This window comes from Mycobacterium sp. (assembly GCF_051006775.1).
Classification (GTDB): domain Bacteria; phylum Actinomycetota; class Actinomycetes; order Mycobacteriales; family Mycobacteriaceae; genus Mycobacterium.
Genome location: NZ_JBPCSX010000148.1, coordinates 1 through 97,533 on the forward strand (window position 1 = coordinate 1; position 97,533 = coordinate 97,533).

Genomic DNA, 97,533 nt, shown 5'->3' on the forward strand with positions numbered 1-97,533 from the left:
GCGGTGATGAGACGCTCATGCCGGGCCGGGAACTCCCGATTCTTGACCGGGTGACGGAACAGCGACCAAGCCATCCGCCTGACCCGGGAACGCGTTATCGGAGTGAGGTGCACGGGGCCTCTCCTGTGGTCGACATCGTTGGCAACCGGGGCTCGCCGTGAAGGTCGGCGTCCCACCCCAGCAATTAGAGCTGGATCACATTCACAACGGCGGGAGGCGCGCCGATGCAGGTCAGATGTTGCTTATGTTACGAATGGGACTAACGTTGCGGGGCTGCCGTCGGCCGAATGGGAGCTGGCAAAGCCGTATGACCCATCAGGTGACGGTCGACCCCGGCCGCGGCGGCTCGGCCCTCGGCGATCGCCCACACGATCAGCGACTGCCCTCGGCCCATATCGCCGGCGACGAACACCCCGGGCACCGACGTCTCGAAGTCGGCACTGCGGGCAACATTGCCCCGGTCGGTCAACTCCACACCGAGCTCGCTCAGCAGGCCCGGACGTTCCGGCCCGACGAAACCCATCGCCAGCAGCACCAGGTCGGCCTCGAGTTCGAAGTCGGTGCCCTCGACCTTCTCGAAGCGCCCGGCTTTCATCTCGACCTCATGGGCCCGCAGTCCGGTGACCGCTTCCGCGCTCCCCAGGAACCGTTCGGTGTTGACCGCGAACACCCGCTCGCCGCCTTCCTCGTGCGCCGAGGACACCCGGTACATCAGCGGATAGGTGGGCCACGGTGTGGAGTCAGCCCGCTCTTCGGGCGGGCGAGGCATGATCTCGAACTGGTGCACGCTGGCCGCACCCTGGCGGTGCGCGGTGCCCAGGCAGTCCGCGCCGGTGTCGCCACCGCCGATGATCACCACCCGCTTGTTTTTTGCGGTGATGGGCGGCTGGCCGTCGGCGTCGAGCACCGGGTCGCCGTGGGTGGCCTTATTGGCCCACGGCAGGTACTCCATCGCCTGGAAGATTCCCGGGAACTCCCGGCCCGCGATGGGCAGGTCGCGCCAGTCGGTGGCGCCGCCGGCCAGGACTACCGCGTCGAACCGCTCGCGGAGTTCCTCCGCGGTGATGTCGACGCCGACATTCACACCGGCCCGAAACGTCGTGCCCTCGGCCGCCATCTGCTCGAGTCGGCGGTCGATGTGGCGCTTCTCCATCTTGAATTCGGGGATCCCGTAACGCAGTAGCCCGCCGATGCGGTCGGCACGCTCGAACACCGTGACGTCATGGCCGGCCCGGGTCAGCTGCTGGGCCGCGGCCAGCCCGGCCGGACCGGATCCGACGACGGCAACAGACTTCCCAGTGAGAACGTGGGCCCGTTTGGGCACCACCCAGCCCTCATCGAAGGCGTTGTCGATGATCTCGACCTCGACCTGCTTGATGGTCACCGGATCGGAGTTGATCCCCAGCACGCACGAGGCCTCACACGGAGCCGGGCACAGCCGCCCGGTGAACTCCGGGAAGTTGTTGGTGGCATGCAGCCGGTCGATCGCGTCCTGCCAGCGGTCCCGATAAACCAGGTCGTTCCACTCCGGTATGAGGTTGCCCAGTGGGCAGCCGTTGTGACAGAACGGGATTCCACAATCCATACACCGCGATGCCTGCTGCTGCAGGGACTCGTGATCGAAGTCCTCATAGACCTCGTTCCAGTCACGCAGACGCAACGGGACCGGCCGACGCTTCGGTGTCTCCCGGCGGGTGACCTTCATGAAGCCGCTGGGATCAGCCACGGGACGCCGCCATGATCATCTCGTCGACATCCGAGCCGGTGCGCTCGGCCTCAGCGATCGCCTCCAGGACTCGCTTGTAGTCGCGCGGCATGACCTTCACAAAATCTCCCGCCTGTCGCGGCCAGTCGGCCAGGATACGCTGGGCCACAGCAGAATCAGTGGCATCGCGGTGGTTGGTCAGCATGGCGCGCAGCCAGTTGAGGTCATCATCGTTGAACGTCTCGAGATCCACCATCTCGGTATTGAGGTTGCTCGCCAGGTTGCCGTGGGGGTCATAGACGTAGGCCACCCCACCGGACATGCCGGCGGCGAAGTTGCGGCCCGTCGGACCCAGGATCACCACCTTGCCTCCGGTCATGTACTCGCACCCGTGATCGCCCACACCTTCGACCACCGCATGCGCACCGGAGTTCCGCACGGCGAAGCGCTCACCCACCGTGCCGCGGATGAACGCCTCACCACTGGTGGCGCCGAACAGGATCACGTTGCCACCGATGATGTTGTCCTCGGCGAGGAAACCCTTCGGAGCCTGTTCGGACGGACGCAACACGATCCGGCCACCGGACAGGCCTTTGCCGACATAGTCGTTGGCATCGCCGTGTACCCGAAGCGTGATACCCCGCGGCAGGAACGCACCGAAGCTGTTGCCGGCCGAGCCGTCGAAGGTGATGTCGATGGTGCCGTCCGGCAGGCCTTCGCCGCCATGGGCTTTCGTCACCTCGTGGCCCAGCATGGTTCCCACCGTGCGGTTGGTATTGGTGATCTTCATCGAGAACTTCACCGGCGTGCCCGAATCCAGAGCCTCCCGGCTTCTGATGATCAACTGCTGATCCAGCGCCTTGTCCAAGCCGTGGTCCTGGCGTGAACTGCAGTACAGATCCTGGTTCATGAACGCCGAGTCAGCCTCGTGCAGCACCGGGGAAAGGTCGAGCTTGTGGGCCTTCCAATGCGCCGCCGCCCGGGTGGTGTCCAAAGCACTCACCTGGCCCACCATCTCATTGACGGTGCGGAAGCCCAGTTGCGCCATCAACTCCCGAACCTCTTCGGCGATGAACATGAAGAAGTTCTCCACGAATTCCGGCTGGCCGGTGAACCGTTCACGCAGCAGCGGGTTCTGGGTGGCCACACCCACCGGGCAGGTGTCGAGGTGACACACCCGCATCATGATGCAGCCCGACACCACCAGCGGTGCGGTGGCGAATCCGAATTCCTCAGCACCCAGCAACGCGGCGATCACCACATCGCGTCCGGTCTTGAGCTGGCCATCGACCTGCACAACGATCCGGTCACGTAATCCGTTGAGCAACAGGGTCTGCTGGGTTTCGGCCAGGCCCAACTCCCACGGTGCGCCGGCATGTTTCATCGACGTCAGCGGTGTGGCACCGGTGCCACCGTCATGGCCCGAGATCAGCACCACATCCGCGTGCGCCTTGGAGACACCGGCGGCGACGGTTCCGACACCGTTCTCACTGACCAGTTTCACGTGGATGCGCGCGGCCGGGTTGGCGTTCTTCAGGTCATGGATCAGCTGCGCCAGATCCTCAATGGAGTAGATGTCGTGATGCGGCGGCGGTGAGATAAGCCCGACGCCCGGTGTGGAGTGACGCACCTCGGCCACCCACGGGTAGACCTTGTGACCCGGAAGCTGGCCACCCTCACCGGGTTTGGCGCCCTGGGCCATCTTGATCTGAATATCTGTGCAGTTGGTCAGGTAGTTGCTTGTCACACCGAACCGGCCGGAGGCCACCTGCTTGATGGCGCTGCGGCGCCAGTCACCATTGGCATCATGGGTGAACCGGCTGACAGCCTCGCCGCCCTCGCCTGAGTTTGACCGCGCACCGAGGCGGTTCATCGCGATTGCCAGCGTTTCGTGCGCTTCGGCGGAGATCGAGCCGTAGCTCATCGCACCGGTGGAGAACCGCTTGACGATGTCGACGGCCGGCTCGACTTCGGCGATCGGCACCGGCGGGCGCACACCGTCGGCGAAGGTCAGCAGGCCGCGCAGCGAGGCCATCTTCTCGCTCTGGTCGTCGATCAGCTGGGTGTACTCCTTGAAGACCGAGTACTGCCCGGTTCGGGTGGAGTGCTGCAACTTGAACACCGTATCGGGGTTGAACAGGTGGTACTCGCCCTCGCGGCGCCACTGGTACTCCCCGCCCACCTCGAGCTCGCGGTGTGCGCGCTCATCGGGCCGGTCCAGGTAGGCAAGTTCGTGGCGGGCGGCGACGTCGGCGGCAATGTCGTGGAGGTCGATACCGCCCACCGGGCAGTGCAGGCCGGTGAAGTACTCGTCGAGCACCGCCTGGGAGATACCGATCGCCTGGAACAACTGTGCCCCGGTGTAGGAGGCCACCGTCGAGATGCCCATCTTCGACATCACCTTCAGCACACCCTTGCCGGCGGCCTTGATGTAGTTCTGCAGTGCCTTCTCGCGGTCGATGCCCTCCAGGACGCCGCGGTCGATCATGTCGCTGATCGACTCGAACGCAATGTAGGGGTTGATCGCAGCGGCTCCGCAGCCGATCAGCATCGCCATGTGATGCACCTCGCGGGCGTCGCCGGCTTCGACGATCAGCCCGACCTGGGTGCGGGTGCGCTCGCGCACCAGATGGTGATGGACGGCGGCAACCGCCAACAGCGACGGGATCGGCGCGATGGTCTCGTTCGACTCCCGATCCGACAGGATCAGGATCCGCGCACCGTCGGCGATCGCGGCCGATGCCGCCTCGCGGAGGCCGTCGAGTGCTCGGCGAAGACCATCGCCTCCCTCGGCCACCGGGTACAGGCACCGCAGGATCGCCGCACGCATGCCATGCCGATGGCCGTGCACCTCGTCATCGGGGTTGAGGTTGACCAGTTTGGCCAGCTCATGGTTACGCAGGATCGGGTGCGGTAGCAGGATCTGGTGACACGACTCCGGCGTCGGGTTGAGCAGGTCGCCCTCGGGTCCGACGGTGGCCTGCAGGCTGGTCACCACTTCTTCACGGATGGCATCCAATGGCGGGTTGGTCACCTGGGCGAACAACTGCTGGAAGTAGTCGAACAGCATCCGGGGCCGGGCTGAGAGCACGGCGATCGGAGTGTCGGTGCCCATCGAACCCAACGACTCCGCACCGGTTCGCGCCATCGGGGCGACGAGCAGGTTGAGCTCCTCGTAGGTGTAGCCGAAAGCCTGCTGACGCAGCACAACCCGGTGATGCGGCATCCGGATGTAGGGGCCCTGCGGTAGGTCGTCGAGGTGGAACTGCTCGGCGTCCAGCCACTCCTGGTAGGGGTGGGCGGCGGCCAGTTCGGCCTTGATCTCCTCGTCGGCGATGATGCGGCCCTGGGCGGTGTCGACCAGGAACATCCGGCCCGGTTGCAACCGAAGGCGCTGAACCACGGTGGCCGGGTCGAGGTCGAGCACACCGGCTTCGGACGCCATGACCACCAGGCCGTCCTCGGTGACCCAGATCCGCGAGGGCCGCAGGCCGTTGCGGTCCAGGACCGCGCCGACAACGGTGCCATCGGAGAAGCACACCGAGGCGGGACCGTCCCACGGTTCCATCAGTGCGGAGTGGTAGCCGTAGAAGGCGCGCCGCGCCGGGTCCATGGCCTCGTTACGCTCCCAGGCCTCGGGAATCATCATCAGGACCGCGTGCGGCAGGCTCCGCCCGCCCAGGTGCAGCAGTTCGAGCACCTCGTCGAACCGGGCGCTGTCGGAGGCACCCGGGGTGCAGACCGGGAAAATCTTCTCGACATCGGTGCCGAAGATGTCGGTGTCAATCAGCGCCTCGCGGGCGCGCATCCAGTTCTCGTTGCCGGTGACGGTATTGATCTCACCGTTGTGGGCGATACGGCGGAAGGGGTGCGCCAGCGGCCACGATGGGAAGGTGTTGGTGGAGAACCGCGAGTGCACAATGCCCAGCGCACTGGTGACCCGCTTGTCTTGCAGATCCAGGTAGAAAGCTTTGAGCTGCGGGGTGGTGAGCATGCCCTTGTAGATGAAGGTGCGGCCGGAAAGGCTTGGAAAATAGACGGTTTCGCGCCCGGGGCCGTCCTGGCCGGGCCCCTTGGTACCCAGCTCGTGCTCGGCGCGCTTGCGGATTACATACGCCCTGCGCTCCAACTCCATATCCGCTGCGCCCGCGATGAACAGCTGACGCAGGGTGGGCATGGCATCACGGGCCAGTGCGCCCAGCGAGGAGTCGTCGGTGGGCACCTCGCGCCACCCCAGAACGGTCAGTCCCTCGCTCTCGACGATCCTCTCCAGCGCCTCGCACGCGGCAACGGCCTCCCGGGCCGATTGCGGCAGGAAGGCGATACCGGTGGCGTAGGAGCCCTCGGGCGGCAACTCGAAGTCGACCACCGCGCGCAGAAACGCATCCGGAACCTGCAGCAGGATTCCGGCGCCGTCCCCACTGTTGGGTTCAGCGCCGGCCGCGCCGCGGTGTTCCATATTCAGAAGGGCGGTGATGGCGTGATCGACGATGTCGCGGCTACGCCGGCCGTGCATATCCACGACCATCGCCACGCCGCACGCATCGTGCTCGTAGGCGGGGTTATACAGTCCGACACTGCTGGGCATACGCACCTGACCCTTCACAAGATTTCGCACCGCGATTCATACGACGGCACCGCGCCCCGTCGGGTTCCTCCGTGCGTCGGTGAACGGCGGCCCTTCTGTGGTGTCAACAGGTACGGAAACGATATGCAAGCTCGACCTGACACGCCAACTTAGCCCATCCTAACCGAGCAGGTCGGGTCGGATCTCCGGTCGGTCGATGTGCGCTGAAAGTATTGCCGCGGCGCTGGTGTTTGTCGCGGGCCCGGCGTGGGCTTGTCGCAGCGGGCAACGGCATTTCAGGCGGTACAGTCACGCGCATGAGCGTCCCGCCACGTGGCGCCAGAAACCGGCGCCGCGGTCAACGGCCGGGTTGGCTGCTGTTGTCCGCGTTGCTGGTGCTGGCCATCCTGGCCAGCGCAACCATCGTCTTCACCAACAAGGTGGAGTTGCTGCGTCTGGCCGTCATCCTGTCGCTGTGGGCTGCGGTCCTGGCGGCATTCGTATCCGTCGTCTACCGCCGGCAGAGCGAACTCGACCAGGCCCGTTCGCGGGATATGAAGTACGTCTACGACCTCCAGCTCGACCGGGAGATCGCCGCCAGGCGGGAGTACGAGCTGAGTGTCGAAGCTCACCTCCGCAGGCAACTGAGCCGGGAACTGCGCGCAGAGGCCGGTGATGAGATGGCCGCCCTGCGCGCGGAGCTGATATCGCTGCGATCGCACCTCGAAGCGCTGCTGGGCACCGATCTCGGCGAACGTCCGGCCCTGGCGGCCGACCGGGTCACGATGGCGCCACCGGCGCAGCTGGGACGGGTGCAGAGCAGTCGGGTCACGGCGGTGATCACCGAGGAGTTCCTCGAAGTCACCGAAGAGACCGTCACCGACGAGACCGTCTCCGAGGTCGCCATCACCGCCGAAACCATCGTCGAAGAGGTAGTCGAGGCCACCCCCGAGGCCACCCCCGAGGCCACAGTGGAGCCGCTGGCTGCTCCTCCCCCGCCGCCGCAGGAACCCGTCTGGCAGCCGCCGGAGTACCGCGGCTCGCACCGGCGACCCAACGAGCCTGTCCCCAGCCCGGCGATGGCGCCACCGCTCCGGCCGCCCGCGCCACCCCGACAACCGGCGGCCCCGTGGCGGCCGCCGGAGACCCAACCTCGACGCGGTCGGCACTGGGTGCCCGAGGACGCCTCGCAGGCCCAGCCCCCGGCACCTGCGGAACCCGTCCTCGCAACCCAGCCCGATGCGCTCCGGGGCCGGCACCGCGACCCTCTGGACACCGGCACACCAACTGCGGCCGACCATCGGGAAGAACCGCCCGTCGAGGACCAGGGCCAGCACACCGGCGGCCATTCGGTCGCCGACCTGTTGGCACGGCTGCAGGTCAACACTCAGGTCGGCGGGGGCGGACGCCGCCGCCGCGAAGACTGACCGGGCGATAGACTCTCCGTATCCGACCGGTACCCGCAGTACGGGACCGGAACAGTCTTGAAATCAGTGAGGTCGTCGCGATGGGGACCCCCAACGGCTTGCGCCCGGCACGGCTGAAGGTCGGCATCATCTCCGGCGGCCGGGTGGGTACCGCGCTGGGGATGGCCCTTGAGCGAGCCGAGCATGTCGTGGTGTCGTGCAGTGCGATCTCAGCGAGCTCGCTCCGGCTTATCGAACGGCGGCTTCCGGACACCCCCGTACTGCCGGTGCCGGAGGTGGCCGACAGCGCTGAACTGCTGCTGCTGACGGTGCCCGATTCCGAGCTTCCAGGCCTGGTCAAGGGCTTGGCCGCCACCGGGGCGGTCAGGAGCGGCACCATCGTGGTCCACACATCGGGCGCCAACGGCATCGGCCTGCTGGCCCCGCTGACCGGCCAGGGGTGTCTGCCGCTGGCAATCCATCCGGCGATGACCTTCACCGGATCCGACGAGGACGTCGAACGGTTGGCCGACACCTGCTTCGGGATCACCGCCGCCGATGAGACCGGTTACGCGATCGCCCAGTCACTGGTGCTCGAGATCGGCGGTGAACCATTCCGGGTCAGGGAGGATGCCCGCACGCTGTATCACGCGGCCCTGGCGCATGGCAGCAACCACATCGTGACCCTGGTCGCCGATGCGGTGGAGGCCCTGCGGGCGGCGTTGTCCGGACAGGAGTTGCTCGGCCAGGAGATGGTCCTGGACTACCCCGGCGGACTCGCCGAGCGGATCATCGGCCCATTGGCCCGGGCCGCCATGGAGAACGCCTTGCAGCGCGGCCAGGCCGCGTTGACCGGACCGGTGGCCCGCGGCGACGACGCAGCGGTCGCCGCCCATCTGGGCGCGCTCAACGACGTCGACCCGCAACTGGCGCGCGCCTACGGTGCCGACGCACTCAGAACCGCACAACGGGCTCACGCCCCGGAGGAGGTCTTCGCCGTGTTGGACGAATGGACGCGACCGGCGGGGCCGCACGCCCAGGGACCAACGGCGTGACGGCTAAGGCGCCGCAGTTCAGCGCCGGGCAACTCAACGTCTACCCGACACCGCGTTCGGTGTCCGACGTTTGCCGAGCGCTGCGCCACACCGGCCGGCGGATCATGTTGGTTCCGACCATGGGCGCACTACACGAGGGCCATCTGGCCCTTGTCCATGCGGCTAAGCGGGTGCCCGGCGCGGTGGTGGTGGCCTCGATTTTCGTCAACCCGTTGCAGTTCGGGGCGAACGAGGATCTGGAGGCCTACCCGCGCACCCTCGACGCAGACCTTGAGATGCTCGGCGACGAGGGTGTCGAGGTCGTCTTCACCCCGGTACCGGCCGCGATGTATCCCGAAGGACCGCGCACCACCGTTCATCCGGGACCGTTGGGCACCGAACTCGAAGGCGCCCTTCGCCCAACGCATTTCGCGGGAATGCTGACTGTCGTTCTCAAGCTGCTGCAGATCGTGGGACCCGACCGCGCTTTCTTCGGCGAGAAGGACTATCAGCAACTGGTGCTGATACGGCAGATGGTGGCCGATCTCAACATCGACACTCGGATCGTCGGTGTACCGACCGTGCGCGAGCCCGACGGCCTGGCTAGGTCGTCACGCAACGTCTACCTCTCCCCCGACGAACGCGAGCAGGCCGGCGCGTTGTCCGCCGCGCTACTGGCGGGCGCGTACGCCGCCGGAGGCGGGCCGGCAGCCGTTCTGGACACGGCTCGGGCAGTGCTCGACGAGGTGCCCGCATTTGATGTCGACTACCTCGAACTGCGCGGGCCCGGCCTGGAACCGACACCGGCGGCGGGCCCGGCCCGATTACTGGTCGCTGGTCGGCTGGGCACTACCCGACTACTGGACAACGTCGCCATAGAACTGCCGGGCAGCGACATCGCCCCGGCGACAGCGGGTGCTGAGCACCCCGAGATCTCTTGGCGGAACTGATGTTTGGCACGATGCTCGATTCGATGATCAGCCGGGGGCGGTAGCCGTGCTACTCGCCATCGACGTCCGCAACACCCACACGGTGGTGGGTCTGATCTCTGGCTCCGGCGATCATGCCCGCGTGGCGCAGAACTGGCGGATCCGCACCGAACCCGAAGTAACCGCCGACGAACTAGCGCTCACCATCGAAGGCCTTATCGGCGAGGACTCCGAACGTCTCACCGGTGCGACCGGCCTGTCGACGGTGCCCTCAGTACTTCACGAGGTGCGGGTGATGCTCGACCAGTACTGGCCGTCCATCCCGCACGTGTTGATCGAACCCGGTGTGCGGACTGGGATTCCGCTGTTGGTCGACAACCCCAAGGAGGTCGGAGCGGACCGGATCGTCAACTGCCTGGCTGCCTACGCGAAGTTCCAGACCGCTGCGATCGTGGTCGACTTCGGCTCCTCCATCTGCGTGGACGTGGTCTCGGCCAAGGGTGAGTTCCTCGGCGGTGCGATCGCACCGGGCGTACAGGTGTCCTCCGATGCAGCGGCCGCGCGCTCGGCCGCACTGCGGCGGGTCGAACTGACGCGGCCCCGCTCGGTCATCGGGAAAAACACCGTCGAGTGCATGCAGTCCGGCGCGGTCTTCGGCTTCGCCGGCCTGGTGGACGGCCTGGTGTCGCGGATCCGAGCCGACGTCGACGGGTTCGCCGGCGATGACGTCACGGTGGTCGCAACCGGCCACACCGCACCCCTGCTACTCCCCGATCTCACCGGTGTCCACCACTACGACAAGCACCTCACCCTCGACGGGCTGCGGCTGGTCTACGAGCGCAATCGGGACGGTCAGCGCGGCCGCCTCAAGCCCGCTCGCTGAGCCGCCGTTTAAGCTGGCACGCCGTGAGTGATGCGGACCGACCGGACACCGGTCAACGGGAGATCGACCCTGACGGTGCCGACCTGCCCGAGCAGTTCCGCATCCGGCAGGCCAAGCGCGAGCGACTCCTCGAGGAAGGCCACCAGCCGTACCCGGTGACCGTGGCGCGCACCCACTCCCTGGCCGACATCCGCACCGCACATCATGACCTGCCTGCCGATACCAGCACCGGCGAGATCGTCGGCGTCACCGGACGGGTGGTTTTCGCCCGCAACTCCGGCAAGCTCTGCTTCGCCACCCTGCAGGAGGGCGACGGCTCCCAGTTGCAGGCCATGATCAGCCTGGCCGGCGTCGGGCAGGAATCGCTGGACGCCTGGAAATCCGCCGTGGACCTCGGTGACATCGTCTTCGTGCGCGGAGAGGTGATCAGCTCCCGGCGTGGCGAGCTGTCCGTACTGGCCGACTCCTGGCAGATGGCGGCCAAGGCCCTGCGACCCCTGCCGGTGGCGCACAAGGAGATGAACGAGGAATCCCGGGTCCGCCAGCGCTACGTCGACCTGATCGTGCGGCCGCAGGCACGCGCGGTTGCCCGCCAGCGGATCGCCGTCGTGCGCGCGGTGCGCAACGGACTGGAACGGCGTGGGTTTCTCGAGGTCGAGACCCCGATGCTGCAGACCCTCGCCGGCGGGGCTGCTGCGCGGCCGTTTGTGACGCATTCCAACGCCCTCGATGCCGACCTTTACCTGCGGATCGCCCCCGAATTATTTCTCAAGCGCTGTGTTGTCGGCGGACTGGAGAAGGTTTTCGAGCTCAATCGCAATTTCCGTAACGAAGGCGCCGATTCAACACACTCCCCCGAATTCGCAATGCTCGAGACCTATCAGGCCTGGGGAACTTATGACGATTCGGCGCTGATGATCCGCGAACTCGTCCAGGAGGTGGCCGATGAAGCCATCGGCACCCGGCAGGTTCCATTGGCGGACGGCACCGTTTATGACCTCGACGGCCAATGGCAGTCCCTGCAAATGTATCCCTCGCTGTCGGAGGCGCTCGGCGAGGAGATCACCCCGGAAACTCCGCTGGAGTATTTACTCGCCACTGCCGACCGTCTCGAACTGGAGATTCCCAGAGACCGCGGATACGGCCACGGGAAACTGATCGAAGAACTCTGGGAGCACACGGTCGGCGACGCATTGTCCGCTCCGACCTTCGTGAAGGATTTCCCGGTCGAGACGACTCCGTTGACCCGCGAGCACCGCAGCATTCCCGGTGTGACCGAAAAATGGGACCTTTACGTTCGCGGTTTCGAGTTGGCCACCGGATATTCCGAGCTCGTCGATCCGATCATCCAGCGGGAGCGGTTCGAGGCCCAGGCCCGCGCCGCCGCCGCCGGAGACGACGAGGCAATGGCACTTGACGAGGACTTTCTGGCCGCAATGGAATACGGAATGCCGCCGACAACGGGAACCGGAATGGGACTGGACCGGTTACTCATGGCCCTGACGGGCCTGTCGATTCGCGAGACGGTTTTGTTCCCAATTGTTAAGCGCTCCGTGAACTGAACTGCGCAGATTCCATTGACGTTGTAATTTCAGCATCGGTTATGGCACATTAGTTGAAGTAGAAATTGTGCCGTTAGGCGCTAACCGGACAAACCGAGGAATCATGGCCAAAAAAGTAACCGTCACACTCGTCGACGATTTCGACGGTGAGGGACCCGCCGACGAAACTGTCGAATTCTCGATTGACGGTGTCAGTTACGAGATCGACCTTTCGGCCCGGAACGCCAAAAAAATCCGTGAGGATTTTAAGCAGTGGATCGACGCCGGTCGCCGGGTCGGCGGTCGTCGCCGCGGCCGTCCGGGTGGTTCGCCGGGCCGCGGACGGGCCTCGATCGACCGGGAACAGAGCGCGGCCATCCGGGAATGGGCCCGACGCAACGGCCACAAGGTGTCCACCCGCGGTCGTATTCCGGCCGAGATCATCGAGGCATTCCACGCCGCCGGCTGATCTGCGGCTCCCGGCGCGGTTTCGCTCCACGCGAAGTTGCTGGTCGGCCGGGAAATGTTTTCGCCTCGTCGGCGTTGGACTGCTGTATCCACCCCGTGGGGACGGGTACCTGAGCAGGGGAGAACACTCCCCCGCTCCCGCCCCACTAGAGTGGGCTAACAGGTGCGCGCTGCCCATCGCGGCACCCAGGTGACGGAAGCAGGTAACCACCGATGTTCGAGAGATTTACCGACCGCGCACGCAGTGTTGTCGTCCTGGCTCAAGAAGAGGCCCGGATGCTCAATCACAACTACATCGGCACCGAACACATCCTGCTGGGTCTCATCCACGAAGGTGAGGGTGTGGCCGCCAAGTCCCTGGAGTCCCTGGGGATTTCGCTCGAGGGTGTCCGCTCTCAGGTCGAGGAGATCATCGGCCAGGGCCAGCAGGCCCCGTCCGGTCACATCCCCTTCACGCCCCGCGCGAAGAAGGTTCTGGAGCTGTCCCTACGGGAGGCGCTGCAGCTGGGCCACAACTACATCGGCACCGAACACATTCTGCTCGGACTGATCCGCGAGGGCGAGGGTGTGGCCGCCCAAGTGCTGGTCAAGCTGGGTGCTGAGCTGACCCGGGTGCGCCAGCAGGTCATCCAGTTGCTCAGCGGCTACCAGGGCAAGGAGACCTCCGAGTCCGGCAGCGGTGGGCGCAGCGGTGAGTCCGGCAGCCCGTCGACGTCGCTGGTACTCGATCAGTTCGGCCGCAACCTCACAGCGGCCGCCATGGAGGGCAAGCTAGACCCGGTCATCGGCCGCGAGAAGGAAATCGAGCGGGTGATGCAAGTGCTGAGCCGGCGCACCAAGAACAACCCGGTGCTGATCGGCGAGCCGGGTGTCGGCAAGACGGCCGTGGTCGAAGGCCTGGCCCAGGCAATCGTCAACGGCGAGGTGCCCGAGACACTCAAGGACAAGCAGCTTTACACCCTCGACCTCGGGTCGCTGGTCGCCGGCAGCCGCTACCGCGGCGACTTCGAGGAGCGCCTCAAGAAGGTGCTCAAGGAGATCAACACCCGCGGCGACATCATCCTGTTCATCGATGAGTTGCACACCCTGGTCGGCGCAGGCGCGGCCGAAGGCGCAATCGACGCCGCATCCATCCTCAAGCCCAAGCTGGCTCGCGGTGAGTTGCAGACCATCGGGGCCACCACCCTCGACGAGTACCGCAAGTACATCGAGAAGGACGCCGCCTTGGAGCGCCGCTTCCAGCCGGTGCAGGTGGGTGAGCCGACGGTTGCGCACACCATCGAGATCCTCAAGGGTCTTCGCGATCGGTACGAGGCGCACCACCGGGTGTCGATCACCGACAGCGCGGTGGTGGCCGCGGCCACCCTGGCCGACCGCTACATCAACGACCGGTTCCTGCCGGACAAGGCCATCGACCTGATCGACGAGGCCGGCGCCCGGATGCGGATTCGCCGGATGACCGCTCCCCCGGACCTGCGCGAGTTCGACGAGAAGATCGCCGACGCCCGCCGGGAGAAGGAGTCCGCGATCGACGCGCAGGACTTCGAGAAGGCCGCGTCGCTGCGCGACCGGGAGAAGACCCTGGTCGCCCAGCGCGCTGAGCGCGAAAAGCAGTGGCGCTCAGGCGATCTGGACGTGGTCTCTGAGGTCGACGACGAGCAGATCGCCGAGGTTCTGGGTAACTGGACCGGCATCCCGGTGTTCAAGCTGACCGAGGAGGAGACGACCCGGCTGTTGCGTATGGAGGATGAGCTGCACAAGCGGATCATCGGCCAGTCCGACGCCGTCAAGGCGGTTTCCAAAGCCATCCGCCGCACCCGTGCCGGCTTGAAGGACCCCAAGCGCCCGTCCGGTTCGTTCATCTTCGCCGGCCCGTCCGGTGTCGGTAAGACCGAGCTGTCCAAGGCTCTCGCGGAGTTCCTGTTCGGTGATGACGACGCCCTCATCCAGATCGACATGGGTGAGTTCCACGATCGATTCACCGCCTCGCGGCTGTTCGGCGCACCTCCCGGATACGTCGGCTACGAGGAAGGCGGCCAGCTCACCGAGAAGGTGCGGCGCAAGCCGTTCTCGGTGGTGCTCTTCGACGAAATCGAAAAGGCGCACCAGGAGATCTACAACACGCTGCTGCAGGTGCTCGAGGACGGCCGTCTCACCGACGGCCAGGGCCGAACGGTGGACTTCAAGAACACCGTTCTGATCTTCACCTCGAACCTGGGCACCGCTGACATATCCAAGGCGGTCGGCCTGGGCTTCACCCAGAGCGGCGGGGACAACAACTACGAGCGGATGAAGCAGAAGGTTCACGACGAGCTCAAGAAGCACTTCCGCCCGGAGTTCCTCAACCGTATCGACGACATCATCGTTTTCCACCAGTTGACTCAGGACGAGATCATCGAGATGGTCGACCTGATGGTTGCCCGGGTTGGCAAGCAGCTCAAGGCCAAGGATATGGAGATGGAGCTCACCGACCAGGCCAAGTCGCTGCTGTCCAAGCGTGGCTTCGACCCGGTGTTGGGTGCCCGGCCGCTGCGGCGGACCATCCAGCGCGAGATCGAGGACGCGCTGTCGGAGAAGATCCTCTTCGACGAGATCCGACCCGGTCAGCTGGTCACCGTCGATGTCGAGGGCTGGGACGGGGAGGGGGCCGGCGAGAACGCGAAGTTCACCTTCAGCGGTGGGCCCAAGCGTGAGACTCCCCAGCCCGACCTGGCGAGTGCGACCACGGAGTAACACGAAAACGGTTGCGGGCGGTCACTTTCGGGTGGCCGCCCGCTTTCGTTTCTAGCGTCGGCGATCAGCGATAGTTCGGCAGGAGTCCGAAAACCTGCTTGATGATGGTCATGACCCATCCGCCGGCGCTCGGGCTGTGATAGCGCGGCCAGTTCAGTTGGAAGCTGACCACCCATGCCTGACCGGTGCGGTCCACGGCATACCAGCTGAAGGTCAGGTCACCGGGCAGGTTGCCCGCCTTGGCGCCGATGTAGGGCCACTCGGTGCGGTCTAGATCGATACCGGGGATCTCGGACATGATGGCCCTTACCGGCGCTGCCGGGCCGACGGCATTGTGCTGAAGGGCCGCGTGGACCCGGCAGATGTCCTCCGCGCTGCCGTACCACTCGGTGCCGTAGGCCGAACCGGGGGAGTGGGTGCGCTGCGGATCGGGTTCGTAGGGACGCACACTGGCTTCCTGCAATAGGGCGACGCGAGTCGCCGGGTCGGCGGTCTTCCATTGGGTGCGCAGGTCCGGGTTACCCCAACCGAGAGAGAAGATCTCCCGCATGGTGGGAAACGGCGTCATGCTCGCCGGATCGTGATGGCCGGCGGCGACAAGCGCCTGCTCGACGGCGCGGGTGCCGACCCGGTCGATCAGCAGATCAGTGGCCATGTTGTCACTGGTGGCGATCATCTTGCCGGCCGCCTGACGCACGGTGATGCGCGATCCCGGCGGCAGCTTGTCGAATCCGGAGGAGCCCAGTTTCTTGGCCTCGCTGGTGATCGTCAACAGGTCGTCCCAGCGCACCGTCCCCGCGAGGACAGCCCGTTCAACGGCGAACAGAACGTAGGTCTTGAATATCGACGCTAACGGCAAAGACTCGGAAGTGTTTGTGCCCGCGATCTTTTCGCAACGACCGCCGTTCACCTTCGACACCATGTAGGAGTATCTGGCGCCGGTCTTGCCGAGCGCGGTGTCGACATCCTGCCACGAATTGATCTTGGGTTTCTGGGTGGTGACCACCAGCCGACTGACCCAGGTCTGGTCGTTAGTACGTAGGTCGATGTCCTGGCGGGCCCCGAACGAGCTGACCACATGAAGCCGTGCCCAGCCGGCGCCGACCTCGGACCCGGTGAGCGTGTAGGGCCGGTCCCACCACAGTGAATCCATGGTCGTGGTGATCGGCTCGATCATGTCCGGAGCGGCCAGCGTGGCGATGCTCTGCGTTCCGATCGGCCATTCCGAGTTCAGCATGTCCATCACCTGCTGAGCACGCACGCCCTGCGGGGTGTTGGTTTCGATTCGCACGCCGGAGTTCGCAGCCGGGGCGCTGGGCTGAGCGCAGCTGGTCGTGAGGCTGATCGCTGAGGCGACTGCGATCGCGAGAGTCACCGTGCGGCGGAACCGCCCGGGGGAGTTATCCCTCGGAGTTGGAGCGGGCAACGTCGAGCACGACCTCGAACTCGAGCAGCTGGGAGCCGGTGGACACCGGGTTGGCGCGCTCACCGGCGTGGGCTGCGATGGCAGGTCCGCTCGCCCAGGCCTGGAAAGCCTCCTCGGACTCCCATTGCGTCACCACGAAGTAGCGGTTGTCACCCTTGACCGGCCGCAGCAGCTGGAACCCCAGGAACCCGGGCTGGTTATCAACCGCGTGGGCCCGGTTGCCGAACCGTTTCTCCAGCTCGGGGCCCGCACCGGGAGGTACCTCGATTGCGTTGATCTTCACCACGGTCATGGGGTCAGGTTACCGGCAAGATGGAGCGGTGAACTCCGTACCGCTGAGCTACCGCGGCGGGACAGGTCGCCCGATGGTCTTGGTGCACGGGCTGATGGGCCGCGGCAGCACCTGGTCGCGCCAGGTGCCCTGGCTGACCCGATTCGGGGCTGTCCACACCTACGACGCACCGGGGCACCGGGGTCGCGATGACGACCCGGGGGAGATCAGCACCGAACGGTTCGTCGATGAGCTCGGCGACGCGTTGGAGACACTGGGACAACCGGCGGTGCTGATCGGCCACTCGATGGGGGCGTTGCACTCCTGGTGCCTGGCGGCCCAGCGTCCCGAACTGGTTTCGGCACTGGTGGTCGAGGACATGGCCCCGGACTTCGTCGGCCGGACAGTCGGGGCCTGGGAGCCCTGGCTGCATGCGCTGCCGGTCGAATTCGACTCTGCCGCAGCAGTTGTCGCTGAGTTCGGACCTGTTGCGGGCCGGTACTTCCTGGAGTCATTCGACCGCACCGAAACCGGGTGGCGCCTGCACGGCAGACCCGAGCACTGGATCGCGATCGCGGGGGAGTGGGGCACTCGGGACTACTGGACACAGTGGCGGTCGGTGCAAGCACCGGTGCTGCTGATCGAGGCAGGGGATACCGTCGTGCCCCCGGGACAGATGGTGCGGATGCGCGAGTCAGCCGGCGGACCTGCAACTTATTTTCGGGTGGACGGCGCCGGACATCTGATCCACGACGACGCCCCGGAGCGCTACCGCGAGATTGTCGAAGCATTCCTCGCCGGCCTGCCCTAGCACCGTCCACGGGATGGTGGCCCGCATCGTCGCCTTCGCCACCCAACCACTCGGCTCCTCCCCGGGCGCTACACGCCCGCATCGTCGCCTTCGCCCGCCAGCGCGAACCGGCCGTCGGCCGTCTGCTCCACCAGTCCGTCGACCAGCAGTGAGTCCAGCGCTCGGTCGCGCTGGGCCGTGTCGCTCAGCCAGACCACGTCTAGCTCTGCCCGCTGCACCGGACCGGTGCCTGCTCGCAGCACATCGAGCAGCCGTCCGCGCACCTGGCGGTCGGTACCGGCGTAGGTCTGGGCGGGCTTACGGGGTCCTTCACCGGGCGGATAGCCGGCGGACCGCCAGGCGCACACGGTCAGCGGGCACACCCCGCACCTGGGAGTTCGCGCCGTACACACAGTCGCGCCCAGCTCCATCAGCGCAGCCGAAAAAACCGCCGCCACTTGACCTTCCGGCAGCAAGGCGGCGACGTCGGCGTGGTCGCGCACCGCCGACGGCGACCCCGCGTCGGCCCGGCCGTGCAGGGCGCGGGCGACCACGCGCCGAACGTTGATATCCACCACCGGGACGCGCTTTCCATAGGCGAAACAGGCCACCGCCCGCGCGGTGTACTCGCCAACGCCGGGGAGGGTCAGCAGTGTCTCGACATCGTCAGGCACTAGGTCACCGTGGTCGGCGGCGATCACCGTGGCACATTCGTGCAGGCGTTTGGCCCGGCGCGGATACCCGAGCTTGCCCCAGGCCCGCAGCAACTCCGCGGCCCCGGCGTCAGCGGTCACCGATGGGGTCGGCCACCGCGTGACCCAGTCCACCCAGATCGGCGCCACTCGGGCAACCGGGGTCTGCTGAAGCATGAATTCGCTGACCAGAATCTGCCAGGCGGTCACCCCGGGCGCGCGCCAGGGTAGATGACGTCGAGCCTTGCCGTACCAGTCGACGAGTTCGGCCGTCGGGATGCTCATGACCGAGGAACTCCGGCGGGCGTGCACAATACGGAGCATGTCGAGGACCAGTCCTGCAGCAGCGTGGAAGGCACTCAAGGAGGGTAACGAGCGATTCGTCGCCGGCCGCCCTGAGCATCCCAGCCAGAGCATCGAGCATCGGGCCGGGCTGGCCATCGCCCAGCGCCCGACCGCGGTGGTGTTCGGTTGTGCCGACAGCCGGGTGGCCGCCGAGATCATTTTCGACCAGGGGCTGGGCGATATGTTCGTCGTGCGCACCGCCGGTCACACCCTCGACTCCGCGGTACTGGGCTCCATCGAGTATGCGGTCACCGCGCTGCAAGTTCCCCTGGTCGTGGTTCTAGGCCACGACAGCTGCGGGGCAGTGCAGGCCACTCTCGACGCACTGGACCAGGGCCAGGTGCCGGGTGGGTTCGTCCGCGACGTGGTGGAGCGCGTCATGCCGTCCGTCATCCTTGGCCGGCTCGAGGGCCTGACCCGGGTCGACGAGTTCGAAGCGCGCCATGTCATCGAGACCGGCTCCCAATTGCTGAGCCGCTCGACGGCGATCAGCAACCAAGTCGACGGCGGTGAACTGGCGATCGTCGGGATCACCTACCGGTTGGCCGATGGTCAGATCAGGCTTCGCGAACACCTCGGTGACATCGGGGAGGATCCCGACGAAAACCCCGACGAATGGGGTAGCGACCACCACGCGGCCGACGCCGGGTAGTCCGGCCTGTCGCAGCATCGGGGCGACACGCCGACTCGGGTCGAACGGCTGGCAGTGACCTGGGCTTACGGTGAGAACGTGCTGGATCTTGAACCGCAGGGACCGCTGCCGCCGCAGATCTATTGGCGCCGCAGAGCTCTGGCGTTGGGCATCGCGCTCCTGGTGATCGCCCTTCTGGTCGGCGGCGCGATCGCACTGTTCGGCGGATCGGGTTCCAAGAACACCGCCAAGACGGAGACCTCACAGACTCCTCAGCCGCAGAACAAGACTCCCGTTGTTCCGCCTGCGGAATCCAGCCCGGAGCCGACGCCGACTCCGACCGCGGCGGTGGAACCGCCGCCGGTGCTGCAGCCCGGTGATGACTGCCCGGATTCCACGCTCGCGGTGAAGGGCGTCACCAACGCACCCCAGTACGTGATCGGCGATCAGCCGAAGATCACCATGATCGTCACCAATATCGGCCTCGTCGCCTGCAAGCGTGATGTGGGCGCCGCGGTGCTCGCCGCCTACGTCTACTCCCTGGACAACAATCGACTGTGGTCCAACCTTGACTGTGCGCCCTCCAATGAGACTCTGGTAAAGACTTTCAATCCCGGAGAGCAGGTGACCACCGAGGTGACCTGGACGGGTATGGGTTCGGCGCCACAGTGCCCGCTGCCTCGCGAGCCGATCGGTACCGGCACCTATAACTTGGTCGTGCAACTCGGCAATCTGCGCTCTGCCGCAGTGCCTTTCGCGCTCGCCGACGCGCCGCCACCCGCTCCTGACGTACCCGCTGAAGGCGTACCAGCACAGGCACCCGTGGGTGACCAGCCGGTGCCTGCACCTGCACCGGGCGGCTAACCCGTCACAGCAGCCGGTCGGCGATCGTCGATTCAGCAAGCTGCGACAGACCTTCACGGACGTGCCGCGCCCACATTGCGCCGATACCGTCTACCGACTGTAGGTCGGCGGCGCTGGCAGCCAGCAATCCCTGCAGCGAGCCGAACCGGTGGACCAGCAGATCGACGTGAGCGAACTGCAAGCGCGGTATTCCGGCCATGGCGCGGTATCCCCGTGAGCTGAGCGCGGAATCCTGCGCCTCCGCTGTCGACGGATAACCGAAAACCCTTGACAGCGCCGGCAAGTCAAGCAGTTCAGTATCCGAGAGTGCATCGAGCTCGGTCAGGGTTGCTGAGATCTGCGCCCTCGAGGGTGGGTCGGGATTCGCGTGGTAGTCGCGCACTATCAGCTCACGGGCAATATCGTTTCCGCCGAGCAACTCCTCGAGCTGCAGCCGCAACTGTCGGCCGTCAGAACCCAATTCCAATGCGTCATAGTCGATTTCGATACCAATCCGTCGAACCATTTCCAGCCGCTGGACCACGGTCATGACATCTCGCAAGGTGACGAAGTCCTCGATTTCCGCGGTGGACAACTGGCGCGAAACCTCGTCAAGCCGGGTCTTATAGCGCTCCAGCGTCGCGACGGCCTGATTGGCGCGGGAAAGGATGGTCGCCGAGTCTGCCACGACGTGCCGTTCGCCGCCGACGTAGACGGTGACCAGGTTCATCGACTGGCTCACCGATATCACCGGACACCCGGTCTGGATGGCGGCGCGCTCCGCTGAGCGATGCCGGGTTCCGGACTCGTCGGTGGAAATCGTCGGATCAGGCACCAGTTGGACATTGGCCCGCACGATCCGGCTGCCATCCGACGAGAGCACGACCGCACCGTCCATCTTCGAGAGCTCGCGCAACCGGGTCGGCGCGAAACTCACGTCCAGGGCGAAGCCACCGTCGCAGATCGCTTCGACGCGCTCGTCGTCCCCCAGAACGATCAGCGCGCCGGTTCTGCCCCGCAGGATGCGTTCAAGTCCGTCGCGCAGCGAAGTCCCGGGCGCCAGCCGGGCGATCGCGTCACGCAGCGGGGTATCGGACTGCGGTGCCGAGCCGTTCGAACGGTTCACGGTGCTCACAGGACGTCATTGTCCCCCCAATCCGATTCGCCGTCGGCACGGCGCCCGCGGGCGGGTGGCGGCACAACCCGCAGCTTGGATTCGGTGAGGTCGACCATCATGCGCAAAGCGGCTCCGATCGTGGCTGCCTCCAGGGTCCGCAGACCCTTGGGCGGTGGACCGGAGCCCGCGGGCACCAGTGCCGTGGTGAAGCCCAGGCGGGCTGCCTCGGCAAGCCTGCGGTCCATTCCGGTCACCCGGCGCAGATCCCCCGCCAGGCCCACCTCACCGACCACCACCAGGGTGGCCGGCAATGCACTCCCGATGAATGCCGATGCCAGCGCCATTGCCACCGCGAGATCGCAGGACGGGTCCGTCAGACGCATTCCGCCGACGGTCGACAGGAAAACATCCATCGCACCGATCGGGACGCCGGCGCGGTTCTCCAGAACCGCGTTGATCATCGCGACGCGCGACTGGTCGATGCCGCTGACCGCGGCGCGCCGGGGTGCAGCCGGGTTGGCAGGCTTGGCGAGCAAGGCCTGGATCTCCCCGATCAACGGCCGCTGACCGTCCAGCGTTACCGTGACGGCGGTGCCGGCAACAGGTTCGGGGCGTTCGTCCAGGAACAGCCCTGACGGGTCCGAGACACACTGGATACCGTTGTCCTGCAACATGAAACAGCCGACTTCGTCAGCCGCCCCAAATCTGTTCTTAACCCCGCGGACCATCCGGATAGCGGTGCTGCGGTCGCCCTCGAAGTGCAGCACAACATCGACCATGTGCTCAAGGGACCGGGGACCGGCGATTGCCCCGTCCTTGGTGACGTGGCCGACCAGAACTATCGCCACACCGCTGGACTTGGCGGCAGCGGTCAGCGCGGCGGTGACGGCTCGCACCTGGGTCACTCCGCCCACTACGCCGTCGACGTCCGCAGCGGTCATGGTCTGCACTGAGTCGACGATCACAAGACTGGGGCTGACTTCGTCGATATGGCCCAGGACGGTGGCCACATCGGATTCCGCGGTCAGATACACCTCGTCGTGATTGCAACCGGTCCGACCGGCGCGCATGCGAATCTGGCCGGCCGACTCTTCTCCCGATACGTACAGGGCGCGGCGACCCGACAATGCCCACTGGTTGGCGACCTCGAGCAGCAGGGTGGACTTACCAACACCGGGATCCCCGGCGAGCAGGGTGACCGAGCCCGGCACCACGCCACCGCCGAGGACCCGGTCGAGTTCACTGACTCCGGTGGGGAAGTGCCGGGTGTGCTCGGGATCGATCGAACTGATCGGAACGGCAGGCGAAGACGGTGCGACGGCGCGTTGCTGGGCGCCGCCCACCGAGGCCGATGCTGTTATCTCCTCGACGGTGCCCCAGGTGCCGCACTCCGAGCATCGCCCGAGCCACTTTCCGGTGACGTGCCGGCACTCCGAGCATCGGAACTGCGAACGCGCCTTGACCACGCCGCCGACGCTAGCCGGTGGGTGCGACAGTTTCGCGCATCCAGCATCGCCGTGTGTCAGGCGGGTGGATGTTTTCTGCTAGCCGGTCATCTCCGGCGCCGAGATCGGCACGGACACGGTCGTCGAACCGGCCTTCTCGAAATTGAACGTGAACTTGTAACCCAAGCCGTTGGTGATCGGCTGGGTGAGGGTCACAGTTGCCGACGGCGGAACAGCCGCGTCGGCCAGCGCCTCGGTCTGAGCGCCGGCCGGGCCGACGATCAATGCGCCGTTGGCCGGGATCGTGCCGTCACCGGTCAGCGCCACCGTGCCGACGTCGGAGGTGATGCTGACCAACGTGTCGCCGATGTCGGGGGAGTCGTTGGCCGCCACGAACAGCAGCGGCACGATGCGCCCCGGCTGCAGGAAATCACCGGACTGGGCGGCCTGCAGATGCACGTTGCGCAGTGCGATGTTCTTGACGTTGACGGAGTTACCGTTGACCGCCGCCTGCTGGTCGGCGGACTGGGAGATCTGGCCCGCACTACAACCGGTGAGGATCACGCCACAGGCGGCCAACCCGGCCGTCGCGGCGAAGACGCGGTTCTTGAAGCGGGTCACGGCAGCCTCCTGCTGGGCCTTGCGGTCGGCATGCTGACGGCCGCCACGGTTTCAACTATGCAGAGTAGTAGGTTGCGGGGTCCTGCGGTAGCGCAGGGCCGGTACGGCGCGAAGTACCGCGGCTGTCGGGTCAGGTCAGGGCGGGAGTGCACGGATTTGTCCGCCTGTCAACCCCGACTCTTCCCGCATGATGCCCCTGACCTGCACCGTTGTTCTACGCCGGGTGTCGTCCCGTGTTAGTATTAGGGGCGAAAGGGGCTCGAATCTGATGATTTTCAAGGTCGGAGACACCGTTGTTTACCCACATCACGGTGCTGCATTGATCGAAGCGATCGAAACCCGGACCATCAAGGGCGAAGCGAAGGAGTACCTCGTCCTCAAGGTGGCCCAGGGTGATCTGACTGTTCGGGTGCCCGCGGATAACGCCGAGTACGTCGGTGTCCGCGATGTGGTCGGCCAGGAGGGCCTCGACAAGGTCTTCCAGGTGTTGCGAGCACCACACACTGAAGAGCCCACCAACTGGTCACGCCGCTACAAGGCCAATCTCGAGAAGCTGGCCTCCGGTGACGTGAACAAGGTGGCCGAGGTCGTTCGCGACCTGTGGCGCCGCGACCAGGAGCGGGGCCTGTCGGCCGGCGAGAAGCGGATGCTGGCCAAGGCTCGGCAGATCCTGGTGGGCGAACTGGCCCTGGCCGAGAACACCGATGACGCGAAAGCCTCGATCATTCTCGACGAGGTTCTGGCCGCCGCTTCTTGACTGCCCTCCCACTGACGGGGCATTAAATGGCGCACACGGTCGCGATAGTTACGGCGGCCGGCTCTGGTGAACGGCTGGGCGCCGGTGTACCGAAGGCATTCGTGGATCTCGACGGAAGCACCATGCTTGAGCATGCCGTTGGTGGCCTGCTGGCCTCTGGTGTCATCGATACCGTGGTAGTCGCCGTTCCGGAGAGCCTCGTCGCGGAAACCACCGCGCTGCTCGCCGGGCGCGCGACTGTGGTCGCCGGTGGTGCGGAGCGGCCGGACAGCGTCCGGTTGGCGCTGCAGGCCGTCGATGAGGCGGATTTCGTCCTCGTCCACGACGCCGCACGCCCGCTGACACCGTGCGATCAGATACAACGCGTGGTCACCGCCCTCATCGAGGGGGTGCGCGCGGTAATCCCGGTGTTGCCCGTCGCCGACACCATCAAGGCTGTCGACGCCAACGGCGCGGTACTCGGCACACCCGAGCGGGCCGGTCTGCGGGCGGTGCAGACTCCGCAGGGATTCGAGACCGCACTGCTGCGCCGCGCCTACCAGCAGTCCGCATCGGTCACCGACGACGCCTCGCTGGTGGAGAACCTCGGCGTGCCGGTGCACACCGTCGCCGGTGACCCGCTGGCGTTCAAGGTCACCACCCCCCTGGATCTGCGCCTGGCCAGGGCGGTGCTCAGCTCATGACGGTGCCCCGGGTCGGTGTCGGCACCGACGTACACCCGATCGAAGGCGGCCGGCCGTGCTGGCTGCTGGGTCTGCTCTTCGAGGGGGCTGACGGCTGCTCCGGCCATTCCGATGGTGATGTTGCGGTACACGCGCTGTGCGATGCGCTGCTCTCTGCCGCCGGCCTCGGTGATATCGGATCGGTGTTCGGTGTCGACCAACCGCAGTGGCGCGGTGTGACCGGCGCCGCGATGCTCACCCACGTCCGGGATCTCCTGACGCAGGCCGGCTTCACGATCGGGAACGCCGCGGTTCAGGTGATCGCCAACCGCCCCAAGGTCGGCCCGCGACGCGACGAAGCCCAGCGGGTGCTCGCCGATCTGCTCGGCGCCCCGGTATCGGTATCGGCCACCACCACCGACGGGCTGGGATTGACCGGTCGCGGCGAGGGGGTGGCCGCCGTCGCCACCGCCTTGATCGTCCCGAATTCCCGGTAAGCTGCCACGTCGTGACCACCGGAGCCACCGGCCTTCGTTTGCACGACACCTACACCGGTGCCGTGCGCGAGCTGGTGCCGCTGCGCGCCGGGCAGGTGTCGATCTATCTGTGCGGCGCCACGGTGCAGAGCCAGCCCCATATCGGGCACGTTCGCAGCGGCGTCGCCTTCGATGTCCTGCGCCGCTGGCTGATGGCTAAGGGATACGACGTGGCGTTCATCCGCAACGTCACCGATATCGATGACAAGATCCTGACCAAGGCCGCTGAAGCCGGCCGACCGTGGTGGGAGTGGGCCGCCACACACGAACGGGCCTTCTCGGCCGCCTATGACGCCCTCGGCGTACTGCCGCCGTCGGCCGAGCCCCGCGCGACCGGACACATCACCCAGATCGTCGAACTCATCGAGCGGCTGATCGACAGCGGCCATGCCTACCCCTCGGTTCGGGACGGCGACGGCGACGTCTACTTCAACGTGCTGAGTTTTCCCGACTACGGGAAACTCTCCGGGCACCGGATCGACGATGTCCACCAGGGCGAGGGAGCGGGCACCGGAAAGCGCGACCCACGTGATTTCACCCTGTGGAAGGGCGCCAAACCCGGGGAGCCGTCGTGGCCGACTCCGTGGGGCCGCGGCCGGCCCGGCTGGCATTCGGAATGCGTGGCCATGGCTCACGAGTACCTCGGCCCGGCTTTCGACATCCATTGCGGCGGAATGGATCTGGTCTTCCCCCACCACGAGAACGAGATCGCCCAGGCGCAAGCCGCCGGCGATGGCTTCGCCCAGTTCTGGCTGCACAACGGCTGGGTCACCATGGGCGGGGAGAAGATGAGTAAGTCGCTGGGCAACGTGCTGTCGATTCCGGCCGTACTGCAACGGGTCCGGCCCGCTGAACTTCGCTACTACCTGGGCAGCGCCCACTACCGGTCGATGCTCGAGTTCACCGAGACCGCACTGCAGGACGCCGCCAAGGCATACACCGGCATCGAGGAGTTCCTACACCGGGTCCGGACCCGGGTTGGCGCAGTGACACCTACGACATGGACCGCGAAGTTCGCCGCCGCCCTCGATGACGACCTCGCAGTTCCCGCCGCACTGGCGGAGGTGCATGCCGCCCGGGCCGACGGCAACCGGGCGCTGGAAGCCGGTGACCACGAGACTGCGCTGGCAAAAGCCGGCGAAATCCGCTCCATGATGGGCATTCTCGGATGCGACCCGCTCGATGAACGCTGGGAGACCCGCGATGAGACGGCGGCCGCCCTGGCCGCCGTCGACGTGCTGGTCCGTGCCGAACTTCACCGCCGCGACGATGCCCGTCGCGATCGCGATTGGTCGCAGGCCGACGAGATCCGCGATCGACTCAAAAACGCCGGTATCGATGTGACCGATACCTCCGACGGACCGCAATGGGCACTACTTGGACAGGACGTGACCTAGATGGCCGGAAACTCGAAGCGCCGCGGGGCGATCCGCAAGGAAGGCACCAAAAAGGGTCCGACCATCGGCTCCGGTGGTGTGCGCCGGCGCGGGCTCGAGGGCCGGGGCGCGACCCCGCCCGCACATAAACGCACCGGACATCCCGCGGCCCGGCGGGCTGCCATGCAGGCCCGCAGGGCATCGTCGAAACCGGTCGACGAGACCGAGACGGTGCTCGGCCGCAACCCGGTACTGGAGTGCCTGCGGGCCGATGCTCCCGCCACCGCGCTGTACGTGGTGCTGGGCACCGAGGCCGACGAGCGGCTGACCGAGTCGGTCACCCTTGCCGCCGATCGGGGTATCCCGATCCTCGAGGTACCGCGCACCGACCTTGACCGGATGAGCTCTAACGGCCTGCACCAGGGGATCGCCCTTCAGGTGCCGCCGTACGCCTATGCGCATCCCGACGATCTGCTGGCATCGGCGACAACCGATGTGCAACCCCCGCTGCTGGTGGCCCTGGACAACATCACCGATCCGCGCAACCTGGGCGCGATCATCCGGTCGGTCGCGGCCTTCGCCGGCCACGGCGTTCTCATCCCGCAGCGCCGGTCGGCATCGGTGACCGCGGTCGCATGGCGCACCAGTGCCGGCGCGGCCGCACGGGTTCCGGTCGCCCGGGCCACAAATCTCAACCGGACGCTGAAGGAGTGGTCCGACGCCGGCGTGCTGATCGTCGGTCTGGACGCCGGGGGAGACACCGCAATCGACGAGTTCGACGGGTCCGGGCCGGTATGCGTTGTGGTCGGCTCAGAGGGTAAGGGCCTGTCCCGGCTGGTGCGGGAGAACTGCGATCAGGTGGTCTCGATACCGATGGCCGGGCCGACGGAGTCACTCAATGCATCCGTCGCTGCCGGAGTGCTGCTCGCCGAAATCGCCCGCCAGCGTAGGCACTAGGACCGGATGCTCCGGTTGGGTCGAGCCCGGGTATCACCTCACGCCCAGGGGTCGGCCCGGTGCCAGAGCTGCGGCAAATGCAACGCCACACCGTCGCGCTCTGCGCATGCTCCCAACACCCGCATGGTGACGTCGAGATCGTCTCCGGCATACGGTAACGCGCGCAGCGGCTCGGTCAGTGGACGGAAGAAGTCGTCCCAGTGGATCAGCACCACCGTTCGGGCTCCGAGTGTTCGGACGGTCTCGTCCCAGTACCGCTGGATGTAGCTCACCGGCTGTACCCCGAGCTGTCCGACTCCGAGGTAGGCGACCTCGGACCGCCGGCCCTCCAAGGCGCCGCGGCGGAACCCGGCGCTACCCTGGATCAGCAGCCGCCGCCCGGTCGGCCGGTGATGGATCAGGGTGGACCAGGCTTCACCGCATCGATAGGCGGCAGTCTTGACCGGCGGCACCACCGGCTCGGTGATCGAGCCGGGAAAACGATCCGGGGGGCAGTGCTCCGATTCGATCAGGGTGACACCGAAGTCGCCGAAATCCATCCGGTCGCCGGGCTCGGCCACCATGATCCTGCTGTCCGGAAGCCCCTGTCCCCGAGCGACATTGGCCGCCGACTCACCACCAACGACGACCGCGCCGGTTCGTTCGGCCACCACCGCGCTGTCCATCACATGGTCGAAGTGGGTGTGCACCGGTAGCACGGCAACCACCCGGTCGATCCCGGCCCGGCGCAATGCGTCGTCGATTCGCGGCAGCGAGGGCCTGATCCTGCCGAGCCCGACCTCTAGCAGTCCGGGCCGGGAGAAGAAGCCGTCGGTGAGCAGTGCGGTGGTGCCGTCCCGCACCAGCACAGTGGAAACTCCGAGCCACATCACCGTCAGGGCGGAATCGGGGGAGGCCGACGGCACATCGAACCGCTCTCGGTACCCGCCGATATCAGGCCGGCCGAGCTTGAGGCGCATCAGGCGAACGCTGCCAGACTGATCCCGCCGGCGCGCAGCCGGTCGGCCACGGTTGTTGCGATCTGCACCGCACCCGGTGAATCCCCATGAACACAAACCGATTCCGCCTGAATGCCGATTACCGACCCGTCCACGGCGGTGACCTGTCCGGCGGTCACCATCGTGAACACCCGCTCGGCGATCTCATCCGGGTCGTGCAGCACCGCTCCTTCTTCCCGGCGTGACAGCAGTTGGCCGTCGGGGCGGTAGGCACGATCGGCGAACGCCTCGGCAACCGTGCGCAACCCCAACCTTCCCGCCTCCTCGAAGAACGCCGAACCGGCAAGTCCGAGCACCGGCAGTCCGGGGTCGACGGAATGCACGGCATGTGCGACGGCCGACGCCTGATCGCGGTCTTTCGCAATCGTGTTGTACAGCGCGCCATGTGGTTTGACATAGCCGAGCATGGAGCCTGCGGCACGGGCCAGCGCCTGCAACGCGCCGATCTGATAGATCACGTCGGCGGCGAGCTCATCGGGATCGACGTCAATCCGACGACGACCGAATCCGGCCAGGTCGAAGTATCCCACCTGTGCACCGATCCGCACTCCACGCTCCGCAGCGGCCCGGCAGGTGCGGACAAGTCCTACCGGATTTCCGGCGTGGAAGCCGCAGGCCAGGTTCGCGCTCGTGACGATATCGAGCATGGCGGCGTCATCACCGAGTTCCCACACCCCGTACCCCTCGGCGAGATCGGCATTGAGGTCGACGGACGGCATGGGGGTAAGCCTAGGCCGCTACGCCGCCGCGGGGTCATGGTGACGACGGCCCACCGCCCAGCACACCAGGTAGATCACGAACGAGATGGTGGTGACGAACACCGACACCGGCACCCCGGGTGCCAGCGAGAGCACCAGGCCACCAACCGCCGCGATTTCGGCGAACACGACCGACGCGGCGATGGCCGCGCCCGGCGAGGTGAAGATCCGTGCTGCGGCAGCAGCCGGGGTGATGAGCAGCGACATGACGAGCAGGGCGCCGACGATCTGCACACCCTGGGCGGCGACTACCCCGACCAGTGCGGCGAACACGATGCCCAGTGCTCGGACCGGCACCCCGCGGGCCGCGGCGACTTCGGGATCGGCGGTGGCGAACAGCAACGGCCGGAAGCTGATCACCAGCACCACCACCACCAGGACCGTGACCGCGCTGAGTAATGCCAAGCCGCTGTAGCCGACCCCGACGATCTGTCCGGTCAGCAAGGCGAAGCTGGTCCCCGCGCGGCCGGGATAGAGGTGGATGAACAGCACCGCAAGTCCGAGCCCGAACGCCATCACCACCCCGATGGCTGAGTCGCGTTCGCGTGCCCGCTGGCCGAGGAAGCCGAAAAGTATTGCCGCCAAGGCACTCCCGACGAGAGCGCCGAGGCCCACGTTGAGGCCCACCAGCAGTGCGAACGCCGCACCGGTCAGGGACAGTTCGCTGGAACCGTGGACCGCGAAGGACATCTGCCGCATGACGATGAAGGGTCCGATCAAACCTGCCACCAGCGCCAGCAGTGCCGCGGCGATCAGTGCCTGCTGAACGAAGTCGCGGCTGAGCAGATCGGCCGTGACGTCAAATGCGAGCAGGTTGTCCAACAGATGACCCAGCTTGTCACTCATGGGTGTGCCCATGGGTATGGCCGGAGTGGTCGAGGTGCTCGCCGACGACGACGTAGCGGTCACCAACCTGTACGACTTGAATGTCGGCCTGATAGAGCTCTGAGAGGGTCTGCGAGGTCATCACCTCTGCGACGGTTCCGATGCGAAAGCGGCCACCCACCAGGTAGAGCACCCGATCGACATAGGGCAGCACCGGGTTGACTTCGTGGGTCACGAACATCACCGCGGTGCCGGCGCGGCGGCGGCGGTCGATCAGCTCGGCGACCAGTCGTGCGTTGGCGGGGTCCAGGTTCAGCAGAGGCTCGTCGCACAGCAGCAGGACGGGATCGCTGGCGAGTGCCTGGGCGATCCGCACCCGCTGCAGCTCTCCGCCGGACATCACTCCGACCGGAACCGGCCCGAGTGCGAGGGCGTGCACCTGGGCCAGGGCCCGGTCGACTGACTCGCGGCGGGCCTTTCGGTCAGCTGAGCGCAGCGAGGCCACACCCCAGCGGTGGCCGTCGACGCCGAGCCGGACCAGATCGCGGCCCCGCAGGGTCAGGCCGCGATCGACGGACCGATGCTGGGGCACGTAGCCGATCAGATCGCTGCCCTGCTGTACCGGACGACCGTCGATCAATGCGGTACCGGCGCTCAGTGGTAGCTGTCCGAGGAGCACCTTGAACAACGAGGTCTTGCCCGTCCCGTTCGGGCCGAGGATGGCGATGAACTCGCCGGCCGACACGGCCAGGTCCAGGTGATCCCAGAGCACCCGGTCGCCGAATGCAAGCCTTGCACCGGACAGTGCGACAACCTCAGCGGACACGATTACCGATTATGGATTCTGTCGCAGAGCTGCGGCCAGGCGGTCAACAGTGTCGGACTGCCAGGTCAGGTAGTCAACGCCGGCCGGCAACGTCTCGGTGACCTGAACCACCGGGATGCCTGCGCTGTCCGCGGCTGCGCGGATCTTCTTGGTGACCTCCGTCGCGGTCTGGTCGTTGTACAGCAGCACCGCGACTTGGCGCGTGGTGATCAGGTCCAGCATCGCCGCCACGTCGACCGGAGCCGGATCCGTGTCCTGCTCGACGGAACCGATGAACCCGGCAGGGGTCATGTCCGTCAGGCCGGCAGCGCGCAGCAGGTAGTGCGCAACCGGCTCGGTGGCCACCACGGCGGTACCCGGGCGATCGGCGCCCACGGCGCGTTCCTTCTGCAGAATTGCGTCGGCAGTGCGTCCGAAATCCTCTGCGCGGGTGCGGTATTCGGATGATTTCGCGGGGTTGGCCTCGGCTAGGCGGTCGGCGACCTGATTGGCCACCGCCTTGGCGGTGTTGAGTTCGTAGAAGACATGCTCGTTTGCCGGAGCGGGTTCCCCGACGGCGGCCGCGTCAAGGAGCGTGTACGCGTCGACGGTGGAGATAGACGGGTGATTCTCCAACACCGTGTCGACCCAGGTGTCGTAGCCGCCACCGTTGTAGACCACCACTGATGCATCGGTGATTGCCGCAGCATCGGCGGGGCTGGCCTCGAAGGAATGGGGATCGGCTGAGCGGCTGGTGATGATGGCCGCGACATTGGCGTCGTTACCGGCGACCGATTCGGCGACACTGCCCCATACGTCGGTGGAGGCAACCACCGCCGGCATGTTCGTGGCGGCATCTTTCGGCTCGGTCTGTCGACCTCCGCCGCACGCGGTCAGTCCGGCCACCGCGAGCACCGCCAACCCGGCTCGGATGACGCGCGGGACTGGCGAAGCTGATCCGCCCACCGCAAACCTCCCATGAAAACGACAATCGTTTTCAATAAGGCTACAACAGGCCGGTCGCGAGGACGGCCCGGACCGCGGATCGCTCTCCGGTACCCGAGTACCCGGTACCGAAGTACTTAAGCGCTCTCCTCGTCTCCGATCAGCAGCCGGACGGTCAGATCCAGGCGCTTGCTGACATCACTGGCCGAAGCCCGGCGGGTCAGCCAGGCCAACAGATTGGACAGCCACACATCGGAGATCACCCGGGCTATGTGGTACTGATCCTCGGTCGGCTCGTCGCTCATCGCGCGGGCGAACATGCTGTCGATGATCTTCTCGACGTGATCCACCTCGCCGGCCGCCGAAGCATCGGCGAAGACATAGGCCCGGGCCATCGCCTCGGTCAGCAGGGGGTTGCGCTGCATCGCCCGGTTGAGCTTGCCGACCATGAAATTGAGCCGCTGGTAGGGGCTGCCGGTGAGGACGGTTGAGCGGTCGGTTTTGGCGTCGATCCGCTCGAACTCCCTGGCCAGCGCCGAGACGAGCAGGTGCACCTTGGACGGGAAGTAGCGATACAGGGTGCCGACGGCGACATCGGCCCGATCGGCCACCGCCCGCATCTGGACCGCCTCATAGCCACCTTTGGACGCGATTGCCAGGGTGGCGTCGAGGATGCGCTTACGGCGCTCCCGCTGAGCCTCGGAGCCGAGTTCGGACTCCGGAAGCACCGATACCGGCAGCACATCGCGTGGCTGCGACCCAGGCGACGACATTGCTGTCACGACTCCTTCTCGGCGTAGCGGCAGGGCAAAACGATACGCATCACGCTCGGTCGCGGCACCTCGTCCGGGCACCCGGTGCAGCCGCTGCGCTGCGGTGATGCCCGTCGACTTGACGCTTCCTCACTGGCACTATTAGAACACGTTCTAGTGATCCGTCGCTGTCAACGGGATCGCTTCACCGACCTGAGGAGCCGACGGTGTCCGCCACCATCACAGACGAACAGTCCGCCGCTCGCGATCTTGTGCAGAGCTGGGCCGCCGGCGCCGGCGCGCCCGGCGCGGTGCGCGATGTCGAACTCGGCGCTCCTGACGCCTGGCAGCCGCTGTACCGCGGACTGGCCGAGCTCGGCCTGTTCGGCATGGCCGTCGCCGAGGAGTCCGGCGGCGCCGGCGGGACGGTCGCTGACCTGTGCGCGGTGGTCGAGGAGGCAGCCCGGGCACTGATCCCGGGGCCGGTCGCCGGAACGGCACTGGCCACCCTGGTCATCACCGATCCGGCAGTTCTGCAAGATCTTTCGACCGGCCAGGCCAGCGCCGGCTTCGCCGTGGAGTCCGAGCTTCGCGAAGAATCCGGCCGGGTGTCCGGGTCGGCGGAGTTCGTACTCGGCGGCCAGAGTTCCGGTGTGCTGTTGCTGCCGGTGGGTGACCACGTCGTCATGGTCGACGCCGGCGCCGACGGCGTCACGGTCGAGCAGCACGAGGCCACCGACTTCTCCCGCCCACTTGCGCGGGTCATCCTGAATTCGGTGCCGGCTACCCGACTTGAGGTGTCACGGTCCCGGTACACCGACCTGGCCGCGACCGTGCTGGCCGCCGAGGCGGCCGGCGTCGCCCGGTGGGCCCTGGACACCGCCGCGGAGTACGCCAAGGTCCGCGAGCAGTTCGGCAAGCCGATCGGCAGCTTCCAGGCCGTCAAGCACATGTGCGCGGAGATGCTGCTGCGCTCCCAGCAGTTTGCCGTCGCCGCAGCGGACGCGGCAACCGCAGCGTCCGACGCCGATGACAGCCAGTTGTCCATCGCCGCGGCCGTCGCCGCGGGGATCGGTATCGAGGCGGCCCGCGCCAACGCCAAAGACTGCATCCAGGTACTCGGCGGGATCGGCATCACCTGGGAGCACGACGCGCATCTGTATCTGCGCCGCGCACTGGCGATCGGGCAGTTCCTCGGCGGTCGCGACCACTGGCTACGGCGGGTCACCGAGTTGACCCTCGACGGGGTGCGCCGCCAGTTGCACATCGACCTGGACTCCGTCGCCGATCTACAGCCCGAGATCGCCGCCGCGGTCGCCGAGGTGGCCGCTCTTCCAGTCGAGAAGCGTCAGCGGGCACTGGCCGACGCCGGCCTGCAGGCACCGCACTGGCCGAAGCCCTATGGTCGTGCGGCGTCTCCGGCCGAGCAGTTGCTCATCGACCAGGAACTCGGCCGCGCCGGCGTCCAGCGCCCGGATCTCGTCATCGGATGGTGGGCGGTGCCGACGATCCTCGAGGGTGGCACGCCTGCGCAGATCGACCGCTTCGTGCCGCCCACCCTGCGCGGCGAACTGATCTGGTGCCAGTTGTTCAGCGAGCCGGGAGCGGGATCGGATCTGGCCGCGCTGCGCACCAAGGCCGTTCGCGCCGAAGGGGGTTGGAAACTCACCGGTCAGAAGGTGTGGACCTCTGCGGCACATAAGGCCGACTGGGGCGTCTGTCTGGCACGCACTGATTCGGATGCGCCCAAACATAAGGGCATCACCTACTTCCTGGTCGATATGCGCTCTCCCGGCATGGTGATCCGGCCGCTGCGGGAAATCACCGGCGACGAGCTTTTCAACGAGGTTTTCTTCGACGAGGTGTTCGTCCCCGACGAGATGGTGGTGGGCCAGATCAACGACGGCTGGCGGCTGGCACGCACCACACTGGCCAGTGAGCGGGTCGCCATGGCACACGGCACATCACTGGGCAACCCGATGGAGGAGATGCTGAGGGTTCTGCGCGAGGAGGGCATCGATTCCGCGCTGGCCGCCGAACTCGGGGATCTGTTGCTCGCCGCGCAAATCGGCTCGCTGCTGGATCACCGCATCGCCCAGCTCGCTGTCGCCGGGCAGGACACCAGCGCCGAAGCCAGTGTGCGCAAGCTGATCGGGGTGCGCTACCGGCAGAGCCTCGAGGAGTTCCGGATGGACCATTCCGCCGGCGGCGGCCTGGTCGACAACCGCGCGGTGCAGAGTTTCTTGAACACCCGGTGTCTGTCGATCGCCGGCGGCACAGAGCAGATCCTGCTGACGATGGCCGGCGAGCGGTTACTCGGACTGCCGCGCTGACCGCCGCCGCAGGCGTGACGGCAACTTCACAGTGGGGCCCGAGCGTGAAAATAATTTCACGCTCGGCGCTCGACTAATCGTCGTAGGTCACCTCGACGTCGTCGGAAATCGGATGGGCCTGGCACGCCAGGATCAGCCCCTCGGCGAGGTCGTCGGGTTCAAGCACGTCGTTGGCCTCCATCTCGACCTCACCGCTGACCTTTGTCACGGTGCAGGCCCCGCAGTGGCCCTCCCGGCAGGAGAACGGCGCCTCGATTCCCCTGTCCAGGAGTACGTCGAGAAGTTTCTCGCCGCGCGGCCACGACACCGTGTGGGTCTGCCCGTCGAGGTGGACGATGACGGTGGCCGGATCGCCGGTGGAAGCCATGGGCCGAACCACTCCCTTCCAGAACTAGAACACGTTACAGAAATGACAAATTGGTGAACTACCAGCTACGCAAACGTCCTGCTCGACACAAATCGTAACGTGTTCTAGTCTGAGGGTCAGAACTGCTCTTCTGGGAGGCATCAATGACGTCCATTCAACAGCGCGACGCGCAGACGGTTTTGGCGGCTATCGACGAGGTGCTGCCCGCACTGCGGGAGCGGGCGCCCAAGACCGAGGAGTTGCGCCGGCTCACCGCCGAGTCGGTCGCCGACCTCGAGCAGGCCGGATTCTTCAAGCTGCTGCAGCCCGAACAGTGGGGCGGCCTGCAGTGTGACCCGACGGTGTTCTTCGAGGCCGTGCGCCGGATCGCCAGCGCCTGCGGTTCCACCGGGTGGGCCACCGGAATTCTGGGCGTGCACAACTGGCACCTGGCCCAGTTCGATCAGCAGGCCCAGGAGGATGTCTGGGGTGCCGATCCGTCGGTGCGGATCTCCTCCTCCTACGCCCCGATGGGCGCCGGCCAGGTGGTCGACGGCGGTTACCTGGTCAACGGGACCTGGCTGTGGTCCTCCGGTTGCGACCATGCGACGTGGACCTTCGCCGGCGGGCCCGTCATCAAGGATGGCCGGCCGGTCGACTTCGGAAGCTTCCTGATGCCGCTGGGCGACTACCAGATTCGCGACGACTGGCATGTTGTCGGCCTCAAGGGCACCGGCAGCAACACGCTGATGGTCAAGGATGTGTTCGTTCCCAAGCATCGTTTCCTGTCCTACGGAGCGATGAACGACGGCACTGCCGGCGGATTGAAGAACAACACCGCCCCGGTGTACCGGATGCCCTGGGGCACCATGCATCCCACCACCATCTCCACCCCGATCGTCGGCATGGCCTACGGCGCCTACAACGCCCACGTCGAGCATCAGGGCAAGCGTGTCCGGGCTGCCTTCGCCGGCGAGAAGGCCAGGGATGACCCGTTCGCCAAGATCCGCATCGCCGAGGCGGCCAGCGATATCGACGCCGCCTGGCGGCAGCTGTCGGGCAACCTCGCCGAGGAGTACGCCCTACTCTGTGCCGGCGAGCAGGTCCCGATGGAGCTGCGTGCCCGGGCACGTCGCGATCAGGTGCGCGCCAGTCAGCGCGCCATCGCCTCGATCGACCGGCTCTTCGAGGCGGCCGGGGCTACCGCGCTCAACAACGACCAGTCGCTGCAACGGTTCTGGCGCGATGCGCATGCCGGACGGGTGCACGCCGCCAACGACGCCGAGCGGGCCTACGTCATGTACGGCAATCAGGAATTCGGGTTGCCCATCGGCGACACGATGGTCTAATCGCGGGATGGCCCAGCAGGATGTGACCTTTGAGGCCACCTCGCGCTTCGCGCAGGTCCGATCCGGCGGTCGCGATATGCGGCTGCACTATCACGAAGCCGGCGCCGGCAACGGCCCCACTGTCGTGCTGCTGCACGGTGGCGGCCCCGGTGCGTCGAGCTGGTCCAACTTCGGCCGCAATATCGCGGTTCTGTCTGAGCACTTCCACATCATCGCCATCGATCAGCCCGGTTACGGGCACTCCGACAAGCACTCTGAACACGAGCAGTACAACCGCTACAGCGCCGAAGCCGTACTGGCACTGTTCGACCAGCTCGGCATCGATCGGGCTGCCCTGGTGGGCAATTCGCTCGGCGGCGGCACTGCGGTGCGCTTCGCTCTGGACCACCCGGACCGCGCGGGCAAGCTTCTGCTGATGGGTCCGGGTGGGCTGAGCGTCAACCTGTTCGCCCCCGACCCGACCGAGGGCGTCAAGCTGCTGGCCCGGTTCAACGCCGATCCGACGCGGGAGAACATGGAGCGCTTCCTGCGGATCATGGTCTTCGACCAGAAGTTGATCACCCCGGAGTTGATAGACGAGCGGTTCGCCATCGCCAGCGAACCGGAGTCGCTCGCGGCAGCACGGGCGATGGGCAAGTCCTTCGCCGGCCCGGACTACGAGCTGGGCATGATGTGGCGCGAGGTCTACAAGTTGCGGCAGCCGGTGCTGCTCATCTGGGGTCGCGAAGACCGGGTCAACCCCCTCGACGGTGCGTTGGTGGCGCTTAAGCAGATTCCCCGGGTCCAGCTGCACGTCTTCGGGCAGTGCGGTCACTGGGCCCAGGTCGAGAAGTTCGACGAGTTCAACAAGCTGACCATCGACTTCCTGGGAGTGAAGTGACGGCGATCAGTTCATTGGGGTATCTGCGGATCGAGGCGACCGATGTCGCGGCGTGGCGCGATTTCGGTTTGAAGGTGCTCGGCATGGTCGAGGGCACCGGTTCGACGCCCGGCGCGCTGTACCTGCGGATGGATGATTTCCCGGCGCGGCTGGTGATCGTTCCCGGCGAGCACGACCGGCTGGCCGGAGCCGGCTGGGAGTGCGCGAATTCCGCTGCCCTGCAGCAGGTCCGGGACGCACTCGATGTGGAGGGTGTTGCCTACAAGGAGGGCACTGCCGCGGAACTGGCCGATCGCCGCGTCGACGAGATGATCACCTTCGCCGACCCGTCCGGTAACCGGCTGGAGGTGTTCTGCGGCGCCGCCCTGGAGCACCGCCGGATTGTCAGTCCGTACGGCCACCGCTTCGTCACCAGGGAACAGGGCCTTGGCCATGTCGTGCTGTCCACTAAGGACGACGCCGAGGCACTGCAATTATACCGGGACGTGCTCGGGTTCCACCTGCGCGACTCGATGCGGATCCCGCCGCAGGTGGTCGGACGGCCCGCCGATGCCGCCCCGGCATGGCTGAGGTTCTTCGGTTGCAACCCACGCCACCACAGCCTCGCGTTCCTGCCGATGCCGACGCCAAGCGGCATCGTGCACATCATGATGGAAGTCGAGAACAGCGACGACGTCGGACTCGGCCTGGACCGTGCGCTACGGCGCAAGGTGCCGATGTCGGCCACCCTGGGTCGGCACGTCAACGACAAGATGCTGTCCTTCTACATCAAGAGCCCGGGCGGATTCGACATCGAATTCGGTTGCGAGGGTCTGACGGTCGACGATGACGACTGGGTCGCGCGGGAGAGCACCGCGGTGAGCCTGTGGGGCCACGACTTCACCGTCGGCGCACGCAAAGACTGACCGCCATGTCGGCTGAACCGATCGATCCTCGCGCGTTCCGTCAGGTACTCGGCCAGTTCTGCACCGGGATCACCATCATCACCACCATGCATGAGGGCGAGCCCAACGGTTTTGCCTGCCAGTCCTTCGCTGCACTGTCACTGGACCCGCCACTGGTGCTGTTCTGCCCGACCAAGATGTCGAGGTCATGGCAGGCGATCGAGGCCAGCGGGCACTTCTGTGTGAACATCCTGACCGAGGCGCAGCGCGAGGTGTGCGCCCGGTTCGGGTCGAGGGAACCTGACAAGTTCTCCGGGATCGACTGGCATGAAAGCGGTTTGGGCTCCCCGGTACTGGACGGCTCACTGGCTCATATCGACTGCACGGTGGCGTCGGTGCATGACGGCGGTGATCACTTCGTGGTGTTCGGCGCCGTGCAGTCGCTATCCGAGGTGCCCAGCGTGAAACCCCGACCACTGCTGTTCTATCGCGGTGAGTACACCGGAATCGAGCCGGACAAGAACACTCCGGCGCAGTGGCGTGATGACCTCGAGTCATTCCTGACCACCTCCGGCCCGGATACCTGGCTCTAGTCGGGCATACCGACCAGCACACCCTCTATCGCACCGTCGGTGCCCACCAGCAGTCCCCGGCCAGGTGGCAGCTGTGCGGCGCTGGTCCGGCCGAACACCTTCACCGCCACGGGATCGTTATCCATAAACAGCGTCGGAGTCCGGGCGCCGGTGAGCTTCTGGAGGAATGGGTTCATCGCCGATACGCCAGCCCAGTTTCCGGGCAGCCGGGCGGCGATCACGTGCAGACCGATCTCCCGGCCCCGTTCGATGAGGTTCCACAGCGGGGCCGTGGCGGCCTGCTGCCCGATTGCGCCGCCGGCGCGAAGTTCCTGCTCGTCGTCGATGAGTACGAAGTGGTGCGGACCTTCCCAGGATCTCCGGCCGAGGAGCTCAGCCTGTGTCAGGCCCGGTGGTGGCAGGCGACCGGCCATGATGTCGGCGAGTTCTGCGAGCGCGCTGTCGATGTCGACAGCGGTATATGCGTAGGCCCGGACAGCGGGCCCCGCGATCCGGCCAATCAGTGTGGTCTTCGGATCGATGATTGTGATCTGAGCCTGCTCGGGCGACAGCCCGGCTGCGATCGCCTGGCCGATGGCGGCCAGCGCGCTGGTCTTGCCGCAGCCCTGCCGGCCCATCACGAGCAGATGCGGCAGTTGGCCGGCCGGCAACGCAACGGGTTGTAGTGCGCTCTCCCCCAGCGCGAACGGAATATCAAACTCGTCCGCGGCCGTACTTCGGTGGGCAGCGAGGATGTCGCGCAATGGAATCCGCCGGGGCAGCCGCGCCAGCGTCTCCACCTTGCCCATTCCGGTGAGTCCGGTGATGGCAGCGCCGATCTCCCGGGTGGGAATGGCCTCGCCATCGTTTCCACGGAGTTCGGGAAGCCCGATGAGCAGTTCATGGCCGGTTCTGGTGACGCCGAATCCGGGCCGGTCCACGGTGTTGCGAGCGGCGCGGCGGTGCTCCATCCCGGTGCCCATCGCAGTCTCGTCCGGATTGCTCAGTCGCAGCTGAATTCTGGCGTTGGCGACGTTCAGTAAGGCCTGCTTCTGCCCTACCAACCAACCGCTTGCGCTGGTGATGATGTGGACCCCATAGGAAAGCCCCTGTCGCGCAATAGCTATCACCCGGTCTCCGGCGCCGGCATCCTTCTCGTAGAGATCTGCGAAGTTGTCGATGACGAGAAACACGTCGCCGAACTTGTCTCCCAGATCGGTGTCATGACTTCGCAGTGCCCCAAATCTGCGCTCCCGGAACTCTGCGATGTCTATCTGGAATTGCTTGAATGCAGCCTCCCTGGCGCGGATCACCCCCTCAACCGTCGCCAGGGTTCGCGACACTCCCTCGGCGTCGGTGACACTGACGACTCCGGCCACATGAGGTATCGCCTCGATCGGATATAGCGCCGCTCCGACGCAAAAGAACGTCAGCCTTTCCGGCCGGTACATCAGCGCACCCGCGGTGATCAAGGACATGAGGGTCGTTGACTTCCCGCGCTGCGCGGTGGCGACGACGATGACATTGTCCATCTCGGCATCGATGACGTGCACCCGTTGGGCGTGGTCCTCGGGAAAGTCCTCCATGCCCACCGGAAAGACCAGGCCGGGATTGTCGCCATAATCAGCCCACCATGGCTTACCGCGAAAGCGTTCCACGAGTGCGTCGGTGGGCTCGCTGACCTCCAGGGGCGGTAGCCAGATGCGGTGCGGCGGTCGGGCGGGATGCGCGGCGAGTGATTCACGGATGACGTCGAGGAGCTTCATCTTCTTGAATCCGTCTTGGTGATAGAGGTATCTGTCTGGCTCGTCCGGCTGGTCGGCGGCCGCAAGTGCACGGTTGTCCTCAGCACTGAGAGGCTGGTACTCCAAGTTCAGTGATCGAGGCTGGGTGAAGGAGACCGAGACCGCGGTGTCCGGTTTGGGGAGCTTCGGGACGACGAAGGGTGCTGAGACGTAGAAGCAGCGGAACTGCTCAAGTTCGCGAGGACCGACCTTGAGAAGTGCGTAGCCATTCTCCTTCGACGGCAGGTGCAGTGCGGCATCGCTACCGATGAGGTCTCGGGAATCCTCGGCCGTCTCAGCCCGTAGCGCGACCCGGAAGGCAATGTTGCTCTTGGCCTTGCTCAACGAGGACAGATCCAGGCGCTGTCCCCCGAGGGTGAAGAAGACATTGCAGCCGCGTCCCTCCTGCCCGATGTGTATGACGAGATCGATCCAGTCCGGATGGTGATGGAAGAGTTCGAGGTATTCATCGATGATCACCAGCAGGATCGGTACCGGCTCGAGGTCACGGCCGGCCAGCCGCATCTCCTCGTATTCGTTGGCGTCCCTGGCCCCGGCGTCCTTGAAAAGGCGGTAGCGGCGGGCCAGCTCGCCGTCTATCGCTTTGCGCATCCTCTCAGCAAGGTGTCGCTCATCGCTGCCGAGATTAGACAGCGAACCCACCACATGCGGCAATCCTTCGAGGTCCTGGGCAGCTGACTCAAACTTCATATCGACGAAGATGACGATGAAGGTCTCCGGTGAATGTGTCAGTGCGATCCCGTTGCACAACGACAGGAAATATTCGGACTTTCCCGAGCCTGAAGTGCCGACGACCACCGAGTGGAAGCCATAACCGCCGAAGTCCTTCGCCCGCAGAATGACATGCTGGAGATCACCACCGGGGCGAACACCGACAGGAATCATCGCCCAGCGCGCATCTCCTCGGCCTCGGCTCTCCGCCCATAACCGGTCCATATCAAGGTTCCTGGGGTCGCTGATACCCAAGGCTCGCAACAGTTCCCCGCCCCCGCCGTCAGTCTCGGGGAGTTCGGCAGCGATAGCCGGCGACCAACGCGCCATCGTCCGCCCGTAGCGACCGGCCGTGCTCTCGGGGAGCAGATCAGCGACGGCATAGAAGGATCCGCGATGGGTCAGGCGGCCCTCCCGGAGTTCGAAGCTCTGCTCGTCGCGGCCGAATCCGACGCCGGTTCCGGTCCGTGCGGCAAGTCGTAGCACGGTTATCCCGGCCATCCCCTTCTGGCCGGTGACGGCTTCCCACTGCTCCGGTGTGCCGGTGCCGTCATCGACGATTACCCAATGCGGTCCCAGTCCTGGCGGACCGGCGGCGTTCGTCGGCGACAGCGCCGCGATCGGGCCGGCCCCGACGGGTGGGGTCCATGGACCGCGCCCCTTGCGGTGTAGTTCGGCATCGAGTACCTCCTCGAGCTCGGTCGGTGAGGCAAACACCAGCCGCCGCGGCCCGCAGGCATCGACCATGTCGTCGTGTTGGTTATGCGGTAGCCACACCAGCCACGACCACTGTTCTGGATGCCGGGTCACCACCAGCAGCTTCACATCAGCGGGACTGTGGTGGACTGCCACCGAGCACAGCAGTGAGCGCGTCAGTGCCCGCAGTTGCGTCACATCGTCACTGATGAAGCTGAATCCAGGTTGCGAACACAGACTCAGCACTTTCGGAATGCCGCGAATCCTGCTCTGTTCCAGCATGAAATCGCGCAGCGCCCGACCGGTAACCGGCTCGAGTTCTTCGCCGACCGGGACGTCGGGCCACTGCAGTGATACACCGGAGTCCGCGGTCGACTGAACGCCGGTGCCGAGTCGCACATCGAGGAAGTCCGGATCGGCCGGCCGCCGCTCCCACATCCGCGGTCCGCCGATCACATGAGCGAGCTGCTGCGGATCGCCGTGCACGAAGGTCTGGCTGCTGCGCTGTTGGTGGGCAGCCCGCTGAATCTCTGCGCGGTCCTCGTCGAGCCGACGTAGGTAGGTCCTGCGCTGCTTCTCCTGTTCACCCCAGGTGATCCGGCGGGTGCGACCGAGCCGGCCACTGAACATCAACGAGCCGAACCCGACGAGTCCGATCAACGGAAACAGTCCGGACTGCAGGGATCGCACTCCGGACGTGTACATCACCAGGATCGTGCCCAGAATTCCCACCAGGAGGGCCGGGGCAGCGATCATCAGCAGGAGGTTGCGCGGCTCGCGCTCCGGCAGAGCAAGTGGTGCTGGGACGGCAACGCGGAGCGGCGAAACCATCGGGACGGGTGCCCGAACGCCCCGGACGAACCCTTTCTTCGTCATCTCAGCCATCCCCGCCGGCCATCGGCGACATATCGTTACTGGTGATCCCTCGCCCCGACCCCAGCGGCGTTATCGAGTCACGGGACACCAGGGCATCGGACCGGGTGATCGCCGGCCCGGCCGCGAAGGTACGCAGGAGCGGCCATGGCGCCTGGGCGGCGCGATCGGGATCTATTGCCAACGCGCTCAACGTCTCTCGGTCTCTTTCGATCCCATACCGGACGCCCTGCGGCGACACCCAGAAGAGGCTCTCGCGGGTGTCACCGACGAGGCCGCCACCTGTCGATGCGACGAAGTTGGCCGCGCCCGGGATCATCAGGGTGTGCTGCGCTTCCGTCGAGTCCGGACCGCGGCTGTCGCGCACCAGGCTGACGATGCGGTCATCCAGGGATTGCGGTGTCGGCAGGCCACGTCCGGAGAAGATCGACACCGCCGCCTGCCGGTCGGTACCGCGTTTGGTCCAACTCACGCAGGTGACCGGGTTGGCAACGGTGTCGATGAAACTCAGCCGCCCGGTGGGATAGAAGTCCACCTCAAGACCATCGATCTCGGGAATGTGGACCAGGGTGTCCGGTGCGATCAGTTGCGGCTGGGTCACGCCGTGGCTGTCGGCGGCGCGCAAGAGGTCGGCAACGAATGCGGTGATCTTCTGAACCCCGTTGGCCAGGAGCACATAGAACCCGTTGACCGTTCCGGCGGCGTCGCGGGTCTGGAGGACACGGCCGACGACCGAACCTGGAAGTAGCCGCGACGGGCTACCCGCCCCCGCAACCGTGGGAACGACCAGGGGTTCAGTCGCGGGCATCGCATCGAAGAGCGCATTGGAGATGGCAACGGGGTGGACTGCCGCGGTGTCGAGCCCGAGGTTGAAGGTGACCGCTCGGTCCCCTGGGTCGATCCGGGCCCTTCTGCCGTTCCAGATCAGGTAGGTGGCGTCGTCATGGGTGGCAAGCACGGCCTGGTTCTCCGTCATCACCTGGGCTCGACCCGCACCGGTGAGCTGTCCGGCGATCGCGGTGACCGTCGGCGCCGCATTGCCGCCGTAGGCAGACGCGGTGTCACAGACCGCCCAGGCCGAGACCGGGTCACCGGACACTGGAAGTTCTCCCGGGAGTCCCGGGATGCCGATCAACGGTCCGGTGGGGTACTTGTCGATCTCCGACGCCGTCACCCAGGTCGGTGCAGCTGGGCTTCCGGTGGCCAACCGGGCCGAGGTGAGGTTGAGCGCCGGGTGCAACCGTCCGTCGACTTTCGCATACAGCGCGCCGGTGGAGCGGTTTCCGATTATCGGAGACTGCCCGGCCAGGCCGGCCGGCTTCATCACCTGCAGCAGGGCCATCCATCCACAGACCAGGGCGACGAACACTGCGGAGAGGGCGAGCGCGGCCTGCTGTTTGCGGTCGTCATGTTTCATCCGCACCGAGAACCGGGTGATGGCGGCCCGCAGGCGGCGGTTGTAAAACAGGTGACCCGAGTTTTGGTCCCGGTTTGACAGATTCAGTGGCACGACCGCCCCCGGATCATTGAAGACCCTCGCCGTAGCGGGCCTCATGGTCACACAGCGCCTCATCCCGGAGCGCCGCGAACGCGGTGTTGAGCCGTTCCGCCAGTTCGGTGTGGCTGTAGATCACCATCGCATCGGGGTGCAGGGTCAGCTCGATGAGTTTGCCGTCGGCGTTCGCGACCGCGTGAATATCGCCCATATCCACGCTGTAGGTGACGGCTTCAGCCGCTGCCAGATCGGCCTCCCAGCGATCTGTCAAAGCGGTGAGATCGCGTAGGACGGCGTCGACTGTCGCCCTGTCGCTAAGTCCGTAATCCCCCGTTGACCCCTCCATCGGCACAGTATTTCGGCGGGTTTGAACTGCGTCAATTCACTTTTTGAAACTTGTTGACAATGAATAGAGGCTGATTCTCAGCAATATCTCAGGTAACATCCGTCACCCCGGAATCGGCGCGCAAGAACCGCGGACTGTCAGGCATTTCACCCTCTCCGGCTGGGCGATCCGGCGACACCGCCCTCACACGAAAACATTTGCTGGAGGGACCTCTCCAGGGGAGGGTCGCGGGCTCACTACGCTGAAGCCGACCGAGTAACAGGAGGCCGCCTTGAGCGGTAACGGCGTCCGGAATGACCGCGCCCACGGGCGCCCCACAAAACACTGAGGTCACGACCTCTTTCGAGTTCGTGACCTCAGTGTTCGCAGCTCATAGAACTGTGGGCGAAGGGGGACTTGAACCCCCACGTCCCGAAGGACACTGGCACCTGAAGCCAGCGCGTCTGCCATTCCGCCACTCGCCCGAAACAACCGGGGGAGCGTATCACGATCGAAGGCTCGCCCTGCAACCACGGTAGTGACTGCTGACCTGCGGCGATACGATTCTCAGGGTTCTCCTGCCGCCAGTCTGCACAGCCCGGCCGATACCATGAGCACTGGCGGTCGACCGCCCTGAACCGGAGGTGGATGCGCGTCGATGAGTAACCAGAAGGGGCTGGTTCAGCGCATCGAACGCATGCTGGAGGACGGCGTGGGGGATGCGTTCGCCCGAGTATTCGGCGGATCGGTGGTCCCGCAGGAACTGGAAGCCCTGCTGCGCCGGGAGGCCTCCGACGGCGTCCGGGCGTTGGCGGGCGGACGGTCTTTGGTTCCCAACGAATACGTCATTACCCTCAGTGTGTCCGACTTCCAGAAGTTGAGCGCGGATCGCGATCTCACCACCGAGGCCTTCGCCAAACACCTGGAGGAATACCTTCAGGAGCAGGGGTGGCAAACGTATGGTGAGGTGGTCGTCCGTCTCGACCGGTCGGAGAGCCTGCACACCGGCCAGTACCGGGCCCGCGCGGTCGTCAACCCCGACGTGGCCGCCCGCCATGACCCCCGCCTGTCCGCCCCGGCACCCAGACCAGCAGAATCGAACCATGCGTACACCGCAGAACCAGGAGCACCAGCGATGACCGACAATCCTTACGGCCAGGGCCAGGGGCGTCCCGGCGACGAGTATTACGACGAGCAGCGCTACCCGCAGGATGAGCCGCGTCCGGCCGCACCCGAGCAGCCGCGTGCCCCCTACCATCCGGAACAGGGCTACCCGCCCAACTACGAGCAGGGCTATCCGCCCCGCCCGGCCTACCCGGATCAGGGCGGTTACTACCCGCCCGGATACGAGCAGCGGCCCCCGGCCCCCGGCTATGGCGCCCCCGGCTATGGCGCCCCCGGCTACGACCAGGGCTACCGCCAGGCGCCCCCGCCCGGTTACGGCCAGCCGCAGTACGGACCGCCCCCCGGCTACGGGCCGCCGGCCGGAGACTATGACTACAACCAGGGGCGCCCGACTCCCCGCTACGACGAGCCCGGCTACGGGCGGCCCGAGTCCCGTCCGGCCTATCCCGACCAGGGCTATCAACAGCCCGGTTACGGTCGCCCGGAGTACGGGCAGCCCGAGTACGGCCGCTATGACCAGGGCGGCTACCCGCCGCCCCCGGCCGCTGAATACGACTACGGACAACCGGGCGGCGGACAACAGGGTGGCGGCCAGCAGGCCGGCTACGCCGGGTACCCCCCGCCGGCCGGCCCGGGTGAGTACGCCGCCGCCCAGGCGGTGACGCTGCAGCTCGACGACGGCAGCGGGCGCACCTACCAGCTCCGTGAGGGTGCCAATGTGATCGGTCGCGGCCAGGACGCCCAGTTCCGGCTGCCCGACACCGGGGTGTCGCGCCGGCATCTGGAGATCCGCTGGGACGGTGCTGTCGCGCTGTTGTCGGACCTGAACTCCACCAACGGCACCACCGTTAACAACGCTCCGGTCCAGGAGTGGCAGCTCGCCGACGGCGACGTCATCCGGGTCGGCCACTCCGAGATCATCGTCCGCGTTCACTGAGGTCGGCACCCCAAGGTGGCTTCGGCCTCGCATCCTGCGGCGTCCAAGTATTCTGTGACGTTGCCGGAGTCGGCCCGGTTTTTCCGTCGTCGCCGAGGCTGAGATCACGGCACAAGGACGGAGGGCCGCATGCAGGGACTGGTACTGCAGCTGACCCGTGCCGGTTTCCTGCTGCTGCTGTGGCTGTTCATTTTCTCGGTGTTGCGCATCCTGCGGACCGATATCTACGCACCGTCGGGTTCGGTGATGGTGCGGCGAGGCCTGACGTTGCGCGGACCGCGGGCCACCGCCGGGCAGGCTCGGACCGCGGCTCGCTATCTGGTGGTCACCGAGGGTGCGCTCGCCGGAACGCGGATCACCCTGGGCTCCCAGCCGGTGCTGATCGGCCGCGCCGATGACTCCACCCTTGTCCTCACCGACGACTACGCCTCGACCCGGCACGCTCGCCTGGCTCAGCGTGGTCCGGATTGGTACGTCGAGGATCTCGGCTCCACTAACGGCACCTACCTCGATCGGTCGAAGGTGACAACCGCAGTGCGGGTTCCGCTCGGTACGCCGGTGCACGTCGGCAAGACCGTGATCGAGTTGCGCCCGTGACCCTGGCCCTTCGCTACGCCGCCCGCAGCGACCGCGGACTGGTGCGCGCCAACAACGAGGACTCGGTCTACGCCGGAGCCCGCCTACTTGCGCTCGCCGACGGTATGGGAGGGCACGCCGCTGGTGAAGTCGCCTCCCAACTGGTAATCGCCGCGCTGGCGCATCTCGACGATGACGAACCGGGCGGCGATCTGCTCAGCAAGCTGGAATCCGCTGTGCACCAGGGGAACTCGGATATCGCCGACCAGGTGGAGTTGCACGCCGAACTGGAGGGTATGGGGACCACCCTCACCGCCATCCTGTTTGCCGGCGACCGGCTCGGACTGGTCCATATCGGCGACTCCCGCGGTTACCTACTGCGCGACGGGGAGCTGACCCAGATCACCAAGGACGACACCTTCGTACAGACCCTCGTGGACGAGGGCCGGATCACCGCGGAGGAGGCGCACAGCCATCCGCAGCGATCGCTGATCATGCGGGCGCTGACCGGACACGAGGTAGAGCCGACGCTGATCATGCGCGAGGCGCGGATCGGCGACCGTTACCTGCTGTGCTCCGACGGTCTGTCCGATCCGGTCAGTCACGAGACCATCCTTGAGGCCCTGAAGGTCGGCGACGCGACCGAAAGCGCAGACCGGCTGATCGAACTCGCTCTGCGCGGCGGCGGCCCCGACAACGTCACCGTGGTGGTGGCCGACGTTGTCGACCACGACTTCGCCGGACAGACGCAACCGATTCTGGCCGGGGCGGTCTCCGGCGAGGACGATGACGTCAAGCCGCCGAACACCTCTGCCGGACGGGCCTCGGCCATCGCGCCGCGCCAGCCGGCCGCGAAAAAGCTTGTGCTGGAACCGCAACCGCCGGCCCCGAGATCGCGTCGTCCCTTGTTCATCGCAGCACTTCTGGTCGCGATCGCCCTGCTCAGCGCCGTAGGGATCGGCTACAGGACGATTCAGGGTAATTACTACGTCACTGCGTACAACGACTCGGTTGCGATCATGCGCGGCATTCAGGGCTCGTTCCTCAGCGTTCCGCTGCAGAAACCGTTCCTGCTGGGCTGCCTCAGCGATCGCAACGTGTTGTCCCAGATCAGTCCGGATCAGGCCGACTCGCAACGGGACTGCAAACTGTTCGCCGTTGGAGACCTCAGACCGTCAGAGCGCGCCCAGGTGACGGCGGGCCTGCCGGCCGGCACCCTGGACAGCGCGATCCACCAGCTCAACGAGTTGTCCCACGGCTCACTACTTCCGATCTGTCCACCCCCGCAGGCGGCGAAACCAACGCCGGCCCCGACCGCCAAACCGACCACCGCGCCCAAGAGTGGCCCGACCACGTCGGCTCCGCCGACAAGCGCGAGTCTTCCTGCCCCGCAACAAAAACCCGGTGTCGACTGTCGGGCGGCAACATGACCGCTTCGACAACAGCCCCGCAATCTCCGATCACCCTGACGCAGACGCTGCCGACCCGGCGCAATTCCGAGCTCGGTCTGCTCTGTTTCGCCACCCTGATCACCGGTATCGCGTGGCTGATCGTGGAGGCTAATCAGGAACAGGGGCTCTCCTGGGACCTGCTGAGCTACACCTTCGTATTCCTCACCCTGTTCGTCTGCGCCCATCTGGCGATCCGGCGCTTCGCGCCCTACGCCGATCCGCTGCTGCTTCCGGTGGTCGCACTGCTGAACGGTCTTGGGCTTGTCCTCATCCACCGTCTCGATCTGGTGCCCGGCACACCTGGCGATGGCCCCGGCGCCGAGCAGCAGATGCTGTGGACGATGGTCGGCGTCGCGGGCTTCACAGCGACCGTGGTGTTCCTCACCGATCATCGGATGCTGGCGCGCTACGACTACACCTGCGGCGTTGCCGGCCTGGTGTTGCTGGCCATCCCGGCACTGCTGCCGACGAGCCTGTCGGAGACAAACGGTGCCAAGATCTGGATCAGGTTGCCGGGCTTCAGCATCCAGCCGGCCGAGTTCTCCAAGATTCTGCTGCTGATCTTCTTTGCGGGCGTACTGGTCGCCAAGCGGAACCTCTTCACCTCGGTGGGCACCCACTTCCTGGGCATGGACCTGCCCCGGCCCCGTGACCTCGCCCCGCTGCTGGCGGCGTGGATCGCTTCGGTTGCGGTGATGGTGTTCGAGAAGGACCTCGGAACCTCACTACTTCTGTACGCGTCATTCCTGGTGATGGTTTACGTCGCCACCGAGCGGATCAGCTGGGTGGTGATCGGGCTGACACTCTTCGGTGCGGGAAGCCTGGTGGCGTACCACATTTTCGGCCACGTCCGCGGTCGGGTGCAGACCTGGCTGGATCCGTTCGCCGATCCTGAGGGCTCCGGCTACCAGATGGTGCAGTCGAAGTTCAGCTTCGCCACCGGCGGGGTGTTCGGAACTGGACTGGGCAATGGGCAGCCGGGAACCGTTCCGGCGGCGTCCACCGACTTCATCACCGCGGCCGTCGGTGAGGAACTCGGCCTGGTCGGCCTGGCCGGGGTCCTGATGCTCTACACCATCGTGATCATCCGCGGGCTGCGCACCGCGATCGCGGTGCGCGACAGCTTCGGCAAGCTGCTGGCTGCCGGGCTGGCCAGCACCCTGGCCATTCAGCTGTTCATCGTCGTCGGCGGGGTCACCGGGCTGATCCCCCTGACCGGACTGACCACCCCATGGATGTCCTACGGGGGTTCCTCGCTGGTGGCCAATTACCTACTGCTGGCCATCCTGATCCGGATCAGCAATGCGGCGCGGCGGCCCATTCACACCAATCAGCACACCCCGATCGCAGCCGCTCACACCGAAGTGTTGCGTCGCGTATGAACACTTCATTGCGTCGGATCGCTCTGATGGTCATGGCCCTGGTCGTGCTGCTGCTCGCCAATGCGACGGTGACGCAGGTCTTCCGGGCGGACGCGCTGCGTTCCGATCCGCGCAATCAGCGCGTACTGCTCGACGAGTACTCCCGTCAGCGCGGCCAGATCACAGCCAGCGGCCAACTGCTGGCGTATTCGCTGTCGACAAACGGTCGCTACCGGTTCCTTCGGGTCTACCCCGAACCGGCGGCGTACGCGCCGGTGACCGGTTTCTACTCGCTGCGCTTCTCCAGTACCGGCTTGGAGCGTTCCGAGGATCCCGTGCTCAACGGCTCAGATGAGCGGTTGTTCGGCCGACGGCTGGCCGATTTCTTCACCGGCCGCGATCCCCGCGGCGGAAACGTCGGCACCACGATCGTCCCGCGGGTGCAGCAGGCCGCCTGGAATGCCATGCGGGGCGGCTGCAACGGCGGACCCTGTAAAGGATCGGTCGTCGCCCTGGACCCCGCCACCGGGAAGATCCTGGCGATGATCTCCGCACCGTCATATGACCCCAACCTGCTCGCCAGTCATGACATCGAGGCACAGGGCGCGGCCTGGGCGCAATTGCGCGACGACCCCAACTCGCCATTGACCAACCGCGCCATCACCGAGCGGTACCCGCCGGGGTCCACGTTCAAGGTCGTCACCACCGCAGCTGCCCTACAGGCCGGCATCACCGATGCGGAACCATTGACCGCAGCGCCACAGATACCGCTGCCCGACAGTACGGCGACGCTGGAGAACTACGGCGGTACGCCGTGCGGCGACGCTCCCACCGCCCCCTTGCGGGAGGCGTTCGCGCGCTCCTGCAATACCGCGTTCGTACAGCTGGGCATCCGCATCGGCGGTGATGCGATACGGACCACGGCCGACGCCTTCGGGTTCGACACCGCTCCGGCGCCCATTCCGTTGCAGGTGGCCGAGTCAACCGTGGGAACGATGTCCGATGCCGCCGCCGTGGGGATGTCGAGCATGGGGCAGAAAGACGTCGCAGTGACACCGCTGCAGAACGCGATGGTGGCTGCCGCGGTCGCCAATGGCGGTGTCCTGATGCAGCCGTATCTGGTCGATCGGCTGGAAGGGCCGGACCTTTCCGACATCAGCACGACCGCGCCGACCGAGTTGCGTCGCGCGGTTTCCGCGCAGGTCGCGGCTAAGCTAACGGATTTGATGATCGGCGCCGAAAAATTCACCCAGCAGACGGGGGCGATCCCCGGCGTGCAGATCGCGTCCAAGACCGGCACAGCCGAACACGGCACCGATCCGCGCAACACTCCGCCGCACGCCTGGTACATCGCGTTCGCGCCGGCGCAGAACCCCAAGGTCGCTGTCGCGGTCCTGATCGAGAACGGTGGCGACCGGTTGGCCGCCACCGGCGGCGCACTGGCCGCCCCGATCGGCCGAGCGACCATGGCAGCGGTATTGCAGGGGGCGTCGTGAGCAGCCCCGGGCGCGCGAAGCGAGGCGAACAATGAGCCCCCGCGTCGGAGTGATGCTGTCTGGGCGCTACCGGCTGCAGCGTCTCATCGCGACCGGCGGTATGGGACAGGTCTGGGAGGCCGTCGACAGCCGGCTCGGCCGCCGCGTTGCGGTCAAGGTGCTCAAGCAGGAGTTCTCCTCCGACCCGGAGTTCCTGGAGCGGTTCCGGGCCGAGGCCCGCACTGTCGCGATGCTCAACCATCCCGGTATCGCAGCGGTGCACGACTACGGCGAGACCGATATGGACGGCGAGGGCCGCACCGCGTATCTGGTGATGGAACTGGTCAACGGCGAACCGCTGAACGCCGTGATCCGGCGCACCGGCAGGTTGTCACTGCGTCATGCCCTGGACATGCTCGAACAGACCGGCCGCGCGCTGCAGGTTGCCCACGCCGCCGGCCTGGTACACCGCGACGTCAAGCCCGGCAACATCCTGATCACCCCGACGGGCCAGGTGAAGCTCACGGATTTCGGTATCGCCAAAGCGGTCGACGCCGCCCCCGTCACCCAGACCGGAATGGTGATGGGGACGGCGCAATACATCGCGCCCGAGCAGGCGCTCGGCGAGGATGCCAGCGCGGCCAGCGATGTGTATTCACTGGGAGTTGTTGGCTACGAAGCTGTTTCGGGCAAGCGGCCGTTCATCGGCGATGGTGCCCTGACGGTAGCGATGAAGCACATCAAGGAGACGCCCGCACCGCTGCCCGCCGATCTGCCGCCCAATGTTCGGGAGCTCATCGAGATCACGCTGGTGAAGAATCCGGGCGTCCGGTACCGCAATGGCGGACAGTTCGCCGATGCGGTCGCCGCGGTGCGGGCCGGTCGCCGGCCACCGCGACCGAACTCCGCACCCACCATCAAGGCCAGCCCCGCGGCCATACCGGGACAGCGCGCCGCGGTGGAGGCCGCCCGCGCCGCCAACACCACCCGGCCGCGGGTCCCGGTTACTCGCAGTGCCCCGCCGCCGGCCCGGCGGACATTCTCCTCGGGGCAGCGCGCACTGCTGTGGGCTGCCGGAGTGCTCGGCGCGCTGGCCATCATCAGCGCGATCCTGATCGTTTTGGCCGACCGCGACAAGCGCAACAGCACCCCGATTCAGCAGACCGAAACCGAGACCGTCACACCGGATGCCCCGGGCGGTCCACCGGTCGCCCCGTCCGGATGGACATCTGATCCATACGACCCGGGCGTCACGATCAGACTGATCCGATTCGATGCCACGGCGGCCACCCCCACAGCAGCAGCCGAGTCGACGCCATGACGACCCCGCACCACATCTCCGACCGCTACGAGCTGGGGGAGATCCTCGGCTTCGGCGGTATGTCGGAAGTGCACCTGGGCCGCGATCTGCGTCTGCACCGTGACGTCGCGGTGAAAGTGTTGCGCGCAGATCTGGCCCGCGATCCGAGTTTCTATCTCCGATTCCGCCGCGAGGCGCAGAACGCCGCGGCGCTCAATCACCCGGCGATCGTCGCGGTCTACGACACCGGTGAAGCCGAGACACCGGCCGGGCCGCTGCCCTACATCGTGATGGAGTACGTCGACGGTGTGACACTGCGCGACATCGTCCACACCGACGGGCCGATGCCGCCGCGGCGCGCGCTGGAGGTGATTGCCGATGCATGTCAGGCGCTGAACTTCAGCCACCAGCACGGGATCATCCACCGCGATGTGAAGCCGGCCAACATCATGATCTCCCACGCCGGTGCGGTGAAGGTGATGGACTTCGGTATCGCCCGCGCCATCGCCGACAGCGGCAACAGCGTCACCCAGACCGCGGCGGTGATCGGCACGGCGCAGTATCTCTCCCCGGAGCAGGCCCGCGGCGAACGGGTCGACGCCCGCTCCGACGTGTATTCCCTGGGGTGCGTTCTCTACGAGATCCTCACCGGTGAACCGCCTTTCGTAGGCGACTCCCCGGTGGCGGTGGCATACCAGCACGTGCGGGAGGATCCGTTCCCGCCGTCGATGAAGCGGGCCGGAATCTCCCCGGAACTCGATGCGGTAGTGCTCAAGGCTCTGGCCAAGAACCCCGACAACCGTTACCAGAGTGCAGCCGAAATGCGCGCCGACTTGGTTCGGGTGCACAGTGGTGAAAAGCCCGACGCACCCAAGGTGCTTACCTCCGCAGATCGCTCGATGATGATGGCCTCGAGGTCCGGGCCGCGGACCGACCCGGGCCGGATGTTCGCCGGCGCCTACGGCTACGCCCGCTCCGGACGCGGCGGCCCGCTCGGCCGGTGGCTGATCGCCGCGGCGGTCCTGTCCATCCTGACCGTGGTGATCACCCTGGCGATCAATATGGCCGGAGGCAATCCACGCGCGGTCCAGGTCCCCGACCTACGCGGTCAACTGTCCGCCGACGCGATCGCGACCCTGCAGAACAAGGGCTTCAAGACGCGCACTCAGCAGAAGCCCGACAACACCGTGCCGCCGGACCAGGTCATCAACACCGAACCCGGGGCCACCTCCACCATCGCCGCCGGTGATGAGGTCACCGTAAACGTGTCCACCGGACCCGAGCAGCGTGAGGTGCCCGACGTCGCGACACTGAGCTACGCGGACGCGGTCAAAAAGCTGACCGAGGCAGGGTTCGGCAAGTTCAAGCAGGCCGATGGGCCCTCCACGCCGGAGCAGAAGGGGAAGGTTCTCGGCACCGTCCCGCCGGCCAATCAGACCTCGGCGATCACCAATGAGATCACCATCCTGGTCGGCAGTGGTCCCGCCGCCCGCGAGGTTCCCGACGTCACCGGGCAGACCGTCGACCTTGCGACCAAGAACCTCAACACCGTCGGATTCCAGACCGTTCTCACCGCACCGGTGGACAGCCCCGAGCCAGCCGGGCTGGTCATCGGTCTTGATCCGGCCATCGGCTCCTCGGCTCCGGTCGACTCCTCGATCACCCTGCAAATCTCCAGGGGCAACCAGTTCGTGATGCCTAACCTGGTCGGGCAGTTCTGGACCGAGGCTGAGCCCGCTCTGCGGGCGTTGGGCTGGACCGGCATTCTGGTGAAAGGTCCCGACGTGCCCAACAGCGGTCAGCGGGCCAACGCGGTGGTGGCCCAGATCCCGGCGGCCGGCGCCGGAGCGGGCTTCGCCAGTTCGATCACGCTCGCGTTTGCGTCGTAGCCGCTGCCGCCGGACCACCGAGTGCATGGCGCACCGTGTCGGCGACCTCCTGCTCGAGCCGACGGACTAATACCTCATCCGGGGCGCCACCGCAGTAGCCCAGCCAGTTGGCCAGCATCCGGTGGCCGCCCTCGGTGAGAATGGATTCGGGGTGGAACTGAACACCGTGGATGGGCAGTTCGACGTGCCGGACGGCCATGATCACCCCTCCCTCGGTGTGCGCGGTGACCTCCAGCTCAGCCGGGACCGTCTCCGGAAGGATCGTCAGGGAGTGGTAGCGGGTGGCTGTGAAAGGATTCGGAAGTCCTTGCAGCACACCGCTATTGGTGTGAAAAACCTGGCTGGTCTTTCCGTGCAGCAGTTCTGGGGCACGGTCGACGGTGCCCCCGAACGCAACTCCGATCGCTTGGTGGCCCAGGCACACGCCGAGAAGCGGGGTCCCGGCAGCCGCGCATGCACCGACCAGTCCGATCGAGGCCCCAGCTCGCTCCGGAGTGCCGGGTCCGGGGCTCAGCAGGACTCCGTCGAATTCGGCGGCCGCCGCTGCGATAGCGGAATCGCCGGTCAGTCGGGCGTCGTCGTTACGCCAGACCTGCGCGTCCACACCCAGCTGACCCAGATACTGGACCAGGTTGAACACGAAGCTGTCGTAGTTGTCGACGACCAAGACCTGCACCCCTGACAGGCTACCGGGGGTGACCTGGGCCCGGTTCAGTAGCCGACCGGGCCGGACGGCTGGGCGTAGCGCATCCGCATCGGGCCGGACGAACCGACCACCGTGGCGTCGGTCAGCGGTTGCTCGGTGTAGCCCAGGCCGAACCGGATCACGTACTGCTTGTAGAGCCGGATCAGGCGGGCCTCGCCCAACGCTGCCCGCATGGCAGCGGTGTCCCCGATTGCGGTGATGGTGTACGGCGGGATGTAGGTGCGACCGTTGAGCAGCAGCGTGTTGCCGACGCACCGTGGCGCGGAGGTGGCGACGATCCGCTGGTCTTGCATCTGGATCGCCTCGGCGCCGCTGCTCCACAGTGCGTTGAGGACCGCGTCGATGTCCTGCTGATGAACCACCAGGTCGTCAGGGGCGGCGTCGCGGGGGAAGAGCCCGTCCGCGTCGCGCTGGGCGTCGGTGAGGGTGACCACGAGCCCGGGTCCGCGCATCGGGTCGAGCCCGGCCTCCTCGGCCAGCGCCGCCGACCTGGTCCCGATAGCCGCCAGGGCGGTGCCCGCCGAGGCGCCGTGGGTCGAGTCGATCTGCGCGACGAGAGCATCCCGCTGGGCGGACAGGCGATCCACCGTGGCCTGTGTGCCGCGCACCAGGTCGACCAGGCGGGGGGAGTCGCTGCCGCGGAGCTCCCGTCCGGCCGACACCAGGTGGGTGGTGGCCAGTAGCAGGCCCGCCAGCAGGCAGACCGCCGGCACGGCGAAACGCCACCGGGACCGGCCGGGGGTGTCCGCGGTTGTTTCGTCGCACGGTCGCTGAGTTAGTCTCGTAAGTCTCATAGTCCTATCGGCACCATCGTCGCACCGACTCCGTCGGGGGAGGTAGCCATGCCCAAGTCCAAGGTTCGCAAGAAGAACGACTTCACCGTCAAATCGGTCAGCCGCACGCCGGTGAAGGTTAAAGCCGGCCCGTCCAGTGTGTGGTTCGTCGCGTTCTTCATCGGATTGATGCTGATCGGTCTGGTGTGGTTGCTGGTGTTCCAGCTTGCCGCGTCCGGTTACGACACCCCGGATGCGCTGCAGTGGATGAGCGACCTGGGTCCGTGGAATTACGCCATTGCTTTCGGCTTCATGATCACGGGTCTGCTGCTCACGATGCGCTGGCGATGACAGCAATAACAACCGTGTGATTCATCCCCACTGTGGATAACGTCTGTGGATAACCTTGGATAGCCGTGCCTGGGCTCCCCGGGTTGCTGCCGTTCTGGCCACCGGTGCAGCCGGAATCCTGATGGCGGTAGGCGCCGCAGTCGTGGCCGACGACGCGCCTGGGCGCCTGCTCGGCGGCATCGCCGCCGTCGGCCTCCTGGTGTTCGCCGCCGGTTCCTGGCGGGCCCGCCCACGGCTGGCGCTGACCGGAGAGGGTTTGGTCTACCGCGGCTGGTTGCGCACCCGGACGCTGGCCCGCGCCGACATCGATTCGATCCGTATCACCGAATTCCGCCGGATCGGGCGCAAGGTGCGGTTGCTGGAGATCGACAGCGGCGACAACCTGATAGTGCTCACCCGCTGGGATCTGGGAACCGACCCGCTGAACGTGCTCGACGACCTCACCGCCGCCGGCTGGGCCGGCTAAACAGCAGGAGCCGGCTGGGCCGGCTAATCAACCGGCGCCGGGTGACACTCTCAGGAGATGGTGATCGACTCGATCACAACGTCCTCGGACGGACGGTCTCCACGATCGGTTGCGGTACCGGCGATCACATCGACCACCTTCTGCGACTCCTCGTCGAGAACCTCGCCGAAGATGGTGTGCTTGCGGTTCAGGTGCGGGGTGGGACCGACGGTGATGAAGAACTGCGAACCGTTGGTGCCCGGTCCGGCGTTGGCCATCGCAAGCAGGTAGGGCCGATCGAACTGCAACTCGCCGTGGAACTCGTCGGCGAACCGGTAGCCCGGGCCGCCGCGCCCGGTGCCGGTCGGGTCACCACCCTGGATCATGAAGCCATCGATGACGCGGTGAAAGATCGAGCCGTCGTAAAACGGTCCGGAGCTGCCTCCGGTGGCGTTCTGCTCGGAGTAATCCTTGGTGCCCTGTGCCAGGCCGACGAAGTTGGCGACGGTCTTGGGGGCGTGGTTGCCGAACAGGGCGATCTTGATGTCACCGCGGTTGGTGTGCATGGTCGCTGTCGCGGTCGGGATGGGGCTCGTGGTCACCGGATCAGTGTGCCACTCGCACTCTGCGGTGCCCCTATCAGGGTGCGCCAGCGAGACCGTCGCACGCGTGACGGCCCTGAAAGTTCTGTGGAGCCTAGGAGATTCGAACTCCTGACATCTGCCTTGCAAAGGCAGCGCTCTACCAACTGAGCTAAGGCCCCTCGTCGACCTGATCAGCCGAGGCTGTGCCACACCTCACCGTGCCGGCGAGTACGCAGCGTCACCGCGACCAGCACCAGCACCGCCAGCGTCACGACCGTATTTCGCGTTGACCAGGTCATCGTGGGCCTAGGAGGACTCGAACCTCCGACCTCTTCGTTATCAGCGAAGCGCTCTAACCACCTGAGCTATAGGCCCGTAATCGCACGCGAAGGTTACCGCACCGGCACCCACGTGCCCAAACCGCCGAGGGCCGCAGGCGCCGGCGAGAAGTCAGTCCAAATCGGCGAGGGTCACCTCGACACCACCGACGATATCGGTGCTGAGGTTGTAGATGTAGGCGCCGACGGTGGCCATCGCCGTCAGCAGCACGATATTGACCAGGCCGATCAAGGCGGCGCCGCCGAAGATCGAGCCGGCCGAGACCAAGTCGCTTCCGCCGCCGCTGCCGCTGGTGAGAAGATCACCGACGTTGCTGTTGAGCATGCTCCACACGCCCATCGCCCCGAGCACCAGGTAGAGAAACGCCACGGCGATCATCCACACGAAGAAGAGCGCCACGTTCAGCAGTGCCGATACTTTCAGCGCGCTCCACGGGTCGATATAGCGAATCTGCATGGTCGCTCGTAACCCGTTACCGGCGGCGCGGCTGCCGGCAAGCTGGAACCGATTCGCCAGCGATACCGTGGGCCGCGACGCGGGGGCCGGTTCCGCGGCCGGCATACGCGGGGCCGGAGGTTTGGCCACCCCGCCGGAGAGGTTCGGCAACTCGCTGGGGTAGGCCTCCATCGAGTTGACTTCGGTGCGTTCGGCCCGCGACTCGGCTCGCACCTGCTCGGGGTCCGGTCGCTGCGGGATCCCACCCATTGCGGACAGATCCGGAGCCGCCACCCCGGTGACGTACCGGCTGGCGCGCATACTGGCGCCCTGGGGCGGCGGGCCGGCCTGGGGCGCCTGCCGGGAAGGCGTGGACTCGCCGCGACGGGTGGCGTTCTGCCACGGCGGCGGCTCAGTCGTTGCGTCGCCGTCCACCGGGCGAGAGCCTGGCTCGTTGGGTGAACCCACCACTTCTCCTCACCTGTGCCGCGCGGCCTTACGTCGCGTCGGCGTCCTCTCCGGCCTCGTCCTCGCCCTGCTCTTCGGAGCCCTGCTCCTCAGCATTGCGGGCAATGGCTATCAGTGTGTCGCCCTCGCCCAGGTTCATCAAGCGAACGCCCTTGGTTTGGCGCCCCGCCTTGCGGACCTGCCGTGCCGCAGTACGAATCACTCCTCCGCCGGAGGTGATGGCGTACAGCTCGCTGTCGTCATCGACCACCAGCGCGCCCACCAGACTGCCACGGCGGGCGTCGTACTGGATGGTCAGGATGCCTTTACCGCCGCGGCCCTGCGGGCTGTACTCCTCGATCGCGGTGCGCTTGGAGAAGCCGCCGGCGGTGGCGACCAGCAGATAGGTTCCCTCACGGACCACGTTCAACGACAACAGCTCATCGTCGGCGTTGAATCGCATGCCCTGCACACCGGACGTTGCCCGGCCCATCGGGCGCAGCGCCTCATCGGTGGCGGAGAACCTGATCGACTGGCCCTTCGCGCTCACCAGCAGCAGGTCCTCCTCGGCGGAGCACAGCACCGCACCCACCAGCTCGTCGCCGTCGCGCAGATTGACCGCCACGATGCCGCCCGAGCGGTTGGAGTCGAAGTCGGTCAGCTTGGACTTCTTCACCAGGCCGTTGCGGGTGGCAAGCACCAGATACGGGGCATCCTCGTAGGTCTTGATCTGGATGACCTGCGCGATGCGCTCGTCGGGCTGGAATGCCAGCAGGTTGGCCACGTGCTGCCCGCGGGCCGCCCGCAGCGACTCCGGCAGCTCATAGGCCTTCGCCCGGTAGACCCGGCCCTGCGTGGTGAAGAACAGGATCCAATCGTGGGTGGAGCAGACAAAGAAGTGCCGCACGATGTCGTCCTGCTTGAGCGCGGCGCCCTGCACGCCCTTGCCGCCGCGCTTCTGGCTGCGGTACAGGTCGGTCTTGGTCCGCTTGGCGTAGCCGGTCTCGGTGATCGTCACGACCACCTCTTCACGGGCGATGAGGTCTTCGTCCGACACCTCGCCCTCGGCGCCGACTATGCGGGTGCGCCGATCGTCACCGTGCTTCTCGACGATCTCAGCGAGCTCGTCGCGCACGATGCCGCGCTGGCGCTCCGGCTTGGCCAGAATGTCCTCGAGGTCGGCGATCTCGGTCTCGATCTCGGCCAGTTGGTCGACGATCTTCTGCCGCTCCAGGGCAGCCAGCCGGCGCAGCTGCATGTCGAGGATGGCCTGGGCCTGGATATCGTCGATATCGAGTAGTTCGATCAGGCCGGTCCTGGCGACGTCGACGGTCTCCGACGCGCGGATCAACGCGATCACCGCGTCGAGGGCGTCAAGTGCCTTGACCAGACCGCGCAGGATGTGGGCCCGTTCGTTGGCCTTGCGCAGCCGGTAGGTGGTCCGCCGCACGATCACGTCGAGCTGGTGCGCCACGTAGTAGCGGATCATCTGGTCCAGCCGCAGGGTGCGCGGCACACCGTCAACGATCGAAAGCATGTTGCAGCCGAAGCTGGTCTGCAGCTGGGTGTGCTTGTAGAGGTTGTTCAGCACCACCTTGGCGACGGCATCGCGTTTGATCTCCACGACGATGCGCAGGCCCACCCGGTCGCTGGACTGGTCCTCGATGTTGGAGATTCCGGCAAGCTTGCCTTCGCGCACCTGATCGGCGATCGAGGTGATGAAGTTGTCGTGGTTGACCTGGTAGGGCAACTCGGTGATGACGATGCCGGTTCGCCCGCGGGAGTCCTCTTCGATCTCCACCACACCGCGCATCCGGACCGAGCCTCGGCCGGTTGTGTAGGCGTCGATGACACCGGAGGTGCCGACGATCAAACCGGAGGTCGGGAAGTCCGGCCCCTTGATCCGTTCGATCATCGCCGCGAGTGTGGTTTCCTCATCGGCCTCGTGGTTCTCCAGGCACCAGTAGACGGCGTCGGCGAGTTCGCGGAGATTGTGCGGCGGGATGTTGGTGGCCATGCCGACGGCGATACCACCGGAGCCGTTGGCAAGCAGGTTGGGAAAGCGGCTCGGCAGAACCGTCGGCTCCTGCACCCGGCCGTCGTAGTTGGGAACGAAATCGACTGTCTCCTCGTCGATTTCACGGAGCATATCCATGGCCAGCGGAGTGAGCCGGGCCTCGGTGTACCTCATGGCGGCCGGCGGGTCGTTACCCGGCGAGCCGAAGTTGCCCTGCCCGTCGACCAACGGGTAGCGCAGCGACCACGGCTGGGCCATCCGGACCAGGGTGTCGTAAATCGAGGAGTCGCCGTGCGGGTGATAGTTGCCCATCGTCTCGGCGACCGAGCGCGCCGACTTGGCGTGGCTGCGGTCGGGCCGGAACCCGGAGTCGTACATGGCGTAGAGCACCCGGCGGTGCACCGGCTTGAGGCCGTCTCGCACTTCGGGCAACGCGCGCCCGACGATGACGCTCATCGCGTAGTCGATGTAGCTGTTCTGCATCTCCTGCTGGATGTCGACAGGTTCGATCCGGTCGCCAGTGGTCCCGTCGGGCGGCAGGGTGGTGTCAGTCATCTGATTCAGTCCCTAATCGGCTAAAAATCGTCGTTAAACGTCAAGGAAGCGAACGTCTTTGGCATTGCGGGTAATGAAGCTGCGGCGGGCTTCGACGTCGTCGCCCATGAGCACGGAGAACAGTTCATCGGCGGCGGCGGCGTCGTCCAAGGTGATCTGGCGCAGCACACGGACGGACGGATCCATGGTGGTCTCCCACAGTTCCTTGGCGTCCATCTCGCCGAGACCCTTGTAGCGCTGGATGCCGTCGTCCTTGTTGATCTTCTTGCCATTGGCCGCGCCGTGCTCGAGCAAGGCGTCGCGCTCCCGATCGGACTAGGCGAACTCGTGTTCGACTCGCTGCCACTTGAGCTTGTACAGCGGCGGTTGCGCCAGATAGACGTGGCCGCTTTCGATCAGCGGCTTCATGAACCGGAACAGCAGCGTCAACAACAGCGTCGAGATGTGCTGGCCGTCGATATCGGCGTCTGCCATCAGAACGATCTTGTGATACCGGAGCTTGGTGAGATCGAACTCGTCGTGAATCCCGGTGCCCAGTGCGGTGATGATCGACTGGACTTCGGTGTTCTTCAGAACCCGGTCGATCCGGGCCTTCTCGACGTTGATGATCTTGCCGCGCAGCGGAAGTATCGCCTGGAACATCGAGTCGCGGCCGCTCTTCGCCGAGCCGCCGGCTGAGTCACCCTCCACCACATACAGTTCGCACTGCTTGGGATCGGTGGAGCGGCAGTCGGCCAGCTTGCCCGGCAGCCCGCCGATATCGGTCGCGCTCTTGCGGCGCACCAGCTCACGCGCCTTACGGGCGGCCATCCGGGCCTGAGCCGATGAAACCGCTTTATTCAGAATGGTTTTGGCATCCGACGGGTTGGCTTCAAACCAGTGCGTCAACTGCTCGTTGCAGATCTTCTGAACGAAGGACTTGACCTCGGTGTTGCCCAGCTTGGTTTTCGTCTGGCCCTCGAACTGCGGCTGCGCCACCTTCACCGATACAACAGCGGCCAGACCCTCACGGATATCGTCACCGGTGAGGTTCGGGTCCTTCTCTTTCAGGATCTTCTTGTCCTTGGCGTATTTGTTGACGACGGTGGTCAGTGCCGCACGGAAGCCTTCCTCGTGCGTGCCGCCCTCATGGGTGTTGATGGTGTTGGCGAAGGTGTGGACCGACTCGGAATAACCCGAGTTCCACTGCATCGCGACCTCGACCTCGTGGCCCTCACCCTTGCCGGAGAAGCCAACAATGCTGCTGGTGATCGGTTGCTTGGTGCGGTTGATGTGCTTGACGAAGTCGACCAGACCGCCGGGGTAGTGGAAGGTGCGGTGCATGACCTTCTTGGCCGGCGTCGACTTCTCGGCCGCGATCTCGTCGGCGGACCTGGGTGCTTCGGCGGTGTCGCTGACGACTTCGTCGACCACTTCCTCGGCGGTCACCCGTTCATCGGTGAGATTGATGGTGAGGCCCTTGTTGAGGAATGCCATCTCGCGAAGGCGTTGCTCAACGGTGTCGAAGTCGTAATCGGTGGTCTCGAAGATATTCGGGTCCGCCCAGAATCGGATCGTGCTGCCGCTCTTCTTGGTGGCCTCGCCCTGTTTGATACTGCCGGGAATGGAATTGTCGTAGGTCTGAAACCACTGGTAGCCGTCGCGGCAGATATCAGCCTCAAGCCGGGTGGACAGCGCGTTGACCACCGAGACACCCACGCCATGCAGACCACCGGAGACCTGGTAGGCACCTTCCTCGAACTTGCCGCCGGCGTGCAGCACGGTCATGACCACATCGATGGTCGGGACGCCGGACTCGTGCATCGCCACCGGGATACCGCGACCGTTATCGCTGACTTCCACTCCGCCGTCGTCGAGAAGTCGGACGTCGACCTGATCGGCGAATCCAGCCATCGCCTCGTCGACGGCGTTGTCGACAACCTCCCACACCAGATGGTGCAGCCCGCGCCTGCCCGTCGACCCGATGTACATGCCGGGCCGTTTGCGAACAGCCTCAAGCCCCTCGAGGATCTTGATGGAGCCCGCACCGTAGTCATCGTCTTGTTTCTTCTTCGGGGCAGCCACGATCGAACAGATCTCCTCGGAATTAGCAGTCGAGCAGCTGGGGGCCGCTCGAACGTTTGACCACAGTCTACCGGGAAGGGGGGACAGGACTGACTCTGCGGCGGCATTTTTGGACACCTATTTGGACCGTGCGCGGAATATCTCGGATCGACTCTCGTCCGGACGCTTGACACGCCCGGTTTTGGCGTCCTGGTGGCGCTGAGGCTAGGCCAATGTGGTAAGCATTCGGCGGGTCCGGCCTATCCGTAGGTGTCGCGCGGACCTCTCCCCCGGACATGCAGCGGTCCCTTCCGCCACGACGGCGCCACCGGGCCGGTGATTTTGAGTGCGGTCACCACACCATCGCCCACCGCCGCGGCGATCTTGGCTAAGAGTTGCGCCTGAACCATACGAAGTTGGGTCGCCCAGGCCGTGGACTCGGCGGCCACGTGCAAGACACCCTCACGCAGCGAGGTCGGCGTGGCGTGTTCGGCGATCTGCTCCCCGACCACGCTCGCCCATTCAGCGAAGACGGTGCCCTCGGCAACGCGCCCGGACCAGCCCTGGGTCTTGGCCAACTCGCGCGAAACCCGCCCGACCGGTTGGGGGTCACGGCTATCGGGACCGGGCCCCGACCAGCGCCGACGGTTGTCCCGCGGGTTGCCGGTGCGCTGCTTCCTCGGGGAACGGCGACCGTGGCCGACATCTTTACCCTGGCCGCGGGCTGCAGCTCGGGCCTCCTCGAGTGCGCGGCGCACGAGATCCATTCCGGGCACATCTTTGAGGTGGTCGGGCGGCAGGTCATCGGGTTCGGTCATGCGCTCACCTCCGATCCCCGTCCGGACTCATCCTCGCGCATGTGGATCGCGATCCGGGTGGCCTCCCAGTCGGCCGGAATGTCGTCGCCGACAGCCGCGGTGACCAGGACCTGTTCCGCCGATGCGGCGACCCCGGCCAGCGCGCGGCGCCGGGAGTCGTCGAGTTCGGCGAACACGTCGTCGAGGATGAGAATCGGCTCGCTGCCCTCAGCGCGCAACAACTCGTAGGCGGCCAGCCTCAGCGCAAGTGCCATCGACCATGACTCGCCATGGCTGGCGAACCCTTTCGCCGGTTGGTCCCCGAGCCGCAGTTCCAGATCATCGCGGTGCGGACCGACCAGGCACACCCCCCGCTCGAGTTCAGCATTGCGCCGGGCGGCCAGGCCCGCCAGCAGCGCGGCCTCGAGATACTCCACATCGGCGGTATCGGATCCTGCTGGGTCGATACTTGGCCGATAGCTGATCGCAGCGGGCCGCGATGCGGGCGCGAGTAGCTGGTAGGCCTTCTCCACTTCCGGGCCGAGCTGATTGATCAGTTCGAGTCGGGCGGCCATCAACTGCGCGCCATGGGCAGCAAGGTGGCCGTCCCACACATCGAGGGTTTCGAGAACCCCGTGATCCCCCCGGAATCGGGCAGCCGAGGCCGACTTCAGCAGAGCCGTGCGCTGTTTGAGAACCTTGTCGTAGTCAGCGCGTACACCGGCAATTGTCGGCCGTCGCAGGGTCGCCAACTCGTCGAGATAGCGCCGTCGCTCGGCGGGGTCGCCGCGGACCAGTGCCAGATCCTCGGGCGCGAACAACACCGCGCGCACCGCCCCCAGGACCTCGCGTGTACTGCGTACCGGTGAGCGATTCAGCCGCGCTTTGTTCGCTCGCCCAGCCGCGATCTCGATATCGACAGCGAGTTCGCGGCCCTCGTTGACCACAATCGCCGAGACGACGGCCCGTTCGGCGCCGGCCCTGACCAATGGGGCGTCGGTTCCCACCCGGTGGGAACCGAGGGTCGCGCAGTACCACAGAGCCTCCACGATGTTCGTTTTTCCGAACCCGTTGGGTCCGACGAATACCGTGCGGCCCGGGGAGAGCTCGAGATCCAGGGCAGACCAGGACCGGAAGTCGTGCAGAGCAAGGTGTCGGACATACATGGTCGCGGGTGGGCCCTATCCGGATAGTGGAACCCTCAAGGTCAGCCGGGCAGGCGGACCGGCATCAGCAGGTACACGTAATCGGTGTCCCCGGCTGGGAACGGGCCCACTGATGAGTCGTCCGGAGCGCTGTCACCAGCGGGCCGCAGCACCGCCGGCTTACTGGCCGTGGTGAATCCGAAGGTCACCCGATCACTGTGCAATGAGCCGAGACCATCGGTCAGGTAAGTCGGGTTGAAAGCAATGGTCAACGGTTCTCCGACGAAGTCGACCGCGAGATCCTCTTCGGCCAGACCCACGCCGTCAGCACCACCGGCCGCCAGGTGCAGCACATCGGCGGCGAACTCCATCCGGACTTGGGCACCGCGGTCGGCGACCAGGGCCACTCGTTTGATGGCGTCGGTGAGCTCGGCCACCCCGACGGTCGCCAGCGCAGTGTGCTCAGTGGGTAGCAGCTGACGAAATTTCGGGAACTCGGTGTCCAGCAGGCGCGTGGTGCTGCGCTTTCCGGCACTGCGAATTCCGAGGAGACGTTCCTCGCCAACCGACGCGCCGGCGCCCAGCGCGAGGTGGACATCGGAACCAGAAGTCACAGCCTTGGCGGCTTCGGCGAGGGTTTTCGCCGGGACCAGAACCGCGGCATCGACACCCGGGGAGTTGGTGGACCATGTGAGTTCCCGTACGGCCAGGCGGAACCGGTCGGTTGCTGAGAGGACCACCTTGTCACCGGAAATCTCGACCCGGATTCCGGTCAGCATCGGCAGGGTGTCATCTCGACCGGCGGCGACCGCAACCTGTCCCACGGCCTCGGTGAACAGGTCGGCAGCAACCACGCCGGTCTCCGCCGGGAGCGTCGGAAGAGCCGGGTAGTCCTCGACCGGCATGGCGGGGAGGGAAAATTTTGCACTCCCACAACTCAGAAGAACACGATTTCCGTCGACGCTGACGTCGACGGGCTTGGCCGGCAAGGCCCGGGTGATATCCGACAAAAGACGCCCGGAGAACAAAACTGTTCCCGGAGAAGCGATTTCGGCGGGAATGAGCACTTCACTGGACACGTCGTAGTCGAATCCGGCGATTTTCAGACCTTCGTCGGATCCGGTGATCAACACGCCGGCCAGGACGGGGACGGCCGGCCGGCTGGGAAGACTCCGGGCCACCCAGGCAACCGCATCGGCGAAATCCTCACGGACCAGGCGAAATCTCAAATCGGAGCCCACCGTTGTGGTCGCCACGTTCAATCGTGTCCCTTCATCACCCGGCAACGCCGCCGTTACCGTGCGGTCCGATGACCAACCGTAAAGCGTCGGTGCCCATCTTGAACGTTAAATGCCAGGGCTGACAACCCGGACGAAAGCGGCCCCGGAGGGCGGCCGGTGCGAGTTTTCCCCAGGGCCCTTCTTCTAGAAGAAAACCTTTAAGTAACTGACAGCAATAGTAATAGGTGCTGTGCAAGCTGTGGATTACCGGGTATCGAACCTGATCAGGTGGGGTAGCGGGTTGTGGATGGATTGTGGACAGCTGTGGACGCGTCTAGGACTGGCTGTGGAAGGAATTCGGGCCTCCGCAGTTGTTCGGTTCGAACGGCGCGTCTGCTCTGTAGTTCCTAACAAGGTCTACACAACCTGATGGTGTGAACACTGATACGGGTGCGGCCAAAGTTTTTTGGTGACGTCTGCAGTTTGCGGCGTCGATTGGCGTTGAGTACCGGCAAATCTCAGCGCTTGGACCGCTGACGGATCCGCGTGGTGAGTTCCTTCACGTGATCGAAGACCTCGCGGCGGTAAGCCATTTCATTGAGGATCTTCTTCTGGGCGTACATGACAGTCGTGTGGTCGCGGCCGAACGCCTGGCCGATCTTCGGAAGTGACAGGTCGGTGAGTTCGCGGCAGAGATACATCGCGATCTGGCGAGATTGAGCCAACGCACGGGTTTTACCCGGTCCACGCAGTTCCTCGACGGTGGTCTCGAAGTACTCGGCGGTGGCGGCCATGATCATCGCCGAGCTGATCTGTGCAGTGCCGGCGTCGGCAATCAGGTCCCGCAGCACTATCTCGGCGAGAGCCGTATCGATCGGCGCCCTGTTGAGTGATGCAAACGCGGTTACCCGAATGAGTGCGCCCTCTAGTTCGCGGATGTTGCGTTCGATGCTGCTGGCGATGAGCTCCAGGACATCGTCGGGTACGTCCAAGCGTTCCATCTGCGCTTTCTTGCGCAGAATAGCGATCCGGGTTTCCAATTCCGGCGGCTGGACGTCGGTGATCAGACCCCACTCGAACCGGGTTCGGAGCCGGTCCTCGAGGGTGGCCAGTTTCTTGGGCGGGCGATCGGAGGAGATCACGATCTGCTTGTTGGCGTTGTGGAGGGTGTTGAAGGTGTGGAAGAACTCCTCCTGGATGCCCTCCTTACCCTCGATGAACTGGATGTCATCGACTAAAAGCACGTCGATGTCCCGGTAGCTGCGCTTGAACGCCACCCGGCGGTCATCGCGCAGCGAGTTGATGAAGTCGTTGGTGAATTCCTCGGTCGAGACGTACTTGACCCGCATTCCGGGAAAAAGCCGCTGGGCGTAGTTACCGGCGGCGTGCAGGAGGTGCGTTTTGCCCAGACCGGACTCACCCCAGATGAACAGCGGATTGTACGCACGTGCGGGTGCCTCGGCGATCGCCAGAGCAGCAGCATGGGCGAAGCGGTTCGATGCGCCGATGATGAATGTGTCAAAGGTGTACCTGCGGTTGAGGCTGGTCTCGGCTTTCTCACCGGAGCCATTGTCCCGCGGCTTTTCGATGAAGTAGCTCGGCCAGGTCTCGTGCGCGCTGGCCAGCGCTTCACTGTCTTCGTCGACCTCGTCCAGATCAGACTCAACCCCACCGGCCTCGGCGGCACCCGGGGCATCGTCGCCGGACGGTTCGATACGTACGCCGAGCTCGACGCGTTGACCCAACCGTCGGCTGAGGGCGTCGACTATCGGTGTTCGGAGGTGGCGCTCGATTTCGTTCTGTACGAATGAACTTGGCACCGACAGCAGGGCGAATCCCTCGGCGATGGTCAACGGTCGGACCAGTTTGAGCCAAGCCCGCTGCTGGGGGGTGAGCGGATTGTCGGTGGGGCCGCCGGCCGCCCCGTCGTGGTCGCCGTTGAGTTCGGCGACCACCGAACCCCAAACGGTGGCGAAATCAGAACCTGGGTCGTCCCCCAACAACAGGTCCCCCAGTTCAAATCTTGGCGTTGAAAAAAGACGGTGTCCCGAAACTGTCCACATAGTTATCCACAGTTGTGTACAGGTAGGGGTATTCCTTATTCGCAGCGTATCGGCAGTAAATGTCTGTTGGCTGCGAATCGGACAGGAGGGTCCGGAGTCGTTGCCCTGCCAGAAGCTAACAGGTTTCCAGCCGGGTGCCAACCGGTGAACAATGCCGCCCGCGCCCGCTCGGACGGCTGACCCGGATAGGGCGGTTTGACCTGCGCAAGTGCGGTCAGTACCCTCGACTCGTCGCCCGAATGTGGTGATACGGCTGCGACCGGGTCCTCCGGGGCCGCGCCGGTTAGTGCCAAGCTGATCGATAGCGACCACGTTGTCCGAGGAAACGTCCCCGGAGCGCGGCCTGCGAATGACGAGGAGACATAGCCGTGGCCAAGGGCAAGCGGACCTTCCAGCCGAACAACCGTCGGCGGGCCAGGGTGCATGGGTTTCGTCTGCGGATGCGCACTCGCGCCGGCCGGGCAATCGTCTCGGGTCGTCGGCGCAAGGGCCGTCGCTCGCTGACTGCCTGACCAACCGGTCGCCCAACGTGCTCCCGGCTCGACACCGGATGACACGGTCTGCAGACTTCGGCACCACGGTCAAACGCGGTGTGCGAGCGGCGCAACCGGATCTTGTTGTCCATGCCCATCGCGGTGAAGGAAATCCCCGTGGACCTGCGATCGGCTTCGTCGTCAGCAAATCCGTGGGCGGTTCAGTGCAGCGGCATCGGGTCTCCCGGCGCTTGCGGCATCTGGTCGGCAGCATGATTAGCAATCTCGAGCCCACCGACCGCATCGTCATCCGCGCGCTACCCGGCAGCCGGACAGCCACGTCAGCGCGGTTGCGGCAGGAACTGGGGGCGGCACTTGACCGGGCTCAGCAGTTGATGGAGCGGCGCCGGTGACGGCCGCCCGAGGTGGGGCGGCACGGCTGGTGATCTCGGGGATCGGGATCTACCGCCACATGATCTCGCCGCTACGGCCCGCGTCGTGTCGGTTCATGCCGACCTGCAGTCAGTACGCCGTGGATGCGGTGAGCGAGTACGGGGTCGTCCGCGGGGGTTGGCTGGCGATACGCCGGCTCCTCCGCTGCGGACCGTGGTGTAGCGGAGGATGGGACCCGATTCCGGAACGGGTGGACGCCGGCGACGGCTCGAGACAGCAGCTCAGGAGCGCCGATGTTTAACTGGTTCAGCCTCGACTACATCTACTACCCGGTCTCGGGCATCATGTGGCTCTGGTACAAGCTGTTTGCCCTGTTCCTGGGGCCGAGCAACTTCTTCGCCTGGGCGCTCTCGGTCATGTTCCTGGTCTTCAGTCTGCGCGCGCTGCTGTACAAACCGTTCGTTCGGCAGATCCGCACCACCCGTCAGATGCAGGAGCTGCAGCCACAGATCAAGGCGCTGCAGAAGAAGTACGGCAAGGACCGCCAGCGGATGGCGCTGGAGATGCAGAAGCTCCAACGCGAGCACGGGTTCAACCCGATCCTCGGTTGCTTGCCGATGCTGGCGCAGATCCCGGTGTTCCTCGGTCTGTACCACGTGCTGGCATCGTTCAACCGGACCCAGAGCGGCTTCGGTCGGCTCGGTCTGTCCGTCGAGCAGAACCGCTCGCTGGGCAACTACGTGTTCAGCGCATCGGACGTCGGCCACTTCCTCGACGCCCATCTGTTCGGGGCACCGATCGGCGCATCGATCACCCAGACCGTCGGCCTGGAGGCCTTCACCGTCTTCAGCCGTCCGGCGGTGGCCGCGGTGTCGATCCCGCTGATGCTCCTCGCTGGTGTCGCGACCTACTTCAACAGCCGCGCCTCGATCGCCCGCCAAAGCGCGGAAGCTGCGGCCAATCCGCAGACGGCGATGATGAACAAGCTTGCGCTGTATGTGTTTCCGCTGGGCGTCGTCGTCGGTGGCCCGTTCCTGCCGATCGCAATCATCATCTACTGGGTGTCCAACAACATCTGGACCTTCGGCCAGCAGCACCTCGTCTTCGGCAAGATCGAGAAAGAAGAAGAGGCCAAGAAGGACGACGCGCTCGCGCGGCGATCCGCGAATGCGCCTGCGCCGGGAGCCAAGCCCACCAAGGCCCGCAAAGGCCCGCAGCCCGCACTCGATGCCGACGGCGACGCGAAGACTGGCACCGCGGCGCCCGAGGAGAGCCAACCGGCCCCCGGTGCTGAAAACCGCGCCCCGCGCCCAGGCGCGCGGCCCAAAAAACGCAAACGTTGACCGGACGTGGATCCGGACGGAGAGGGAGAGAGTGACATGACCGAGAGCGCATCGGAGGAACTGACAGAGGCGCCCGTCAGCAAGGCGGTCAGCCAAGAGGAGCGGTTGGTCGCCGAGGGCGAGTTCGCCGGCGACTACCTGGAGGAACTGCTGGACCTGCTGGACTTTGACGGCGATATCGACCTGGACGTCGAGGGCGACCGCGCAGTGGTCAGCATCGACGGCGGGGAAGACCTGTCAAAGCTGGTTGGACGCCGCGGCGAGGTGCTCGACGCGCTGCAGGAACTGACCCGCCTGGCTGTGCACCAGAAGACCGGGGAGCGGAGCCGGTTGATGCTGGACGTCGCCGGCTGGCGCCGCCGGCGCCGCGATGAACTCAGTGCGCTGGGCGACAAGGTTGCCCGCCGGGTAGCCGAGACCGGCGAACGCGAGGAGTTGGCGCCCATGACGCCTTTCGAGCGCAAAATTGTGCATGATGCGGTGTCCGTGGTGCCGGGGGTGCACAGTGAGAGCGAGGGCGTGGAGCCCTCGCGCCGCGTTGTGGTCCTCAAGGACTGAAGTTACATAGATGTAGTTCCATGCTCGGGTTGATGGCGGAGGGGATGTTTCACGTGAAACAGGCACCGCCGACGGCAGCGGCCGAGATCTTCGGGGAGGGCTTGGAGCGAGCCTGCCGCTATGAAGAGTTGCTGGCGGGCCCCGGAGTCACACGTGGGCTGATTGGCCCTCGCGAGGCCGACCGGCTCTGGGACAGGCATATCTTCAACAGCGCGGCTGTCGTCGAATTGATAGGCCCGGGCGCGCGCGTTGTGGATATCGGTAGCGGAGCGGGCCTGCCCGGGATCCCGGTGGCGATCGCCCGCCCGGACCTCCAGGTCACCTTGGTGGAACCGATGTTGCGCCGGTCTGAGTTTCTCGATGAGGTGGTTCGCGAGCTCGGTATCGCCGTCCAGGTCGTCCGTGGCCGGGCAGAGGACACAGCGGTTCGGAAGGCATTGGCCGGAGCCGACGTTGTTGTCTCGCGCGCGGTCGCCGGTTTGGACAAGCTGACCCGGTGGAGTCTGCCGCTGCTACGACCCGGTGGGCGGATGCTTGCCCTGAAGGGGGACCGCGCCGACGAAGAGGTCGCCGAGCACAGGGCGACGATGTCGAAGATGGGCGCGACAGACATTCGGGTCGTGCGCTGCGGAATGGACTACCTGAGTCCGCCGACCACAGTGGTGGAGGCGGCAAAGGCGGAACGGCGGTCGGCCTCCCGGGCACGGCGTATGCCGGAGAGGAGAGAGCCATGACTGTCCCACCCATGGAGGGCGGAGATGTTTCACGTGAAACATGGGTGCCCGGCGAAGACACCGACACGCCTATCGGGGCGGCCGCCGAGCGTGCCATGAAGGTATTGCACACGGCCGCCGGGCAGCTTCCCCGACCGGCCCGCCGGCGCATCTTCACCGTCGCCAATCAGAAGGGCGGCGTCGGCAAGACCACCACGGCCGTCAACATGGCGGCGGCGCTGGCGGTGCAGGGTTTGAAGACCTTGGTGATCGATCTCGATCCGCAGGGCAACGCCAGCACCGCCCTCGGTATCGCCGACCGCCGTTCGGGGACACCGTCCTCCTACGAGGTGCTACTGGGGGAGTTGCCACTACGAGAGGCCATCCAGAAGAGCCCACACAGCGACAAACTGTTCTGCGTTCCCGCCACCATAGATCTGGCCGGCGCCGAGATCGAGTTGGTCAGCATGGTGGCGCGGGAGAACCGGCTACGTAATGCCCTGGCAGACCTGGACCAGACCGACTTCGACTACGTGTTCATCGACTGCCCGCCCTCGTTGGGCCTGCTGACCATAAACGCGCTGGTCGCAGCCCCTGAAGTGCTGATCCCGATCCAGTGTGAGTACTACGCGCTGGAAGGTGTCTCACAGCTGATGAAGAATATCGACATGGTCCGGGCGCACCTGAACCCCAAGCTGTCCGTCAGCACCGTGGTGCTCACCATGCATGACGGGCGCACCAAGCTGGCGGATCAGGTTGCGTCGGAGGTGCGCCGATTCTTTGGGGACAAGGTATTGCGCACGGTGATCCCGCGCAGCGTTAAGGTGTCCGAGGCGCCCGGTTACAGCATGACGATCATCGACTATGACCCAGGCTCACGGGGCGCCATGAGCTATCTCGACGCCAGCCGCGAGCTGGCGCACCGCAACCCGGAATCGGCGGAGGCCTAGTAATGAGCCAGACATCCAAGCGCAAGGGCGGCCTCGGCCGCGGCCTCGCATCCCTGATCCCCACCGGACCGTCCGACGGTGGTCCCCGATTGGGACAGGCCGCCGCGGATGTCGTCATCGGCGGCCCCGGCACCCCATCGGGATCGCCGCGGCCGGCCGAGACGGAAATGGGAGCGGTCTACCGGGAGATCGAGCCCACAGCCATCGAGCCGAACCCGCGCCAGCCCCGGCAGGTCTTCGACGAGGATGCGCTGGCCGAGCTGGTGCATTCCATCCGCGAGTTCGGCCTGATGCAGCCGATCGTGGTCCGCGAGGTGGGCGGAGCTGGCGAGGGCCGGTACCAGCTCATCATGGGGGAGCGGCGCTGGCGGGCCGCCCAGCGGGCCGGCCTGACGGCCATCCCGGCTATTGTGCGTGAGACCAGCGACAATGACCTGCTGCGTGACGCACTGCTGGAGAACATCCACCGCGCCCAGTTGAACCCGCTGGAAGAGGCGGCGGCCTACCAGCAGTTACTCGAGGAATTCGAGGTTACTCACGAGGAGTTGGCCACCCGGATCGGCCGGTCCCGTCCGGTGATTTCCAACATGATCCGGCTGCTGAAATTGCCTATCGCTGTCCAGCGACGGGTCGCGGCCGGCGTGCTGTCCGCCGGTCACGCCCGAGCCTTGCTGGCCCTGGAGGCTGGGCCGGACGAGCAGGAGGCGTTGGCGGCCCGCGTCGTCGCCGAGGGACTGTCGGTACGTGCCACCGAAGAGGCCGTCACCCTGGCCAACCATGGCGGGGGTAAGAAGCCCGCGAATCCCCGCCGCAAACCGATTCAGATGCCGGGTCTCCAGGACGTGGCAGAACGGCTTTCCGGTACCTATGACACTCGCGTGTCGGTCAGTCTGGGCAAGCGCAAGGGCAAGATCGTCGTGGAATTCGGGTCGGTGGAGGATCTGCATCGGATCGTGGGTCTCATGGACCCCTCGGTTGCAAAATAGCCGCCACCCGGACACCGGACAGTTACGTCACTGTGACAAAATACGGCCGCCCTTTTGTGGCCGTGCCGGGTATCTGCTCGAAAACCCAAGCGGCACAACATGATTCCGGCGACGCGGCGGTCTCCGTCCGGGGTCTGGCCGACACCGCGCGGCGCGGCGTCCGCTCTCCTATCCTGAGGGAACGGTTGCGCGCGTCCGCGCCCCAGGAAAGCCGGGGAAAGTAGTGTCCGTCCACATCAGGCCGCTGCGGCTCGAGGGATTCGAGCAGCTGCCGAAGCACGCGCGCCGGTGTGTCTTCTGGGAGGTCGACCCGCAGACCCTGGGTGAGGACAACTACCTCCCTGATCCGGAGTTCGAGAAAGAGGCCTGGCTCTCGATGGTCATGTTGGAGTGGGGGTCGTGCGGACAGGTGGCCGCCCCTGTCGCCGATGAGGACCGACCCGCCGTCGACGATGACGAGCCGTGCCTCGGATACGTCCTGTATGCGCCGCCGCGGGTGGTGCCCCGCGCCCTGCGGTTTCCCACCGGTCCGGTGAGTGCGGACGCGGTCCTGCTGACCTCGATGGGGGTCGAGGCCGGCCAATCCGAGGGGTTGGAGAATCTTCTCATCGCATCGGTCGTCAGCGAGCTTCGCCGGCGCGGGGTGCGGGCCCTGGAAGCATTCGGCCGTACCGCCTCGGCTGCGGAACTGCTTGGCGCAGACGAGGATCCGGAGTTGAAGCACGCGGTGGCCGCGCTGGATGACTGCTCATTCGAGCGCTGCATGATCGACGCGGATTTCCTGATCCAAGCGGGCTTTACCGTCGTGGCCCCGCATCGCTATTTCCCACGGTTACGGCTCGAGCTCGACAAGGGCCTGGGTTGGAAGGCCGAGGTGGAAGCCGCGCTGGAACGGCTACTGGAGAGCTCTCAGCTGCAGGTCAGCGGCGCCGAGATCAGCGGTTAGACGGCCGACCGGCCCTGGTCGACCGACTGCTCGTGAGCGAGCAGCTCGGCGAAGGTGAAAGTCCCTGTGGGGCGGTCGTTTTTGCCCAGCAGATACAACCGCTTGACCGCCGCGAGAATGCCCTCGGCGATGGCGTCACGGCACTCCTGGGTGACCAGCATGCTGCGGTCGCCGGGGTTGGTGATGTAGCCGACATCCACCTGAACAGAGGGCATGCGGGTAAGCCGCAACAGATCCCAGGTACGGCCGTGTGTCCGGCAGTCCAGTAATCCGGTGCGCGCCACGACTTCTCGCTGAATGAAGTCGGCCAGGTTATGACCCAGCGTAGACACCGATCCGTGCGAACTACCAAAGTAGAAGCAGGACAACCCATTTGCGAGCGGGCTGACATGGCGCTCGAATCGCAGGCTGATCATGAGATCGGCGCCGACGGTATTCGCTGTGGCGGCCCGCTCGGCATCGGCCGGACTTCGACTCACCGGTCGCGACAGGAATGTCTCCATACCGATCGCCGTCATCCGTCCCTCAAGCCGGCTGGCCAGGTCCCACAGAATGTCGGCTTCGCTCATCGGCCCGTGCGGGCCCTGCACGATCATGCCGTTGTCGTCGCCCCCGCGGCCCGGGTCGATGATGATCCGCTTGCCGGAGAGCCGGGGACCGGAGCGGCGCACCCGCTCCTCCTCGCGGATCGCGTGCAGCGAGCCACCGGTGACCCGCGAACCCAGAAAGTACAACGAGCGCAACGTTTCCGGACCGCAGATACCATCCGGGGCCATCCCGTACTCGCGCTGATAGGACATCAGGGCGTTGTGCGTCTGCAGCCCGAAGTAGCCGTCCACCAGAGCGGTGTAGAAGCCGAGGTCCTGCAGCCGAGACTGCAGAGTTGCGACGTCGTCGCCATACATCGGCGCTCCGAACTGATGCGCCAGGATCCGCGCGCCCAACCGGTACGAGGCCTCTTTGAGGGCCCGATAGGTGGCTTCCCCGACGATCCCGTCGACGAGCAGACCCCGGCCCTGTTGGAAGGCACGGACCGCATGATCGAGTTCGTCGTCGAACACGTTGAGCGCCACGTGCCGGCCGGTGGTCAGATCCTGGTCGTCGTTTTCCAGCAACCCGAGCGCGGCCAGCGCTTCACGTATCTCGACAACGGCCGGATTCCTGTCCCCGCGGCGCAGAGTATCGCCCGCGCCGGGGCCTGGAGTCGACATGACAAGCATTGTCGCAGAAGAAGCAGTCGATCCGGAAACGTCTCGGGGCGCCCGCCGGTCACGAATTCATCGCGCTACACGACGTCGGAGAGCTCCTTCAGCAACGGCGCCTTACTCGTGGCGCCGACGATGCGCGTCACCGGCTGGCCGCCCTGGAACAGGATCATCGTCGGGATAGACGAGACCTGGTAGTCGCGAGCGGTGCCGGGGTTCGCGTCGACGTCGATTTTGGCGACGGTCAGTGTCCCGGCCTTCTCCGCGGCGATCTCCTCGAGCACCGGGGCGACCATGCGGCACGGCCCGCACCAGGCGGCCCAGAAGTCGACCAGTACCGGTGTGGTGCTGGTCAGGACGGCATCGGGGAAGGTTGCGTCAGAAACGGTCACCGTGGCACTCATTGTTGCGCTCCGATCATTGCGGGGGTTTCGGCGTCGTGCGGGTGGGTCAGCCAGCGTTCCGCGTCGATGGCCGCTGCACAGCCACTGCCGGCAGCGGTGATGGCTTGGCGGTAGGTGTGGTCGACGAGGTCTCCGGCCGCGAACACACCGGGCAGCGATGTCGCCGTGGTCCGTCCGCGCACTACGACGTACCCCTCGTCGTCGAGATCCACGGCGCCGCGGACCAACTCCGATCGGGGGTCGTGTCCGATCGCCACGAATACGCCGGTCACCGGCAGGGTCGACTCCGCACCGGTCGTGACGTTGCGGACCCGCAGGCCGGTGACGGCGGTCTCGCCTTCAACAGCGATGGTGGCGGTATTGGTCAGGAAAGTGATCTTCTCGTTTTCGCGGGCGCGTTCGAGCATGATCCTGGAGGCACGGAATTCGTCGCGGCGATGCACGAGGGTGACGCTGCGGGCGAAGCGGGTGAGGAACGTCGCCTCCTCCATCGCCGAATCACCGCCGCCGATCACCGCGATGTCCTGCTCCTTGAAGAAGAATCCATCGCAGGTGGCACAGGAGCTCACGCCGCGGCCGAGCAGTTCCTGCTCGCCGGGTACGCCGAGGTATCGCGCCGCTGCGCCCATGGCCAGGATCACCGCCCGCGCGCGGTGCGTCTCGCCGTCGGCGGTGACCACTTCCTTGACCGGACCGGCCAGCGACACCGACTCGACATCCTCCATCTGCAGGTCGGCGCCGAACCGCAGGGCCTGCTCGCGCATCTCGTCCATCAGCTCCGGCCCGGTGATGCCATTCCGGAAGCCGGGGAAGTTCTCCACTTCGGTTGTGGTCATCAACGCACCACCGAAGGCAGTGCCCTCGAAAACGAGGGGCTTGAGCTGGGCGCGGGCCGTATAGACGGCCGCGGTGTATCCGGCCGGGCCGGATCCGATGATGATGACGTCGTGGACGGCGGGTTGGTTACTCATCCCGGCCTTTCTCCCAAGGGCTTTCTGTCTGCCGGCAGACCGGCACACTGACCAGAACACCAGGGTAGACCGGGCTGTTCCCGGCCGGAATCACGGGCGCGCGGCAGCTGAGGCCGGGGTCACGGTGATCTGGCCGGCGCTCACCGGTTCGGAGGTCGCCGGTCCGGTGGACTTCAGCAGCGCGACGCCACCCATCCACCCAGCCGCCGTGAGCGCGGCCAGGCCGATGAGGATGGCGGCCAGCCGTGCGGCGGGCAGTCCGGGCCGGGCGGCATGGGCCGGACGCGTGGCTGCTCGCGCCGTCACGCTGTGGTGTGGGTGCACCCGGCCAGTCTGCCCTCAGCCGGTGGCAGGGGACAGGTGACTGAGCAGAATCGCCAGCCGTGCCCGGGCCCGCGCGCAGCGGCTCTTGATGGTTCCTTCGGCGACGTCGAGCAGCGCCGCAGCATCGGCAACCGAATAGCCGTGCACGTCGACCGCCAGCACCGCCGCCCGCTGCCCGACCGGCAGCCGCAGTAGCGCCTCACGGACCATCAGGCTCGTCTCAATGCCGGCGGTCCGGTCAGACACCGGGCAGCCCTCGTCGGGGAGCGGATCTGTCGGCCGAGAGGCGTTGCGGCGCAGACGATCACGGCAGGCATTGACAACAATGCGATGCAGCCAGCTACTGACGGCGGCGTCATTGCGGAATGACGCGGCCCCCCGGTGGGCCGAGAGCATTGCCTCCTGCAGCGCGTCGTCGGCATCCTCGGCGGTCGAGGTCGATCCGCGTGCCAGCCGGTAGAGCTGGGCATGATGCCGTCCGAACAATTCCGCGAAGGCGTAGCGATCCCCGGCGGTATGCGCGGACAGCAATTCGGCGTCACTGCGTCCGGAACCGCCGCCATCGATGAGGTTGCGCACGAATCGGGACGCTAATCACCGAGAGCCGGTGCGGCACTTCACCCAGGTGCAGTGCTGTGGGTTGTCAGGATGCGGCGCGCACAGTGATATCCGACAGTGCGGTCTTGTTCTTGCCGTCTGTCTGTCCCATGGTCGAGATCCACACCAGCAGGTGCGAGGTTGGCGACGCACTCGGCACCGCGATGGTGTTGGAGCCCGGCTTCAGTGCGGTCGGCTGGGTCAGCGCAGTGGTGTCGTCCAAGCTGGACGGGTTGGCGCTGGTGGCCGATCGGATCTGTACCTTGGTGCCGGTGCTCGGTACCGTCAGGGTGACGCTGCCCACGACTGTGGGCTCGGAAAGCTGCAGCATCAGGCCCACCCCGTTCTTGAAGTTCGGGAACGGCATCGGATCGGTGTAGGTGTCGGTCGGCCATGTGGTGTTCGGATCCGCGTCGATCGCCAGCCCTGCCATGCTCGGGTTGTCCGCGTCACCCCCGGGGGAGAACACAACTGCGCCAGTGGGTTTCACCACGGACCCCGACGGCGGGCTACTTTGCGAGGTCGTTGTGTTCAGACCCAGCTGGTCGCCCTTGATCCCTCCGCCGACATCGCCGAAGATGCGGCCCAAAAATGATGCCATCACGATCAGCGCGATCAGCAGCACCGCTGCGCCTGCACTGATCCCGATCAGCAGGGTTCGCTTTCGCCGCGCCTGCGCGTCGGGGTCGTCGCGGATTGGTCGCGCGGGTGCGGGGATCGGCGTCCGTACGGGTTCGACCAGATCGGTGTGATCGGCTGCGGCGGTCGCCTGCTGCAGCAGATGCAAAAGGTTAGGGGCGGTGCTGATTCCGCCGCCGGGCTGTACGGCTCGCACGGCCGCCGCCGAGATCTGGAAGGGGATCTCAGGGTTGATCGCCTGCGGCTCCATCAACTCCCCGGTTGGTGCTGACGTCGCGGGGCGCAGACCACTGGGCGTGCCGCTCTCGGGCAGCGGCCAGCGGTCGACCAGCAGTGCGTACAGTGCGGCGCCCACGCCGCGGACATCCGCCTCCCGGGTGGCGTCCGGCAGCGTGGCGGGGAAGGCCACCGCCACATCGCCGCCGATGCTCACCCGGATACGGCCGGGATGGTCGATGGACAGCGCCACCCCGACCCGGTGCGCCTCGTCGGCGGCTGCCGCCAGTGACTGGACGGCCCTGGCGGCACCGAGCGCGGATGGGGAGGTGTCGGCGACCTCTTTGAGCGAACCGCCGCGGATCCACTCTGCGACGACCAGGCCGCCGGTATCGATCCGGGTGACGTCGAGGACGCGGGCCAGGCCGGGCCGTTCGATCTGGCCCAGCTTGAGCGTCTCGGACAGGATCGCCTCGAGTTGATCATCCGACAGCCGCCCGCCGGGATCGATGAACGTCAAGGCCACCTGTCGATCCAGTGCGGTGTCGAGGGCCTGCCAGAACTGCAGCCCTGCCGGCCCGCCGTGCAGCACCAGTAGCCGGTAGCGGCCGTCGGCGATGTTGGCACCGGGAACCAGTCGGCTGTCGCCTGGCGCTTCGTGGCGGCCGCCGCCGCTGGAGCCGGAGGCGGGTAGATCCGGCTGGAAGTCACCGGCCGCGTGCCGTGGAATCCACGTCGTCGCCTCGTGCGGGGGACCGGCCGGCGGCACGTCCTGATCGCTCAGCTCCGGTCCTTTCGGCATCGAGGTGCCGACGGGGTGCGCCGGCTGCTCGTATGAGGGCGAACTACCTGCATCAGCGTACGTGACAGGGGTATGCCGATGTGGCACAAGTGAGTCCTGGGGCTGCGCGCGTCGCCCTCCCGGCAGGCGGCTGCGCACCGCGGTCCAGGCGGCCACGGCATCGGGAACCTGCATGATCACCGTGAGGCAGGCGATGATCGGCAGCATCACCACGGTGAGGATCAGCAGCCGCACCATCGAACCCGCGCCGCCGGCCCGCTCGGTGAAGGCGTCCAGCCCGAGCACCTGATCGGTACCGGCGGCGATCACGGCAGCCAACGCCGACGCGGCCGTGGTGATCAGAATCGCCCGCCGCACACCGGCGTCCAGCAGCCGGGTACCGGGCGGCCGCAGCGAACGGCGCAGCAGAATGTGACCCAGTACCGCGCCGGCCACGAACCCCAGACCATTGGCCGCACCCAGGTAGCCCGCGACCAACTCCCGATCGTCGGTCAGATGCGGGGCCAGCAGTGATCCCACGATCTTGACGACGGTGATCGCGATGATGATGAGGATCGGTGTCCACGGTTCATCGCGGGCGTAGAACACCCGCAGCTGTAACAGCACCAGGGCATAGGGGATGAGGGTGAACGCCGACAGCGCGATGGCCTGGCCGAGATAGTTGGCGTCGACTTCACCGAATTTGCCGTAGGCGAAGAGCGCGCTGCCGATGGCCGGCCCGCCGACGGTCATGAGGGCCACCACCGGGATCAGGGTCACCATCGTCAGCCGGGTGGCAAGCGAGAGGTCGGCCAGCACCGCGGGGGTGTCGCCCGCGGCGGCGTTATGGCTCAACCGGGGCATCACCACCGTCAGAATCGTCACGCCGATCATCCCGAACGGCAGCTGCAGCACCAGCCAGGCGTAGGCGTAGATGGCCGGACCGGATGCTGCCGCTGTGCTCGCGATCTGGTTACCGATCACCAGGCCGACCTGACTGATCAGCACGTAGAGCACCATTGCGGCGGCCATGGTGCCGAAGCGTTTCATCCGAGCGTCGATACCCCACAGCGGGCGCAGACTGATCCGCCTGCGCCGGATGGAGATCAGCAGGACCAGCATCTGAGAGGCCACACCGAGGGTGGTGCCGAGCCCAAGGACAAGCAACTTGGCGTTGCCCATCTGAACCGGATTCACCGAGAGTTCGCCCGGCACAAGCAGATACAACCCGAGGGTTGCGATTGCCACGACGTTGTTGAGCACCGGAGCCCACGCCGGTGGCCCGAATACATTGCGGGTGTTCAGGATTGCCATGAATACCGACGACAACCCGTAAAAGATCACCTGCGGCAGCAGAAGATAGGCGAAGGCGGTTGTCAGTGGCTGGTTGACCTGCGGATCGCTGCCGAGCATCAGCCGCACCAGTAGTGGCGCGCCGGCCACCGAGAGGACGGTGGCCACCAGCAGCAGCGAGGTGGCAAGTGTCACCAGCCGACGCACGAAAGCCGCGCCGCCATCGCTGTCGTCGCGCTCGGCGCGGGCCAGCACCGGCACGAAGATCGCCGTGAAGGTGGCCTCCAGCACCAGCGCCGCGATCATGTTGGGGAGCTGGTTGGCCACCGAGAACGAACTTGACAGGGCTGCTCCGAGAATCGCGGCCAACAGCACGATCCGGATGAAGCCGGTTATCCGGCTCACCAGGGTGGCCAGCGCCATCCCCCACGACCGCGAAACGACAGCCGCATCCGACAGTTGTTCGGTGCGTTCCACAGGCTGCTGCGTCATTTGTTCTCTCCCGCAGGAGATTCCGCCGGCAACCACGGCCGGTCGATATCGGCGCGGTCGGGTTGGCCGCGGAAGCGGTGGTAGAGCCTGCGCCCAACCAACAGGGCCAGCACCACCCCGCCCCCGAGTGTGATGGCGAACAGCACCTTTCCGTAGGCGTTGGCATGCACCGAAAGTCGAACCGGCTCGCCCAGTTGAACCCCGTCGGGGGTGCGCAGCGTGACATCGACCGCCACGCGTTGGCTGACGCGGACTTCAACGGGCACCCGCAGCGGCAGATAACCCGGCGGCACCTCCTGCTCGCCGATATCGGTCACAGTCATACCCGGCGGCGCGTCGACCTGTAGTCGCACCCGGACCGGCACCGCCAGGTCGTTGCGCAACGCCAGGGGTAGCGCGCTGCGCTCGCTCGCCAGGGTGTACGAGTCGCCGGGGCTGACGACGCGCACTGCGCCGAAGAAGTCCTCGATGGTTCTGCCGACGACGCCGAGGCGCTGCCGTGCCAGATCGTTGCGACCCTCGGGCGGCTCGGTCTGACTCAGTGCGCGCAACATGTCCTCGCGAAGCGGGGCGGTGTACTGCCCTCCGGTGACGCCGGTGCGGGGATCTGTGGTCAACGCCGGTGTCAGTTGACCAAGCCGGTTCAGTTCCGCATCGATCGTTTCCACGACGTCATCGTCGAAGCGGCCGCGCACATCGGTGGGCAGTTGCGGTGCCTCCCCCGGCGCGGCGGTCGCGGAGTCGGTGATCAGCGCCCCCAGCGGGCGGGGGACAGCCAGGCCTGACCGCACCGCGTTGGCGAGGACGGTGAGGATGGCCCTGGCGTCGTCGGGTTGTGGGCTCCACTTCAGCGGCGGCAACAGGATCTGCGCGCGGGGTTCGACCCCGGGCTGCAGCATTCGCCACAGCACCGCCGCAGCGGCGTCTTGGCGGCGGGCCACCGGCGAGTCGTGGTCGACGGGCACCGACATCGCGGTGTCGAGGTAGGCGGGCCGACTGGGATCGGTGCCGACTCCGGCCAGTGCCGCCCCCACCGCGGGGTCGAAGGGCGCCAGCACCACCTGGGGGGAGAGCCGGCGGACCGCGGTGTCGGCGGTGAACGGCGCTCCGGTGGCGGCGGTGGCGGAGTCGGCCGGAGCGACGGCGACGGTGGGACCCTGACCGTCGAGCAGGGCCAGCGCGCCTTCGGTCAGGGTTCCATCGCCCAGCAGGGTGGCCCCCCGGGTGGACGTGACGCCAAGGATCTTGTCGACGACGTCGGCACCGTTGGTGGTGGCCGCGGCGGTCAGGCCGTCGTCGCCGATCCGGTGCAGCGCGTCCAGGTCGGCCTGGGCATACGGGGTGGCCGCGACGCAGAGCCGCTTCGCGACGTTGCGCAGCCGGTCCAGCCAGGTGGCCGCGGCGGCCTGGCCGCCACCCGGGTGGGCGGCGGTACCCAGTCCGTCGGGTGAGTCGGACACCGAATAGCCGGCCGTCATGGCGTTGACCGTGACGAGCAGGTCGGGATCGATGGCAAGACATAGCGTCCGATCGACACCCGCGCTCGGGTCGATCGCCTCGGGGCTGAGGGCGAACTCCGCAGCGCCCAGCAAGGTGTCGAGTCGGCCGCCCGGCGCCAGCGATACGGCGAGGTCGTCGTTCATCAGCCGAACCGGGGTGGTGCCGCCGGGAACGCCCGGGGCCAGCCGCGGTTTGTCGGCGATCGGCCACAGCATGGTCAGCGGGACGGGTTTGGTGGTGTCCGGAGCGGTGACGTCGGTCAGCGGGTTGCCCGATGCGGATTCCGGATCCGGTGGCACCCCGGTTACCGGGAGCAGGAACCGCGCCTCGTCCAGCCGACTCGGTGAGCCGTAGTCCGGTGTTCCGTTGACGTTGATCAGCAGCGGGTACACGCCGGGCTGATCGATGCCGAGCGACCGGATCGGTACCGAGAACCTCACCCCGGTCGCCTGGCCGCGTTCGAGTTGCGCTGAGACACCGGCGAATTCGGCCACCGGATCGAACGCGGCGTCTGCGCTGAGAACGGTCCGCAACACCGAGGACGACGACACCGGGATGCCGTGCTCGAGGCGGGCGACGATATCGCGCACCGGACGGTCACCGACATTGGTCACCGTCGCGGCGACCGTCACGACAGGTTCGCTGGAGGTGGTGACGATGTCCGGGGTCACGTTGTCCAACCGCACCTGGAGAAACGGTGTTGCGCCCGGTTCACCCGCCGCCGAGGGCAGTGCACCCGGAAGCAGCAGCAGGCCAAGCAGGGTGAGAACCAGGACGATCCGGGGCACGCCGGCGACCCGCGGGAGGACCGTCACGTGCCCTGACCGCTGCCGTTCGTCCGCGGAGGGTTGCGGGTGTGCGAATGAGTCTGCGGTCGGCGTCGGGGTGCGGTACGGGGAATCGGGGGAAGCGCAGCCGGGCCGTCGGACTGCAGTAGCTCGATCAGTTCGTGCGCGACCTCGGCCAGCCGCCGTTCATCGGCGTAGGCCAGCCGATGGGGCAGTTCAGTGACCGGAACCCAGGCCACTTCGGTGACCTCGACATCCTCGTCGGACAACTCTCCGCCGCAGAACCGCATCAGGTAGTGATGAACGGTCTTGTGGATCCGGCGGCCATCGGTGACGAACCAGTAGTCGATGCTGCCCAGCGCCGCCAGGACATCCCCCTGGATGCCGGTCTCCTCGGCGACCTCCCGGGCCGCGGTCTGCTCAGGGGTCTCACCCTGTTCGATATGGCCCTTGGGCAGTGACCACAGCATCCGGCCACGCCGGTCCATCCGCCCGATCAGAGCGGCCAGCTGTTCATCGTGAGGTCGGTCGATCCCGTCGATAACCAGCCCGCCGGCCGATGTCTCGTGCACGGTGCGCAGCCTGGGACCCGGCCGCCGTCGGGGACCCGCGGCGACGCCGTTGGCGGCTCCCTCGGTGGACTCGGCCGGCGCGCGTGGACTGTCCCGACCGGCCGGCGATTCTGACGGGCCGGCGCCACGGTCGCCGCGGCGACGTCCACGACGCCGTCGAGGCTTGGCCCGCTCGCCCTCCGACACCCAAGCGATAGTAGTTGGCGCCGACGCCCACGCCGGTGATCCCCCGAGCGGTCGCCGGTCGCGCCGATGGCGGGGAGCACTAGGCTTCACCGACGTGCCCGAAGCCATGTCGGAGGACGAACTGCGAGTGCGGGCAGCGGTGACGCTGCACCGCGACGCTCCGCTGCTGCGTGAGATCGGTGCGCTCTTCGAATCCGCGGGTCACCAGCTCTATCTGGTGGGCGGCAGCGTGCGGGACGCGGTGCTTGACCGGCTGACCACTGACCTGGACTTCACCACTGACGCCCGCCCCGAGGTGATCCAGCGCCTTGTGCGCCCGTGGGCCGACGCGCTGTGGGATACCGGGATCGAATACGGCACGGTCGGGGTCGGTAAGGGCGACCAGCGGCTGGAGATCACCACATTCCGGGCCGACAGCTATGACCAGGTGTCGCGCAACCCGGAGGTCCGATTCGGCGACAGCCTCGACGACGACCTGGTGCGCCGGGATTTCACCGCCAATGCGATGGCGGTGCGCATCAGCGCCGACGGTCCCGGGGAGTTCCTCGACCCGCTCGGCGGACTCGACGCGGTGCGCCGCCGGGTGCTCGATACCCCGGCCGCGCCGGAGGTGTCCTTCGGCGACGATCCGCTACGGATGTTGCGGGCGGCCCGATTCGTATCGCAGCTGGAGTTCGGGGTGGCAGACCGGGTGCGGGAGGCCATCGTGGCGATGGCACCGCAGTTGGCCCGCATCACCGTCGAGCGGGTGGCCGTCGAACTCGACAAGATGTTGCTGGGCGCGGACCCGGTGGCCGGTATCGAGCTGATGGTGCGAACCGGGATGGGCGAGGTGGTCTTGCCCGAGGTCGGCGCAATGCAGATGGCGATCGACGAACATCACCAGCACAAGGACGTCTATCAGCATTCGCTGACGGTGCTTCGGCAGGCGATCGCCCTGGAGGGGTCCGGCAAGGCTGATCTCGTGCTGCGCTGGGCGGCGCTGCTGCATGACATCGGTAAGCCGGCCACCCGTCGCCACGAGACCGACGGCGGGGTGAGCTTCCATCACCACGAGGTGGTCGGAGCCAAGATGGTGCGTAAGCGGTTGCGAGCGCTGAAGTACTCCAAGCAGATGGTCGACGACGTCTCACAGTTGGTGTATCTGCATCTGCGTTTCCACGGCTACGGCGACGGCAAATGGACCGACTCCGCGGTGCGGCGCTATGTGGCTGACGCCGGCCCGCTGCTGCCACGGTTGCACAAGCTGGTGCGGGCTGACTGCACCACTCGCAACAAGCGGCGGGCGGCGACGTTACAGTCCAACTACGACGGGCTCGAGGCCCGCGTCGCCGAACTGTCGGCCAAGGAGGACCTGGCCCGAGTCCGGCCCGATCTGGATGGCAACGCCATCATGGAACTGCTCGGTATTCCGGCCGGCCCTCAGGTCGGCGAGGCCTGGAATTACCTCAGGGAACTGCGGTTGGATCGCGGACCGCTGAGCCCCGAGGAAGCGACTGCCGAGCTGCTCAGTTGGTGGAACGCTCGCTTCTGATCGGCGTGGAACGCTCACGTCTGATCGGCGTGGAACGCCAAGGGCGGCAACGCCGTCTAACCGGGTATGGATTACTGCCTGGACTCCGGGGACGGCACCGCATCGATGTGGACGGCCCACCCCGATATCGACCTCAGCGGTGACGGTGTGCTCGACGGTGTGCGGCTGGACTTCGACGGTGACGGCGCCTTCGACGACGCACTGACCGACGACGACGGCGACGGGTTGGCCGATCACGCCGCACTGGATCTCGACAACGACGGTGTCGCCGAGGCCCGCTACTCCGACGACGGTTCCGGCACCTGGGCGATGACAGGTGGAGCGCCCGGCGGTCCGGTGCGGTGGTTCGGTATCGACGGAGTCGAGCACACCGGGCCGGCGGATGTCGATGCCGACGGTCGCGCCGATCGTCTACTCGATCTCAACCGCGACGGCCTGGCCGATCGCGCACTGATCGTCGACGCGGACGGACGGCTCAACATCGGCTACGTCGATGTGGACGGCGACGGCCGCTGGGATATCAAGCTGGTCGACGGCGACGGTGACGGCGCCGCCGATGAGGCGGCTCAGGTGTAGGGCCCGCGCCCGCGCACTCCGCGCTCAGCGCCCCGCGCCGGGCGGACCGGCGAAGGCCTGCGCGATCCCCAGCCAATGCTCTGCATCGGCGCCCTGCGCCGTCAGGCCGAGCACGGTCCGCGGCCGGCGCTGGGTCACCAGATAACAGAAGTCCAGGGCCGGCCCACGGACCCGCTGGCCGGCGTCATCGGGGCCCCAGGTCCAGAGGCTGCCGTCCGGGGAGGTGAGTTCGACTCGGAACTGCTCAGTAGGCGGTGTCTGGCCATGCACCGCGTAGGCGAAGTCGCGGGTGCGCACCCCGAGGTGGGCTATCGCCTTCAATCGCGCGGTCGCAGACGCCGGCGCCCCCAATGCGTCGGCCACGTCCAGGCCGTGCGCCCAGGTCTCCATCAGCCGCGCGGTGGCCATCGAGGCTGCGCTCATCGGCGGGCCGAACCACAGCAGCTTGCGACCGTCGGGCACCGTGCGCAGGGCGGCGTGCAGGTCCGATCGAGTGCTGCGCCATTCGGCGAGAAGTCGGGCTGGCGGTGTGGTGCTGAGTTCCTCTGCCGCCACATCGACGAAGCCCGACGGATTGGTGGCAGCCTCGGCGAGCAGGCCTTGAAATCCGGCCTCGTCGACGATCGACGTCAGCGACAGCCGATCGGTCCAGAGCAGGTGTCCGATCTGATGCGCGATCGTCCACCCCGGCGCGGGTGTCGGGTCCGACCAGCGCTCCGGGGCCAGCGGGCCGACCAGATCATCGAGGGCGTCACTTTCGGCGGCCAGGTCGTCAACCAGCCCGTCTACAACTGTCATTGCCGAAGCTTAGTTCGGCGCAACGTGTCGTCTGCCGACGATCGTGTGCGCGGCCAGGCCGACCAGATAGACCACCGAACCGCCCACTGCCAGACCCGGTGACTGCCCGTCAGAAGGGATCGCCGCGGCCGCGGCCGTGATCGCGATGATGAATGACAGCCAGAACACCGCATCCTGCACCGCGAACACATGGCCGCGGAGCGCATCGTCGACGTCGATCTGCATCGCGGAGTCGGCGCAAAGTTTGACCATCTGACCGGCTAATCCGAGAAGAAACCCGCAACCCACCATCACCGCCAGATGAAGGCTCGCACCGGCTAGCTGGATCGCCGCCGCGCACAGCAGGGCGGTATTCGCGGTGACATAGCGCCCCCACCTCCGAATTGCCGGTGGCGCAAAGAGATACGCCAGGAATGAGCCGCTTCCAGTAGCTGCCACGAAAACGACAGCTGTGCCGATGCCGGCCAGCCCTGCGGCATCGCCGGTATTCCGCACCAGGACCAGTACCAGCAGGGTGTTGATTCCGAACACCATCCGGTGGGCGGCCAGACCGGACAGTGTCGCCCCCACCGAGGGAGTCGCGCGGACGGCCCCGAGACCATAGGACCAGCCGCTGGCGACCGCGTAGAACGCAGATCCCCGGACAGCGGTGCTGTCGGGGCCGAGGATGTGCGGGGGGAATCGCAGTGACAGTGTCAGGGCAATCGCCGCGGGCAGTGCGACAAGCACGATGACACTTGCCGCTCCCCCGTCACCGGCTCCGAACAGCCAGCGCGGAACGAGCATCAGGTTGGCGCCCAAGAAGGCGGCGGTGGCGCCGACGGCGGTAGCCACCGAGTTCATCGTCACGACCTGTTCGCGCGGAACCACGTCGGGCAGCGCCGCCGACAGACCCGAGGTCACGAACCTGCTGAACCCGTTCACCGTCAGGGCGCCGCACAACACGAACAGGTCCCTGGCGCCCGCGGCGAGCAGTGCCGCGACACCGAGCACCAACACCAGCCGGGCGGCGTTGGCTCCGATCAGCACCGCCCGGCGGTCCCAACGGTCCAGCAGGGCCCCGGCGAATGGTCCCAGCAGCGAGTAGGGCAGGAATAGCACCGCGAACGCTCCGGCCACGGCCCACGGCGATGCGGCGCGCTCCGGGTTGAACAGCAACCCACCGGCCAAACCGGCCTGAAAGAGCCCGTCCCCCAACTGGCTCGCGGTCCGCAACTCCAGCAGCCGCCAGAAGTCGGGCAGTGATCGCACCGCCCGCCACAGGGACCCGGATCCGGGTGCGTCGGCCACCGGCCCACAGTACAAAGTCTGGCCGATCAGCGTTCCTGCCTGCCGTCCACAACGCATGCCATGATGGTGATGTGCCGCAGCCGGAAGAGCCTGAGGACTCCCTCGCACCCGCGACGAACCGGGTGCGTGCGGGCACGTTGCTGTTGGCCAACACCGAACTTCTGGAGCCGACCTTCCGGCGCAGCGTCATCTACGTCGTCGAGCACAACGACGGCGGCACCCTGGGTGTGGTCCTCAACCGGCCCAGCGAGACCGCTGTGTACAACGTGCTCCCGCAGTGGACGGATCTGTGCGCCAAGCCCAAGACGATGTTCATCGGAGGACCCGTCAAGCGCGATTCCGCGCTGTGCCTCGGCACGCTTCGAGTGGGAGCCGACCCCGGGGAGACCGCCGGGTTGCGCCACGTCGCGGGTCGTATCGTGATGGTCGACCTCGACGCCGATCCGGAGATGATCGCCACGGTTGTCGAAGGTGTTCGGGTTTTCGCCGGATATGCGGGCTGGACTATCGGACAGCTCGACGGCGAGATCGAGCGCAACGACTGGATTGTGTTGTCCGCGTTGCCATCCGATGTTCTGGTTGAACCCCGCACGGACCTATGGTCGAGGGTGTTGCGACGCCAGCCGCTGCCGATGGCGCTGATGGCCACCCATCCGATCGATCTCAGCAGGAATTAACGCGCGGGCGCGCTAGCGTTCGCAGACCTGACTGCAGCCGCCGCATCCTTCACGGGATCCGCAGCCTGTACCGGACGCGGCCTCCCGACGCGCGGCGTAGCGGGCGCCCTGCCAGGATCCGGCCATGACGGTGCCGACTGCGCCGAGAGCACCGACGATCAGCGCGATCAATCCGATTCGCGACGGCGCGGCCAGTGCCAGTACGCCGCCGGCGGCCAACATGACTCCGGCGGCCACCTGAGTGGGCGCAACCATCCGCAGCACCTGTCCGGTGAGATCGCCGGCGGTCCGGCGGGTCAGCGTCCACAGTCCTGATCCGCCGATGAGTACGGCCAGGCTCAGGCTCAGCACCGCCCCGACAACCATCAGGTCAGGATACGAGCCGGGCGCGGCGTACTACTGAGCGGGCTGAGCCGCGATCGCGGCGACGGGAGCGGGGACCGCGGTCACCGGAGCGACGGGTGCCACTGCAGCCGCAGCGGGCGCGACCGGCGCCGCTGCGGCGGCAACAGGTGCGGGTGCCGCTGCCACCGCCACCGGGGCCGCCGGCGCAACGGCCACTGGCGCGACTGCCACCGGCGCGACTGCCACCGGTGCGACCGGTGCTGGGGCGACCGCTGCCGCGGCGGCCAGCGGTGCTGTGGGTGCCGCCGCCACCGCGGCCGACGCCGGGTTCACCGGTGCTGCTGCTGCCGGCGCGGCGCCGGGCAGGCTCACCTTGAAGCCTTGCACGATTCCCTCGGTTGCCGCCGCGGCCGCAACCACCTGGTTGGCCGCCGTCGTCACCGACAGGGTCACCAGATAATGGTCGGTGCCGGACTGCGCGATCACATGGCGGCGGGTGGTGTTGAGCGTCAAATCGGTATCGCGGTAGGTGCCCTCGATCTCAGCGGACGGGAACCCGCCGAACTCCGCCAGCGAGGCATCGGTTGACTGCCAGGCCGGCAGCAGCTGGCTGTCAATCAGGCCGTGGCTGATGGCTTCCCGGGGGTCGAAATCGCCGACCAGCTTGTAGACCGTCAATTGTGCGTTGGGGGTGTACAGCGCGTCGCCGCCCTTGCGGTCGGCGATGACGGTGAACGCGTCCGGCACATTGGGATCGGGGATGAGGCTCCACCCGGTCGGCACCGGCAGCACGATGTTGAGCGCGGTGAACCCGGCTGCCTTCTGCGGCTCCAGGGTGACGCCCTTCTCCTTGAAGAACTCCCGCAGAGTGCCTGAGGTCGCCGGGATGACCGCGGGGGCGGCCGGCGCGGTGGGGATCGACGTGGCCGGTGCCGCCGGAGCGACGGCCGGGGTCGCCGCAGGTGCTGCGGTGGCCGCGGCGGCGCTCGCCTGCGGTGCGACGGTGACGGTCGCAGTCACGGTGACCGGGGCAGGTGCGGGTGGCGCAGGCAGGATCGGCTCGGCTGACGCATTGGTTCCGGCGATCCCGATCAGGGCCGCGGACCCGGCGGCCACGCCGCCGATCACTACCCGCCAGTTACGGGCGATGCTTTTCATCGAAACTATCCTTTGCACGCGAATTCGGGCAGATCAGCCCACTGTTCTATGCCGACTGTATGCACCGTTGAGTCCGATTGACGGCTCCGGAACCGACCTGGAACCAACCTCTGACCGCCCTGCAACGCAACCGATACCGACCCGTTGTCTTAACCGCCGTCCCGATACCCTGTGGGGCGTGACCGACTCGCCGACTGCCACGCCGAACCATGCCGCGGGCACCGGTGACGCCGACGCCGACGTACCGCCGCACCGCTATAACGCCGACCTGGCGGGGCGGATCGAACAGCAGTGGCAGAACAACTGGCAGCAGTGGGGGACGTTCAACGTGCCCAACCCGGTGGGATCGCTCGCGCCGACCGATGGTGCGCCGGTCCCGACGGACAAGATGTTCGTTCAGGACATGTTCCCGTACCCCTCCGGTGAGGGATTGCACGTCGGTCACCCGCTGGGCTACATCGCCACCGACGTCTACGCGCGGTACTTCCGGATGACCGGCCGTAACGTGCTGCATGCCCTCGGCTTCGATTCCTTCGGCCTGCCGGCCGAGCAGTACGCGGTGCAGACCGGCACCCATCCGCGGAGCCGGACCGATGCCAACATCGTCAACTTCCGCCGCCAGCTCGGCCGACTGGGGCTCGGCCATGATCAGCGCCGCAGCTTCTCCACAACCGACGTCGACTTCTACAGGTGGACGCAGTGGATCTTCCTGCAGATCTACAACGCGTGGTTCGACCCCGAATTGAACAAGGCCCGGCCTGTGACTGAGCTCATCGCCGAGTTAGACAGTGGTACAAGGAAACTCGCCGACGGCCGGGATTGGAAGAATCTGTCCCCCGGGGAGCGCGCGGATGCCATCGACGGATACCGCTTGGTGTTCCACGCCGATTCGATGGTGAATTGGTGTCCCGGGCTGGGCACCGTGCTGGCCAACGAAGAGGTCACCGGTGACGGTCGCAGCGAGCGGGGCAACTTCCCGGTATTCCGGAAACGATTGCGCCAATGGATGATGCGTATCACCGCGTATTCCGACCGACTGCTCGAGGATCTGGACGTACTGGACTGGCCAGACAAGGTCAAGGCCATGCAGCGGAACTGGATCGGACGCTCCACGGGTGCGTCGGTAATGTTCGCCGTCGGTGGTGCGGATGTCGAGGCCTTCACCACCCGACCGGACACACTCTTCGGCGCGACCTACCTGGTGCTCGCGCCCGAGCACGACCTCGTCGACCGGCTCACCGCCGCCCACTGGCCCGAATCGGTCGATCCGCGGTGGACATCCGGCGCGGCCACACCGGCTGATGCCGTGGCGACCTACCGGCGCTCGATTGCCGCCAAGTCCGATTTGGAACGTCAGGAGAACAAGACAAAGACCGGCGTGTTCCTCGGCAGCTACGCCACCAATCCCGCTGACGGACGCCAGATTCCGGTCTTCATCGCCGACTATGTCCTGGCCGGCTATGGCACCGGGGCGATCATGGCGGTCCCCGGACACGACCAGCGCGACTACGAGTTCGCTTCTGCGTTCGGTCTGCCGATCATTGAGGTGATCTCCGGTGGTGATCTGTCGAAGGAGGCGTTCACCGGTGATGGCCCCCTGGTGAATTCCGGTTACCTCGACGGGCTCCCCGTCGCCGAGGCGAAGGCCACGATCATCGCCCGGCTCGAGTCCGACGGCCGCGGCCGCGGCCGCATCGAATACAAACTCCGGGATTGGCTGTTCGCCCGCCAACGCTATTGGGGTGAGCCGTTTCCCATCGTTTACGACGCCGACGGCCGCGCGCGGCCGCTGCCCGAGTCGCTGCTACCGGTGGAACTGCCCGACATCGAGGACTACGCGCCGGTGCAGTTCGACCCGGATGACCCCGACAGTGAGCCGTCACCACCGCTGAACAAGGCGGACGAATGGGTGCACGTCGATCTCGACCTCGGCGACGGGCTGCGGCCCTACACCCGCGACACCAATGTGATGCCGCAATGGGCCGGTAGCTCCTGGTATGAGTTGCGTTACGCGGATCCGCTCAACGACGAGCAGTTCTGCGACCCCCGTAACGAGGCCTACTGGATGGGTCCGCGACCCGCCGAGCACGGCGCCAAAGATCCCGGTGGCGTCGACCTCTACGTCGGCGGCGTCGAACACGCGGTTCTGCACCTGCTGTACTCGCGGTTCTGGCACAAGGTCCTCTACGACCTCGGCCACGTCACATCCCGGGAGCCCTACCGGCGCCTGGTGAATCAGGGCTACATCCAGGCCTTCGCCTACACCGACGCCCGTGGTGCCTACGTGCCGGCCGCCGACGTCGTCGAACGCGGCGGCGCGTTCTATCTGCCCGGCCCGGACGGTGAGGCGGAGGTCTTCCAGGAGTTCGGCAAGATCGGCAAGAGCTTGAAGAACTCGATCTCCCCGGACGAGATCTGCGACTCCTTCGGCGCGGACACACTCCGGGTCTACGAGATGTCGATGGGCCCGCTGGAGGCGTCTCGACCCTGGGCCACCAAGGATGTGGTCGGCGCGCACCGGTTCCTGCAGCGGGTCTGGCGGCTGGTGGTCGATGAAAATACCGGTGCCACAAGGGTTTCTGAGGACCCGCTGGACGAGGAGACGCTGCGGGCGTGCAACCGCGCCATCGCCGGCGTCCGCGAGGACTACGCCGGTCTGCGCAATAACACCGCCGCGGCCAAGCTCATCGAATACACCAACCACCTCACCAAGGCCGGTGTCAGCGCGCGCGCGGCGCTGGAGCCGCTGGTGTTGATGGTCGCCCCATTGGCGCCGCACCTGGCCGAGGAACTGTGGAGCCGGCTGGGCCACGCCACCTCCCTGGCCCGCGGACCGTTCCCGGTTGCCGATGAGCGCTACCTGGTGGCCGACACCGTCGAGTACCCCGTCCAGGTCAACGGCAAGGTCCGCGGCCGCATCACGGTGGCCACCGACGCGGATAAGGCGGCTCTGGAGGCCGCGGCGCTGGCCGACGAGAAGGTGCTGGCCTTCCTCGACGGCGTTACCCCCAAGAAGGTCATCGTGGTGCCCGGCAAGATGGTCAATCTCGTCGTCTAGCCCGGATTGGGCGCGATTTCGTGCGCTCAGCGCACGCAATCGCGCCGAAGCGGGGGTTAGCGGGGCCGGATGACCACCTGATGGGTGTGCGCGTCCGGCGGGGTCGCGACGACCTGGGCGACTACTCCGGCCACGGTTTGCGGGGTCAGGAATCTCGCCGCGTCGTAGACCCCGCCCTCATAGGCGACCAGATCCTGCTGCATCTCGGTGTCGACCCGGCCCGGATGGATGCTGGTGACCCGCAGCAGGGGTTCGTCGGTGCGCAGTGAATCCGCGAAGGCCCGAAGGGCGAACTTGCTCGCCGAATACGACGCCAGCCCCGGGGACACGTTGAGACCGGACCCGGAGTTGATGAACACCACCTGGCCGCGAGCCGCCCGCAGCGCCGGAAGCAGTGCCAGAGTCAGCCCAACCGGACCGGTCACGTTGACCTCGAAGCTGGCCCGCCACTGCTCGGGGATCGACTCCGCGACCCGCCCCGGATAGGCCACGCCGGCGTTGTGCACCAGGACGTCAAGCTCACTCAACACCTCCGCGGCGGCCTCCATCCCATCCGGGTCGGTCAGGTCCAACGGCCAGGTGGTGGCACCTAGTCGCTCGGCGACGGCATCGAGCCGCGGCGAGGGCCGGCCTGCCAGCAGCAGGGTGTGGGTCGGGGACAGGGCGTCGGCGATGGCCGAGCCGATCCCCCCACTCGCTCCGGTGATCAGCGCTGTGCGCATGTCGCCTGGCATGCCGGAAACCCTACTCATCTGCACTATGGCGACGCGCACCGCAGAATGGACCCGTGGCATTCGACGCCGGCTTCGCGCCAACCCAGCTCGCCGCCCGGGCCGCGTATCTGCTGCGGGGCAACGATCTGGGCGCGATGACTTCGGCCGCACCCCGGCTCTATCCGCATATGTGGAGTTGGGATGCGGCCTTCGTGGCGGTCGGCCTGGCCTCGCTCAGCGTCGAGCGCGCCGTCGTCGAATTGGACACCCTGCTCTCGGCGCAGTGGGGCAACGGCATGATCCCGCACATCGTCTTCGCCGATGGGGTGGACGGTTACTTCCCGGGTCCAGACCGTTGGGACTGTTCGGGATTGGCGGTCAATGCCCCGGCGAATCGGCAGACCTCCGGAATCACGCAGCCGCCGGTGCATGCGATCGCCGTGCAGCGGATCCTCGACCGTGCCCGCTCTCGCGGGCGCTCCACCCGCGCGGTCGCCGAGACCTTTCTCGACCGCCGATGGGACGACCTGGTGCGGTGGCACCGATGGCTCGCCGAAGCCCGCGACCCCGAGCATTGTGGGCGCATCACCCTCTATCACGGCTGGGAGTCCGGTATGGACAACTCCCCGCGGTGGGACGCCGCCTACGCGAACGTTGTCGCCGGTGCGGTGCCCGCCTATGAGCGCGCCGACACCCAGATCATCACCGACGCCGGCCAGCGTCCGTCCGACGGTGAGTATGACCGGTACCTGTGGCTGCTCGAGGAGATGAAGTCGGTCGCCTACGACGATGCACTGCTGCCGGAAGTGATGAGCTTCGCGGTCCAGGATGTGTTTGTGTCGGCGATCTTCGCCGTTGCCTGCGAGGTACTCGCCAATATCGGCGAGGACTACAAGCGGCCGAACGCCGACGTCCGCGATCTGTACGCGTGGGCCGCACGTTTCCGCGCCGGCGTGGTCGCTACGACTGACCAGAGAAGCGGTGCCGCAAAGGATTTCGACCTGCGATCGGGATCGTGGATCTCCACGGAGACGGTGGCGCAGTTCGCTCCGCTGCTGTGCGGCGGACTGCCCCATGAGCAGGAGCGAGCTCTGCTGAAGATATTGGAGGGCCCACGCTTCCTGGCGCACCCGGATCTGAAGTTTGCGCTCATCCCGTCCACCTCGCCGGTGTCGAAAGACTTCCGTCCCCGGGAGTACTGGCGGGGTCCGGTGTGGCCGGTGCTGAACTGGCTGTTCTCCTGGGCATTCGCCCGGCGCGGGTGGTCGGAACGTTCGCTGCTGCTCCGTCAGGAAGGTCTGCGACAGGCCAGCGACGGTACGTTCGCGGAGTATTACGAGCCCTTCACAGGCGAACCGTTGGGCAGCATGCAACAGTCGTGGACCGCAGCGGCGGTCTTGGACTGGCTCGGCTAAGCCCCGTCGGCTTCCTGCGCTACGTCGTCAACCTGCTCATCGGCCGCGGTATCGGTCATCCGCTCCAGAGGCTTAAGCGCCTTGGAAAGATCCCGGCGCTCGTCCGCGGTCAGCTTGGTCAACATGGCCGCCAGATACGCCCGCCGGGTGGCGAGCGCTTCGCCGTGCTGGATCAGCCCCTCCGGGGTCACCTCGACCAGAACTGCCCGCATATCGGAGGGATCTCGGGACCGTTTGACCAAGCCGAGCTTCTCCAGCCGGCGGATCGCCACGGTGGTGGTCGGAGTGCGGACTCCCTCACGGGAGGCCAGTTCAGTCATCCGGATCGGACCGGTGTCGAGCAGCGTCAGCAGAATCGACAACTGCGCCATCGTCAGGTCGGGGCGTGAACCTCGCGTCGTATCGCCGCGCCGCATCACCAGGATCAGCTTCGGCAGGATCCGCTGCATGTCGGCCGCCAACTGGGTGACCTGCTGGGGCTCTGACATGGTTTGCCAGTCTAACTGCCTGCTGGCGAC

83 protein-coding genes, 3 tRNA genes and 2 pseudogenes are annotated in these 97,533 nt (G+C 66.4%); 43 read left to right on the top strand and 45 right to left on the bottom strand.

From position 1 onward, the window contains the following. Positions 1-259 precede the first annotated feature (259 nt). Both gltD and gltB read right to left on the bottom strand, forming a co-directional pair. The gene (gene gltD / locus ACR2JI_RS10305; protein ID WP_526389979.1) at positions 260-1,726 is read right to left on the bottom strand and encodes a glutamate synthase small subunit; all 1,467 of its coding nucleotides are present in this window, start codon (positions 1,724-1,726) and stop codon (positions 260-262) included. Next, positions 1,719-6,293, bottom strand: a complete 4,575-nt coding sequence (gene gltB / locus ACR2JI_RS10310; protein WP_526389980.1) for a glutamate synthase large subunit — start codon at positions 6,291-6,293, stop codon at positions 1,719-1,721. Before gltB ends, gltD begins: the two co-directional genes overlap by 8 nt. Before the next feature lie 296 nt (positions 6,294-6,589). Here gltB and ACR2JI_RS10315 point away from each other — a divergent pair, with 296 nt between their 5' ends. The 7 genes from ACR2JI_RS10315 (at position 6,590) to ACR2JI_RS10345 (ending at position 15,266) form a co-directional block, all read left to right on the top strand. Then, a complete protein-coding gene (locus tag ACR2JI_RS10315; RefSeq protein ID WP_526389981.1) occupies positions 6,590-7,699 on the top strand; it encodes a DUF6779 domain-containing protein in 1,110 nt (369 codons plus the stop codon). A gap of 80 nt (positions 7,700-7,779) precedes the next feature. Next, positions 7,780-8,733, top strand: a complete 954-nt coding sequence (locus tag ACR2JI_RS10320) for a Rossmann-like and DUF2520 domain-containing protein (protein WP_526389982.1) — start codon at positions 7,780-7,782, stop codon at positions 8,731-8,733. After that, a complete protein-coding gene (panC, locus tag ACR2JI_RS10325; RefSeq protein ID WP_526389983.1) occupies positions 8,688-9,662 on the top strand; it encodes a pantoate--beta-alanine ligase in 975 nt (324 codons plus the stop codon). The genes ACR2JI_RS10320 and panC overlap by 46 nt, the downstream gene beginning before the upstream one ends. Before the next feature lie 46 nt (positions 9,663-9,708). Continuing rightward, on the top strand, positions 9,709-10,524 hold the full coding sequence (locus tag ACR2JI_RS10330) for a type III pantothenate kinase (protein ID WP_526389984.1): 816 nt from the start codon (positions 9,709-9,711) through the stop codon (positions 10,522-10,524). A gap of 62 nt (positions 10,525-10,586) precedes the next feature. Next, positions 10,587-12,086 (top strand): lysine--tRNA ligase, encoded by a 1,500-nt coding sequence (gene lysS, locus ACR2JI_RS10335; RefSeq protein ID WP_526390054.1) that lies wholly within the window; start codon positions 10,587-10,589, stop codon positions 12,084-12,086. A gap of 103 nt (positions 12,087-12,189) precedes the next feature. Continuing rightward, positions 12,190-12,534 (top strand): histone-like nucleoid-structuring protein Lsr2, encoded by a 345-nt coding sequence (gene lsr2 / locus ACR2JI_RS10340; protein ID WP_526389985.1) that lies wholly within the window; start codon positions 12,190-12,192, stop codon positions 12,532-12,534. A gap of 212 nt (positions 12,535-12,746) precedes the next feature. Next, entirely contained in the window at positions 12,747-15,266 is a 2,520-nt protein-coding gene (locus ACR2JI_RS10345; RefSeq protein ID WP_526389986.1) for an ATP-dependent Clp protease ATP-binding subunit, read from the top strand. Between the two features lie 64 nt (positions 15,267-15,330). Here the strand turns inward: ACR2JI_RS10345 and ACR2JI_RS10350 are convergent, their stop codons facing one another. Together ACR2JI_RS10350 and mhuD are read right to left on the bottom strand one after the other, a co-directional pair. Further along, the gene (locus ACR2JI_RS10350) at positions 15,331-16,692 is read right to left on the bottom strand and encodes a serine hydrolase (protein WP_526389987.1); all 1,362 of its coding nucleotides are present in this window, start codon (positions 16,690-16,692) and stop codon (positions 15,331-15,333) included. Next, entirely contained in the window at positions 16,667-16,984 is a 318-nt protein-coding gene (mhuD, locus tag ACR2JI_RS10355) for a mycobilin-forming heme oxygenase MhuD (RefSeq protein ID WP_526389988.1), read from the bottom strand. Before mhuD ends, ACR2JI_RS10350 begins: the two co-directional genes overlap by 26 nt. A 73-nt stretch (positions 16,985-17,057) precedes the next feature. On the opposite strand from mhuD, the gene ACR2JI_RS10360 reads away from it, so the two are divergent. Then, positions 17,058-17,774, top strand: coding sequence for an alpha/beta fold hydrolase (locus ACR2JI_RS10360; RefSeq protein WP_526390055.1), 717 nt, complete (start codon positions 17,058-17,060; stop codon positions 17,772-17,774). A 68-nt stretch (positions 17,775-17,842) separates the two neighbouring features. On the opposite strand, the gene ACR2JI_RS10365 is transcribed toward ACR2JI_RS10360, so the two are convergent. Next, on the bottom strand, positions 17,843-18,730 hold the full coding sequence (locus ACR2JI_RS10365; protein WP_526389989.1) for an iron-sulfur binding domain-containing protein: 888 nt from the start codon (positions 18,728-18,730) through the stop codon (positions 17,843-17,845). A gap of 37 nt (positions 18,731-18,767) precedes the next feature. On the opposite strand from ACR2JI_RS10365, the gene ACR2JI_RS10370 reads away from it, so the two are divergent. Together ACR2JI_RS10370 and ACR2JI_RS10375 are read left to right on the top strand one after the other, a co-directional pair. Further along, on the top strand, positions 18,768-19,442 hold the full coding sequence (locus ACR2JI_RS10370) for a carbonic anhydrase (protein ID WP_526389990.1): 675 nt from the start codon (positions 18,768-18,770) through the stop codon (positions 19,440-19,442). 78 nt (positions 19,443-19,520) lie between these two features. Next, complete coding sequence (locus tag ACR2JI_RS10375; RefSeq protein ID WP_526389991.1) at positions 19,521-20,285, top strand: hypothetical protein; 765 nt, start codon at positions 19,521-19,523, stop codon at positions 20,283-20,285. A gap of 4 nt (positions 20,286-20,289) precedes the next feature. Here the strand turns inward: ACR2JI_RS10375 and disA are convergent, their stop codons facing one another. From disA to ACR2JI_RS10390, 3 genes are all read right to left on the bottom strand, one after another. Next, on the bottom strand, positions 20,290-21,348 hold the full coding sequence (gene disA / locus ACR2JI_RS10380; RefSeq protein WP_526390056.1) for a DNA integrity scanning diadenylate cyclase DisA: 1,059 nt from the start codon (positions 21,346-21,348) through the stop codon (positions 20,290-20,292). 47 nt (positions 21,349-21,395) lie between these two features. After that, the gene (gene radA / locus ACR2JI_RS10385; protein WP_526389992.1) at positions 21,396-22,847 is read right to left on the bottom strand and encodes a DNA repair protein RadA; all 1,452 of its coding nucleotides are present in this window, start codon (positions 22,845-22,847) and stop codon (positions 21,396-21,398) included. A 78-nt stretch (positions 22,848-22,925) separates the two neighbouring features. Continuing rightward, the gene (locus tag ACR2JI_RS10390; protein ID WP_526389993.1) at positions 22,926-23,447 is read right to left on the bottom strand and encodes a copper chaperone PCu(A)C domain-containing protein; all 522 of its coding nucleotides are present in this window, start codon (positions 23,445-23,447) and stop codon (positions 22,926-22,928) included. Positions 23,448-23,715: 268 nt separating this feature from the next. On the opposite strand from ACR2JI_RS10390, the gene carD reads away from it, so the two are divergent. From carD to rlmB, 5 genes are read left to right on the top strand one after another with little or no spacing between them, the layout of a single operon-like run. Next, positions 23,716-24,204 carry an RNA polymerase-binding transcription factor CarD gene (gene carD, locus ACR2JI_RS10395; RefSeq protein ID WP_526305295.1) on the top strand — a complete coding sequence of 163 codons (489 nt, stop codon included), beginning with the start codon at positions 23,716-23,718 and terminating at the stop codon, positions 24,202-24,204. A 26-nt stretch (positions 24,205-24,230) separates the two neighbouring features. Beyond that, positions 24,231-24,887 (top strand): 2-C-methyl-D-erythritol 4-phosphate cytidylyltransferase, encoded by a 657-nt coding sequence (gene ispD / locus ACR2JI_RS10400; protein ID WP_526389994.1) that lies wholly within the window; start codon positions 24,231-24,233, stop codon positions 24,885-24,887. After that, the gene (gene ispF / locus ACR2JI_RS10405; RefSeq protein ID WP_526389995.1) at positions 24,884-25,363 is read left to right on the top strand and encodes a 2-C-methyl-D-erythritol 2,4-cyclodiphosphate synthase; all 480 of its coding nucleotides are present in this window, start codon (positions 24,884-24,886) and stop codon (positions 25,361-25,363) included. Before ispD ends, ispF begins: the two co-directional genes overlap by 4 nt. A gap of 11 nt (positions 25,364-25,374) precedes the next feature. Further along, the gene (cysS, locus tag ACR2JI_RS10410) at positions 25,375-26,799 is read left to right on the top strand and encodes a cysteine--tRNA ligase (protein ID WP_526389996.1); all 1,425 of its coding nucleotides are present in this window, start codon (positions 25,375-25,377) and stop codon (positions 26,797-26,799) included. Further along, positions 26,800-27,735, top strand: coding sequence for a 23S rRNA (guanosine(2251)-2'-O)-methyltransferase RlmB (gene rlmB / locus ACR2JI_RS10415; protein WP_526389997.1), 936 nt, complete (start codon positions 26,800-26,802; stop codon positions 27,733-27,735). Between the two features lie 38 nt (positions 27,736-27,773). On the opposite strand, the gene ACR2JI_RS10420 is transcribed toward rlmB, so the two are convergent. The 6 genes from ACR2JI_RS10420 to kstR form a co-directional block, all read right to left on the bottom strand. Then, complete coding sequence (locus tag ACR2JI_RS10420) at positions 27,774-28,694, bottom strand: MBL fold metallo-hydrolase (RefSeq protein WP_526389998.1); 921 nt, start codon at positions 28,692-28,694, stop codon at positions 27,774-27,776. After that, the gene (locus ACR2JI_RS10425) at positions 28,694-29,452 is read right to left on the bottom strand and encodes a LamB/YcsF family protein (RefSeq protein WP_526389999.1); all 759 of its coding nucleotides are present in this window, start codon (positions 29,450-29,452) and stop codon (positions 28,694-28,696) included. The genes ACR2JI_RS10420 and ACR2JI_RS10425 overlap by 1 nt, the downstream gene beginning before the upstream one ends. A gap of 18 nt (positions 29,453-29,470) precedes the next feature. Beyond that, on the bottom strand, positions 29,471-30,337 hold the full coding sequence (locus tag ACR2JI_RS10430) for a metal ABC transporter permease (protein WP_526390000.1): 867 nt from the start codon (positions 30,335-30,337) through the stop codon (positions 29,471-29,473). Next, the gene (locus tag ACR2JI_RS10435) at positions 30,330-31,142 is read right to left on the bottom strand and encodes a metal ABC transporter ATP-binding protein (RefSeq protein ID WP_526390001.1); all 813 of its coding nucleotides are present in this window, start codon (positions 31,140-31,142) and stop codon (positions 30,330-30,332) included. Before ACR2JI_RS10435 ends, ACR2JI_RS10430 begins: the two co-directional genes overlap by 8 nt. Before the next feature lie 9 nt (positions 31,143-31,151). Next, positions 31,152-32,087, bottom strand: coding sequence for a metal ABC transporter solute-binding protein, Zn/Mn family (locus ACR2JI_RS10440; RefSeq protein ID WP_526390002.1), 936 nt, complete (start codon positions 32,085-32,087; stop codon positions 31,152-31,154). Positions 32,088-32,203: 116 nt separating this feature from the next. Further along, the gene (gene kstR, locus ACR2JI_RS10445) at positions 32,204-32,839 is read right to left on the bottom strand and encodes a cholesterol catabolism transcriptional regulator KstR (RefSeq protein WP_526390057.1); all 636 of its coding nucleotides are present in this window, start codon (positions 32,837-32,839) and stop codon (positions 32,204-32,206) included. 206 nt (positions 32,840-33,045) lie between these two features. Between kstR and ACR2JI_RS10450 the strand changes: the two genes are divergently transcribed. After that, positions 33,046-35,151 (top strand): acyl-CoA dehydrogenase family protein, encoded by a 2,106-nt coding sequence (locus tag ACR2JI_RS10450; RefSeq protein ID WP_526390003.1) that lies wholly within the window; start codon positions 33,046-33,048, stop codon positions 35,149-35,151. 73 nt (positions 35,152-35,224) lie between these two features. Here the strand turns inward: ACR2JI_RS10450 and ACR2JI_RS10455 are convergent. Next, a pseudogene (locus tag ACR2JI_RS10455) lies at positions 35,225-35,500 on the bottom strand (2Fe-2S iron-sulfur cluster-binding protein); the annotation flags it as partial. A gap of 161 nt (positions 35,501-35,661) precedes the next feature. Here ACR2JI_RS10455 and hsaA point away from each other — a divergent pair. The 4 genes from hsaA to hsaB are packed head-to-tail and all read left to right on the top strand — an operon-like array spanning position 35,662 to position 39,203. Continuing rightward, positions 35,662-36,846: a 3-hydroxy-9,10-secoandrosta-1,3,5(10)-triene-9,17-dione monooxygenase oxygenase subunit gene (hsaA, locus tag ACR2JI_RS10460; protein ID WP_526390004.1), complete on the top strand. Its 1,185-nt coding sequence runs from the start codon at positions 35,662-35,664 to the stop codon at positions 36,844-36,846. Positions 36,847-36,853: 7 nt separating this feature from the next. Next, positions 36,854-37,726 carry a 4,5:9,10-diseco-3-hydroxy-5,9,17-trioxoandrosta-1(10),2-diene-4-oate hydrolase gene (gene hsaD, locus ACR2JI_RS10465; RefSeq protein ID WP_526390005.1) on the top strand — a complete coding sequence of 291 codons (873 nt, stop codon included), beginning with the start codon at positions 36,854-36,856 and terminating at the stop codon, positions 37,724-37,726. Next, positions 37,723-38,631: an iron-dependent extradiol dioxygenase HsaC gene (gene hsaC / locus ACR2JI_RS10470; RefSeq protein ID WP_526390006.1), complete on the top strand. Its 909-nt coding sequence runs from the start codon at positions 37,723-37,725 to the stop codon at positions 38,629-38,631. Before hsaD ends, hsaC begins: the two co-directional genes overlap by 4 nt. Before the next feature lie 5 nt (positions 38,632-38,636). Next, the gene (gene hsaB / locus ACR2JI_RS10475; protein ID WP_526390007.1) at positions 38,637-39,203 is read left to right on the top strand and encodes a 3-hydroxy-9,10-secoandrosta-1,3,5(10)-triene-9,17-dione monooxygenase reductase subunit; all 567 of its coding nucleotides are present in this window, start codon (positions 38,637-38,639) and stop codon (positions 39,201-39,203) included. Here the strand turns inward: hsaB and eccCa are convergent. The 4 genes from eccCa to ACR2JI_RS10495 all read right to left on the bottom strand — a co-directional run bounded on the left by eccCa (position 39,200) and on the right by ACR2JI_RS10495 (position 45,572). Next, positions 39,200-43,270, bottom strand: a complete 4,071-nt coding sequence (eccCa, locus tag ACR2JI_RS10480; protein WP_526390008.1) for a type VII secretion protein EccCa — start codon at positions 43,268-43,270, stop codon at positions 39,200-39,202. The two genes, hsaB and eccCa, sit on opposite strands and share 4 nt — an antisense overlap. 1 nt (position 43,271) lies before the next feature. Next, a complete protein-coding gene (gene eccB, locus ACR2JI_RS10485; protein ID WP_526390009.1) occupies positions 43,272-44,777 on the bottom strand; it encodes a type VII secretion protein EccB in 1,506 nt (501 codons plus the stop codon). Between the two features lie 13 nt (positions 44,778-44,790). After that, positions 44,791-45,108 (bottom strand): DUF2710 family protein, encoded by a 318-nt coding sequence (locus ACR2JI_RS10490; protein WP_526390010.1) that lies wholly within the window; start codon positions 45,106-45,108, stop codon positions 44,791-44,793. A gap of 381 nt (positions 45,109-45,489) precedes the next feature. Continuing rightward, positions 45,490-45,572 (bottom strand) — tRNA-Leu (locus tag ACR2JI_RS10495). Between the two features lie 173 nt (positions 45,573-45,745). Here ACR2JI_RS10495 and ACR2JI_RS10500 point away from each other — a divergent pair. The 7 genes from ACR2JI_RS10500 to pknB all read left to right on the top strand — a co-directional run bounded on the left by ACR2JI_RS10500 (position 45,746) and on the right by pknB (position 55,201). Further along, on the top strand, positions 45,746-47,149 hold the full coding sequence (locus ACR2JI_RS10500) for an FHA domain-containing protein (protein WP_526390011.1): 1,404 nt from the start codon (positions 45,746-45,748) through the stop codon (positions 47,147-47,149). A 129-nt stretch (positions 47,150-47,278) separates the two neighbouring features. Beyond that, on the top strand, positions 47,279-47,746 hold the full coding sequence (locus ACR2JI_RS10505) for an FHA domain-containing protein FhaB/FipA (protein WP_526390012.1): 468 nt from the start codon (positions 47,279-47,281) through the stop codon (positions 47,744-47,746). Next, entirely contained in the window at positions 47,743-49,155 is a 1,413-nt protein-coding gene (locus ACR2JI_RS10510) for a PP2C family protein-serine/threonine phosphatase (protein ID WP_526390013.1), read from the top strand. Before ACR2JI_RS10505 ends, ACR2JI_RS10510 begins: the two co-directional genes overlap by 4 nt. Further along, positions 49,152-50,558 carry a peptidoglycan glycosyltransferase RodA gene (gene rodA, locus ACR2JI_RS10515; RefSeq protein ID WP_526390014.1) on the top strand — a complete coding sequence of 469 codons (1,407 nt, stop codon included), beginning with the start codon at positions 49,152-49,154 and terminating at the stop codon, positions 50,556-50,558. The genes ACR2JI_RS10510 and rodA overlap by 4 nt, the downstream gene beginning before the upstream one ends. Next, positions 50,555-52,033 (top strand): D,D-transpeptidase PbpA, encoded by a 1,479-nt coding sequence (pbpA, locus tag ACR2JI_RS10520; protein WP_526390015.1) that lies wholly within the window; start codon positions 50,555-50,557, stop codon positions 52,031-52,033. The genes rodA and pbpA overlap by 4 nt, the downstream gene beginning before the upstream one ends. Positions 52,034-52,064: 31 nt before the next feature. Beyond that, on the top strand, positions 52,065-53,333 hold the full coding sequence (locus ACR2JI_RS10525) for a protein kinase domain-containing protein (protein WP_526390016.1): 1,269 nt from the start codon (positions 52,065-52,067) through the stop codon (positions 53,331-53,333). Then, positions 53,330-55,201, top strand: a complete 1,872-nt coding sequence (gene pknB, locus ACR2JI_RS10530) for a Stk1 family PASTA domain-containing Ser/Thr kinase (protein ID WP_526390017.1) — start codon at positions 53,330-53,332, stop codon at positions 55,199-55,201. The genes ACR2JI_RS10525 and pknB overlap by 4 nt, the downstream gene beginning before the upstream one ends. Here the strand turns inward: pknB and ACR2JI_RS10535 are convergent. After that, a complete protein-coding gene (locus ACR2JI_RS10535; RefSeq protein WP_526390018.1) occupies positions 55,179-55,877 on the bottom strand; it encodes an aminodeoxychorismate/anthranilate synthase component II in 699 nt (232 codons plus the stop codon). The two genes, pknB and ACR2JI_RS10535, sit on opposite strands and share 23 nt — an antisense overlap. Before the next feature lie 35 nt (positions 55,878-55,912). Then, positions 55,913-56,701 (bottom strand): DUF881 domain-containing protein, encoded by a 789-nt coding sequence (locus ACR2JI_RS10540; RefSeq protein WP_526390019.1) that lies wholly within the window; start codon positions 56,699-56,701, stop codon positions 55,913-55,915. A 48-nt stretch (positions 56,702-56,749) separates the two neighbouring features. Here ACR2JI_RS10540 and crgA point away from each other — a divergent pair, with 48 nt between their 5' ends. Both crgA and ACR2JI_RS10550 read left to right on the top strand, forming a co-directional pair. Further along, positions 56,750-57,031 carry a cell division protein CrgA gene (gene crgA / locus ACR2JI_RS10545; protein ID WP_526390020.1) on the top strand — a complete coding sequence of 94 codons (282 nt, stop codon included), beginning with the start codon at positions 56,750-56,752 and terminating at the stop codon, positions 57,029-57,031. Between the two features lie 55 nt (positions 57,032-57,086). Continuing rightward, positions 57,087-57,497, top strand: a complete 411-nt coding sequence (locus ACR2JI_RS10550; protein WP_526390021.1) for a PH domain-containing protein — start codon at positions 57,087-57,089, stop codon at positions 57,495-57,497. A 50-nt stretch (positions 57,498-57,547) separates the two neighbouring features. On the opposite strand, the gene ACR2JI_RS10555 is transcribed toward ACR2JI_RS10550, so the two are convergent. From ACR2JI_RS10555 to dnaA, 10 genes and pseudogenes are all read right to left on the bottom strand, one after another. Beyond that, positions 57,548-58,078 carry a peptidylprolyl isomerase gene (locus tag ACR2JI_RS10555; RefSeq protein WP_526390022.1) on the bottom strand — a complete coding sequence of 177 codons (531 nt, stop codon included), beginning with the start codon at positions 58,076-58,078 and terminating at the stop codon, positions 57,548-57,550. An 88-nt stretch (positions 58,079-58,166) separates the two neighbouring features. After that, positions 58,167-58,239: transfer RNA gene (locus ACR2JI_RS10560), tRNA-Ala, on the bottom strand. Positions 58,240-58,361: 122 nt separating this feature from the next. Continuing rightward, positions 58,362-58,435, bottom strand: a tRNA-Ile gene (locus ACR2JI_RS10565). A gap of 75 nt (positions 58,436-58,510) precedes the next feature. Then, positions 58,511-59,269, bottom strand: a complete 759-nt coding sequence (locus ACR2JI_RS10570; protein ID WP_526390023.1) for a DUF3566 domain-containing protein — start codon at positions 59,267-59,269, stop codon at positions 58,511-58,513. A gap of 61 nt (positions 59,270-59,330) precedes the next feature. Beyond that, positions 59,331-61,853: a DNA gyrase subunit A gene (gene gyrA, locus ACR2JI_RS10575; RefSeq protein WP_526390024.1), complete on the bottom strand. Its 2,523-nt coding sequence runs from the start codon at positions 61,851-61,853 to the stop codon at positions 59,331-59,333. 33 nt (positions 61,854-61,886) lie between these two features. Next, a pseudogene (gene gyrB / locus ACR2JI_RS10580) lies at positions 61,887-63,917 on the bottom strand (DNA topoisomerase (ATP-hydrolyzing) subunit B). A 239-nt stretch (positions 63,918-64,156) separates the two neighbouring features. Then, entirely contained in the window at positions 64,157-64,714 is a 558-nt protein-coding gene (locus ACR2JI_RS10585; RefSeq protein WP_526390025.1) for a DUF721 family protein, read from the bottom strand. Then, positions 64,711-65,859, bottom strand: coding sequence for a DNA replication/repair protein RecF (recF, locus tag ACR2JI_RS10590; RefSeq protein ID WP_526390026.1), 1,149 nt, complete (start codon positions 65,857-65,859; stop codon positions 64,711-64,713). Before recF ends, ACR2JI_RS10585 begins: the two co-directional genes overlap by 4 nt. 41 nt (positions 65,860-65,900) lie before the next feature. Then, positions 65,901-67,094, bottom strand: coding sequence for a DNA polymerase III subunit beta (gene dnaN / locus ACR2JI_RS10595; RefSeq protein ID WP_526390027.1), 1,194 nt, complete (start codon positions 67,092-67,094; stop codon positions 65,901-65,903). Positions 67,095-67,576: 482 nt separating this feature from the next. Further along, entirely contained in the window at positions 67,577-69,058 is a 1,482-nt protein-coding gene (gene dnaA, locus ACR2JI_RS10600) for a chromosomal replication initiator protein DnaA (RefSeq protein ID WP_526390028.1), read from the bottom strand. Between the two features lie 431 nt (positions 69,059-69,489). Between dnaA and rpmH the strand changes: the two genes are divergently transcribed. The 9 genes from rpmH (at position 69,490) to ACR2JI_RS10645 (ending at position 75,483) form a co-directional block, all read left to right on the top strand. Further along, a complete protein-coding gene (rpmH, locus tag ACR2JI_RS10605) occupies positions 69,490-69,633 on the top strand; it encodes a 50S ribosomal protein L34 (RefSeq protein ID WP_019735309.1) in 144 nt (47 codons plus the stop codon). A gap of 17 nt (positions 69,634-69,650) precedes the next feature. Next, positions 69,651-70,007, top strand: a complete 357-nt coding sequence (gene rnpA, locus ACR2JI_RS10610; protein WP_526390029.1) for a ribonuclease P protein component — start codon at positions 69,651-69,653, stop codon at positions 70,005-70,007. Further along, positions 70,004-70,288 carry a membrane protein insertion efficiency factor YidD gene (gene yidD / locus ACR2JI_RS10615; RefSeq protein ID WP_526390030.1) on the top strand — a complete coding sequence of 95 codons (285 nt, stop codon included), beginning with the start codon at positions 70,004-70,006 and terminating at the stop codon, positions 70,286-70,288. Before rnpA ends, yidD begins: the two co-directional genes overlap by 4 nt. After that, positions 70,281-71,330 (top strand): membrane protein insertase YidC, encoded by a 1,050-nt coding sequence (gene yidC / locus ACR2JI_RS10620; protein WP_526390031.1) that lies wholly within the window; start codon positions 70,281-70,283, stop codon positions 71,328-71,330. The genes yidD and yidC overlap by 8 nt, the downstream gene beginning before the upstream one ends. Positions 71,331-71,366: 36 nt before the next feature. Beyond that, positions 71,367-71,888: a Jag family protein gene (locus ACR2JI_RS10625; RefSeq protein ID WP_526390032.1), complete on the top strand. Its 522-nt coding sequence runs from the start codon at positions 71,367-71,369 to the stop codon at positions 71,886-71,888. Positions 71,889-71,932: 44 nt separating this feature from the next. Next, positions 71,933-72,622: a 16S rRNA (guanine(527)-N(7))-methyltransferase RsmG gene (gene rsmG / locus ACR2JI_RS10630; RefSeq protein ID WP_526390058.1), complete on the top strand. Its 690-nt coding sequence runs from the start codon at positions 71,933-71,935 to the stop codon at positions 72,620-72,622. Then, positions 72,619-73,551: a ParA family protein gene (locus ACR2JI_RS10635; RefSeq protein WP_526390033.1), complete on the top strand. Its 933-nt coding sequence runs from the start codon at positions 72,619-72,621 to the stop codon at positions 73,549-73,551. The genes rsmG and ACR2JI_RS10635 overlap by 4 nt, the downstream gene beginning before the upstream one ends. A gap of 2 nt (positions 73,552-73,553) precedes the next feature. Continuing rightward, a complete protein-coding gene (locus tag ACR2JI_RS10640; RefSeq protein ID WP_526390034.1) occupies positions 73,554-74,537 on the top strand; it encodes a ParB/RepB/Spo0J family partition protein in 984 nt (327 codons plus the stop codon). Positions 74,538-74,760: 223 nt separating this feature from the next. Then, positions 74,761-75,483 (top strand): acetyltransferase, encoded by a 723-nt coding sequence (locus ACR2JI_RS10645; RefSeq protein ID WP_526390035.1) that lies wholly within the window; start codon positions 74,761-74,763, stop codon positions 75,481-75,483. Here ACR2JI_RS10645 and ACR2JI_RS10650 read toward each other — a convergent pair. The 8 genes from ACR2JI_RS10650 to ACR2JI_RS10685 form a co-directional block, all read right to left on the bottom strand. Then, positions 75,480-76,694, bottom strand: coding sequence for an N-acetylmuramoyl-L-alanine amidase (locus tag ACR2JI_RS10650; RefSeq protein ID WP_526390036.1), 1,215 nt, complete (start codon positions 76,692-76,694; stop codon positions 75,480-75,482). The two genes, ACR2JI_RS10645 and ACR2JI_RS10650, sit on opposite strands and share 4 nt — an antisense overlap. A 74-nt stretch (positions 76,695-76,768) precedes the next feature. Beyond that, entirely contained in the window at positions 76,769-77,092 is a 324-nt protein-coding gene (gene trxA / locus ACR2JI_RS10655; RefSeq protein WP_526390037.1) for a thioredoxin, read from the bottom strand. Continuing rightward, positions 77,089-78,063 (bottom strand): thioredoxin-disulfide reductase, encoded by a 975-nt coding sequence (gene trxB, locus ACR2JI_RS10660; protein WP_526390038.1) that lies wholly within the window; start codon positions 78,061-78,063, stop codon positions 77,089-77,091. Before trxB ends, trxA begins: the two co-directional genes overlap by 4 nt. Positions 78,064-78,153: 90 nt before the next feature. Beyond that, on the bottom strand, positions 78,154-78,387 hold the full coding sequence (locus ACR2JI_RS10665; protein ID WP_526390039.1) for a hypothetical protein: 234 nt from the start codon (positions 78,385-78,387) through the stop codon (positions 78,154-78,156). 15 nt (positions 78,388-78,402) lie between these two features. After that, the gene (gene sigM, locus ACR2JI_RS10670) at positions 78,403-78,966 is read right to left on the bottom strand and encodes an RNA polymerase sigma factor SigM (protein WP_526390040.1); all 564 of its coding nucleotides are present in this window, start codon (positions 78,964-78,966) and stop codon (positions 78,403-78,405) included. Positions 78,967-79,030: 64 nt separating this feature from the next. Beyond that, positions 79,031-82,405, bottom strand: a complete 3,375-nt coding sequence (gene murJ / locus ACR2JI_RS10675; protein ID WP_526390041.1) for a murein biosynthesis integral membrane protein MurJ — start codon at positions 82,403-82,405, stop codon at positions 79,031-79,033. Further along, a complete protein-coding gene (locus tag ACR2JI_RS10680; protein ID WP_526390042.1) occupies positions 82,402-84,720 on the bottom strand; it encodes a DUF6049 family protein in 2,319 nt (772 codons plus the stop codon). Before ACR2JI_RS10680 ends, murJ begins: the two co-directional genes overlap by 4 nt. Beyond that, positions 84,717-85,451 (bottom strand): NUDIX hydrolase, encoded by a 735-nt coding sequence (locus ACR2JI_RS10685; protein WP_526390043.1) that lies wholly within the window; start codon positions 85,449-85,451, stop codon positions 84,717-84,719. Before ACR2JI_RS10685 ends, ACR2JI_RS10680 begins: the two co-directional genes overlap by 4 nt. Before the next feature lie 94 nt (positions 85,452-85,545). Here ACR2JI_RS10685 and ACR2JI_RS10690 point away from each other — a divergent pair, with 94 nt between their 5' ends. Beyond that, complete coding sequence (locus ACR2JI_RS10690) at positions 85,546-86,985, top strand: CCA tRNA nucleotidyltransferase (protein WP_526390044.1); 1,440 nt, start codon at positions 85,546-85,548, stop codon at positions 86,983-86,985. Positions 86,986-87,051: 66 nt separating this feature from the next. Beyond that, entirely contained in the window at positions 87,052-87,561 is a 510-nt protein-coding gene (locus ACR2JI_RS10695) for a pullulanase (RefSeq protein WP_526390045.1), read from the top strand. A gap of 24 nt (positions 87,562-87,585) precedes the next feature. Here ACR2JI_RS10695 and ACR2JI_RS10700 read toward each other — a convergent pair whose 3' ends face one another. Further along, a complete protein-coding gene (locus tag ACR2JI_RS10700) occupies positions 87,586-88,359 on the bottom strand; it encodes a TIGR03084 family metal-binding protein (protein ID WP_526390046.1) in 774 nt (257 codons plus the stop codon). A gap of 9 nt (positions 88,360-88,368) precedes the next feature. Next, on the bottom strand, positions 88,369-89,649 hold the full coding sequence (locus tag ACR2JI_RS10705) for an MFS transporter (RefSeq protein WP_526390047.1): 1,281 nt from the start codon (positions 89,647-89,649) through the stop codon (positions 88,369-88,371). Positions 89,650-89,720: 71 nt separating this feature from the next. On the opposite strand from ACR2JI_RS10705, the gene ACR2JI_RS10710 reads away from it, so the two are divergent. Further along, positions 89,721-90,326 (top strand): YqgE/AlgH family protein, encoded by a 606-nt coding sequence (locus ACR2JI_RS10710; RefSeq protein WP_526390048.1) that lies wholly within the window; start codon positions 89,721-89,723, stop codon positions 90,324-90,326. Positions 90,327-90,338: 12 nt separating this feature from the next. On the opposite strand, the gene ACR2JI_RS10715 is transcribed toward ACR2JI_RS10710, so the two are convergent. Both ACR2JI_RS10715 and ACR2JI_RS10720 read right to left on the bottom strand, forming a co-directional pair. Further along, on the bottom strand, positions 90,339-90,692 hold the full coding sequence (locus ACR2JI_RS10715) for a hypothetical protein (RefSeq protein WP_526390049.1): 354 nt from the start codon (positions 90,690-90,692) through the stop codon (positions 90,339-90,341). Positions 90,693-90,722: 30 nt separating this feature from the next. Beyond that, positions 90,723-91,829 (bottom strand): LpqN/LpqT family lipoprotein, encoded by a 1,107-nt coding sequence (locus ACR2JI_RS10720; protein WP_526390050.1) that lies wholly within the window; start codon positions 91,827-91,829, stop codon positions 90,723-90,725. A gap of 178 nt (positions 91,830-92,007) precedes the next feature. On the opposite strand from ACR2JI_RS10720, the gene leuS reads away from it, so the two are divergent. Beyond that, positions 92,008-94,887 (top strand): leucine--tRNA ligase, encoded by a 2,880-nt coding sequence (leuS, locus tag ACR2JI_RS10725; RefSeq protein WP_526390051.1) that lies wholly within the window; start codon positions 92,008-92,010, stop codon positions 94,885-94,887. Positions 94,888-94,943: 56 nt separating this feature from the next. On the opposite strand, the gene ACR2JI_RS10730 is transcribed toward leuS, so the two are convergent. Further along, on the bottom strand, positions 94,944-95,609 hold the full coding sequence (locus tag ACR2JI_RS10730) for an SDR family oxidoreductase (protein WP_526390059.1): 666 nt from the start codon (positions 95,607-95,609) through the stop codon (positions 94,944-94,946). A gap of 65 nt (positions 95,610-95,674) precedes the next feature. Between ACR2JI_RS10730 and ggh the strand changes: the two genes are divergently transcribed. After that, on the top strand, positions 95,675-97,015 hold the full coding sequence (ggh, locus tag ACR2JI_RS10735; RefSeq protein ID WP_526390052.1) for a glucosylglycerate hydrolase: 1,341 nt from the start codon (positions 95,675-95,677) through the stop codon (positions 97,013-97,015). Here ggh and ACR2JI_RS10740 read toward each other — a convergent pair. Beyond that, positions 97,012-97,503 carry a MarR family transcriptional regulator gene (locus tag ACR2JI_RS10740; RefSeq protein ID WP_526390053.1) on the bottom strand — a complete coding sequence of 164 codons (492 nt, stop codon included), beginning with the start codon at positions 97,501-97,503 and terminating at the stop codon, positions 97,012-97,014. The two genes, ggh and ACR2JI_RS10740, sit on opposite strands and share 4 nt — an antisense overlap. Positions 97,504-97,533 lie beyond the last annotated feature (30 nt).

What these genes read in the sequence shown, in the direction of transcription:
- gltB (WP_526389980.1), bottom strand. Translation starts at nt 6,293, where the DNA reads ATGCCCAGCAGTGTCGGACTGTATAACCCCGCCTACGAGCACGATGCG.
- ACR2JI_RS10315 (WP_526389981.1), top strand. Translation starts at nt 6,590, where the DNA reads ATGAGCGTCCCGCCACGTGGCGCCAGAAACCGGCGCCGCGGTCAACGG.
- ACR2JI_RS10320 (WP_526389982.1), top strand. Translation starts at nt 7,780, where the DNA reads ATGGGGACCCCCAACGGCTTGCGCCCGGCACGGCTGAAGGTCGGCATC.
- panC (WP_526389983.1), top strand. Translation starts at nt 8,688, where the DNA reads ATGGACGCGACCGGCGGGGCCGCACGCCCAGGGACCAACGGCGTGACG.
- lsr2 (WP_526389985.1), top strand. Translation starts at nt 12,190, where the DNA reads ATGGCCAAAAAAGTAACCGTCACACTCGTCGACGATTTCGACGGTGAG.
- ACR2JI_RS10345 (WP_526389986.1), top strand. Translation starts at nt 12,747, where the DNA reads ATGTTCGAGAGATTTACCGACCGCGCACGCAGTGTTGTCGTCCTGGCT.
- mhuD (WP_526389988.1), bottom strand. Translation starts at nt 16,984, where the DNA reads ATGACCGTGGTGAAGATCAACGCAATCGAGGTACCTCCCGGTGCGGGC.
- ACR2JI_RS10360 (WP_526390055.1), top strand. Translation starts at nt 17,058, where the DNA reads ATGGTCTTGGTGCACGGGCTGATGGGCCGCGGCAGCACCTGGTCGCGC.
- ACR2JI_RS10365 (WP_526389989.1), bottom strand. Translation starts at nt 18,730, where the DNA reads ATGAGCATCCCGACGGCCGAACTCGTCGACTGGTACGGCAAGGCTCGA.
- ACR2JI_RS10370 (WP_526389990.1), top strand. Translation starts at nt 18,768, where the DNA reads ATGTCGAGGACCAGTCCTGCAGCAGCGTGGAAGGCACTCAAGGAGGGT.
- carD (WP_526305295.1), top strand. Translation starts at nt 23,716, where the DNA reads ATGATTTTCAAGGTCGGAGACACCGTTGTTTACCCACATCACGGTGCT.
- ispD (WP_526389994.1), top strand. Translation starts at nt 24,231, where the DNA reads ATGGCGCACACGGTCGCGATAGTTACGGCGGCCGGCTCTGGTGAACGG.
- ispF (WP_526389995.1), top strand. Translation starts at nt 24,884, where the DNA reads ATGACGGTGCCCCGGGTCGGTGTCGGCACCGACGTACACCCGATCGAA.
- rlmB (WP_526389997.1), top strand. Translation starts at nt 26,800, where the DNA reads ATGGCCGGAAACTCGAAGCGCCGCGGGGCGATCCGCAAGGAAGGCACC.
- ACR2JI_RS10420 (WP_526389998.1), bottom strand. Translation starts at nt 28,694, where the DNA reads ATGCGCCTCAAGCTCGGCCGGCCTGATATCGGCGGGTACCGAGAGCGG.
- ACR2JI_RS10425 (WP_526389999.1), bottom strand. Translation starts at nt 29,452, where the DNA reads ATGCCGTCCGTCGACCTCAATGCCGATCTCGCCGAGGGGTACGGGGTG.
- ACR2JI_RS10430 (WP_526390000.1), bottom strand. Translation starts at nt 30,337, where the DNA reads ATGAGTGACAAGCTGGGTCATCTGTTGGACAACCTGCTCGCATTTGAC.
- kstR (WP_526390057.1), bottom strand. Translation starts at nt 32,839, where the DNA reads ATGTCGTCGCCTGGGTCGCAGCCACGCGATGTGCTGCCGGTATCGGTG.
- hsaA (WP_526390004.1), top strand. Translation starts at nt 35,662, where the DNA reads ATGACGTCCATTCAACAGCGCGACGCGCAGACGGTTTTGGCGGCTATC.
- hsaD (WP_526390005.1), top strand. Translation starts at nt 36,854, where the DNA reads ATGGCCCAGCAGGATGTGACCTTTGAGGCCACCTCGCGCTTCGCGCAG.
- hsaB (WP_526390007.1), top strand. Translation starts at nt 38,637, where the DNA reads ATGTCGGCTGAACCGATCGATCCTCGCGCGTTCCGTCAGGTACTCGGC.
- eccCa (WP_526390008.1), bottom strand. Translation starts at nt 43,270, where the DNA reads ATGACGAAGAAAGGGTTCGTCCGGGGCGTTCGGGCACCCGTCCCGATG.
- ACR2JI_RS10490 (WP_526390010.1), bottom strand. Translation starts at nt 45,108, where the DNA reads ATGGAGGGGTCAACGGGGGATTACGGACTTAGCGACAGGGCGACAGTC.
- ACR2JI_RS10500 (WP_526390011.1), top strand. Translation starts at nt 45,746, where the DNA reads ATGAGTAACCAGAAGGGGCTGGTTCAGCGCATCGAACGCATGCTGGAG.
- ACR2JI_RS10505 (WP_526390012.1), top strand. Translation starts at nt 47,279, where the DNA reads ATGCAGGGACTGGTACTGCAGCTGACCCGTGCCGGTTTCCTGCTGCTG.
- rodA (WP_526390014.1), top strand. Translation starts at nt 49,152, where the DNA reads ATGACCGCTTCGACAACAGCCCCGCAATCTCCGATCACCCTGACGCAG.
- pbpA (WP_526390015.1), top strand. Translation starts at nt 50,555, where the DNA reads ATGAACACTTCATTGCGTCGGATCGCTCTGATGGTCATGGCCCTGGTC.
- ACR2JI_RS10525 (WP_526390016.1), top strand. Translation starts at nt 52,065, where the DNA reads ATGAGCCCCCGCGTCGGAGTGATGCTGTCTGGGCGCTACCGGCTGCAG.
- pknB (WP_526390017.1), top strand. Translation starts at nt 53,330, where the DNA reads ATGACGACCCCGCACCACATCTCCGACCGCTACGAGCTGGGGGAGATC.
- ACR2JI_RS10540 (WP_526390019.1), bottom strand. Translation starts at nt 56,701, where the DNA reads ATGAGACTTACGAGACTAACTCAGCGACCGTGCGACGAAACAACCGCG.
- crgA (WP_526390020.1), top strand. Translation starts at nt 56,750, where the DNA reads ATGCCCAAGTCCAAGGTTCGCAAGAAGAACGACTTCACCGTCAAATCG.
- gyrA (WP_526390024.1), bottom strand. Translation starts at nt 61,853, where the DNA reads ATGACTGACACCACCCTGCCGCCCGACGGGACCACTGGCGACCGGATC.
- ACR2JI_RS10585 (WP_526390025.1), bottom strand. Translation starts at nt 64,714, where the DNA reads ATGACCGAACCCGATGACCTGCCGCCCGACCACCTCAAAGATGTGCCC.
- recF (WP_526390026.1), bottom strand. Translation starts at nt 65,859, where the DNA reads ATGTATGTCCGACACCTTGCTCTGCACGACTTCCGGTCCTGGTCTGCC.
- yidC (WP_526390031.1), top strand. Translation starts at nt 70,281, where the DNA reads ATGTTTAACTGGTTCAGCCTCGACTACATCTACTACCCGGTCTCGGGC.
- ACR2JI_RS10625 (WP_526390032.1), top strand. Translation starts at nt 71,367, where the DNA reads ATGACCGAGAGCGCATCGGAGGAACTGACAGAGGCGCCCGTCAGCAAG.
- rsmG (WP_526390058.1), top strand. Translation starts at nt 71,933, where the DNA reads ATGTTTCACGTGAAACAGGCACCGCCGACGGCAGCGGCCGAGATCTTC.
- ACR2JI_RS10635 (WP_526390033.1), top strand. Translation starts at nt 72,619, where the DNA reads ATGACTGTCCCACCCATGGAGGGCGGAGATGTTTCACGTGAAACATGG.
- ACR2JI_RS10640 (WP_526390034.1), top strand. Translation starts at nt 73,554, where the DNA reads ATGAGCCAGACATCCAAGCGCAAGGGCGGCCTCGGCCGCGGCCTCGCA.
- ACR2JI_RS10650 (WP_526390036.1), bottom strand. Translation starts at nt 76,694, where the DNA reads ATGTCGACTCCAGGCCCCGGCGCGGGCGATACTCTGCGCCGCGGGGAC.
- trxA (WP_526390037.1), bottom strand. Translation starts at nt 77,092, where the DNA reads ATGAGTGCCACGGTGACCGTTTCTGACGCAACCTTCCCCGATGCCGTC.
- trxB (WP_526390038.1), bottom strand. Translation starts at nt 78,063, where the DNA reads ATGAGTAACCAACCCGCCGTCCACGACGTCATCATCATCGGATCCGGC.
- murJ (WP_526390041.1), bottom strand. Translation starts at nt 82,405, where the DNA reads ATGACGCAGCAGCCTGTGGAACGCACCGAACAACTGTCGGATGCGGCT.
- ACR2JI_RS10695 (WP_526390045.1), top strand. Translation starts at nt 87,052, where the DNA reads ATGGATTACTGCCTGGACTCCGGGGACGGCACCGCATCGATGTGGACG.
- ACR2JI_RS10700 (WP_526390046.1), bottom strand. Translation starts at nt 88,359, where the DNA reads ATGACAGTTGTAGACGGGCTGGTTGACGACCTGGCCGCCGAAAGTGAC.
- ACR2JI_RS10715 (WP_526390049.1), bottom strand. Translation starts at nt 90,692, where the DNA reads ATGGTTGTCGGGGCGGTGCTGAGCCTGAGCCTGGCCGTACTCATCGGC.
- ACR2JI_RS10720 (WP_526390050.1), bottom strand. Translation starts at nt 91,829, where the DNA reads ATGAAAAGCATCGCCCGTAACTGGCGGGTAGTGATCGGCGGCGTGGCC.
- ACR2JI_RS10730 (WP_526390059.1), bottom strand. Translation starts at nt 95,609, where the DNA reads ATGCGCACAGCGCTGATCACCGGAGCGAGTGGGGGGATCGGCTCGGCC.
- ACR2JI_RS10740 (WP_526390053.1), bottom strand. Translation starts at nt 97,503, where the DNA reads ATGTCAGAGCCCCAGCAGGTCACCCAGTTGGCGGCCGACATGCAGCGG.